Origin of the sequence: Thioclava litoralis, from assembly GCF_045278885.1 — a bacterium.
GTDB classification, from domain to species: Bacteria; Pseudomonadota; Alphaproteobacteria; order Rhodobacterales; family Rhodobacteraceae; genus Thioclava; species Thioclava litoralis.
The window spans coordinates 2,520,907-2,636,249 of record NZ_CP135443.1 but is presented as its reverse complement, the minus strand read 5'-3'; the positions used below and the strand labels follow the sequence as shown (position 1 = coordinate 2,636,249).

At 59.2% G+C, this 115,343-nt stretch carries 98 protein-coding genes, 4 tRNA genes and 2 pseudogenes (2 of these 104 only partly in view); 48 read left to right on the top strand and 56 right to left on the bottom strand.

Translation table 11 applies throughout. From position 1 onward, the window contains the following. From RPE78_RS13005 to RPE78_RS12985, 5 genes are all read right to left on the bottom strand, one after another. Window positions 1-520, bottom strand: the 5' end (the start) of a protein-coding gene (locus RPE78_RS13005; RefSeq protein WP_406721661.1) for a DUF262 domain-containing protein. Its footprint begins 1,484 nt before the window's first position; 520 of the gene's 2,004 nt are visible here — the first part of the coding sequence; its start codon is at window positions 518-520; its stop codon lies off the left edge, out of view. Window positions 521-960: 440 nt separating this feature from the next. Next, window positions 961-2,466 (bottom strand): MobA/MobL family protein, encoded by a 1,506-nt coding sequence (locus tag RPE78_RS13000; RefSeq protein ID WP_406720794.1) that lies wholly within the window; start codon window positions 2,464-2,466, stop codon window positions 961-963. A 121-nt stretch (window positions 2,467-2,587) separates the two neighbouring features. Beyond that, window positions 2,588-2,662 (bottom strand) — tRNA-Asn (locus RPE78_RS12995). Between the two features lie 36 nt (window positions 2,663-2,698). Further along, window positions 2,699-2,773: transfer RNA gene (locus RPE78_RS12990), tRNA-Asn, on the bottom strand. 70 nt (window positions 2,774-2,843) lie between these two features. After that, window positions 2,844-3,740, bottom strand: coding sequence for an MBL fold metallo-hydrolase (locus RPE78_RS12985; RefSeq protein ID WP_406720793.1), 897 nt, complete (start codon window positions 3,738-3,740; stop codon window positions 2,844-2,846). 41 nt (window positions 3,741-3,781) lie between these two features. On the opposite strand from RPE78_RS12985, the gene RPE78_RS12980 reads away from it, so the two are divergent. Continuing rightward, window positions 3,782-5,125, top strand: a complete 1,344-nt coding sequence (locus RPE78_RS12980; RefSeq protein ID WP_406720792.1) for an ATP-binding protein — start codon at window positions 3,782-3,784, stop codon at window positions 5,123-5,125. Between the two features lie 19 nt (window positions 5,126-5,144). On the opposite strand, the gene RPE78_RS12975 is transcribed toward RPE78_RS12980, so the two are convergent. After that, a complete protein-coding gene (locus RPE78_RS12975) occupies window positions 5,145-5,330 on the bottom strand; it encodes a hypothetical protein (RefSeq protein ID WP_339107342.1) in 186 nt (61 codons plus the stop codon). Window positions 5,331-5,600: 270 nt separating this feature from the next. Between RPE78_RS12975 and lon the strand changes: the two genes are divergently transcribed. The 3 genes from lon to RPE78_RS12960 all read left to right on the top strand — a co-directional run bounded on the left by lon (window position 5,601) and on the right by RPE78_RS12960 (window position 8,629). Further along, window positions 5,601-8,018: an endopeptidase La gene (gene lon, locus RPE78_RS12970; RefSeq protein WP_406720791.1), complete on the top strand. Its 2,418-nt coding sequence runs from the start codon at window positions 5,601-5,603 to the stop codon at window positions 8,016-8,018. 129 nt (window positions 8,019-8,147) lie between these two features. Then, window positions 8,148-8,495 carry an HU family DNA-binding protein gene (locus RPE78_RS12965; protein WP_339107340.1) on the top strand — a complete coding sequence of 116 codons (348 nt, stop codon included), beginning with the start codon at window positions 8,148-8,150 and terminating at the stop codon, window positions 8,493-8,495. 59 nt (window positions 8,496-8,554) lie between these two features. Further along, window positions 8,555-8,629, top strand: a tRNA-Val gene (locus RPE78_RS12960). A 43-nt stretch (window positions 8,630-8,672) separates the two neighbouring features. Here RPE78_RS12960 and RPE78_RS12955 read toward each other — a convergent pair. Continuing rightward, complete coding sequence (locus tag RPE78_RS12955) at window positions 8,673-9,386, bottom strand: peptidoglycan peptidase (protein ID WP_406720790.1); 714 nt, start codon at window positions 9,384-9,386, stop codon at window positions 8,673-8,675. Window positions 9,387-9,727: 341 nt separating this feature from the next. Between RPE78_RS12955 and RPE78_RS12950 the strand changes: the two genes are divergently transcribed. From RPE78_RS12950 to RPE78_RS12885, 14 genes are all read left to right on the top strand, one after another. After that, a complete protein-coding gene (locus RPE78_RS12950; protein ID WP_406720789.1) occupies window positions 9,728-12,016 on the top strand; it encodes a calcium-binding protein in 2,289 nt (762 codons plus the stop codon). A gap of 423 nt (window positions 12,017-12,439) precedes the next feature. Beyond that, the gene (locus RPE78_RS12945; protein WP_339107337.1) at window positions 12,440-13,180 is read left to right on the top strand and encodes a response regulator transcription factor; all 741 of its coding nucleotides are present in this window, start codon (window positions 12,440-12,442) and stop codon (window positions 13,178-13,180) included. A 319-nt stretch (window positions 13,181-13,499) separates the two neighbouring features. Continuing rightward, window positions 13,500-14,816 carry a nucleotide sugar dehydrogenase gene (locus RPE78_RS12940; RefSeq protein ID WP_406720788.1) on the top strand — a complete coding sequence of 439 codons (1,317 nt, stop codon included), beginning with the start codon at window positions 13,500-13,502 and terminating at the stop codon, window positions 14,814-14,816. A 1-nt stretch (window position 14,817) separates the two neighbouring features. After that, on the top strand, window positions 14,818-16,293 hold the full coding sequence (locus tag RPE78_RS12935) for a glycosyltransferase (protein WP_406720787.1): 1,476 nt from the start codon (window positions 14,818-14,820) through the stop codon (window positions 16,291-16,293). Window positions 16,294-16,362: 69 nt separating this feature from the next. After that, window positions 16,363-17,496 (top strand): hypothetical protein, encoded by a 1,134-nt coding sequence (locus RPE78_RS12930; RefSeq protein ID WP_406720786.1) that lies wholly within the window; start codon window positions 16,363-16,365, stop codon window positions 17,494-17,496. A 2-nt stretch (window positions 17,497-17,498) separates the two neighbouring features. Continuing rightward, window positions 17,499-18,995 carry a mannose-1-phosphate guanylyltransferase gene (locus RPE78_RS12925; RefSeq protein ID WP_406720785.1) on the top strand — a complete coding sequence of 499 codons (1,497 nt, stop codon included), beginning with the start codon at window positions 17,499-17,501 and terminating at the stop codon, window positions 18,993-18,995. A gap of 15 nt (window positions 18,996-19,010) precedes the next feature. After that, window positions 19,011-20,708 carry a right-handed parallel beta-helix repeat-containing protein gene (locus tag RPE78_RS12920; protein ID WP_406720784.1) on the top strand — a complete coding sequence of 566 codons (1,698 nt, stop codon included), beginning with the start codon at window positions 19,011-19,013 and terminating at the stop codon, window positions 20,706-20,708. A gap of 3 nt (window positions 20,709-20,711) precedes the next feature. Then, the gene (locus RPE78_RS12915; RefSeq protein ID WP_406720783.1) at window positions 20,712-22,208 is read left to right on the top strand and encodes an MBOAT family O-acyltransferase; all 1,497 of its coding nucleotides are present in this window, start codon (window positions 20,712-20,714) and stop codon (window positions 22,206-22,208) included. A gap of 9 nt (window positions 22,209-22,217) precedes the next feature. Beyond that, window positions 22,218-23,456, top strand: a complete 1,239-nt coding sequence (locus tag RPE78_RS12910; RefSeq protein ID WP_406720782.1) for a hypothetical protein — start codon at window positions 22,218-22,220, stop codon at window positions 23,454-23,456. A 115-nt stretch (window positions 23,457-23,571) separates the two neighbouring features. After that, a complete protein-coding gene (locus RPE78_RS12905; protein ID WP_406720781.1) occupies window positions 23,572-24,261 on the top strand; it encodes a hypothetical protein in 690 nt (229 codons plus the stop codon). A 12-nt stretch (window positions 24,262-24,273) separates the two neighbouring features. Further along, window positions 24,274-25,644, top strand: a complete 1,371-nt coding sequence (locus tag RPE78_RS12900; protein WP_406720780.1) for a hypothetical protein — start codon at window positions 24,274-24,276, stop codon at window positions 25,642-25,644. A 2-nt stretch (window positions 25,645-25,646) separates the two neighbouring features. Beyond that, window positions 25,647-26,351, top strand: a complete 705-nt coding sequence (locus tag RPE78_RS12895; RefSeq protein WP_406720779.1) for a hypothetical protein — start codon at window positions 25,647-25,649, stop codon at window positions 26,349-26,351. A 17-nt stretch (window positions 26,352-26,368) separates the two neighbouring features. Continuing rightward, on the top strand, window positions 26,369-29,164 hold the full coding sequence (locus RPE78_RS12890; RefSeq protein WP_406720778.1) for a tetratricopeptide repeat protein: 2,796 nt from the start codon (window positions 26,369-26,371) through the stop codon (window positions 29,162-29,164). Continuing rightward, window positions 29,161-30,312 (top strand): alginate lyase family protein, encoded by a 1,152-nt coding sequence (locus tag RPE78_RS12885; protein WP_406720777.1) that lies wholly within the window; start codon window positions 29,161-29,163, stop codon window positions 30,310-30,312. Before RPE78_RS12890 ends, RPE78_RS12885 begins: the two co-directional genes overlap by 4 nt. 898 nt (window positions 30,313-31,210) lie before the next feature. Here the strand turns inward: RPE78_RS12885 and RPE78_RS12880 are convergent. The 7 genes and pseudogenes from RPE78_RS12880 to RPE78_RS12850 all read right to left on the bottom strand — a co-directional run bounded on the left by RPE78_RS12880 (window position 31,211) and on the right by RPE78_RS12850 (window position 37,704). After that, window positions 31,211-31,456, bottom strand: coding sequence for a hypothetical protein (locus RPE78_RS12880; protein ID WP_406720776.1), 246 nt, complete (start codon window positions 31,454-31,456; stop codon window positions 31,211-31,213). Window positions 31,457-31,648: 192 nt separating this feature from the next. Beyond that, entirely contained in the window at window positions 31,649-31,894 is a 246-nt protein-coding gene (locus RPE78_RS12875) for an ATP-binding protein (protein ID WP_406721660.1), read from the bottom strand. A 21-nt stretch (window positions 31,895-31,915) separates the two neighbouring features. Next, the gene (locus tag RPE78_RS12870; protein ID WP_406720775.1) at window positions 31,916-33,064 is read right to left on the bottom strand and encodes a hypothetical protein; all 1,149 of its coding nucleotides are present in this window, start codon (window positions 33,062-33,064) and stop codon (window positions 31,916-31,918) included. Between the two features lie 627 nt (window positions 33,065-33,691). After that, a complete protein-coding gene (locus tag RPE78_RS12865; RefSeq protein WP_406720774.1) occupies window positions 33,692-34,333 on the bottom strand; it encodes a hypothetical protein in 642 nt (213 codons plus the stop codon). Between the two features lie 67 nt (window positions 34,334-34,400). Then, the gene (locus tag RPE78_RS12860; RefSeq protein WP_406720773.1) at window positions 34,401-34,931 is read right to left on the bottom strand and encodes a hypothetical protein; all 531 of its coding nucleotides are present in this window, start codon (window positions 34,929-34,931) and stop codon (window positions 34,401-34,403) included. Between the two features lie 5 nt (window positions 34,932-34,936). Further along, window positions 34,937-37,366 (bottom strand): annotated as a pseudogene (hsdR, locus tag RPE78_RS12855) (EcoAI/FtnUII family type I restriction enzme subunit R). A 248-nt stretch (window positions 37,367-37,614) separates the two neighbouring features. Next, window positions 37,615-37,704, bottom strand: a tRNA-Ser gene (locus RPE78_RS12850). A 195-nt stretch (window positions 37,705-37,899) separates the two neighbouring features. Here RPE78_RS12850 and RPE78_RS12845 point away from each other — a divergent pair. The 4 genes and pseudogenes from RPE78_RS12845 (at window position 37,900) to RPE78_RS12830 (ending at window position 44,505) form a co-directional block, all read left to right on the top strand. Next, entirely contained in the window at window positions 37,900-38,985 is a 1,086-nt protein-coding gene (locus RPE78_RS12845) for an AI-2E family transporter (RefSeq protein ID WP_406720772.1), read from the top strand. Window positions 38,986-39,422: 437 nt separating this feature from the next. After that, a pseudogene (locus RPE78_RS12840) lies at window positions 39,423-39,701 on the top strand (CHAP domain-containing protein); the annotation flags it as partial. Window positions 39,702-40,063: 362 nt separating this feature from the next. Then, window positions 40,064-43,831, top strand: a complete 3,768-nt coding sequence (gene metH / locus RPE78_RS12835) for a methionine synthase (RefSeq protein WP_406720771.1) — start codon at window positions 40,064-40,066, stop codon at window positions 43,829-43,831. Beyond that, window positions 43,831-44,505, top strand: coding sequence for a DUF1045 domain-containing protein (locus RPE78_RS12830; RefSeq protein WP_406720770.1), 675 nt, complete (start codon window positions 43,831-43,833; stop codon window positions 44,503-44,505). Before metH ends, RPE78_RS12830 begins: the two co-directional genes overlap by 1 nt. A gap of 29 nt (window positions 44,506-44,534) precedes the next feature. Here RPE78_RS12830 and RPE78_RS12825 read toward each other — a convergent pair whose 3' ends face one another. Next, complete coding sequence (locus tag RPE78_RS12825) at window positions 44,535-45,098, bottom strand: DUF882 domain-containing protein (RefSeq protein ID WP_339107317.1); 564 nt, start codon at window positions 45,096-45,098, stop codon at window positions 44,535-44,537. Window positions 45,099-45,401: 303 nt separating this feature from the next. Between RPE78_RS12825 and RPE78_RS12820 the strand changes: the two genes are divergently transcribed. Genes RPE78_RS12820 through RPE78_RS12805 form a run of 4 tightly spaced genes read left to right on the top strand, consistent with a single transcriptional unit; the run spans window position 45,402 to window position 49,690 of the window. Further along, window positions 45,402-47,042, top strand: a complete 1,641-nt coding sequence (locus RPE78_RS12820; protein WP_406720769.1) for a murein L,D-transpeptidase — start codon at window positions 45,402-45,404, stop codon at window positions 47,040-47,042. Window positions 47,043-47,094: 52 nt separating this feature from the next. Further along, window positions 47,095-48,195: a UDP-3-O-(3-hydroxymyristoyl)glucosamine N-acyltransferase gene (locus tag RPE78_RS12815; protein ID WP_406720768.1), complete on the top strand. Its 1,101-nt coding sequence runs from the start codon at window positions 47,095-47,097 to the stop codon at window positions 48,193-48,195. 7 nt (window positions 48,196-48,202) lie between these two features. Beyond that, window positions 48,203-48,481, top strand: a complete 279-nt coding sequence (locus RPE78_RS12810) for an acyl carrier protein (RefSeq protein WP_339107314.1) — start codon at window positions 48,203-48,205, stop codon at window positions 48,479-48,481. Window positions 48,482-48,484: 3 nt separating this feature from the next. Further along, on the top strand, window positions 48,485-49,690 hold the full coding sequence (locus RPE78_RS12805; RefSeq protein WP_406720767.1) for a beta-ketoacyl-[acyl-carrier-protein] synthase family protein: 1,206 nt from the start codon (window positions 48,485-48,487) through the stop codon (window positions 49,688-49,690). 49 nt (window positions 49,691-49,739) lie between these two features. Here RPE78_RS12805 and RPE78_RS12800 read toward each other — a convergent pair whose 3' ends face one another. After that, window positions 49,740-50,417, bottom strand: a complete 678-nt coding sequence (locus RPE78_RS12800; RefSeq protein ID WP_339107312.1) for an invasion associated locus B family protein — start codon at window positions 50,415-50,417, stop codon at window positions 49,740-49,742. 478 nt (window positions 50,418-50,895) lie between these two features. Here RPE78_RS12800 and RPE78_RS12795 point away from each other — a divergent pair, with 478 nt between their 5' ends. Beyond that, window positions 50,896-52,443, top strand: coding sequence for a helicase HerA-like domain-containing protein (locus tag RPE78_RS12795; protein ID WP_406720766.1), 1,548 nt, complete (start codon window positions 50,896-50,898; stop codon window positions 52,441-52,443). A 54-nt stretch (window positions 52,444-52,497) separates the two neighbouring features. Here RPE78_RS12795 and RPE78_RS12790 read toward each other — a convergent pair whose 3' ends face one another. After that, complete coding sequence (locus tag RPE78_RS12790; RefSeq protein ID WP_406720765.1) at window positions 52,498-52,794, bottom strand: DUF6477 family protein; 297 nt, start codon at window positions 52,792-52,794, stop codon at window positions 52,498-52,500. 209 nt (window positions 52,795-53,003) lie between these two features. On the opposite strand from RPE78_RS12790, the gene RPE78_RS12785 reads away from it, so the two are divergent. Continuing rightward, the gene (locus RPE78_RS12785) at window positions 53,004-54,026 is read left to right on the top strand and encodes a DUF6456 domain-containing protein (RefSeq protein WP_406720764.1); all 1,023 of its coding nucleotides are present in this window, start codon (window positions 53,004-53,006) and stop codon (window positions 54,024-54,026) included. 131 nt (window positions 54,027-54,157) lie between these two features. Here RPE78_RS12785 and RPE78_RS12780 read toward each other — a convergent pair whose 3' ends face one another. Then, the gene (locus tag RPE78_RS12780) at window positions 54,158-55,606 is read right to left on the bottom strand and encodes a catalase (RefSeq protein WP_406720763.1); all 1,449 of its coding nucleotides are present in this window, start codon (window positions 55,604-55,606) and stop codon (window positions 54,158-54,160) included. Window positions 55,607-55,714: 108 nt separating this feature from the next. Here RPE78_RS12780 and RPE78_RS12775 point away from each other — a divergent pair, with 108 nt between their 5' ends. From RPE78_RS12775 to RPE78_RS12755, 5 genes are all read left to right on the top strand, one after another. Beyond that, the gene (locus tag RPE78_RS12775) at window positions 55,715-56,656 is read left to right on the top strand and encodes a LysR substrate-binding domain-containing protein (protein ID WP_339107307.1); all 942 of its coding nucleotides are present in this window, start codon (window positions 55,715-55,717) and stop codon (window positions 56,654-56,656) included. A 137-nt stretch (window positions 56,657-56,793) separates the two neighbouring features. Then, on the top strand, window positions 56,794-57,744 hold the full coding sequence (gene lipA / locus RPE78_RS12770) for a lipoyl synthase (protein WP_339107306.1): 951 nt from the start codon (window positions 56,794-56,796) through the stop codon (window positions 57,742-57,744). A 5-nt stretch (window positions 57,745-57,749) separates the two neighbouring features. Further along, a complete protein-coding gene (locus tag RPE78_RS12765) occupies window positions 57,750-58,148 on the top strand; it encodes a DUF4186 domain-containing protein (RefSeq protein WP_406720762.1) in 399 nt (132 codons plus the stop codon). Between the two features lie 89 nt (window positions 58,149-58,237). Beyond that, a complete protein-coding gene (locus RPE78_RS12760; protein ID WP_406720761.1) occupies window positions 58,238-61,183 on the top strand; it encodes a Hint domain-containing protein in 2,946 nt (981 codons plus the stop codon). A gap of 126 nt (window positions 61,184-61,309) precedes the next feature. Beyond that, window positions 61,310-62,161: a bestrophin family protein gene (locus tag RPE78_RS12755; protein ID WP_406720760.1), complete on the top strand. Its 852-nt coding sequence runs from the start codon at window positions 61,310-61,312 to the stop codon at window positions 62,159-62,161. A 214-nt stretch (window positions 62,162-62,375) separates the two neighbouring features. Here the strand turns inward: RPE78_RS12755 and ssb are convergent, their stop codons facing one another. Further along, window positions 62,376-62,897, bottom strand: a complete 522-nt coding sequence (gene ssb / locus RPE78_RS12750; protein WP_339107302.1) for a single-stranded DNA-binding protein — start codon at window positions 62,895-62,897, stop codon at window positions 62,376-62,378. Window positions 62,898-63,127: 230 nt separating this feature from the next. On the opposite strand from ssb, the gene RPE78_RS12745 reads away from it, so the two are divergent. Beyond that, the gene (locus RPE78_RS12745) at window positions 63,128-63,739 is read left to right on the top strand and encodes a lytic transglycosylase domain-containing protein (protein WP_406721659.1); all 612 of its coding nucleotides are present in this window, start codon (window positions 63,128-63,130) and stop codon (window positions 63,737-63,739) included. Between the two features lie 73 nt (window positions 63,740-63,812). On the opposite strand, the gene RPE78_RS12740 is transcribed toward RPE78_RS12745, so the two are convergent. Both RPE78_RS12740 and hemB read right to left on the bottom strand, forming a co-directional pair. Continuing rightward, window positions 63,813-64,364: a lipid-binding SYLF domain-containing protein gene (locus RPE78_RS12740; protein WP_339107300.1), complete on the bottom strand. Its 552-nt coding sequence runs from the start codon at window positions 64,362-64,364 to the stop codon at window positions 63,813-63,815. A gap of 139 nt (window positions 64,365-64,503) precedes the next feature. Beyond that, window positions 64,504-65,511, bottom strand: a complete 1,008-nt coding sequence (hemB, locus tag RPE78_RS12735; protein ID WP_406720758.1) for a porphobilinogen synthase — start codon at window positions 65,509-65,511, stop codon at window positions 64,504-64,506. A gap of 142 nt (window positions 65,512-65,653) precedes the next feature. Between hemB and RPE78_RS12730 the strand changes: the two genes are divergently transcribed. Both RPE78_RS12730 and mfd read left to right on the top strand, forming a co-directional pair. Then, window positions 65,654-66,184 carry a component of SufBCD complex gene (locus tag RPE78_RS12730; protein ID WP_406720757.1) on the top strand — a complete coding sequence of 177 codons (531 nt, stop codon included), beginning with the start codon at window positions 65,654-65,656 and terminating at the stop codon, window positions 66,182-66,184. Between the two features lie 63 nt (window positions 66,185-66,247). Then, window positions 66,248-69,700: a transcription-repair coupling factor gene (gene mfd / locus RPE78_RS12725; RefSeq protein WP_406720756.1), complete on the top strand. Its 3,453-nt coding sequence runs from the start codon at window positions 66,248-66,250 to the stop codon at window positions 69,698-69,700. Window positions 69,701-69,730: 30 nt separating this feature from the next. On the opposite strand, the gene RPE78_RS12720 is transcribed toward mfd, so the two are convergent. The 5 genes from RPE78_RS12720 to RPE78_RS12700 form a co-directional block, all read right to left on the bottom strand. Further along, window positions 69,731-70,954, bottom strand: a complete 1,224-nt coding sequence (locus RPE78_RS12720) for a multidrug effflux MFS transporter (RefSeq protein WP_339107296.1) — start codon at window positions 70,952-70,954, stop codon at window positions 69,731-69,733. Window positions 70,955-71,073: 119 nt separating this feature from the next. Next, window positions 71,074-71,721: a DsbA family protein gene (locus RPE78_RS12715; RefSeq protein ID WP_406720755.1), complete on the bottom strand. Its 648-nt coding sequence runs from the start codon at window positions 71,719-71,721 to the stop codon at window positions 71,074-71,076. Window positions 71,722-71,796: 75 nt separating this feature from the next. Continuing rightward, entirely contained in the window at window positions 71,797-72,132 is a 336-nt protein-coding gene (locus tag RPE78_RS12710; RefSeq protein WP_339107294.1) for a hypothetical protein, read from the bottom strand. A 246-nt stretch (window positions 72,133-72,378) separates the two neighbouring features. Then, a complete protein-coding gene (locus RPE78_RS12705; RefSeq protein WP_339107293.1) occupies window positions 72,379-72,498 on the bottom strand; it encodes an entericidin in 120 nt (39 codons plus the stop codon). Continuing rightward, on the bottom strand, window positions 72,495-74,336 hold the full coding sequence (locus tag RPE78_RS12700; protein ID WP_406720754.1) for an extracellular solute-binding protein: 1,842 nt from the start codon (window positions 74,334-74,336) through the stop codon (window positions 72,495-72,497). The genes RPE78_RS12705 and RPE78_RS12700 overlap by 4 nt, the downstream gene beginning before the upstream one ends. A 469-nt stretch (window positions 74,337-74,805) precedes the next feature. Here RPE78_RS12700 and RPE78_RS12695 point away from each other — a divergent pair, with 469 nt between their 5' ends. Both RPE78_RS12695 and RPE78_RS12690 read left to right on the top strand, forming a co-directional pair. Beyond that, on the top strand, window positions 74,806-75,579 hold the full coding sequence (locus RPE78_RS12695) for a 3-hydroxybutyrate dehydrogenase (protein ID WP_339107291.1): 774 nt from the start codon (window positions 74,806-74,808) through the stop codon (window positions 75,577-75,579). Window positions 75,580-75,719: 140 nt separating this feature from the next. Next, a complete protein-coding gene (locus tag RPE78_RS12690; RefSeq protein ID WP_339107290.1) occupies window positions 75,720-76,769 on the top strand; it encodes a patatin-like phospholipase family protein in 1,050 nt (349 codons plus the stop codon). Between the two features lie 18 nt (window positions 76,770-76,787). On the opposite strand, the gene RPE78_RS12685 is transcribed toward RPE78_RS12690, so the two are convergent. From RPE78_RS12685 to RPE78_RS12665, 5 genes are all read right to left on the bottom strand, one after another. Beyond that, window positions 76,788-77,465 (bottom strand): DUF502 domain-containing protein, encoded by a 678-nt coding sequence (locus RPE78_RS12685; protein WP_339107289.1) that lies wholly within the window; start codon window positions 77,463-77,465, stop codon window positions 76,788-76,790. A gap of 85 nt (window positions 77,466-77,550) precedes the next feature. Further along, a complete protein-coding gene (locus RPE78_RS12680) occupies window positions 77,551-78,465 on the bottom strand; it encodes a pseudouridine-5'-phosphate glycosidase (protein WP_339107288.1) in 915 nt (304 codons plus the stop codon). Further along, entirely contained in the window at window positions 78,462-79,355 is an 894-nt protein-coding gene (locus RPE78_RS12675) for a PfkB family carbohydrate kinase (RefSeq protein WP_406720753.1), read from the bottom strand. Before RPE78_RS12675 ends, RPE78_RS12680 begins: the two co-directional genes overlap by 4 nt. Before the next feature lie 46 nt (window positions 79,356-79,401). Then, window positions 79,402-80,637: a surface lipoprotein assembly modifier gene (locus RPE78_RS12670; protein ID WP_406720752.1), complete on the bottom strand. Its 1,236-nt coding sequence runs from the start codon at window positions 80,635-80,637 to the stop codon at window positions 79,402-79,404. A gap of 76 nt (window positions 80,638-80,713) precedes the next feature. After that, window positions 80,714-81,328 carry a hypothetical protein gene (locus tag RPE78_RS12665; protein ID WP_406720751.1) on the bottom strand — a complete coding sequence of 205 codons (615 nt, stop codon included), beginning with the start codon at window positions 81,326-81,328 and terminating at the stop codon, window positions 80,714-80,716. 227 nt (window positions 81,329-81,555) lie between these two features. Here RPE78_RS12665 and RPE78_RS12660 point away from each other — a divergent pair, with 227 nt between their 5' ends. The 3 genes from RPE78_RS12660 (at window position 81,556) to tsf (ending at window position 84,075) form a co-directional block, all read left to right on the top strand. After that, complete coding sequence (locus tag RPE78_RS12660; RefSeq protein WP_406720750.1) at window positions 81,556-82,152, top strand: response regulator transcription factor; 597 nt, start codon at window positions 81,556-81,558, stop codon at window positions 82,150-82,152. A 204-nt stretch (window positions 82,153-82,356) separates the two neighbouring features. Next, the gene (gene rpsB, locus RPE78_RS12655; protein WP_339107283.1) at window positions 82,357-83,121 is read left to right on the top strand and encodes a 30S ribosomal protein S2; all 765 of its coding nucleotides are present in this window, start codon (window positions 82,357-82,359) and stop codon (window positions 83,119-83,121) included. A 75-nt stretch (window positions 83,122-83,196) separates the two neighbouring features. After that, window positions 83,197-84,075 (top strand): translation elongation factor Ts, encoded by an 879-nt coding sequence (tsf, locus tag RPE78_RS12650; RefSeq protein ID WP_339107282.1) that lies wholly within the window; start codon window positions 83,197-83,199, stop codon window positions 84,073-84,075. A gap of 384 nt (window positions 84,076-84,459) precedes the next feature. Here tsf and RPE78_RS12645 read toward each other — a convergent pair whose 3' ends face one another. The 5 genes from RPE78_RS12645 to RPE78_RS12625 form a co-directional block, all read right to left on the bottom strand. Further along, a complete protein-coding gene (locus RPE78_RS12645; RefSeq protein WP_406721658.1) occupies window positions 84,460-85,254 on the bottom strand; it encodes a helix-turn-helix transcriptional regulator in 795 nt (264 codons plus the stop codon). Between the two features lie 107 nt (window positions 85,255-85,361). Continuing rightward, window positions 85,362-85,793 (bottom strand): TIGR01244 family sulfur transferase, encoded by a 432-nt coding sequence (locus RPE78_RS12640; protein WP_339107281.1) that lies wholly within the window; start codon window positions 85,791-85,793, stop codon window positions 85,362-85,364. Between the two features lie 80 nt (window positions 85,794-85,873). Next, window positions 85,874-86,569, bottom strand: a complete 696-nt coding sequence (gene gph / locus RPE78_RS12635) for a phosphoglycolate phosphatase (protein WP_339107280.1) — start codon at window positions 86,567-86,569, stop codon at window positions 85,874-85,876. Continuing rightward, window positions 86,566-87,264, bottom strand: coding sequence for a ribulose-phosphate 3-epimerase (gene rpe / locus RPE78_RS12630; RefSeq protein WP_339107279.1), 699 nt, complete (start codon window positions 87,262-87,264; stop codon window positions 86,566-86,568). The genes gph and rpe overlap by 4 nt, the downstream gene beginning before the upstream one ends. 238 nt (window positions 87,265-87,502) lie before the next feature. Next, window positions 87,503-88,387: an NAD(P)-dependent oxidoreductase gene (locus RPE78_RS12625; protein WP_406720748.1), complete on the bottom strand. Its 885-nt coding sequence runs from the start codon at window positions 88,385-88,387 to the stop codon at window positions 87,503-87,505. Between the two features lie 131 nt (window positions 88,388-88,518). On the opposite strand from RPE78_RS12625, the gene RPE78_RS12620 reads away from it, so the two are divergent. Beyond that, complete coding sequence (locus tag RPE78_RS12620; protein WP_406720747.1) at window positions 88,519-90,975, top strand: penicillin acylase family protein; 2,457 nt, start codon at window positions 88,519-88,521, stop codon at window positions 90,973-90,975. 156 nt (window positions 90,976-91,131) lie between these two features. Here RPE78_RS12620 and hflX read toward each other — a convergent pair whose 3' ends face one another. The 9 genes from hflX to dusB form a co-directional block, all read right to left on the bottom strand. After that, entirely contained in the window at window positions 91,132-92,337 is a 1,206-nt protein-coding gene (hflX, locus tag RPE78_RS12615) for a GTPase HflX (RefSeq protein WP_406721657.1), read from the bottom strand. A gap of 85 nt (window positions 92,338-92,422) precedes the next feature. Next, on the bottom strand, window positions 92,423-92,656 hold the full coding sequence (hfq, locus tag RPE78_RS12610; RefSeq protein WP_339107276.1) for an RNA chaperone Hfq: 234 nt from the start codon (window positions 92,654-92,656) through the stop codon (window positions 92,423-92,425). A 139-nt stretch (window positions 92,657-92,795) separates the two neighbouring features. Next, entirely contained in the window at window positions 92,796-94,319 is a 1,524-nt protein-coding gene (locus tag RPE78_RS12605; RefSeq protein WP_406720746.1) for a potassium transporter TrkG, read from the bottom strand. 10 nt (window positions 94,320-94,329) lie between these two features. Then, the gene (trkA, locus tag RPE78_RS12600) at window positions 94,330-95,709 is read right to left on the bottom strand and encodes a Trk system potassium transporter TrkA (RefSeq protein WP_339107274.1); all 1,380 of its coding nucleotides are present in this window, start codon (window positions 95,707-95,709) and stop codon (window positions 94,330-94,332) included. Window positions 95,710-95,782: 73 nt separating this feature from the next. After that, a complete protein-coding gene (locus RPE78_RS12595; RefSeq protein ID WP_339107273.1) occupies window positions 95,783-97,186 on the bottom strand; it encodes a sigma-54 dependent transcriptional regulator in 1,404 nt (467 codons plus the stop codon). Then, window positions 97,183-99,369, bottom strand: coding sequence for a PAS domain-containing sensor histidine kinase (locus tag RPE78_RS12590; RefSeq protein ID WP_339107272.1), 2,187 nt, complete (start codon window positions 99,367-99,369; stop codon window positions 97,183-97,185). Before RPE78_RS12590 ends, RPE78_RS12595 begins: the two co-directional genes overlap by 4 nt. Before the next feature lie 256 nt (window positions 99,370-99,625). Next, a complete protein-coding gene (locus RPE78_RS12585; protein WP_339107271.1) occupies window positions 99,626-101,005 on the bottom strand; it encodes a response regulator in 1,380 nt (459 codons plus the stop codon). A 5-nt stretch (window positions 101,006-101,010) separates the two neighbouring features. After that, a complete protein-coding gene (locus tag RPE78_RS12580) occupies window positions 101,011-102,078 on the bottom strand; it encodes an ATP-binding protein (protein ID WP_339107270.1) in 1,068 nt (355 codons plus the stop codon). Then, complete coding sequence (gene dusB / locus RPE78_RS12575) at window positions 102,075-103,049, bottom strand: tRNA dihydrouridine synthase DusB (protein WP_339107269.1); 975 nt, start codon at window positions 103,047-103,049, stop codon at window positions 102,075-102,077. The genes RPE78_RS12580 and dusB overlap by 4 nt, the downstream gene beginning before the upstream one ends. 228 nt (window positions 103,050-103,277) lie before the next feature. On the opposite strand from dusB, the gene RPE78_RS12570 reads away from it, so the two are divergent. From RPE78_RS12570 to RPE78_RS12555, 4 genes are all read left to right on the top strand, one after another. Then, entirely contained in the window at window positions 103,278-104,438 is a 1,161-nt protein-coding gene (locus tag RPE78_RS12570; RefSeq protein ID WP_406720745.1) for a bifunctional 2-C-methyl-D-erythritol 4-phosphate cytidylyltransferase/2-C-methyl-D-erythritol 2,4-cyclodiphosphate synthase, read from the top strand. Window positions 104,439-104,473: 35 nt separating this feature from the next. Next, entirely contained in the window at window positions 104,474-104,965 is a 492-nt protein-coding gene (locus RPE78_RS12565) for a phosphatidylglycerophosphatase A (protein WP_406720744.1), read from the top strand. Window positions 104,966-104,979: 14 nt separating this feature from the next. Continuing rightward, a complete protein-coding gene (locus RPE78_RS12560) occupies window positions 104,980-105,453 on the top strand; it encodes a CinA family protein (protein ID WP_406720743.1) in 474 nt (157 codons plus the stop codon). A 179-nt stretch (window positions 105,454-105,632) separates the two neighbouring features. Continuing rightward, a complete protein-coding gene (locus RPE78_RS12555) occupies window positions 105,633-106,811 on the top strand; it encodes an ammonium transporter (RefSeq protein WP_339107265.1) in 1,179 nt (392 codons plus the stop codon). A 76-nt stretch (window positions 106,812-106,887) separates the two neighbouring features. Here the strand turns inward: RPE78_RS12555 and RPE78_RS12550 are convergent, their stop codons facing one another. Then, window positions 106,888-107,343 (bottom strand): type II toxin-antitoxin system RatA family toxin, encoded by a 456-nt coding sequence (locus tag RPE78_RS12550; protein ID WP_339107264.1) that lies wholly within the window; start codon window positions 107,341-107,343, stop codon window positions 106,888-106,890. Window positions 107,344-107,453: 110 nt separating this feature from the next. Here RPE78_RS12550 and hpt point away from each other — a divergent pair, with 110 nt between their 5' ends. Both hpt and RPE78_RS12540 read left to right on the top strand, forming a co-directional pair. Next, entirely contained in the window at window positions 107,454-108,002 is a 549-nt protein-coding gene (hpt, locus tag RPE78_RS12545) for a hypoxanthine phosphoribosyltransferase (RefSeq protein ID WP_339109505.1), read from the top strand. After that, window positions 107,999-108,178: a hypothetical protein gene (locus RPE78_RS12540; protein WP_406720742.1), complete on the top strand. Its 180-nt coding sequence runs from the start codon at window positions 107,999-108,001 to the stop codon at window positions 108,176-108,178. The genes hpt and RPE78_RS12540 overlap by 4 nt, the downstream gene beginning before the upstream one ends. A gap of 251 nt (window positions 108,179-108,429) precedes the next feature. On the opposite strand, the gene RPE78_RS12535 is transcribed toward RPE78_RS12540, so the two are convergent. From RPE78_RS12535 to RPE78_RS12490, 10 genes are all read right to left on the bottom strand, one after another. Then, the gene (locus tag RPE78_RS12535) at window positions 108,430-108,960 is read right to left on the bottom strand and encodes a DsbE family thiol:disulfide interchange protein (protein WP_406720741.1); all 531 of its coding nucleotides are present in this window, start codon (window positions 108,958-108,960) and stop codon (window positions 108,430-108,432) included. Next, the gene (gene ccmD, locus RPE78_RS12530) at window positions 108,953-109,159 is read right to left on the bottom strand and encodes a heme exporter protein CcmD (protein ID WP_339107262.1); all 207 of its coding nucleotides are present in this window, start codon (window positions 109,157-109,159) and stop codon (window positions 108,953-108,955) included. Before ccmD ends, RPE78_RS12535 begins: the two co-directional genes overlap by 8 nt. Next, complete coding sequence (locus RPE78_RS12525) at window positions 109,156-109,884, bottom strand: heme ABC transporter permease (protein WP_339107261.1); 729 nt, start codon at window positions 109,882-109,884, stop codon at window positions 109,156-109,158. The genes ccmD and RPE78_RS12525 overlap by 4 nt, the downstream gene beginning before the upstream one ends. A gap of 68 nt (window positions 109,885-109,952) precedes the next feature. Then, window positions 109,953-110,609 (bottom strand): heme exporter protein CcmB, encoded by a 657-nt coding sequence (ccmB, locus tag RPE78_RS12520; RefSeq protein ID WP_339107260.1) that lies wholly within the window; start codon window positions 110,607-110,609, stop codon window positions 109,953-109,955. After that, complete coding sequence (gene ccmA / locus RPE78_RS12515; protein ID WP_339107259.1) at window positions 110,606-111,241, bottom strand: heme ABC exporter ATP-binding protein CcmA; 636 nt, start codon at window positions 111,239-111,241, stop codon at window positions 110,606-110,608. The genes ccmB and ccmA overlap by 4 nt, the downstream gene beginning before the upstream one ends. A gap of 10 nt (window positions 111,242-111,251) precedes the next feature. Further along, a complete protein-coding gene (locus RPE78_RS12510) occupies window positions 111,252-111,638 on the bottom strand; it encodes an Mth938-like domain-containing protein (RefSeq protein ID WP_339107258.1) in 387 nt (128 codons plus the stop codon). 18 nt (window positions 111,639-111,656) lie between these two features. Beyond that, window positions 111,657-112,637, bottom strand: a complete 981-nt coding sequence (secF, locus tag RPE78_RS12505; RefSeq protein ID WP_406720740.1) for a protein translocase subunit SecF — start codon at window positions 112,635-112,637, stop codon at window positions 111,657-111,659. Window positions 112,638-112,650: 13 nt separating this feature from the next. Beyond that, the gene (gene secD / locus RPE78_RS12500; RefSeq protein WP_339107256.1) at window positions 112,651-114,315 is read right to left on the bottom strand and encodes a protein translocase subunit SecD; all 1,665 of its coding nucleotides are present in this window, start codon (window positions 114,313-114,315) and stop codon (window positions 112,651-112,653) included. A gap of 17 nt (window positions 114,316-114,332) precedes the next feature. Continuing rightward, window positions 114,333-114,674 carry a preprotein translocase subunit YajC gene (yajC, locus tag RPE78_RS12495; RefSeq protein ID WP_339107255.1) on the bottom strand — a complete coding sequence of 114 codons (342 nt, stop codon included), beginning with the start codon at window positions 114,672-114,674 and terminating at the stop codon, window positions 114,333-114,335. A gap of 357 nt (window positions 114,675-115,031) precedes the next feature. Continuing rightward, window positions 115,032-115,343, bottom strand: partial view of a hypothetical protein gene (locus RPE78_RS12490; protein WP_339107254.1) — the 3' portion only. 210 nt of this gene lie beyond the right edge of the window; 312 of the gene's 522 nt are visible here — the last part of the coding sequence; the start codon falls outside the window, past its right edge; it ends in the stop codon at window positions 115,032-115,034.

The following is a 115,343-nucleotide window of genomic DNA, read 5'->3' as shown; positions in this document are numbered from 1 at the left end:
TAGCCAATCCGTCCTTCAAGGCTTCGAATATCTTCTCAAAACGGTGCTCATCAAAGACACCGTCAACAACGACATGCTTTCTAATGGCGTCTTTAAGATATTCGTGTGCGAGCACTGATTTCTTGACGAAACCAACATCTTGTTGCTTCGGCAAAATGTCTTCAATTGATGCTTCCGGGTCAATTATTCCAGTGAATGACCTTCTATCCATCAAAGACGGCCAAAGTTTGAACCGTTCGATCTCGGGGTGCTCCATCACACCATCATTCAAAAGGTATTTTTGAAGCTCTGATGCATATCTTGAATCCGCTTCCAAAGCGACATCTCTAAGAGCTGCCAAGACTATTTGAAAAGTTGTCAACCGCTGCTGACCATCAATAATTTCGAACGCCTGAACCTGCTTACCAAAGGTCTTTATCTGGCCAATGACCATCGCGCCCATGAAATGGGGAACTACTGACATTCGATCTTCGTCAATTCGCTTGGCTATGCGCTCGATGTCTTCCCAAAGAAGGGGAATTTGAGCTTCGATGTTTCAAGCATACTGCCTTTGATACAGAGGTATTAGAAATCGCTTCTTTCCATCAAACAGCTCAATAATCGACCGCGTATAAGGCTTCATCTACTCGACTCACATTTTGTTTCTAACGCGGGATCGGCAGCTCCGCCGCGCCTTTTCCCGTTCGCCCCTCTCGGAGCCTATGACATGTGTACGATAGATGCACCCGGCTTTGAGCCAGTTACACTTCTAACCGACCAATACGAATCCAATGGCAAAATCTACGAGTTCGGTTCTTTTCACGGCCACCCGCGTAGCGACAGAGCTGGCCGGTCATAACATGTAATTTCGCCAGCGACGGTCAGAGACCACGATCACTCTGACGCTGTGAAAGCGCTTTGTGGGCTTCCTGCTGCGAAAAGCGCTCCCAATCCCGTTCCTCGCGTCTACGTGCCTGTTCCTCATCGTGGGCCAAATCGCTGGGCGGCGCGATGGATGTTGCTGCTTCCTTGGACTGTCCCGGCTCCGCACGATTCTTGGCCGTGTTGGGCGGGGCAGTTGGTTCGTCGAACTGGACAGAGGCCGTGGCGATTTGCGAAACGGCCCTCCCTGTGGCCTGCCAGATTGCCCGGTGTGCTGCATTGGCGGTCTTCTGGGCGGCGGCATAGGCAAGGTAGGACGCGACGCGTTTCGGGGTCGGCGGCAAGGCGCGACCCGCGATCATGGCCGCGCGTTGCCGCTTGATGTTTCCGCAGTATCGCATTGACCTTTGGGCCACGATGAACACCGGGAATGTAGTCCGGGCCATCTCCCCGCGGTTTCCGTCCCAGATTGACACGGTTGTTTGCTCTGACCCGTTGGAGTTCCGCGTTATCGCGCTTTTTCCAGTCCTTGCGCCGCCGCTCGATTTCAACCTTGCCCTGCTTGGCGTCGGTCAGCTCTCGCACCTTCGCGCCGAACACCGGACGGCCAGCCCCGCACACTGTCATTCTCCGGTCTGTCTCGACAATGTGGATGTGCCAGTTCTTTGCGCCTTCTCCATAGGCCTCGGGGTTAGGCGCGTGCAGTGCCCATGTGCTGGCGATGCCGTATTGATCCCGAAGCCACAGGCAATGGCTGCGCGCGACACGCTGTGCCGCTTCATGACCGCCCTCGCACAATTCATAAGGCAGTGCGATCACGGACTGGCGTCCGGGCCGTTCGTTGATTTTCTTCGCAACGCCCTCGGCCCCGTTCCACAGTTCCGCAAGGGTCCAGTCCCATGATCCGTCCGGGCCGACGACTTCCCAGTGGAGCACATCACCTTGGCCATCCTTGCGCCAGCAGGTCTTGTCCCGGCGCACATCGTACAGGCGGTCGCCGGTTATAAGCTTCTCGATCAGTTCACTGATCCCGATTGTGTCGTGCTCATCGGCGTCTTCGCTAAACTGACGCGCGGTTCGCTTGAGGGCATTGCGCTCGGCTTGGCAAATTGCTTCCGCCTGCCGGCTATCTTCGACTTGTGGGGTTGGATGCTCGTCCGCAATGATCACTTTGCCTTCGACACCGAGCGCCTTGCGCAAGTCCTGTTCCAAGATGCGATAGGCGCGCAGCTTGACCCCATCGGGGAAGCTGGACGCTGGCCCCTGGGCGATTTTCTCGATTAGAGAACGGAAATGCTTAGCCATAGTCAGCGCTATGGCGTTCATCATGTCGGTATAAAATTCGTGGTCGTTCATAACCGCCTCGATCATCGCCCACGCACGCTCGAAATCCGCAGATATGAAGGCACCGAGAATGCGGGCCTCTCTCTTGGAACGGGTGCGCAAGCTGACCGCCAAATGGCCGCGCGCTTGCAGGCTGGTACCACTGTCGTAACAAGGCACTGATATTTGGTTATTTTGTGATGGATGTATGACAATAACCGGATAGCGGCGGCGATACCACCACACGGCACCGCGTTTCGTCAGGTAAGCAATGCGTCCCATCTTTGGCTCCGACTTTTTGGGCGCAGTAAAAACCACGCTTTGGGGCACAGAGGGATAAGGATGACCTTGTCAAACAAAAAATCCCATCCAAGTCACTGACTTTGATGGGTTTTTCTGATATTGGCTCCGGCGGTAGGGATCGAACCTACGACCAATTGATTAACAGTCAACTGCTCTACCGCTGAGCTACGCCGGAACACGGTATTTCATCTTGACCCAGATGACGGGATGTTGGCTCCGGCGGTAGGGATCGAACCTACGACCAATTGATTAACAGTCAACTGCTCTACCGCTGAGCTACGCCGGAACATGTGGCGCTGTATAGCGACGGGTTTTCGGGCATGCAAGAGGCTAAATGACGTTTTTTTGGCAGAAATTCATCTTCGTTGAAAAATCGCCTGATCGGTGATGGGACCTGCCACCGAAAGCTCATCTTTTTCCATCATGTCAATGAGATGGGCCAGACAATTCCGGGTTGCGGCTTGCAGGATGCGAGGGGGCAGATCGCCATAGATCTGCCGCGCGAGCGTTGTGGCGCAGACGGGGGCTATGTGTGTGGCCTCGGCAATCTGGGCATGGCGGGCAAGGCGATGGGCGCGCAACTGGCCGATCCGTTTGCGCGGGGCAAGGATTGGCGCGCCATGCCCGGCCAGAAGCTGGTGCGGGGCAAGTGACTCGAGCCGGTCGAGCGCGGCGAAATAGGAGGCCAGATCGCCATCGGGGGGGGAGATCACCGTCGAGGTCCAGCCCATGACGACATCACCGCTAAACACCGTCGTGCCGAATTCGAAACTCAGATGGTTGCTGAAATGACCCGGTGTGTGATGGGCGGTAATTCTTGCCCCGCCCACAGTGATCTGCGCCCCGTCTGCCAGATTGTGGTCGGGTAGGAAGTCATGATCGATACCTTCGCCCCCTCCAAGCTGGCCTTCCTCGGCCAATCGCTGCATCAAAGCGCTTCGACCCGCTTGGGGCGCCCCGAATCCATAGGTGGCCGCGCCCGTTTTCGCGGCAAGCGCCTTGGCACCGGCGCTATGATCAAGATGGGCATGGGTCACCAGAATATGGGTGATCCGCTCATCCGGACCCAGCGCTGCCAGAATCGCCGCAAGATGGGCCTCATCCAGCGGCCCCGGATCGATCACCGCCACATCGCCTTGCCCCAGCAGATAGCTGTTGGTGCCGTTCTGTGTCATCGGCGAGGGATTGGGGGCCAGCACGTGGCGGATGCCATAGGCTCCCGTGGTGCCATTATTTTCGTCGGAACACGGCATCTTGGCTTTCCCTTTCTGCGGCTGCTCGCTACGGTTTTGGCATGAAATTCCAGTGGCTGAAACAAATGATGCCGCGCGGGCTCTATGGTCGCGGCGCGCTGATCCTCCTGCTGCCGATCGTTACGATCCAGCTTGTGGTATCTATTGTCTTTATCCAGCGTCATTTCGAGCGTGTGACCGAGCAGATGACCGGCTCGATGCTGCTGGAAATCGACCTGCTGATCGATGCCGTGGATGAGGCCCCCGATCTGTCCGCCGCGCGGGCCGAGGTGGAGCGCCTCGGGACACCTTTGCAGATGACCACCGATCTGCCCGCGATTCTCGACGAGACACGCGGCGACCATCGCAAGTTCTATGACCTGACCGGATTGGTGGTGATGGACGTTCTGCACCAGCTTGTCCGTCCGGTGCGGGCCATCGATCTGACGGACGGGGATCGGGTGGTGCTGTGGGTTTCAACCGACAAAGGTCTGATGAAGATAGACTTTTCCCGTCAGAGGGCCTCTGCGTCGAACCCGCATCAGCTTCTTGTGCTGATGCTGGTGGTCGGGCTGCTGATGACGGTCGTGGCCTTCTTGTTCCTGCGCAACCAGCTCAAGCCGATCCGGCATCTGGCGTTGATGGCCGAAGCCTTCGGGCGTGGTCAGTCTGTGCCCTACAAGATTTCGGGGGCGACGGAGGTGCGCTCGGCGGGGGCGGCCTTTCTGGATATGCGCAACCGGATCGAGCGGCATATCGAACAGCGCACGATGATGCTGTCGGCCATCAGCCATGACCTGCGCACCCCCCTGACGCGGTTGCGTCTTGGCCTGTCGATGCTGCCGCGCGACCCCGAAGATGCCAAGGATATCGAGGATATGGAGATGGATGTGGCCGAGATGGGCCGTCTGATCGACGCTTTCCTCGAATTCTCGCGCAATCAGGCACAGGCCGCCGCGCCGGATGACACCGATATCGGCCAGCTTGTCCGCGAGGCGGTGCACTATGCCCAACGCAGCGGGCGCCCCGTGATTCTGGGTGATTGTCCGGAGGCGGGAGAGGTCATTGCGAAACTGCGCGGCGACGATATCCGGCGCGCGCTCGACAATCTGATCGGCAATGCGCTGCGCTATGGCGGGCAGGCCGAGGTTGGTGTGACTTTGGGAGAAAAGACCATCAAGATCGCGGTCGAGGATCCGGGGCCGGGCATCGCGCCCGAGCGCCGCGAAGAGGCCCTGCGCCCGTTCACGCGCCTTGATCCGGCGCGCAATCAGGATTTGGGGCAGGGCGTGGGCCTCGGGCTGTCAATCGCATCCGATATCGTGCGCGCCCACGGTGGCAATCTCAATTTGCGCGAAAGCCCGTCGCTTGGCGGTTTGATGGCCGAGATCGTGCTGCCCCGTTAAGGGGCGGCACCTGCTGCGCTCAATGGGCCGACCAGATCGCCAGCGCCACCAGCAGATAGCTTGCCAGACCCAACCCCGCACTGGGCAGGACCCACCATCCCGAAGGCAGGGTGACCGTTGCGGCATGCGCCATGCATCCCTTGATCGAAGAGACGCGGAGGAATTGCCGAAGAGCGGCTTGCGCTGGACGTTGCTGGGTATTCATGGCGCTTATCCTTTAGGTTATTTTCACCTATCCACGAATTAAGATTACCGAATGCAATTCGCATACGCAACAATATTTCACGAAAATTCTGAAAAATATCTTCGCACTCTTGCGATCCATATATCGCTTTCCGCCCGTGCTTGACGTAACATTTGCGTAACGCAGAGGTGGTTGAACAGGCACGAGACGCCGCCTATCTATTGCTGGACTAGGGAAGAGACGGGGTTGCCGAAACGGGGCCGGTTCTCTTTCGCCATATAAGGAATGACCATGACCGAAATCTCCTCGCAAACCCATCCGGTTCTGCCGCTGCGCGATATCGTTGTGTTCCCGCACATGATCGTGCCGCTGTTCGTGGGCCGCGAAAAATCGGTACGTGCGCTGGAAGAGGTGATGGCCGAGGATCGTCAGATTCTTCTGGCCAGCCAGATAGATCCCAGCGTGGATGAGCCCGATACCGATGGTATCTTCCGGACCGGCGTTCTTGCCAATGTGCTGCAACTGCTGAAATTGCCCGATGGCACCGTTAAAGTGCTGGTCGAGGGCAAGACGCGCGTGCGCATCACCGAATTTGTCGATAATGAGGATTTCTTCGAGGTCCGCGCCGAGCTTCTGGAAGAGGTGCGCGGCGACGAGGAAACCATCTCGGCGCTTCTGGGGTCGGTCGCCGAAGAATTCGAGCGTTACGCCAAGATCAAGAAGAATATCCCCGAAGAGGCGCTGACCGCCGTCTCCGACACGCGCGAGCCGGCAGAGCTGGCCGATCTTGTCTCGGGTCATCTGGGGCTGGAAGTTGGGCGCAAGCAGGAACTGCTGGAAACGCTAGACATCTCCGAGCGTCTGGAAAAGGTATATGGCCTGATGCAGGGCGAGGTTTCGGTTCTGCAGGTCGAGAAAAAGATCAAGACCCGCGTCAAGAACCAGATGGAGAAGACGCAGCGCGAATACTATCTGAATGAGCAGATGAAGGCCATTCAGAAGGAATTGGGCGATGGCGAGGACGGTCAGAACGAGATCGCCGAGCTGGAAGAGAAGATCGCCAATACAAAACTGTCGAAAGAGGCGCGCGAAAAGGCCGATGCCGAGGTCAAGAAGCTCAAGAATATGAGCCCGATGTCGGCAGAGGCGACCGTCGTGCGCAACTATCTCGACTGGATGCTGTCGATTCCGTGGGGCACCAAATCGCGCGTGAAGAAAGATCTGGGCCGCGCCGAAGAGATCCTTGATACCGATCACTACGGTCTGGAAAAGGTCAAAGAGCGGATCGTCGAATATCTCGCCGTGCAGGCGCGTTCGGCCAAGCTGAAAGGCCCGATCATGTGCCTTGTCGGCCCTCCGGGCGTGGGGAAAACCTCGCTGGGCCGGTCTGTTGCCAAGGCGACGGGGCGCGAGTTCATCCGCATCTCGCTGGGGGGCGTACGCGACGAATCCGAGATTCGTGGCCACCGCCGGACCTATATCGGCTCGATGCCGGGCAAGATCATTCAGGCGCTGAAAAAGGCCAAGACCACGAACCCGCTGATCCTCTTGGACGAGATCGACAAGATGGGGCAGGACTTCCGTGGCGATCCGGCCTCGGCTATGCTGGAAGTGCTTGACCCAGAGCAGAATTCGACCTTTGTCGACCATTACCTTGAGGTCGAATATGACCTGTCGGATGTAATGTTCCTGACCACGGCCAATAGCTATAATATGCCGGGCCCGCTTCTGGACCGGATGGAGATCATTTCGCTCTCGGGCTACACCGAGGACGAGAAGCTCGAAATCTCCAAGCGTCACCTCGTGCCGAAACAGGTGAAGGCGCATGGTCTGAAGAAGTCCGAATTCGAGATCGAGGATGAGGCGATCACCGATATCGTGCGCTATTACACGCGCGAGGCCGGTGTGCGGAACCTTGAACGCGAAGTGGCCAAAGTGGCGCGGAAAGCCGTGACCGAGATCATCAAGTCCAAGGGCGAGATCAAGCATATTGACGTGGATAGCGCGAAGCTTGGCGACTATCTGGGCGTGAAGAAATTCCGCTATGGTCTGGCCGAGAAGGAAGATCAGGTGGGCGTGGTGACCGGCCTTGCCTGGACGCAAGTGGGCGGTGATCTTCTGCATATCGAAGCGCTTCGACTGCCCGGTAAGGGCCGGATGAAGACCACTGGTAAGCTGGGCGATGTGATGAAGGAATCGATTGATGCGGCCTCCAGCTATGTCCGCTCGATCGCGCCGGAAATCGGGATCAAGCCGCCGCGTTTCGAAAAGTGGGACATCCACGTGCACGTGCCGGATGGGGCAACCCCGAAGGACGGGCCTTCGGCTGGCCTTGCCATGGTGACCTCGATTGTGTCGGTGTTGACGCAGATTCCGATCCGCAAGGATATCGCGATGACGGGCGAGGTCTCCTTGCGCGGCAATGCGATGCCGATTGGTGGCTTGAAAGAAAAGCTGCTGGCCGCTCTGCGCGGGGGCATCAAGACGGTGTTCATCCCCGAGGAGAACGAGAAGGATCTGGCCGATATTCCGGAGAATGTGAAGGAAGGCCTGAAGATCATTCCCGTGACCCATGTACGCGAGGTCTTGGAACAGGCGCTGGTGCGCAAACCCGAGCCGGTCGAATGGGATGAAGAGGCCGAAGAGGCCGCCGCAGCGGCCAAAGCGGCGGCAGCGGCCCAATCGGGGCAGGGCGCTGTGACCCATTAAGGGGCATGGTCTTTATTTGGAACGGGCGTGGGGAAACCTGCGCCCGTTCTCTTTTGTGGGGCCCTTCCGATTCGACCATAGAGCCGCTAATCTGAGGGCGCACCATCTCGCAAGAAAGGTTGTTAGAGCATGTCGTCTGATACTCCCGAGCCGGGCGCTGGCCTTGAAGCCATGCCGGTCGATACCGAGGCCGCCACCCCACCGCAGGCCCAGATTGCCTTGCGCAAGAAAGACCTGATCGAACGGGTCGTGGCGCGGAGCGGGTTGAAAAAACCGCAGGTGAAAGCGGCGATGGATGCGTTGCTGGAAGAGCTGGGGGAGGCTCTGTCGCAGGACGTGCCGCTGATCTTGCCGCCGCTTGGGAAACTGCGCGTCGCGCGGCGCGACACCAAGGGGCAGGGCGAGGTTATGGTCTTGAAATTGCGACGCAGTTCTGCCGCGCAGGGGCCGGAAACGGCTGATGAGGAAGAAGTTTAAAAAACTTCATATAGCCTCTTGCACCTGCGCGCGCGGGAGGCTAAACACCGCCTCATGGAGGGCGATTAGCTCAGTGGTAGAGCGCATCGTTCACATCGATGATGTCGGGGGTTCAAATCCCTCATCGCCCACCATCTTCCTCTATATGGAAACCTGCTTTCGGCGTGACCTGTTCCCTTAATTGGGGAAGATGCGGGTGACGGCGGCAGAATTGCGTATGCCGTCCGTTGTGATCACAGCCCCATCCGCAATCGCGTCCCAACAGGCAGCTTTGGTGGTGATGCCGCTTTCAGGCTGGCAGGCCGGATTTGCGCGCCAGTCCTGCAGCAGCAGGGCTTTGACCGCATCGTTTCGGGCCGCGACTTTCCGCAACGGCACAAGCGGACCAAGGTCAACGCCCGCCGCAAGCGCCGCGCGATAGGGCAGTTCGGCATTATAATATCGCCCATTGCCCAACTGCATCCACGGGTCAAAAGGCGCTTCATAGGCCTTACGCAGCACGAATTCCGCAATCGGCCCCTGTTCCATTTGCTTGCCCGTGCGGTTGGGATCGAGCGCCTCTATCCGGTAGACGGCATAATCCCCCTCGTCCAACCCATCGAGAAACTGCTCGACCATAACTTCGGTCACGCCCTCCACCTCATCGGCATAGACTACGCGCGGGCTGCCGCTGGAGGCCCGCATAATGCCGACCGAAGCCCATTCCGCACCCTGTGCCTGCCGCAACGTGTCGTCGAAGGCATTGAGCCCATTGCGGAAAACAAGATCCCCCGGATGCCAGTCCCAAGCGGTTTCGGCCATAATCGCCGCCCAGTCCGTTTCTTGCGCAGCAAGCGCAGAGGCGAAAGTCATCGGTAATAGAATGGCAAAAAGCGGAAAAAACCGGTTCATAAATTCTGCTCCAAATGCATTTGGGCAGATCATCGTCCTTGTCCGGTAAAGGATCAACCCTGTCCTCAGCACGATAGGTGATCCGCCTCCATCCATGCACGCGCGGCAGAGCCGCCCGAAGGCTGCGCCCCCCCCGAAGAGACCTGTCACATAGCCGTTGTTTTCGCCAGACAGGCAGAAAAACGCGTAAAATCCGTCCATCATTACGCAAAGTCATGACAGTTTTGAATCATTTGTGATCCATCTTTCCTAGCGCGATTATGGCATCATTAACCCATAATCCGATAAGGTGCCCGCGAGCGAAGACTTTCTAAACCTCCTCTCTTAAAAGGACGCAAGGAATGGTCTTATACATAAAATCCGGTACCTCATCGGAAGACATTCAGAAAATCGTCTCGGGCGCAGAACCTGGGACGGTGATCGAACTTGAGGCGGGGGAATATACCTTCACCTCGACCGTCAAGATCGAGACGGATAATGTCGTTTTGCGTGGCGCGTCGGATGGTCAGACAGTGATCACCCTTGATGCTTCCATGAAGGGCGACCCCGCATTTCAGGTTGGCGACGATCTGTTCAAAGAAGATCTCGGGCCCGATATCGGTGTGACCTCGGGGGTAAAAGGAAGCCAGAGCCTAACACTTGCCTCGACCGACGGGGTTCAGGTCGGGGATGTGCTCTGGATCGAGACCCCGAACACCGCGGCGCTTTTCGCAGAAATCGGCGACACGCAGTGGCAGAAGGACAAGCCGCTGCAGACGCAGATGGTGGTGGTCACCTCGGTTGACGGCAAGACCGTCGGGTTCGATTCCCCCCTGCAATTCGATTTCGGCAAGGCTGCCACCGCGCAGGTTGTGGACACCGTCGATAATGTCACGATCTCGAACCTGACACTGAAGGGCGATTACGGCACCTCCGATCCGACCGATTTCACCAATACGATTTCGGCGGAAGATGACGGGATGATGATCCTCGTCAACACCTCGCGCGGGTTCACTCTCGAGGATGTGTCGATGATCGAACCGGGGTCGAACGGGCTGGTTGTGGCAAAATCGATCGATGCCGATATCGACGGGCTGTCGGTCTCGGGCGCGCATAACAAAGGCGATTCCGGCAATGGCTACGGGCTGTGGATCCGCGATGTCTATGACAGCTCGTTTACCGACCTGACGATTGTCGATACGCGCCACGCGGTCCTGTTTGCGTCCTACACCTCGGCCTCGGGCAATGAGGTACAGGTCAGCTATACCAATCGCGATATCAACTTTCATGGCGGGCTGGATCAGGACAATACCATCAGCGTTGACAATTCCATCCGTGACACGTTGGCCGAACAGAAGGCGCTCGGTTTGACGCTTTTTGTCAACGAAGAGGGGGCAAGCTATGGCCCGCCGACCGAGCGCGAAGCCAATACCGTGCTTTTCACCACGGTCGAGGGCAGCGTGCGCGCCGAGGAGATCACCCTGTCGGACAAGGGCGGGCATGTGCAGATGTATGGCAGCGCCGATACCGTCACCGGCGGGGCTGGAAATGACTATATCGACATGGGGACGGGGACCGATGTGATCGTGCTTTCGGCGGGCGAGGATACGCTTCAGGGCGGATCGGGCACGGACACGCTTGTGGTCAATGGCGGCTTGGCCGATCTCAAACTGGTGCAGGAGACGGAGGGGCTGTGGCTGTACCATGCGGGCGGGCGCTCGCTGCTGGAAAAGGTCGAGGTGCTGCAAACCACCGATGGCACCTATTCGCTGTCCGATGATCTGGACTATCTGCTGAAGGCAGGGGGGTATAGCGCGACGCAGATCCCAAGCGATGCGGATGTCAGCGCCAAAGATCCCGCGCCGCAGCAGGCGGTTGTGCAGGACACGGTGCCGGTGGACGCGGTCATCGCTGACGATACCGCCCTGACGGCGCTGGTCACCGCGCCAGAAGAGATCCCAGCAGCCCCCGTCACCGCCGAGACCAGCACCGAGACAGGCACCGAGACCGGCACCAAGACCGATGTCACGCAAGCCGATGCCGATGTTCTGGGAACGGCCTCAAAGGATTCGATCTCTCTGAGCGGAGGCGACAGTATCTGTTTCTCGCTTGCGGGCAATGACACGGTCAAGGCCTCGGATGCGGGGGCCTATATCGATCTCGGGGCCGGTGCCGACAAGGGCAACGGTGCCTCGGGCGATGACACCATTCTGGGCGGCGATGGCAATGATGTGCTGCGCGGCAACAAGGGTGTGGATGTCCTTTGGGGCGGTGAGGGCAATGATACGCTGTACGGAAATAATGATGACGACCTCCTCTATGGCGGGGCCGGAAATGACAAGCTGAACGCCGGAAGCGGTTCGGCCACCTTGGAGGGCGGCACGGGGGCGGACAAGTTCATCCTGACCGATGGCGACAACCTGATCCTCGATTTTTCCTTCGAGGAAGGCGATAGCGCCTATCTCAACGGTCACAAAGCCGACGAGATTTTCAAGGCGGCGCTGCTTTGGTCCAAAGACGGGGTGGCCTCCGACATCTTCTCCTTCTCTGTCGAAGACGATGGCAGCCTGACCGTTGCCACACCGGATGCCTCGATCGAATTCAGGGGGATTACGATGGATGTCGTCTCGGAGTGGTATGACCACGGGTGAGGCGCCACGCAAAGGGGCGGACACGCCCCTTTTTCCCCACCGGCCCGTGAGCATCCGGTGACTGTCTGGTGGACTGCACTCGGCGAATAATCGCTTAGGTTGAAATCCCCCCGTGCAGCACTACCTTGGCCACGGCAAAACTCGCATTCTGTTAAAAAATAATCACGCATAGATATTCTTATTGAAAATCATCGCGCTAATATTGACGCTACGTAAGCATTGGTCGGGGTTTCAATGAAATCTCCGCGTCGCATCGGCAAGAAAGTTGCATTCAAGGATCGACTCTCCATAATTTGAATTAGCTAGATAAAGGCAGAATACGATTACGGCGAAAAATTGCCGAATGCTTCGTCCATTTACCGCCGAGCGCGGTAAATCCCCTTTAGCTTCAAATCCACAGATCGTGGTAGCCAAGGACCACATATGTTCAGAGACGATATCGTTCAGGTCGTTCTCGCCATCGACAGTAACCCGCTTCTTGCAAGAGGAATTTCCATGCTGCTTTCGGAGGAAAGCTGGCTGGAGGCGCGGTCTTTGTCTTTGCCGGGAGATTGGTCAAAACCGGAAGGGCTGAAGCGCGAGCATCTGCCCTGTCTGCCCAATGTTGTCATTCTTGATCCGTCCCAGTTTGAAATGGATGTCTCCACCATCGTGGGGCGGCTCAACGCGATCATCGGCAAGCCACCGCTCTATATTGCCTATTGCGAGGCCCCCGATGACGATCTGATCGAGAATTTCTTCGATGTCGGATTTCGCGGCATCATCTCGAAACATCTCAATCTGGAAGCCGTGAAAGTGGCGGTGGCCTCGGTCTGCCACGGCTTCATCCATCTGGAAGAGACCTTTGCCCGCGAGGTGCTGGCAAAGGGGCGAGAGGTCGGGCCGCCCGTATCGGGCCGCGGCGGCAGATCCGACCCTCCGCAGCCGATCTTACTTGAGAAAGACGGGGGCGATCTGGCCGAAAGGATGAAAGACCGGCTGACGGACCGCGAAGCTTTCGTCGTGCAATCCATCGCCTTGGGCAAGAGCATGAAGGAGATTGCCCGAGAGCTCGACCTGTCCTCGAAAACCATTGAAACCTACAAGGCACGCGCGGCCAACAAACTGCAGCTGAAATCCCGAAGCCAGATCGTCGACTATGCGATGCGCAACGGTCTCGTTTAAGACTATCCACCTGATTTTATGACGAAACGAGCAGCCGAGAGGCTGCTTTTTTAATGCGCGTCTCCCAGCGGAAAATCCCCTACGACCCCGAGGTTCCGCCTGTAGGAAACCGATCAGTTCAGCGGCTCTTTTCCTGACAAGAATAGGCTTTTTTACGGACTATTTTTTCTTCCGCAGCGGCGCAAATCTTAACTTGTCATTAACGAAATTGATGGTCGGCCTCCCCGCCGATCTGTCTGGCCGAAGACCGGAACCGGCATGGCATTCGGTTTTCCTCCAAGGGCAGACACGGCTTGTAAGCTTGATGAAAGGAATGGGTATGGCGAATATCGCTGTGATCGGAATTGGATATGTCGGGGCTGTTTCGGCAGCATGTCTGGCACGGGACGGGCATGTTGTGGTGGCCGTGGATGTCGATCCGGGCAAGGTGGCGGCCATCAATGCAGGCAAGTCCCCGATTGTCGAAAAGGGCCTGCCCGAACTCATCGCGCAGACCGTGGCCGAGGGTAAGCTGAGCGCGACCACCGATATCGCCGAAGCCGTCGCCAGAACCGAGGCCTGTTTCGTCTGCGTGGGCACCCCCTCGGCGCCGGATGGCTCTATCGGGCTCGATTACGTCAAATCCGCCTGTGCCCAGCTCGGGCAGGCCATCGCCCATGAGCGCAAATGGTATTCGGTGATCATGCGCTCGACCATTGTGCCCGGATCGATGGAAACCACCTGTATTCCGATGCTGGAATCCGCCTCTGGCCTGACTGCGGGGGATGCCTTTGGGGTTGGCTATTACCCTGAATTCCTTCGCGAATCTACCGCTATCGAGGATCACAAAGAGCCGGGTCTGATTGTCTTCGGCTCGCTTGATGCGCTGACCGGCGATTTCCTGACCGAGCTGAACAAGAACACCATCGGCAAAATCCATTCGGTCGATCTGCGCACCGCAGAGATGGTCAAATACACCTCGAACAGCTGGCGCGCCGTCAAGGTGACCTATGCCAACGAGATCGGCAATATCGCCAAGGCCTCGGGGATTGATGGCCAGCTTGTGATGCGGATCCTGTGCTCGGATAACAAGGCCGCCATGTCGCCCTATTTCATGCGTCCGGGCTTTGCCTTTGGCGGGTCCTGCCTGCCCAAGGACGTGCGTGCACTGCGCGCACTGGGCGATCAGCATGCCGTCGAGACCCCGCTTCTGGACGCGGTTCTGGTGGCCAATGACGAACAGATCGCCCGCGCCGAGAAGATGCTGGAGGAGGGCGGCCATAGCCGGATCGGCATGGTCGGGATTTCGTTCAAACCGGGCACCGATGATCTGCGCGAAAGCCCGCTGGCCACATTGGCCGCACGGCTGATCGAAAAGGGCCGCGAGATCAAGGTCTATGATCCCTATGTCAACGAAGCCTATTCCAATGACCATTCCGCCGCAGGGCGGGGCAATGATTACGGCATCGAATTGCGCGACCGTCTGGTGCCCTCGATCGAGGAACTGCTGGCGGAGACCGATGTGATTTTGGTCGGCAACAGCTATGCCGAGACGCTCGAACCGCTGACCCGCGCGATGGACCGCCCGATCATCGATCTGACGCGGATCTCTCCCGAAGCCCGCTCGAATGGCGTCTATGAAGGGATCTGCTGGTAACATGCAACGGATCGCTGCGCATTTTCTTTATCTCGCGGTCATGGTCTGGCTTATGACCCTGGTGGCCAGCGCCGACCTTCAGGCCGTCTCGAAAGGGCTGCTGGTGATCGGCGTCATCGGGATCTGGCGCTATAGCTGGGCCGCGTTGAACTTCACCCGCGCAGCGATCTATCTCAACTATGCCTTTCCGCGCCTGCGCGCCCGTGCCGAGCAGGCCTATGCCGCCCGTCCCGCACCGGCCCATGCATGGTTTCTGGTGACCTCCTTCAAGATCGAACCCGAGGTCACCGTGCCGGTCTACCGCTCCATCTTCCGCGCGGCTGCGGCATCGCGCGGCGGCGCCTCGGTGGTGGTTTCGGTGGTGGATCTGGCCGATCAGGCGCTGATCCAGCGGGTCTACGACACGATGCCGGTTGCTATGGGCAATGTCGCGCTGCTGATCGACCGTATTCCGGGCACCGGCAAGCGCGACGCGCTGGCGCGGTCGTACCGGCTGATTGCGCGCCAGCACCCGACACGCCACGATATCGTGGTGGTGGTCGATGGCGATACCTGCGTGCCCGAAGATATCGTCGAGACCTCGGCCCCGTTTTTCACCGATCCACGGGTGGGCGCGGTCACCACCGACGAGATTGCCGAAACCCCCGAACCCGGCCTGTTCCGTGACTGGTATAACCTGCGCTTCTCGCAACGTCAGATGATGATGTCCTCGCAAGGGCTTGCGGGCCGCGTGCTGACCCTTACGGGACGGATGTCGGTTTTCCGCGCCGATCTTCTGATCGAGCCCAGCTTCATTGCTCAGGTGCAATCGGACCATGTCGAGCACTGGCGGCTGGGGCGCGTGAAATTCCTGACCGGCGATGACAAATCGACCTGGTTCTGGCTGCTGTCGCATGGCTATCTGATGCGCTATCTGCCCGATGTCGCCTCTGTCTCGATGGAAAGCCAGCCTAAACCCGGCTTCATGGACAGCGCGATAACCCTGATGACGCGCTGGTTCGGCAATATGCTGCGCACCAATGGCCGCGCCTTGGCACTGCCGCTGCGTGTGACGGGGCTTTACACATTCTGGGCGCTTCTCGACCAGCGCATGGGGATATGGACAACGCTTGCGGGGCCGATCTCGGTGCTCTTCGGCACGGTCTTCGTCAGCCCGATGGTGCTGCCCGCCTATATCGCGTGGATCCTGTTCACCCGCTACATCTTCTGCTGGATCCTGTCGCTGGTCCGCAAACCGGGCTTTCCGATCACCTATCCCTTCCTGCTGTATTTCAGCCAGATCGTCGGGGCCTCGGTCAAAAGCTTCATCCTGTTCCGCATCGACCGCCAGAAATGGACCCGCCAGCCGGGCGGTGCGAAAGGCAAACTCAAACCCACCCCCAGACAGAGACTGCGCGCATGGTCCTCGACCTATGCCCATGCGCTTGCACTTGGCTGGCTGGCTCTGGCGACGCTGATTGCCTCCGGTTCTCTGTGACCCGCCAGAATCTGCCCGACCCGAAGATCACGCCCCCTTTTTCGCGCCAACTCAAGGAGCCTTTCCCCGATGTCCACGATGGCCGATCCGCATAGATCCAACCTGACCACCCGAACCGCCCAAAGCGCCTTTCCGCCCCCCGACCTCACCCCCGATCTGGCGCTGCCGGGCGATCACCCGCTGCTGGAACTGCCCTTTTCCGCCGAAATCGACGGACGCCAGTTTCTAGGCCAGTCCATCTCGCTGATGCGCGCCAAACTCGGCGGTCTGGCCGACCCCCATATCGTGGGCGAACAACGCCTGCTGCGCGTGATCTTCCCCTTCGAGGGGTTCAACCTGACCCTGCCGATCCCTGCGCTGGTAACCGATATCGACCCCGGAAAGGGCACCATCGCGGTTGATTTCATCGACCCTTCCGGCAGCCATCTGCCACAGCTCCGCCATGTGCTGAACAGCTATATCGCGGGGGATGTGATCTCGCTCGGGCGGGTGCTGGGCGTGGCCTTGCAACCGATGCAGGTCGCCGGTGCCAAAGGCCATGCCGCCGCAACCGGCGGGACGGGCCTCGGGCGGCGTCTGGTCAATGGCACGCTGATGCTGCTGGCCACGGCCCTTCTGGTCGGAGGCGGGGCATGGCTCCTGCGCGAGCGCCTGTTCACCCTTGCCATTCCCGCCCCCGCACAGGCGCTTGCCGCAGGGCCGCAACTGAACGCCATCAGCGCAGGCCAGATCGACTATATCGACCCCAGCGCGCAGATGGGCGAGGTCGCGTTCTCGATCCGCTCGACCACCGGCCAGACCCTTGCGGTCGCTATGCCCTGCGACTGTAACGCGCGCTCTGTCGGGCCGCAGCTTGGGGCCACCGTGCAGGAAGGCCAGCCGGTGTTCCAGCTCTCGGAGGCGGACGCCCCTGTTGTGCTGAAAGCCAATATCGCCTCCGACCAGCTTTATGCGCTGGCGCAGGCCCGCGAGATTACCGCGCAATTTCCGGACGGGACGCGCATCGCGACCCATGCCGATGCCGCCTCTCTGGCTGCGGCGGCCGCCCTTGGTGCCAACCGTCAGGTTAGCGTGGATCTTGTGCCCCAGACACCGCTGCCTGCTGACCGCGAAGGTCAGTTGGCCCAGTTGACCATTCACCGCGCCACACCGCTCGACAGCCTGGTTGATCAGTTCACGCGTAAATCTGTATCGGAGGAGTAATTATGTATAATGCAATCCGACCGACCGTTCTTTGTGGCGGCATGGGATCCCGTCTTTGGCCGATGTCCCGCGTCGAACAGCCCAAACAGTTCCAGTCCGTCAACGGGCGCGGAGGGGCCACCTTCTTTCAGGAAACCGTGCAGCGCCATACCGGCAAGGAATTCGGCGACCCGATCGTGGTGACCAACGCGCGCCAGACCGCGATTGTCAAACGCCAGTTGCGCGACATCCAGAAGACCGGCCAGATCATCGGGGAACCGATGGGCCGCAACACCGGACCGGCAGTGCTGGCGGCGGCCCTTTATTCCCTGCGCGACGACAGGGATGCCAAGCTGCTGGTGCTGCCCTCGGATCATATCATCTCGGGCGATATCAACACCATCATCACCGCCATGCTGCCCGCCGCAGAGGCCGGACAGATCATTACCTTCGGCGTGATCCCCACCTATGCCGAAACGGGCTATGGCTATATTACCGACGGTGGGGCCTATGACCATTTCAGCGGCCTGCACCGTGTGCTGCGCTTCGTCGAGAAGCCTCCGGCGGAGGTGGCGCTGAAGATGCTCGAGGACGGGCAATCCTACTGGGCCTCGGGCATCTCGATGCTGCGCGCCGATCTTCTGGTCGAGGAATTTGCCAAATTCGATCCCCAGACACTGGCCGCCGTATCGGACGCGCTGGCCCATGCCTCCGAGGACCAGCTCGGGGCCAGCGTGCTGGAGGAAAACGCCTTTGGCAAAGCCGCCAACGAGCCGACCGAGCGGCTGATTTTCGAACGCTCGGAACATATCTCGCTGGCGCCGCTGCCGGGGATCGACTGGAATGATGTCGGCGCTTGGAATTCGGTCCATTCGATTTCCGACCAGAAGGAAAACGGCAATGTCACCTTTGGCGATGTTGTCACCCATGACACCGCCAATTCGCTGATCCGTTCCGAAGACCGGCTGGTGGCGGTGATCGGTCTGGATGATGTGATCGTGGTGGACACGCCCGATGCGCTGCTGCTGGCCAATCGCGAACGCTCGCAGGATGTCAAACTGGTGGTCGAACAGCTCAAGAAAAACAAGCGCAACGAGGTCATCAGCCACCGCCTGCGCGATGTGACATGGGGCCAGAGCGAGACATTGCGCAGTCAGGGTGATTGCGAGATGGAAATGATGCGGGTGGAAAGCGGTGCCAAGCTGACGGTGAATGGCACGGGCGAGGGCCGCTCGATCCTGACCATGATCTCGGGGCAGGGCGAGTGCACGCTGCCCGAAGGCGAACGCACGTTGTTCGAGGGGTGCTCGATCATGATCGATGCCGATTACGCCATGCCGGTCAGCAATATCTCGGGCCGTGCGATCATCATGCTGCATGTCAAGCTGACCGAGCTCGAGAAGGTCCGGCAGGCGGCACTGGCCGAAACCCGCACCGAGGATGCGATCCGCAAACTTGTCGCCTTGGAGGAAGAGGTGGCGCAGGTCACGCTGGCCGCCAATGTCGCCGATATCCGCTGAACGGAGCCTGCATCCATGATCCGCCTCCCGCGCCCGCGATCCGCCCGTCCCGCTTGTCCGCCCCGGCACTTCTGGCCCAAGACCCTGCCGCTGGCCACTGCCGTGGCTTTGTGGGGGCTCGGGGGGGCGCAGCTCTCCGCTCAGGATATGACGGTCGGCAAGGGGGCCTTACGGCTCGGGGGGCTGGCCGCACCAAGCTCGTTGCTGCGGCACGCCCCCACGGCCATGCCCGCCCCGCAGCGCGGGCGCGCGGGGCTGTCGCTGGACAGCCATGACGGGCTTGGCGGGCTTGGCGGGCTTGGGCAGGCGGCCCAAGACGCAGACCCGACCCTTCTTTATGCCGCCTTCCGCAAGGAGATCGGCGCACCCCTCATTCCGCAGGCAGAGGCCGCCTCACAGGCAGAGGCCGTTCCAGCCCCGGCTGTGGCGCTCCAACGGCCCTCCGCGAAAGCGGAGCTGAGCGAAGGCTCGCTGAACACCGCTTTGACATGGCTTGCCGTGATGGCAGGGCCGTCGAATTTCGCCCCGATCATGGCCGCCCGCGCGGGAGAGGATACGGCGATCTATATCACTGGCGGCACGGCCGATCTGGCAACGCTTGCCAAAGCGGGCCTGCCGGGGCTTTACGCGGTCGAGGACGGGGTGGTTGTCGAACGTCCGCTGGTGTTGTGGAACGACGCCGCGCTGCGGATGGAACCGGGCGAGACGCTTTATCTGTCACGCGCAGCCGGAGCCTTCGTGCTGGCCTTCGGAACGCTGGAATTGCAGGGCGCCACCATTGCCAGCACCCGACCGGTCAATCCCCATCTGGCCAGCTATGAACCCTTCGTGACGGTTGCAGGGCAGGGTGTGCTGCTGGCCGAGCATGCGGCCTTTATCGGGCTGGGGGCGCAGGGCAGCACCAATGGCACAGGCAGCGTTGGCACAACGGGCATGGGCGCGATGGCCGGCCTGTCGATCAGCTCCGGCCTTCTCTACCATGCCGAAGAGACCTCGCGCATCAGCGAGAGCCAGTTTCTGGATGTCGCGGAATTGCGCGTCGAAGGGGTGGACGGGTTTTCCCTGACCGATAGCCAGTTCGAAGGCCGCACCCGCGAAGGGGTCGTTTTGCGCAATCTGGCCAAGGCAGAGATCCGCAATGTCGCGTTCCGCACCACCGGCAGCGCCTCGGCGCTGGAGCTTGCGGGGCTGCGCCAGAGCCGGATCGAGCAGAACAGCTTTGCCGCCGGATCGGGGGGGATTCTGGTCAGCGGCGGATCACAGGCCCTACGGCTGCGCCAGAACATGCTGTTGAAGCCCCTCGCCACCGGCCTTGAAATCCGCGACAGCCGCTGTGTGCTGGTCGAGCAAAATCTGGTGGTAGGGGCCGGAACCACGGCCCTGCGCCTCAACCATGCCGATGCGGTCACAATCCACCAGAACGGTTTCCTGCAGGCCCGCACCGCAGCGGTCGAGCTGGTGGATATGGCGGCGGGGGGGCTGTCGCTTTCGGACAATCTGATGGCTCATAACCGCGAGGGCCTGCGCGGGGATCGGCCTGCGCGCCTGCATCTGCAGGGCAACCGGCTGGCGGCGCAATTTCCCCGCCTGATGAGCGGCCCCGTTGCCAGCCAGCAGCCCGCGTGGCTGGCGGCGCAAAAGGCCCATACCGCACTTTCTCTCACCACGCCGACAGCGGCGCCATCTGTCGCGCCCAGCTGCGAAGGGATCTGATCTATGGTCTTTGCCTCCGAAACGTTTCTGTTTCTGTTTCTGCCGCTGTTCCTGCTGGCCTATTTCCTGACACCGCGCCGCGGCAAGAACCTGACCATCCTGCTGGGCAGCTATCTGTTCTACGCATGGTGGCGGATCGATTTTCTGGGCCTTCTCGTGGCAACCACCGTGTTCACATGGGTCTGTGGCCGTGGCATCGCGGCGCATCTGGGCCGTCGGCGCGGCAAAGCATGGCTGGTGGCGGGGCTTGGCGGCAATCTCGCGGTGCTGGGCACGTTCAAATATCTGGGCTTCTTCATGGACAGCCTTGCCGCCGCCTTCGGTACCACGCCCGACCAACTCGGCTTTCACTGGCAGATCATCCTGCCCATCGGCGTCAGCTTCTATGTCTTCCAGTCGATTTCCTATCTTGTCGATGTCTGGCGCAAGGATGCGCCCGCCGATACCGGACTGATCGATTTTGCCGCCTTCATCGCGTTGTTCCCGCAGCTGATCGCCGGACCGATCCTGCGCTTCAAGGATCTGGCCGACCAGTTCCGCGACCGTCGCTCGACGCCCGAAATGGTGGCCGACGGCTTTGCCCGCTTTACCATCGGGCTGGCGAAAAAAGTGCTGCTGGCCGATGCCATCGCGCCTCTGGCCGATCTGGCCTTCACCACTGCCGATCCGGCGAGCCCCGTGGCGTGGCTTGGGGCGGTTGCCTATATGCTGCAGCTTTATTTCGACTTCTCGGGCTATTCCGATATGGCCATCGGTCTGGGCATGATCATGGGGTTCCGCTTTACCGAGAACTTCAACACCCCCTATGTCTCGCGCTCGATCACCGAATTCTGGCGGCGCTGGCATATCTCGCTTTCGGTCTGGCTGCGCGATTATCTCTATATCCCGCTGGGCGGAAACCGCTTTGGTACGGCGCGGACCTATTTCAACCTCTGGATCGTCATGGTGCTGGGCGGGTTGTGGCACGGGGCAAACTGGACCTTCGTGATCTGGGGCGCATGGCATGGCACATGGCTGGCGCTGGAGCGGGCAAAAATCGTGCCGCAGGGCAACGGGGCGCTGTCGGTGCTGCGCACACTGCTGACGGTGCTGGTCGGCTGGGTCTTCTTCCGTGCCGCCGATCTCGATCAGGCGCTCGGGGTGCTGGCGGGCATGGCAGGGCTGAACGGCACCGCCATTCCGTTCGACATCGCCGTGCAGATCCGCAACGAGGCACTGGTTTTCCTTGCCCTGGCCATCATGGTCGCAGCCCTCGAACCCCGCCTGAAGGATCTGGTTCGCCAGTGGCGGGCACAGGACATCTCAAGCGGCACCGCCGCGGGTCTTGCGGGGACAGATAGCGGGGCCTCCGGTATGGCCTCCGTCATGGCCCCCACACGCAGCGCCACGGCGGCAGCGAGCTCTCTGGCGGGGTCTCTGGCACTGGCGCTGTTGTTCACCGCCTGTGTTTTGCGGATCTCCGAGGCCGCCTTCACGCCCTTCCTGTATTTCCAGTTCTAAGAGGGTGCCATGATCTCCACCACCATCCGCCTTGTCTTTCCCGCAGCTGTTCTGGCCTATGCCGCCTATGGTATTGTCGGTGCCCTTCCGGCGCTGGACAGAACCACACAGGACCACCGCTGGACGCTGGCCGACTGGATGCAGGGCCGCGCCAGCGCCACCATCAACGACACATGGCGCGCCGCGCTGCCGCATCACGATTTTGCCGCAGGGGTCGTGGGGGCCGGACGCTGGCTTGCGCTGAAAGAAGGGCGCAAGGGCGTGGTTTCGGGCCGCAATGGCTGGCTGTTCACGCAAGAAGAAGCCCGCAAGATGGACGAGCCGATGGAGGCCGTCTTTGCCCGCACCGAGATCCTGCGCGAGACTCTGGCCGATAAGGGCATCGATCTGGTGGTGGTGCCGCTGGCGGGCAAGGCCGATATCTATCGCAACGAACTGGGCGGCAGCGGAATGGCCCGCGATCTGGAAGAACGCTACGCGACCTTCTTCGCAGGGCTTCAGGCGATGGGCATCAAAGTGGTCGACAGCCGCAGCGCCTTGCTGGATGCCGCCCGCCACGCGCAGGTGTTCTATAGCTCCGACACCCATTGGACACGTGCAGGCGCCGCCGCAGTGGCCGAGGCCGTCGCGCAGGTGGTGCCACAAGGATCGGCCAGCGTGAGCGCACAAGAGGAACCCTTGCAGCAATTCCACGGCGATCTGACGAAATTCATCACCTCGGCGGAATGGACCCAGCGGGTCGGGCTGCCGGAGGAAACCGCAAGGCCCTTCGTGACGCAGGTCGCGGAGAACGGGGACGATCTGTTCGACACGCTGCTGGGGCCTGCCTCTGTCGAGACGGTGCTGGTTGGCACGTCCTATTCGGCCAATCCCAATTGGTCCTTCGCGGAAAGCCTCAAGCTGGATCTGCATCAGGATGTGCTGAATTACGCCAAAGAGGGACAGGGGCCCGTCAAACCCTTCCTGGAAATGCTGGCCGATCAGGCCTTCCAGCTTTCGCCCCCCAAACAGGTGATCTGGGAAGTGCCCGTGCGCTATCTGGCCGACCCCGACATCTGGACCGCCCCCGAAAACCTGCAGGACGCGCCGCTTCTGGCCGGCCAGCGCGCCGCGATGGTGCTGGCGCATATCGGGGCCGACCAGTCGCCCGTGCGCAGTGCCGATCTCGCGCTGACCTATCCTGCCCGTTTCGCCGATCTGGGCGCGGGGCCGGACCTGCCGAAAGGACCGATATTCAATGACAAATAATCCCCGTCTGCATCCCGAAGTGACCACTCATGGACAGGACTGCCCGTCAGTGCAGATGGAACATGCCCGGCTAAAGCCACGGAGGTATCCGTATGGTCTTCGCTCACCGTCGGGTATGGTGCTTCTCCTCGTCGGTGCGGTGCTGGGCCTCGGCCTTGCACCGGCTGGCGGGGAGAGCATTCGATCCCCGTTCGGGGTCTCCGCCACGCGCCAGTTGCCCAGCGCGCAGTTGCGCCATACCCGCCGCGCGATGATCGAGGACCGTCCGGTGACCATCAACCGCCTGCGTGCGCTGGCGGATGCGGGCGACGGGCTGGCGGCCTTCAACTTTGCCAAGATCCTCGAAGCCGAGGACCGGACCGACCTGCGCGCAGATATCGCGCATTACTACGCGATTGCGGTGCATACGGGGCGCGTTTTTGCAGTCAACCGCCTGATCGAGACCACCGATCGCGGTCTGGCCGAGGGGGCCTTCGAGGGAGCGGCGACGCGGCTGAGACAGATCGGGCAGGCGCTGGAATTTGCCGCGGTTCATGGCAATGCCAATGCCGCCTCGCGCGTGGCGGAGGCGTGGCGGACAGGCGATCTCTTCGGCACGCAGGATGCGGAAAAAGCCACCGAATTTGGGCAGCTCGCGATTGCCAATGGCAACCTCAATCTGGCGTCCCAGATGATCGTCGAGAGGGCAAAAGCCAAGGATAGCGACGGGTTACAACAGGTTCTCGAGTTGGTTGGTCAGAATGCAAATATTGGAATGCTTGCCTTGGGGCAAAATGTTGTGCGCTTGGAAACTGACAGGAATTGAGAGGCAACACGCATGAAGGCTGACAGAAAGACCAGCGGATGCAGATGGGGACTGGCTGTGGCGCTTGCGGTCTGGGCGGCACCGGCTTTAGCCCGCGATGTTTCCGAATTCGGATGCTACGGGCTGAAGGAAGAGGCCGTTGTACCCGCGATGGAGGGCAAGGACGGGGTGTTCTACCGTCTGGCCACGGATCTGACCTTGGGGCAGGATCTTTCGCCCGCCGCCGTCGAGGCCGTGGCGCGTCTGTCCGCCGCTCTCGAAGAGGCGGGCACGACGCTGATTTTCGCGCCTGTGCCGACCAAGGCTGAGGCCATGCCCGAAGCCCTTCCCGATGATCTGAGCGCCTTGGAATACGATTGGGCCAGCGCGCAGCAGGAATACCGCCAGTCGATCCGCGCGCTACGGGCGCGGGGGGTGATCACCGCCGATCTGCTGCACGGGATGCTGGAGGATATCGGCCCCGAGGATGTGGCGCGATATGGCACGGGGCAGGTGCCGCTTTTCTTCCGCTCCGATTATCACTGGACATCCGAAGGTGCGCGCCGCGCGGCCCGCCAGATTGCTGGCCAGATGCGCCAGCAAGCCAACTATGACGCCCTGCCGAAAACCACTTTCGAGACCGTGTCGATCGGCGCGCGCGAGGGGTTCTCGACCATGCGCCGCACCATGCAGATGCGCTGCCGTCAGGCGCTGCCCGAGGTCGAGACGATGGGGTTTGACACCACCCCCGTGGCCGACCCGTCGCAAACGGCCGACGAGCCTCTGGATATTTTCGCCGATGCCGACGAGCAGGTACCGGTCGTGCTGCTGGGCACCTCTTTTTCGGACAATCCCACCAATAATTTCGCAGGCTGGATCGAACAGTATAGCGATCTTGAGGTGCTGAATTATGCCGTCACCGGCGGCGGGCAGTTCGGCGCGCTGCTATCTTACCTGACCAGCGATGACTATGCCCGCCAGCGTCCCGCCTTCATCGTGTGGGAAAGCCCGATCTATGCCGATATCATGCAGTTCGGCTCCGGCCCGATGGAGGAACTGGTGGCAGCAGCGGATGCCAAATCCTGCAGCCACAAGCTGGTCTTGCACGATGTCGACGGCACGCTTGAGGCCCAGCTGAACGGGTCCACCTTCGGCACATCCGATGCCATTTTCGCCCGCTTCGGTGATGAGGGCCCGCGCAAGGCAACCTTCGTGCTGCGCACCGAAAGCGGCATCGAACGGCAATACCATTTCCGGCGCGGCGACCGCCTGCGGGCCACCGGAAATTTCTGGCTCAGCCTCGCTCCCTATTCGCAAACCCCGCTCAATTCGGTGCGGGTCACCTTTGACCGCCCCGTCAATAACGGCTCGTCCCTATCCCTGTGCTTCGATATCGGAGAATGACCATGCGCAAGATTATGCTTTCCCAAGCCGCTTTGCCCCAAGCCGCTCTGGCTCAAACCGCTTCGATGGCGCGGCACAGACCTTTGGCCATCGCGATCCTTGGTCTGGCCATGCTGGGCCTGCCTGCCGCAGGCTTTGCGCAGGATGCCAAGCTTTATGCCGATGCCGTCAATCCCGATGCGGGCTATCTGCGGGTGATCATGCCCGGAAAATCCTCGGCCATCGTGGCGGGCGACAGTTTCTCGGAGCTGGATGACGGGGTCTCGCCCTATGTGATGATCGACACGCCCGGCACGATTGCCGTCAGCGCGGGGGCCGCGCAGGGCGAGGCCGAGGTCGGCAAGGGCAGCTGGAACACCTATCTGATCACTGCCAGCGGCGAAGGGCATATGGTGACCGATCCGCTGACCCATAGCCCCGCACAGGCCGATGTCACCTTCTACAACATCTCCGATCTGGATGATGTCGATCTTTACGTGCCAGCCGCCAAACGCGCGGCCATGACCGATATCGATACCGGCACCGGCGAATGGATTGCCCTCAAGGCCCCGTTATCGCTGGAGTTTCAGGTACGACACGGGGAAGACGTTCTGGCCTCGGTGGCCGATGTCGCGCTGGTGCGGCGCGAGGGAACCACGCTGGTCTTCCGTGGCCAGTCCGGCCGCTACGAATTGGTGGCCCTGAAAGCCGCGACCAAAGCCAACTGAACAGAACGAGGGTTTCCATGACATATCGCGTCCATTCTCTTGCCGCCTCCTTGCGATTTCAGCCTTCGTCCGCTGGCCTGTCAGGACCCTCTCCAAGGGCCGGTTTCCTGCATGGCCGGTCATGGGCCAGATACGGTCTGCGCGCGCTGGCTGTCGGGACGCTCTGGGGACTTGCGCAGACGGCCTCGGCCAAAGATCTCGTTGCTGTGGATTTCGAGCCGCCGGTGATCGAAATGCAATCGGTCTGCGCCCCGCGCCTGAGCGACGAGCAGATCGAGGATCGCTGGAAAAGCTGGGACCGCAAGACATTGGCGGGCAGAAATGCCGAGGAGGTGCGGGGCGATATGCGGCGGCTGATGGAGGTCGATGCCGCCGAATGGAAGCCTGTCTATGCACGTGTGATCGCGCTGCTGCCGCAAATCGACCCCAGCTTCGACGCGGATAAGCAGCTTTTCGAGACTATCGCGATGCGGGTGGCGGCCGGAGAGGCGGCTGCGGTGAAATCGGAAGGGCTGGTGCGCAAGGCGCTGGACACGCCCGGTGCGAAGCTGCCGCATAACCAGCGGCGTCTGGGCGAGTATCTGGTATCGGGACAGGGGATCGACAAAGATCGCATGCGCGGCATCGGCCTGCTTGTCGAGGCCGCGCGCGGCGGTGACGCACAGGCGCTGTTGACCCTTGCCGATTTCCAGAACCGTGGTGTCGCGCTGCCCAACTGGACGGTGGATCCGCAGATGACAATCATGCTGGGCTTTGCCGCGCAGGTCGGGGCGATGAACCCCACGATCTGTGACCGCGTCATCAATATCGCCCGTGCCTATAACAATGGCGAACTGGTCCAGCCCGATTATGCTCTGGCGGAGAAATGGTATCGCTTTGCCGCCGATCTCGGGGATGGGAATGCCGCCTATGCGGTGGCCGAGATGCATTTGCGGTCTGAAAAGATCAAGAAGAACAACGAGGTCATGCTGAAATACCTGCATCAGGCTGCCAAGAACGGTTCGCCTTCGGTGCTGATTGCCTTGGGGCGGCTTTATGAAGAGGGCGCGCTGATCGGGCAGGATCTCGGCAAGGCCGAGGCGCTCTATGATCAGGCAGCCGCCAGCGGGGCGCGCGGGGCGCTGGTGCGTCAGGCGCTGTTTCTGGAAAAACGTGCCGATGTGAATCCCGGCTACAAGCCGCGGTTCGAGGCTGCCCTGACCCACCTTCTGGCGCGCGATGACGCCCCCGGTTGGGCCTATGCGCGGGCGGGTCAGATGGCGCTCGAGCGCAAGGGCCGCTGGGCAGGGCAGGACGAGGCTCTGGCGATGTGGGAGAAGGGGGTCGCCTTGGGAGATGCCGAGGCCATTCGCGGGCGCGCCAGAGTGGCAATGAGCCTGAATGACAAGATGGACACGTTCTATTCCGGCGTGGATGACCTGATCTTTGCCGTTGAACAGATGGGCAAGACCGGCGCGGTTCGGGAACTGGTCGACGCCCATCTCTGCCTTGCGCCGCAGGGGCCTTTGCCCGAACAGGCCGATTACTGGTCCTCGATGGCCGATCCTGCCGCGCTTGGTGCCAGCGAAACCCTGACGGCGGTGCTTGGACGCGTGGAAGAGGCGCAGGTGCCCGATCTGCCGCGCGAGATAGCGCGCAAGGTGATGGCACATGCGCAGGACGTGCTTCCGGCAAGCCCACAGCTTGCGGATCTCGCGACGCTTGCCACCAATCCCGCGCTGTCAGATGCGGAACAGGCCTATTGGACGCGCGTGGCGGGGCTTTTGCAGGTGGCCGCACCGCAATCGGTTCAGGATTATGTGACGCTGCTGCAACCGCGCCTTCTGATGCAATTCGCGCAGCTCTATCCGGCAAGCGCCGATACGCCCGCCCTCTTGCTGGCTCTGGCGCAGCAGGGCAATGGCGTCGCGATGGAGGCCCTGATGACCGCCGATCCCGCACATTATCCCGATGAGGCCTCGGTCCTTGCCGCCTTTGACGATGTGATCCGCGACAGGGGGGATTTCGACGCAAGCCTTCTGGCGCTGGCCCATGCGGCCCCCGAGGATCAGGCCCTCTGGCTGCGTCACGCCAAATCCGAAATGGCCTGTATCTTTCCGCAGGCCCGCGAACTGGCGATGGTGGCGGGGCGGGTGCACAATACCGCAGCCCTCAAGCATTGGATCGCCGTCAGCGAGGCGCTGGCTCGTCATGAAAAACCGTGGGCCCGTACCCAGATTGCCGACCTCTACGCCATTTTCAAAGACCAGCTTGGCGAGGATGCGGCCCTGACCGCGCAACAGATGTATCTGGCCGCCTATGAGGCCGGCGACCGCACCGCGATCATGCGCCTGCTGCCCAAAGTCGAGAAACCGGGCAAGCCGGGCTTTGATCCGGCACGGGCGGCAGAGCTTTATGTGGCTTTGGCGCAGCGCAGCGACGGGGCAGGGCTTTCGGATGTCGTCGCGCGGATCAACGGGGCCGAGCCTGCCGTAAAACGCGCCATTGGTGACCGGATTGACCCTCGGGCGCTATATTTACGGGCAGCCGAGGCGGGCGATACCTTCGCGATGTATCAATATGCCGCCCTGACGCGTGACAAGGCGCGCACGCCAGCCGATATTGCGGATGCGGAACTCTGGCTTGGGCGCGCGGCAGAAGGGGGCAATGTGGATGCGATGATTGATCAGGCACGCTCGCTGGCCTTCGGCATCACCGGAACACCGGACCCCGACGCCGCGCGTGGCTGGTTGGTCAAGGCGGCGGCACTGGGCAACGAAGAGGCCAGCGGGTTGTTGAATTCCATGCAACTGGGAAAGGTGCCGATGCAATGAAGACCGCTTTGACCCTTCCCGCAGGCTGTCTGCTGCTGACGCTTTTCCCCGCCACAGCGATACTGGCCGAAACCGCTCCGGCAATGCCGGTCGCGCCAGACAGCCAGACAGGCGCTCAAACCGGTACGGATACGGCGGATTCCCCCGATACGGCCCCTGATACGGCCCCCGATACCGAAACTTCCGACCCGAAGGCGCAACAGGCCGAGACCTGCTTTGACGAAATCGCACCCGTTGTCAGCCTCTCCTATGGCAGCCGCTATACCGAAGACAGCGAGACACGGTCAGAGTTTGACGAGGCCTCGAACAGGGAGGTAAACGAGGCCCTGAAGCCGGTGGACATGTTCATCTCGAAGCTGGCGCGCGAAAGCAACCGTGCACTCAGCCGGAAGGGCGAACGCGGCGAGGCCTCGGCCCATTGTGTCTTCGACCGGCTGGAAACATGGGCGCAGGCCGACGCCCTGTCCGATCTTGGCAGCATGAATGCGCAGATCTCCGTGCCAAGCCGTCTGGGCGGGATTGTCTTTGCCTATCGCAACGCACTCGAGGTCGCCACGCCCGATCCCGTGCAGAAAGACCATATCGATAACTGGCTGAAAGCACGGGCACAGGCCCATATGACCTATTTCGACACGGACGCCCCCGAACGGGCCTCACGCAACAATCTGCGCCAATGGGCGGGACTTGCGGTGGCGCTGGTCGGGCTGACGACCGAAGACGAGGCCATGATCGCCTGGGCCAACGAGACTGTCGACTACACGGCCTGCCATGCCGACCCCGATGGGGCGCTGCCGCTGGAAATGGAGCGGGGCGAATTGTCTCTGCATTACCAGATGCATGCCGTTACCCCCTTGGTGGTCACGGCGGCGCTTCTGACCGAAAACACGCCCCTCAAACCTTTCGACGCCTGTGAGGGGGCCATCTCGAAAATCGTCAATTACACGCTTGCGGGCCTCGAGGACCCCAGCGCCATCGAGACCCGAACCGGCGTGGCACAGAAAATGGACGACGATCTGAAAAGCTACGATTTCGCTTGGGGGGCCGCCTATCTGAAATACGAGGATTCCAGCGAACTCAGCGAGATTGTCTCGGAATTTCCCGGGCTGAGCAATTCCAAACTGGGTGGCGATCAGAGCCTTGTGTGGTAACCCGCATATCGCATTGGCGTTATTGCTCCATAGCAGATTGCAGGTGATCCTTGATAGGTTGCCGCTCGACACCCCATCCGGTTAGGCAAGCCGGAGGTGCGCCGCATCAAATCATGTCATTCTCGGGCCATGAATCCCTTGCCGAAGTGACCCGTTACACGGTTCAAACCGACCGAAAAGAACTCGCGGTGGAGCGAATGCTCGCGCTCGAACGAAACGATGGGGGACTGTTACCTGTCAAACCGTGCAATAGAGCCAGACAATTCGCCCCGCAGGAAGCTGACAAAAAACACAAAATTCAGGTAAGTGGCGGAGGAAGTGCGCTTCCAACCGGACCGTATCCTGTGACCGCTGAGGAAGCTCCGGCAGGATTACGTGTCCTACGGACTTCTAGGGAACATTTCGCAATTTGACGCCGGTTCACGGGGCAATTCGCCGCTGCGCCCAATGTCCGAGGGACGCAGCCCGCAACGCACACATTCCACCAAAATACTGAATTTATTACGTTTTCCTTCTACGCATTCGTTGTTGTGCGACCACGGAGGTCGTTCGAAAGGAAACGAAGATGCGAGAAATTTGTCTCATTCAAATCGATCTGGCTGCCCGATGGAGAATTAGCCCGAGGACACTTAAGCGATGGCGGTGGACTTCGTCGGCGGGCATCTGCGTCTATAAGGGAACGCATGCGCGATATGTCCTGCGCTCGAGAGTGACGCCCTTGAAGGAAGGGGGTGCCGCATGAGCCGCTTGTCAATGCAGATTGCCTTCCTGATGCGCCGCTACGGGATCAATGAGGCGCATGCACAAGTCATCGCCGCTCTTATCTTAGGGCAGGGTGGTCAATGAGCATGGACGCACGAGGCATCACACAAGCCCTGCGTGGGCGCTGGCACGGCTCTTATGGGCTGTGCTTCTGCCCTGCGCACCACAACACCCGCACACCGGCCCTAAGTCTCTCTGACGGGGCAGGCGGGCGTTTGCCCTTGGCATAATGCCCACTGCTGTCGATGCGGTCCAAGGAGGGCAGCATGTCATCGTCCGTCTGTGCGCCCCGAAACTGGAACGGCAGGCCGGTGATGGCGCAGCGGTCTTCCTGAATGGTGAGCAGGTCCCGGATCAGCTTGTCCAACTCTACGTAGGACATGTGTAGTTCCCTGTTCTTGACGGTCGTCGGGACTACTTGCCCGTTGAAGCTGAAGACCGTCTTGCCCACCGAATACTTGATGTCAGCGATGGATTTTTCACGGGCACCGAGTTAGTGCAAAATGTCAGTCTTTCCGCCACCGCAAAGTCAAACATTTAGCCGCGCAATGTTATTAACTTTGCGCGGCCAAGTTTAACGAAGAGACTTACCTTCCAGTGGCAACAGGTGAGCTCGGCTGCGTACACGATCCATGAATGCATCCGCCAGAAGTGGGTCGTTTATATAGTCGTACCACTCTTGTGGGGACCGCTGCGCGATCATGATTGTCGAACTTTGGGTCGAGCGGTCTTCGATGATCTCAAAAATATCCGTCAGTTCCTGCTTGCTCATCGGGCTCAGCGCGAAATCATCGATGATCAAGAGGTCCTGACGTGCCAGTTTAGCCGATAAATTCTGGACCTAAAAATCCATATTAGCTGCATTATCCATTTGATAAGCCAAAAAATCGATAAAGGACGACATTTCCCCCTCGCTCTGCATCGCTCTCTGGTATGTGCCATCGCACGCGTAAGTTAGAACACAAGGAAATCCAGTCTCTAAATATTGTTTAGCAGGGCTTCTATCACCTGACCATATCGTCTCCAAAAAGCGATCAATTCTTGAGTAATCAGTCTCCCAGTCTCTTCGCGGCGAATAGCCAAACGCGAAATCAGATTGATCTCCGCCATCTAAAATCTTTAGCGGCACAGCGCCGACCCGCGAGTGAAACTGAAATGTCGAGCCATCTTTGCCAAACGAACCGTGAGCAACATAGTTTCGCAATTCAACTCGCAACTTCAAAATGTCATCATAGGATGCCTTTTCTTTGGGCTCGGATAGATCCATAACACGTTTGCACTTTTCCCCGAATTCTTTTTTCAAAAGATCTGCTATTTCGCTGCCCGTCTTTAACCTACCCATTAAGACGGCTAAATGAACCAAAGCCTGCTCACTCCAAGCGAAGAAGGCATCTACTGCTGCCTCATGGAGCCAGACCGACTGTGTTCGGAACTCATACGCGGGGAACGAAATTGAGCTCCATTTGACAGAGCCATCTTCATTGTAACCCCTCTCTACAACGCTTTGGTCTTTGTCAGCCTCGAATTTTTCTAAAAGATTCTGACTTTGCTCCTTCAGGAATACGTACTTATCCCAAAGCTCTGGGCACTTGGATATAAGATTGAGATTAGAGGTCGCGGAGGCCTCGGCTGCCCTCCAAAGATAGTAGGATTTTGCCGCTTTCATGCCTCGTCTTAAGGCTTCATATACATCCTCCGGACTTCCATCTTCCGGACATTCAATGCGCATTCCGAACTTTGCGTAAGCGACAGTGTATCGAATCCCTTTGTACCCCAACGGAATGATGTACGCGACTTTTTCGAAGGGGCCCGAATATTTGAACCCCAAAAGATCGACTAAAAGAAGAAATATCAAATAGTATTCATGATGTGGAATGCCTTTGAAGATTTTGTATCTTGCCTCACTTCCCTGAGCTTCAGGAGGCAACTCGATGGGTGAAATTGCTCTAGCGGCAATGTCACGAACTTGGTCTAATGAAAAATTGTTCATATAACTGCAGACGCCTTATTTCTTGTTTCCTCGAATATAGCGGCATTCTTAGGTTCGGGATGCATTGATTTACCTCACTTAGCTTGTTTTGCGTCTCAGTATGCAGAGTGATGACCTCGGCGCCCCCTTCTGGTTGGACGCCGCCCTCCTATTGGGCCAAGGGCTGTCATTCGATGAGATCTGCGCCAGGGTTGGCAATGGGACGGGCTCACCCTGATCTTCGCTCTGAGTCTCAAACTTCGCAAAGCCCGCTTCCTGCGCTGAGGCGCCGTTCATTCAGGGCGCAGCGAATGACGACTTCCCGCCGATATTGTTGAAAAACTCCAATGCAGCGCATTTTCGGCACTATATATTGACTTTCAGAGATGCCAGGCGGCGCATTTGGTATGTGATTTCAGTGCCAACTGACTTTTTCAACAACATCCGCCCTTTCCTACAATAAAAGAAAGTAGATCGACCATATCGCTCAATAGGGTGGTGGGGCCACCAGCCCCATCCCTACAGCCCTTTTGAATGAGAGCGGGCTGGGGCTGGTTCCGCGCATGACACAAACGAGACCAAAGAAGTGGTGAGAATCGATTGTTCATTTTGGTTGCCGTCTAAAGTTATTAAATTTGCGCGGCGAAGTTAAAGACCGGATCGCGGCGATCTCATGACAATATGCAGGTAGCGCTCATCGCCCTTTTCGCCCTTGTCCAAGGCGCCCTCGGCTTCCTCGCGCAACAGAGTCGAGATTAGCCACAACAGGGAATGTGCGTCGATCAGGCGGACGTGGTCTAAGTTGGCCAGATCCGCGATCGGCTCGCGCAGGGCATTCAGGATCCCGTTGAACTGGCTGTAGTTCTCCCAGGTGCAATTTCGCAGGGTGCGGAAATTCAGGCCGATCTCGCCAAAGACACGGTCGAATCCGGTGGGCTGGATCGGCATGAAGCGATCCATGTCCTTTAGGAAGAACAGGTAGGCCATCAGCGGATATTTCGCGCCGGTCGCCTCGCTCAACTCGTCGAACAGCGCGCCTTTGTCTTCATCGGTGCAATAGAGCTGGAACAACAGGCGTTCGAGGGTTTGCAGGCCGGTGCCCGTTGTCGCCGCTTCGATCAGGGCGCGGTGGTCGCGGTTGGCGTGGCCAAAGCGGTTCTGCCTGAACACCATGTTGTTGTTCAGGTCACCATGCGTCGCCTGGATTTCGATTGCATCGATGACCTTGGCGACGATGGTGCCGGAGCCGACCTGATCCTGCGTCCAGCTGTCGGCGCCGAGACGGGTCACCGTCCACGCCCACGTCCTTGCGCATGATGTCTTGGATGGATTTTACAAGATTTCTCATGGACATGTTTCAGTGTGTCCTTTCAAAGAGGATGACTTCCTTGCGGACGATCCTATAGGTTTGCTGTCCTGTGCGCCGAACACCTGCGTAGATCTCAGCGCGGGGAACCGTTTGATTTTTCCTAGCGCCTGAATCGATAAAGGTAAGACCGCCCTTATTGGGGTAACACACCAGCCAGTGTAGCGATGGCTCGGTTAAGCCAATGATGGCGCATTTGCCTGTTCCGTTTTCAGCAAACAAACCATCGAATTTATTCCAAAATTCATCGTTTGATTTAGGCTCAGTGCTTCTAAAGGGATAGGTGACCGTGATGCGGTCTAAACCCTTCAGTCTGTGGCGACACTCTTTAATCATAGTTTCTAAATCGCGAAGGGTGGTTCCTTCCCACAAGGTGCTCGGCCAGCGTTGAGCGGTCAGGCTGTTGCAACAAGTTCGAAAAACCAATTCTTCGTCGAATTGCGCTGTCTTGCTGAGCGCATTTACGATTGCATAGATCCCACAGAGACCGTCAAGCTCACCTTGTTGCTTTGCTCTAGGCATCGGTTTTAGGCGCTTTCTTCATAAAGGGCTTTCTGCAGGTCGTGGATGGCCTGCTGATAATCAGCTTTCTTGCCGAAGGCGCGCATAAGTTCAATGGGCGTTACCATGTGGGAGAACGGATTGATCTGAAGAATGTTGGAGTCGTCGAGGTTCAGGACGCCTTCGTCCGCGTATTTGTCGAGAAGCGCATCAAGGACGGCGCGTGCCTTGTCCCCATGTTGGTTGAAGATGTCGCGCTTTCTGACGTTGTTCGCCCGTTCCTTGCGGGTCAGCGGCTTGGCACCGAAGGCCACATGGCAGACCAGATCGAATGGGTCGAGCTCGGCATCCAATTCCTTGCCGATGAGATCAAGGTCGAGCCCTTCTTCGGCCAGTTCATCCACAATCGCCTGTTTGCGGTCTTAGGCATTCCAGCGGCGCAGGAAATCGTCCAACGTCGCGAACCGGCGGGTGAGGTGCTTTCGGGTGAAGTCCTGCAGGCTTTCGGTGATGAGCTTGCCGTCGGCATCGAGGTATTCGACACGCTCCTTCAGGATAGTGGCGCCGACGCCATCGACGTAGATCTTCCGGATCGGGCCGTTTGTGCCGGGCGTGTCTGGGGGCATGGCAGGCAGTGTTTCGGGGCCCGTCTCGTCGTCATCGACTGTCGATGCTGTATCGGTGCCATCCTTAGGTGGTGTCATCGTTCCGTCATCCGGTGGGACGTAAATCTGAACCGGATCGCCATCGAATTCTGGATCCGAGAAATGGTTGGTCGCCCCACGGAAATCGATCAGTGTGAAAAATTTCTTGCCGCTGTCCTGATGCACGCGGGTGCCGCGACCAACGATCTGCTTGAATTCGGTCATTGAGCCGATCTCGCGGTCGATGACGATCAAGCGGCAGGTCTGGGCATCAACCCCAGTGCTGAGAAGGCGCGATGTGGTGACGATGACTGGGTAATCGGATTCCGGATCAATGAAGTTGGGCAGTTCGTTCAGCCCATCCTTGTCCCCGCCGGTGATCCTCATGACATAGCGATGGTCCTTTGCCACGAGGTCAGCGTTTTCGTTGATGAGTGCCTGCCGCATCCGTGCGGCGTGCTCCTGATCCACGCAAAAGACGATTGTCTTCTGCATACGGTCGCCGCTTTCCTTTAGGAACTGCGTGACGCGTCTGGCGACTAGCTTCGTCCGGTCATCCAAGACCAGCGTACGGTCGAAATCCTTGATGTTATATTGGCGGTCTTCGACCTCGTTGCCCTCACGGTCCAATTGGCCGGGCGTCGGTCGATACCCTTCCACATCCCTGTCGATATGGCTCCTGATGACCTTATAGGGAGCAAGGAAGCCGTCGCTGATCCCTTCCTTTAGGGAATAGGTGTACATCGGTTGCCCGAAGTAATCCATGTTGGAGGCGTATTCGGTCTCCTTAGGCGTGGCAGTCATGCCGATCTGGGTCGCGGTAGAAAAATGTTCGAGAATCTCCCGCCAAGCGGAATCCTCGGCGGCGCTGCCGCGATGGCATTCGTCGATGATGATCAGGTCAAAGAAATCCGGTGAGAGTTCCTTGAAGATTTTCTGATGCTCTTGAGGACCGGTCAGCGCCTGATAAAGGCCAAGGTAGATTTCATAGGCGGCATTGATCCGGCGCTTTTTATCAATGGCCAGTGTCAAGCTTTCTCGCGTGCCATCAGCACGTTCGATGGTCTTCGCATGGGTCGACAGCTTTGCCATAGCTCCTGTGAATGGCCGGAAGTCGTTGACCATTGTCTGATCGACGAGAACATTGCGATCCGCGAGGAACAGGATCCGCTTCTTGGCGCCAGATTTCCATAAACGCCAGATGAGCTGGAACGCTGTAAAGGTCTTACCCGTGCCTGTCGCCATGACCAAGAGCAGCCGCTGTTGTCCCTTTGCAATGGCTTCGACGGCTGAGTTGATTGCGTTGATCTGGTAGTAGCGCGGCGTCTTCCCCATGTCGCGGTAATCATGGAACGCAATTTTTGAGGCTTCTGGCGACAGGCCTTTCCAAGCTTCATATTTAGACAACAATTCAGCAGGGGAAGGAAAGTTATCAAGACCAAGCGTGGTCTCCACTAATGGAGCCTGGCCGGTCGCGTCGTGAAAAAGAAAACCGTCACCGTTAGATCAAAAAGCGAATGGCACTTGTAGCATTTGCGCATATGTGAGGGCCTGCTGCATGCCGTCGCCGATGGCGTGTCGGTTATCTTTAGCCTCTATGATAGCGATCGGTATATTCGGCTTTACATAGAGAACGTAATCCGCGCGCTTGCGCACTCCCCGCGTTGTGACGCGTCCCCTTACGGTTATCCTGCCATCTGTAAGCGTTTTCTCTTCAGAGACCTGTGTTAATAAATCCCAGCCCGCACTTCGCAAAGCTGGTGTTATCAGCTTGCTGCAGACATCGCGCTCGGTGAAATCTCTTTTTCGCATATTGGCCACTTATCAATTTCCAGAAATTCTACCGGCTATTTTGATGGGCGCAATGCACTAAGCTGAGTTGGCAGCGCCGCTTAGTTTTGGTTCTTAAACACTGAGCGGTATCCCATGCAGCAAGCATGACGAATTTATATACCAGCACGTTCTGGCATGTGCCGAGATGAATTGGGGGAATTAAAGGGGGGAGAGCTAATGCACCACGCTTAATTTGCTAATGTATTCATGTGCTTGCGTGGGTGGTGTGGCGGACAGGAAGGGATTCGAACCCTCGAGACGGTTCCCCGCCTACACACTTTCCAGGCGTGCGCCTTCGACCACTCGGCCACCTGTCCGAGGGGGTGTCTATTCAAAACCGCAAATGGGTGCAAGCAGCTTTTTGGCTGAAATGTCATTTATTTTTCAAGCCGTCAGAAACCCTCTTTCGGGCTGTTCTTGTTTTGGCGCGCGGGCGAAATTAGGTTGGAACAGAACAGCAGGAAAATCTTGGCCCTGCTGCATGACGCCGCCCTTCAGCCAGCAGGAATACCATGTCAGATCAGAACCTCCCGACGCAGCGCGCGCCCTCTCGACGGGAACCACGCCAGCTTACGAATACCCTGCTTGGCCTCATTGCCTTCGTGCTGGTGCTCTTTTTACTGACACAGGCGCGGTTCGTGCTGATTTCTCTGGCCATCGCGATCATCCTGTTCTCGCTGACCTCCGAAGCGATCAACGCGATCGCGCGCCTGAAAATCGGGCCGGTGCGGATTCCGATGTGGCTGGCATCGATCTTCGCGATGATCCTGATTGCAACGGGACTGCTTTCCGCCTCGGCCTTCATTCTGGCACAGGCCAATCAGGTGGTGACGCTGGCGCTGACCTATACCGAACCCGCACAGCGCGCCATTGCCCAGATTTTCGGCTGGATGGGCAGCGATGTCGAGGCCGCCGTGCTACAATATATGCAGAATATCCGCATCGGAGGCTACCTGACGGCCTTGGCGGGGCAGGCATCCTCGCTGCTTTCGGGGGCGATCCTCATCATTCTGTTTGTCGGCTTCCTCTTTGTGGAGCGGATCTGGTTCCGCTCGAAGCTGCTCAGCCTCTTCGGCGGCGAGACCGCCCGCGCCGACCGTATCTCGGCGATGGTGGAGCGGATCATGCAGCTGGTGAACCACTACCTGCTGGTAAAAGCCATCGTGTCGCTGGCAACGGCAATCGCGATCTATGCGGTCTTTTTCTTCGGCGGGCTGGAGCTGGCGCTGCCGGTGGCCATTCTGACCTTCTTTCTCAACTTCATTCCGTCGATCGGCTCGATTATCGCGACCGTCATTGCAGGGCTTGCCGCCTATATCCTGACGGGCGATCTGACCTCGGCTTTTGTGGTATTTGCCATCGCCGGTGGCGTACAGTTCATCATCGGCAACATCATCGACCCGATGCTGATGGGCCATACGCTGCGCCTGTCGAGCTTCGGCATCATCATATCGCTGGCATTCTGGGGCGCGATCTGGGGCCTGCCGGGAATGTTTCTGGCAGTACCGATCATGGTGGCGCTGATGATTTCCTGCGCCCATTCCCCGACGCTGCGCCCGCTGGCGATTCTTCTCTCGCGCGAGGGGTTGCCGGATTAAGGCCGGACCGGGGGCGGCGGCAGATAATGTTCTAAAAACGTTCCAATTCCTAATAAAATCCTAAGGCGAAATCTGGCCACAAGAGCTGCGACCATTTTGCCATAAACCATTTGCACAAAAGCAACACGGTATTTTTTCACAAGCTGAATCATATTGTTACAGGGCGTATCTCAGACCCGCCATGAAGGCGGTTCCATCACATTCTTAACTATGAGCAAAATCCCGCCGAGCTCACAGCAAGTCACTTTCCCTTAACCGCGTTTTCGCGCAAAAAACTGTCGTGCTCCAAGTGGATCTGACGACTGCGCGGGGTGCCCATAATAATTTTCGAGGTCCCGAGCGTGACAGGCGTTCTTTCCACTTTACGTGGGCCGGCTTTGGCAGCCGTAGCCCTGCTTTCTCTTACGGCTTGCTCGTCCAAGGGCGATCTGAGCCAGATGAGTTCGATGAATTTCGCCTCCGCGCGTATGGACCATCAGGCCACATTCGGTCTGGACCCCGCGCGCCGGGATGCTGCGGTCGAGATCGCAGCGGCAATGCGAGCCAAGGGCCAGCGCGTCTGGTGCGTGCCCTTCGCCCGCAATGCAAGTGGAATCGAGCTGCGCGGCAATGCGCGCACTTGGTGGGGGCAGGCCGAGGGCAGCTACCTTCGCCGCCACAGCCCCGCACCGGGCGCTGTGATGGTGTTCAAGGGCACCAAATCCATGCCGATGGGGCATGTGGCCGTGGTCTCCAAGATCGTCGATAGCCGCAAGGTTCTGGTGGATCATGCGAACTGGAAACGCAACCAGGTCTCGCTTGGCATGGAAGTCATTGACGTTTCTGCCAAAAATGACTGGAGCGAAGTGCGCGTGCGCTCCAGCAGCGCCGCCTATGGTCGCAACTATCCGGTCTATGGCTTTATCCAGAACATCAATCGCGGCTGATCCGCGCCCCGAGCGTACCCTTTTGAAGGCCTCGTCCGTAACTGGACGGGGCCTTGAATTTTGTTCATGTTGTTCATGACCAATATGAGTTGGATTTACTTTTTTCAGCGAGCTATGTAACGCATCTTGAAACCACAGGAGTAAATTCTGCCGTGTCCCGTACGACTTTGACCCGTTCCGCTGTCTTTGATCACATCGCACATGCCGCAAAAGACCGCATCCTGATCCTTGACGGGGCGATGGGCACGCAGATCCAGAAACTGGGACTGGGCGAGGCCGATTTCCAGATCTCCACAAAAAGCGGCCCCTTCGAGGCGCATCTGAAGGGCAATAGCCACCCCCAGCAGGGGAATAATGACCTGCTGAACCTGACGCTGCCCGAGGCGATCGAGGAGATCCATTATCGCTATGCGATGGCGGGGGCCGATATTGCAGAAACCAACACCTTCTCCTCGACCACCATCGCGCAGGCGGATTATGCGCTGGAAGGCGCGGTCTACGACCTGAACTATCAGGGCGCGCAGCTGGCCCGCCGCGCTATGGATCGTGCCGAAGCCGAGGATGGTCGCAAGCGGTTTGTGGCGGGCGCGCTTGGCCCGACCAACCGTACGGCCTCGATCAGCCCCGATGTGAACAATCCCGGCTACCGCGCTGTTACCTTTGATGATTTGCGCATCGCCTATACCCAGCAGATCAACGCGCTGATTGATGGCGGCGTGGATATCCTGCTGATCGAGACGATCTTCGATACGCTCAATGCCAAGGCCGCGATCTTCGCCTGTCAGGAGGTTTTCGACGCCCGCGGGATCGAGCTGCCGGTGATGATCTCGGGCACCATCACCGACCTGTCGGGCCGCACGCTTTCGGGGCAGACGCCGACCGCCTTCTGGTATTCGGTGCGCCATGCCAGCCCGCTGACCGTTGGCCTGAACTGCGCCCTTGGCGCCGAAGCCATGCGCGCCCATATCTCGGAACTGGCGGGGGTGGCCGACACGCTGATCTGCGCCTATCCCAATGCCGGTCTGCCCAACGAGATGGGCGAATATGACGAGTCGCCCGAACATATGGCCGAGCAGGTGGCGGGTTTTGCGCGCGACGGGCTGGTCAATATCGTCGGCGGCTGCTGTGGCTCGACCTTCGAACATATCCGCGCGATTGCCGAAGCTGTGAAAGACATCGCGCCGCGGGAAATCCCCCAGCCGCCGGTTCTGATGCGCCTGTCGGGGCTGGAGCCCTTTACCCTGACCTCGGACATTCCTTTCGTGAATGTGGGCGAGCGGACCAATGTCACGGGCTCGGCCAAATTCCGGAAATTGATCACCGCAGGCGATTATGCAACCGCTTTGGATGTGGCCCGTCAGCAGGTCGAGAACGGCGCGCAGATCATCGATATCAATATGGACGAGGGTCTGATTGATTCAAAAGCCGCGATGGTCGAGTTCCTGAACCTGATCGCCGCCGAGCCCGATATCGCCCGCGTGCCGATCATGATCGACAGCTCTAAATGGGAGGTGATCGAGGCCGGTCTGAAATGCGTGCAAGGCAAAGCGATCGTAAACTCGATCTCGATGAAAGAGGGCGTCGAGGCCTTTGTCCATCACGCACGCCTGTGCAAGGCCTATGGGGCCGCCGTGGTCGTGATGGCCTTTGACGAGGAAGGTCAGGCCGATACCTGCGCCCGCAAGGTCGAGATATGCCAGCGCGCCTATAAGATCCTCACCGAGGATGTGGGCTTTGCGCCCGAGGATATCATCTTTGACCCGAACGTCTTTGCCGTGGCGACCGGCATCGAAGAGCATGACAATTACGGGGTGGACTTCATCCAGGCGACGAAGATCATCACCGAAACCTGCCCGCATGTGCATATCTCGGGCGGTGTGTCGAACCTGTCTTTCTCGTTCCGCGGCAACGAGCCCGTGCGCGAGGCGATGCATGCCGTCTTCCTGTATCATGCCATCCAAAACGGGATGGATATGGGGATCGTCAATGCGGGCCAGCTTGCGGTCTATGATCAGATCGATGCCGACCTGCGCGAGGCCTGCGAAGATGTTGTTTTGAACCGTTCTCCGAAGAACGGCGGCGTAGCCACTGAAAACATGTTGGAAATTGCCGAGAAATATCGCGGGCAGGGCGGTGCGAAAGGCCGCGAGAAGGATATGACCTGGCGGACTTGGGGCGTGGAAAAACGCCTTGAGCATGCGCTGGTCAATGGCATCACGGAATTCATCGAGGATGACACCGAAGAGGCCCGTCAGGCGGCCGAGCGCCCGTTGCATGTGATCGAAGGCCCGCTGATGGCGGGGATGAATGTGGTGGGCGACCTCTTTGGCGCGGGCAAGATGTTCCTGCCGCAGGTGGTGAAATCGGCGCGCGTGATGAAACAGGCCGTGGCCGTGCTGCTGCCTTATATGGAAGAAGAGAAGCGCCAGAACGGCACGGCCGATAGCGAGGCGGCTGGCAAGATTTTGATGGCGACCGTGAAGGGCGATGTGCATGATATCGGTAAGAATATCGTGGGCGTCGTGCTGGCGTGCAACAACTACGAGATCATCGACCTTGGCGTGATGGTGCCCGCCGAGAAGATCCTTGAAACCGCCAAACGCGAGAAGGTGGATGTGATTGGCCTGTCGGGTCTGATCACGCCCTCGCTGGACGAGATGGTGCATGTGGCCTCGGAGATGGAGCGTCTAGGGATGGATCTGCCGCTGCTGATTGGCGGGGCGACGACCTCCAAGGTGCATACGGCGGTGAAGATCAACCCGCGCTATAACAAGGGGCAGGCGATCTATGTGACCGATGCCTCGCGTGCGGTGGGGGTTGTGTCGCAGCTGCTATCGAAGACGCAGAAACCCGGCTATGTGGCTGAAATTCAGTCCGATTATGCCGAAACGGCGGAAAAGCACGCCCGCGCGGAACTGGCGAAAAAGCGTCTGCCCCTAGAAGACGCGCGCGCCAATGCCTATAGGGCCGATTTTACGGGCTATACGCCGAAAACGCCCAGCTTCCTTGGTACCAAGACCTTTGACACTTGGGATCTGGCCGAGCTTGCGCGCTATATCGACTGGACGCCGTTCTTCCAGACATGGGAGCTGAAAGGCGTTTATCCGAAGATCCTCGAGGATGAAAAGCAGGGCGAGGCGGCGCGTGCGCTTTTTGCCGATGCGCAGGCGATGCTGGCCAAGATCATTGACGAGAAATGGTTTACGCCCAAGGCGGTTGTCGGCTTCTGGCCGGCGAATGCGGTGGGCGATGACATCCGGCTTTATACCGGCGAAGATCGCAGCACCGAATTGGCGACGATGCACACCCTGCGCCAGCAAGTGACCAAACGCGAGGGGCGTCCGAATGTGGCGCTGTCCGACTTCATCGCGCCCGAGGGCGGCAAGGCGGATTATCTGGGCGGCTTTGTGGTGACCGCTGGCCCCGAGGAGCAGTCCATTGCCGAGAAGTTCGAAGCCGCGCATGATGATTACAACTCGATCCTTGTAAAGGCCTTGGCGGACCGGTTTGCCGAAGCCTTTGCCGAGCGACTGCATGAATATGTCCGTAAAGAGCTTTGGGGATATGCGCCCGACGAGGCCTGCAACAACGAGGATCTGATTGCCGACAGATATGACGGTATTCGTCCGGCCCCCGGTTATCCGGCACAGCCTGATCACACCGAAAAAGACACATTGTTCAAACTGTTGGATGCTACTTCTCAGACAGGGGTCGAGCTAACGGAAAGCTATGCGATGTGGCCGGGATCATCGGTCTCGGGGCTGTATCTTGGTCATCCCGAAGCCTATTACTTCGGTGTGGCGCGGGTCGAGAAGGATCAGGTTGAAGATTATGCCGCGCGGAAGGAGATGCCGCTTCGCGAGGCGGAGCGTTGGCTGGCACCAATTCTTAACTACACGCCCAAAGCCGCTGAAGCCTAATGGAATTTTCCCGCTATGCCATCTATGCTGTGCCCGAGGGCGAACTTTTTGCCCGTGGCACGGCATGGCTGGGCTGGGATCTTTCACGCGGAGCAGCGGCTGTGCAGCCTGCATTGGGATTTGACTGGGCATCCGTCACAGAAAAACCTGCGCGTTACGGGCTTCACGCCACACTCCGCGCGCCTTTCGCATTGAATGCCAATGCTTTGCCAACCGATCTTGAAAACTTATGCGAAGAGCTATCCCTGACTCTGCGCCCATTACCCTTAGGGGAGCTACGACTGGCGCGCTTGGGGCGTTTTCTTGCGCTTATCCCAGAACATAACACGCAGATCGAAGATTTCGCTTCCTATATTGTCAGGCAGAGTAATCCGCTGCGTCGTCCCTTGAGCGATGACGAAATCACAAAACGCCTGCCCAGAGCCTTTCCGGATGAAGGACGACAAAACCTGGTGGACTGGGGCTATCCGCATGTGATGCAGCGGTTCCGCTTTCATATAACACTTACGGACACACTTTCCAAAGCTCAGATGCCGATAGTAGAGCAGGCGGCAACCCATTGGTTTTCAAGCGTCTTGCACGATCCTGTCATCCTGAGATCGCTTTGCCTTGTCGGGGAAGACGCCATGTCCAAGCGCTTTCATCTTCTGCAGCGTTTCCCGATCCGCCAATAAAAATGGCGCCCGTAGGCGCCTTTTTCAGCTTAGGCACCCCAAGTGCGCACCGGACCGCAATCCATATGGACAAAGTTGGAATTGCTATACTTTCCAACGCCCCCTGCATGGCAAGCCATTGCCGCCTTATACATCTGGTTGACAGAGCGGGATTTCAGGCGAAGGTCGGCGGCTTGACCGCGCATATGCAGCGAATTCTTGGCAACACCGCCCGAGCGGGAACGCAACATCGCATTGGTTTTGGGCGAACGGTATCCGGAAAGCATGATATAGGGTTCGTTAATGCCCATCAGGTTATGGGACGCTGCTGCAATATCGATCGTGCGGCGGTCAATCGTCTTTTTTGTGCCGGTGCGCCAGTCGCGCATGAAATGGGTAATCTCGTTCAACGCTTCGTCGATATATTCGCCATCGATCCAATAGACCGTGTCGATGCTTTCGCCGGTTCGCCCCGAATACATGCGGATCCGACGGACATCGCCTGCACCGCGCAGGAACCCGAACGCATTGGACATGGTCGGTGCAGCGACGACTGCCGTGGCTGCAAAAGCCCCAAGGAGCCCGCGACGCGTGAACAACTGATTGCTTGCCATTTCTTTGCCTGCCTAAGTTAATTGCGCGCCGCTTATCTGCGGCTTGGCGCATGCCTCTCGTCAGATCGCGATCACGTTAGGTTGCCCACGGCATCGCGATCAACTGTGAATTTTCTGGTTAACCGAACGTTAACTGAAATTTGGGCGAAATCTCGCCAATTCAAGGGTCATGAAGGGGCGTTTGTTGATGTTATGCGACATAGTTGCCAATAAAATGGTTAACAAATGCTTGATACTGGACATTTAGCCGCTGTCGCGCGATCCCTGTTTTAGAGTTTTTATTAAGTTCCGACAGGCTGGCCGATGATCGATTCTCTCAAATATGCAGGCATGGCGGGTTTGGTCGCGACCATTCTGGGGTCCGCCGCGTTTGCCCAAAGCGATGTATCGCAGGCAGCGGTCGGGGCGATACAGATGCCCGCTCTGGCGATGTCGGGTTTTATGCAGGCGATTTCGGAAGAGACGGCGGACCATCCCGCTTTGTCGCAATTCTATGCGGCCCGTGACTATCGTCCGCTCTGGACCAGTGGTGAAGATGCCCCCCGCAGGGCTGCGTTTTTCCGCGCCCTAGGGCAGGCACAGGCGCAAGGCCTACCGGCAGAAAGCTACCACGCCCGCGCATTGCAACAGGCGTTTTTCGATCTGAAATCCGAGCGGCAACGCGGCCAGCTTGAAGTGAGAATGTCCGAAGCTTTTCTGCGCTATGCACAGGATGCGTCACGCGGCGTGCTGACACCGTCAAAGGTCGACCCGACGATCGTCCGTGTGGTGGAACGACCCGATAACCTGACCCTGCTGCGTGAGTTCTCGCAAAGCGACAGCCCGCTTGCATGGCTGCATGGCCTCGCACCGCAAGATCCGGCCTATGCCAAACTGTTAAAAGCCAAACTTGATCTGGAACATGAAATTGAAACGGGCGGCTGGGGGCCGCAGGTTCCATCCAGCGTGCTCCGCCCCGGAGATACAGGCCATGCGGTTCTGGCTCTACGGGACCGCTTGCAGCGCATGGGCTATCTCTCGCGCACGGCGACGGCCCGCTATGATGCGCAGATCCAGAAAGCGGTGCAGCAATATCAGGCGGATCAGGGGCTGAGCGCGGATGGTATCGCCGGTGCATCAACCCTTGAAGCACTGAATGTCGCGCCGGAAGAGCGGCTGAAGTCACTTCTTGTCGCCTTGGAACGGCTGCGCTGGATGAATGGCATGGATCTTGGCAAGCGCCGGATCTGGGTCAATATCGCAGACTTCTCCGTTAAGGTGATAGATGATGATAAGGTCACCTTCCAATCTGTTACAGTTGTTGGACAAAACCGCCCCGACAGGCAGACACCGGAATTTTCAGACAGCATGGATCGGATGGTGATCAATCCGGCATGGCATGTGCCGCGGTCGATCGTGACCAAGGAATATCTGCCGATGATGCAGCGTAACCCCAATGCGGCGGCGCAGATTCAGGTGGTCGATTCCCGCGGTCAGGTTATTCCACGCAACGCGATCAATTTTGCGCAATACACCACAAAGACCTTCCCATTCGCCATGCGGCAAGCCCCATCGCGGTCAAATGCACTCGGGCTGGTAAAGTTCTTGTTCCCGAACAAGTATAACATCTATCTCCATGATACGCCGTCCAAATCTCTGTTCTCGAAGGAGCAGCGTGCTTTCAGTCATGGCTGCGTGCGGGTGGGCCAGCCTTTCGAACTGGCCTATACTTTGCTTGCGCCGCAGGTGACCGATCCCAAGTCCTATTTCCAGCGTATCCTCGACAGCGGTCGGGAGACAACGGTCAAGATTACGCCGCCGGTGCCGGTCCATCTGGTCTATTTTACCGCATGGCCCAATGCGAAGGGCGGGATCGAATATCGCAAGGATGTGTATGGTCGCGATGCGCGTATTTACGCAGCGCTGCATAAGGCTGGGGTGGAATCTGCAGCCCTGACGAATTAAGTCATTTGGAAAGGGCCCGATCTTCGGACCCATCCGAAAGAAAGGCAGTTCGATGGCACATCGCATTGATACGATTGCAAAAGCTCTTGGCGCTCGGTTCGAGGGGGATGGCGCGATCTGCGTTACCGGCGCCTCCGAGCCCGCGACTGCCAGCGCCAATCAGATCGCCTTGGCAATGGACCCGAAATATGCCGCCGGTCTGCAAGAGGGTCAGGCACGTGCTGCGATGTTGTGGGAAGGCGCATCACTTGCAGATTTCCCGCTCGAGGCGGCCATTTTCGTGCCCCGTCCGCGTCTGGCGATGGCCGGCCTGTCGCGCGTCTTCGATCCGGGTCCGGAAATTGCCCCTGGCATCCATCCTTCTACCGTGATCGATCCGAGCGCCGAAATCGGCGAGGGCGCGGCGATCGGGCCGTTCACCTATATCGGACGCGGTGTAAAGATCGGGCCGCAAGCCCGTATCGCTGCACAGGTTTATATCGCAGAGGGTGCGCAGATCGGTGCGCAGGCGCTAATCCATTCTGGCGTCCGGATCATGGGCTATGTGAAGATCGGCGACCGTTTCATCTGCAACCCCAATGCCGTGCTGGGCGGAGACGGATTTTCTTTCGTGACGCCTGAAAAGTCCGGTGTGGAAGAGATCCGCGATACCGTTGGCAAGCGGGCGGAAATCCGCGAGCAGCATTGGACGCGCATCCATTCTCTGGGCACGGTCGAAATTGGACATGATGTGGAAATCGGCGCCAATAGCACGGTAGATCGGGGCACTATCCGTGCGACGAAAATCGGGAATGGCACGAAGCTCGATAATCTTGTCTGTGTCGGTCATAATGTCCAGATCGGCGAGGACTGCATGCTCTGTGGTCAGGTCGGGATTGCCGGTTCCACCAAGATCGGCAACCGTGTCGTGCTGGGCGGCCAGACCGGCGTTTCGGATAATATCTTTATTGGTGATGACGTTATCGCCGGTGGTTCAACCAAAATCTTCACAAATGCACCGGCCGGGCGGGTGCTTCTTGGCTCGCCGGCCGTGAAGATGGAAACACAGGTTGAAATCCAGAAATCCCTGCGCCGCTTGCCGAGATTGTTTGCACAATTCGCAGATCTTCGTAAAACTGTTGCAGATCTGAGAGAAAACAAGGGCACCGAGTAATCACCTCATGAGGTCTGACGTGCAAGAGCAAATCATCTCCATCATTGCGCGGGAAGCTGTTATGGCGCCCGCAGATGTGCAACCGGATATGACGCTTGAGGATCTGGGGCTGGACAGCCTTGGTCTGGTTGAAATGATTTTTGCCATCGAGGAAGCGTTCGATATCTCCGTGCCGTTCAACGCAAACGAGCCGAGCCAGTCGGATTTCGACATCTCTTCGGTCGGTGCGATTGTCGGCGCGGTCGAGCGAATGATTTGCGGTCAAAAAGGCGGGGCGCTCGCCTGAGCCATGCAGCGCGTCGTTATCACCGGAGCCGGAACCGTTAATGCGCTCGCGCAGGATGTGCGCGGCACGTTCGAAGCCATGCGTGAAGGCCGTTGCGGGATCGGCACATTGGATATCCCCGATCTTGACCGGTTACAGATCCGGATCGGGGGGCAGGTAAAAGGGTGGCAGCCCGAGGCGCGCTTCACCCGCACAGAACTGGGCCTTTACGACCGCTTTACGCAATTTGCGCTTGTGGCCGGGGCCGAGGCGATGTCACAAGCCGGATTAGAAACGCCTGATAACCCATTGAGATGGGGATGTATCATGGGAACGGCAGGTGGCGGGAACGGCACTGTCAATGATGCGTTTCATGCCGTTTATGCAGAAGCCAAATCCCGCGTTCATCCGTTTACCGTACCGCGGTTGATGAACAATGCCGCCGCCTCCCATCTTTCTATGCGATGGCAGCTTCAGGGACCAAGCTTTTCGGTCGCGACAGCCTGCGCCAGTTCGAACCATGCAATCGGTCTGGCCTATCAGATGATCCGCGCGGGTCTTGCCGATGGTATGCTGGCGGGCGGTTCGGAAGCGATGCTGAATTTTGGCGGGCTCAAGGCATGGGAAGGCTTGCGGGTAATGTCAAAGACCGGATGTCGTCCTTTTGCCAAAAGCCGTGACGGGATGGTGCAGGGCGAGGGTGCCGGTGTTTTCGTTCTGGAAAGCCTTGAGCATGCGCGGGCGCGAGGCGCGCAAATTCTTGCCGAAATCTGTGGTTTTGCAATGTGTTCGGACGCGAGTGATATTGTGATGCCGTCACAGGATGGGGCTGCCCGTGCGATCCGTGGCGCTTTGGAGGATGGCCGGATCGAGGCTGGTCGGGTGGGCTATATCAACGCCCACGGGACCGGCACAACAGCCAATGACAAAACCGAATGCGCCGCGATCCAAAGCGCTTTGGGACCGCATGCATCCCGCGTTCCGATCAGTTCGACGAAGGCTATGCATGGTCATTGCATCGGCGGCACAGGGGCGGTGGAGCTTTTGGCCTGCCTTCTGGCACTGAACGAGGATACGCTTGCCCCGACGATCAATTATGACGAAGCCGATCCTGAATGCGCCCTTGATATCGTGGTGAATACCGCGCGGCAAAGCAGGGTGGATATCGCCTTATCCAATGCCTTCGCCTTTGGTGGCATGAATGCCGTGCTGGCATTGAAGAGGGCCTGAACGCAAAAAGCCGCCCCCAAAGGCGGCTTTTTCTTTCTTTATCAACAACTTACTTGTTGTCTGCCGGTTTTTTCTCGGCTTGGATTTTTGCGTTGGACGCTTTGACTTCGTCAAAGGCAGCCGTAAAGCCAGACAGCGAGATCGTCACATTAACCTTCTGGGTCGGTGCGGCCACCGGAACAATGGTCATCTCAACCTTGTTGCCTTTTTTATACTGGTTCAGCTCTTCGGGGGTCAGACCGATGCGCGCAAAACAGCCCGCCTGAGCACAGAAGGTAAAGGGATAGACCTTCGGCTCGTTCCCATCGAGCTTCATGACTACATTCTGGGTCAGCAGCGTTTCCAGCGGCACCATGATGGTGGCACCAACAGCTGCGCGCGAATTATCGGGCAGCGGGAACATCGAGATATCGGCAACGTTATTGCCAGTCTGATCTTTCAGCAGCTGATAAAGCTGGCAGGGATCCGAACCGTCTTCGGTATGCACGCATTGCACTTTCCAATCGCCATGAGTCGAAGCGATATAGGTCGTGCCGGGGCCGTCTTTGGCAGGCTCTTTAGCGTCTGCAGCAGCGTCACCGGAAGCTGCGGGCGCCTCTGCCGCCGGTGCGGCTTGCGCGGGTGCGGCGGGGGTGTCGGTTGCCGGCGCTGCATCTTGCGCCATTGCGAACGAGGCGGACATGCTCAGCGCGCAGGCGAGCATCAATGTCTTATTCAGATTGGTCATAATGCCTTTCAATCCTTCATTCGGGCCAATCATGGCCGTCGCGGTCAGGCATAGCACGGAGATAAGAGAGTGTCAGGGCAAAATCCTTGTGATCAAAACCAAGCGAGGCAGGTCGTGAAAACGGAACAGGATGGTCTGAAGTAAGAAAAGGGCCCGATTTTTCGGTGCCCTTTTCAAGAGGTTCCCCCTGTCGGACTTGGCCGACGTCGTCATTTAAGGCGACGCTAGAAGCCTCTTGGAAACTCGTCAACAGGCTTTGCGCATGAAACCTGTGTGACACAGTGAATTTTCAAGCGATTGCACAAAAAAAAGCCGCACCTAGATGCGGCCAGTCTGACAGGGAGGAAAAATCAGAAAAAGCGATGCTCAATTCGCCGTCCTGATATCTAGAAGACTAGGGGAAGATACTTAATTTTTCGTTGCCGTCATTGAACGTAGATTTTACCCTCACTCAACTGCCAGAGTTCGAGAGTCCAGCATGAGTGATCTTTCCCGCCCGACACGGCCCAATACGCTGACAGAAACAGGGATTTTCGTCGGCGGCGGCGGTATCGATTATCAAGACGTCCAGTCCCTGCGCCTTGACCACGGCAACCGCCACGGCCTGATCGCAGGTGCGACAGGAACAGGAAAAACCGTTACCTTACAGGTTCTTGCAGAGGGTTTCAGCGACGCTGGCGTGCCGGTTTTCATGGCGGATGTCAAAGGCGATCTCTCCGGATTGGCCCAGGCCGGCAGTGAGACAGCCAAGCTTCACAAGGCTTTTCAAGCGCGCGCCGAAACCATTGGGTTTGACATCCGGTATCGCGCCTATCCAACTGTTTTCTGGGATGTTTTCGGCCAGCAGGGCATTCCGGTACGCACGACGATCTCGGAAATGGGGCCGGTTCTTCTGACACAGCTTCTTGGACTGTCGCCGGCGCAAGAAGGCGTATTGCATATTGCCTTCCATCTGGCGGACCAAGAAGGCCTGGCCCTTCTCGACCTTGATGACCTGCGGGCGCTGCTTCTGTACGTATCTGAAAAAGCGGATGAAATTCAGGCACGCTATGGCAATGTCGATGCCCGTTCCATCGGCGCGATTCAACGCCAGTTGCTTATTCTCGAAACGGAGGGGGCCGGAGTTTTTTTTGGCGAACCCGCGCTATCGCTTCCCGACATGCTGCGGAGCGCACCTGACGGGCGCGGCCAGATCAACATTCTGGCTGCAGATAAACTTATAAATTCGCCAAAGGTTTACGCGACATTCTTACTATGGATTCTCTCCGAGCTGTTTGAAACGCTTCCAGAGGTTGGCAACCCCGAGAAACCTGTTTGCGCCTTTTTCTTTGACGAGGCCCATCTGCTTTTTGACGACGCCCCCAAACCCTTGCTGGAAAAAATCGAACAGGTCGCGCGTCTAATCCGCTCCAAAGGGGTAGGCATCTATTTTGTGACGCAAAATCCGACGGATATTCCGGATGATGTTCTCTCGCAGCTTGGGAATCGGGTGCAACATGCGCTGCGCGCGTTCACCGCAAAAGACCAGAAAAATCTGGAACGCGCTGCCGAGACATATCGCGACAATCCGCGCTTTTCGATCCTCGATACACTTCGGGATGTCGGGACAGGCGAGGCTTTGACCTCGTTTCTGGATCGGAAGGGCATTCCGGGCATCGCCGAACGCACATTGATCCGCCCGCCCATGTCAAAGCTTGGGCCGATAGCGGATGTCGATCGGCAGGCGCTCATCCGGTCCTGCGATCTTTTTGAAAAATACCGGCAACCGGTCAACCCCGACTCTGCCTACGAGATTTTGCAACGCCGCGCGGGCCAGAGTCAGGAAAGCGCCCAACCCAGCGAGGAAAAAGCGCATAGCCATGCCCGCCGCTATAGCGGAACCCATTCCAAATCCAGCTCGGGCAGCGCAAGAAGAAGCTCTGATACAATTCTGGAAACATTTGGAAAAAGTTTTGCGCGCCAATTAGGAAGCCGTAGCGGTCAGGCATTGGTGCGGGGCCTATTGGGATCTCTTTTCCGCAAATAGCAAAGCCGCCCATCCCAGGGATAGGCGGCCCGAATGTCATCATTCGCCGTGCCGCTATACCGCGTGCGGCCCGCAGCGCGGCAATTCACACAGAATAGCGGCCAGCACATCGATATGCCGCGCGATGCTGTACCGGCCTGCCTGCAACGGCGAGCCCCGCCTGAGCGCGTCCAGTTCGGCCTCCTGCACCAGCAGGGTTTTCAAAACATCCCCTGAGCTCCCGAGAGGCGTGATCCCCGAAATACGCCGCAGATCGCGGTCGCGACGATAGTGTTTTGCGCTGTAACGTGCCGCCTGAAGAAGCAGGCGGGGACGGCGGATATCGATTGCGAGAGAGTCCGATACTGTCACTTTTGCCTCCATTTTTCCCGAAGACAAATGCTAATCAACCTCTGGGTGTGTTGCGTGTTTTTGCAAAGGACCGTGCGCAGGTATTGGTAATCTTTATCAGATTCCGCCCGAACATTCCCTTCCAAACATGGTTAACAAATAGACGGCACAATTCTGTGAATGACACTTATTCAACCTTTGCGTGCCGCCACCTTTTTGGGAGAACCGAAATGCATTCTGACTTGCGTCATGGCTCCGTTCCTAATTGGTTAACAAGCTACGCGAAACTGTATCTCAACCATGTCGAAGACGGGATCTCGATTCGGCAACTGGCCCGCCAAGAGGGCTGTCACGCCTCGACCATTCTGCGGCGTATCCGTCGCATCGAAGAACGTCGCGAAGATCCTCTGGTGGATGCGGCTCTGGAACATCTGCGCGATGGCGGTGCGTGCCTTGCGCTCCAAGATGACACGCCTCCGAAGAAAGACGATATTGTCGATTTCTCCTATGAGTCCCGTCGCGTTTTGCAACGTCTGACCGAATTCGGCGCCTTGCTTGTGATGGCCTCCAATATGGACAAGGCTGTTGTGCTGCGCGGCACCGTGCGGTTGATGGTGGTCGAGGTCGGGCTGGCGGAATCCCTTGCGTTGCGCAACTGGATTGCCGTCAAGCATCAGGGACGTGTGACCAGTTACGAGATCACGCGGGGTGGTCGCGATGCCTTACGGTTGGCGGCGGCGTCCAAGCAGGGCAGCAAGCCGGGCGCACATCCTGAAGATCCGGAATGCGAGACAACCGCACGTCGCCCCAGCATCAACACTTCCGAAAGCCCGTTGGGCATTCTTGCGCGGCGGCGTGACAGGGATGGCAAGCCGTTTCTGGGGGCCGAGCTTGTTGCCGCGGGCGAGCGGCTGCGCGAGGATTTCGAACTGGCGCAAATGGGGCCGCGCGTGACGCAGAACTGGGACCGCTTCCTGACAGCGGGTATTTCGGGGGGGCTTTCGGTGCAGGGCAATCTCGAATCCGGATCCGAGGCAGCCAAACTGCGGGTCGGCGCGGCCTTGCAGGATCTGGGGCCCGGACTGGGCGACATCGTGCTTCGTTGCTGCTGTTTTCTGGAAGGGCTGGAGACGACCGAGCGGGATATGGGCTGGTCGGCGCGCTCTGGCAAAATCGTTTTACGCATCGCTCTGATCCGGCTGCACCGCCATTACGAGGAACGCTATGGCGGCAAAAGCCCGTTGATCGGTTGATCCGGCGCCCGAACCTTGGGGCGCGCGCCATGTTGAAGGCCCGAGAGATCTCCATCTCCCGGGCCTTTTTCAGGTCTTACACACTCCGCTACGCGCCAAGGGAAAAAGGCCCGAAAGGCTCTTGCGGCATCTTATCCCTGAAGCGCCTTGCGCACACCCGCCGCATAATCCGGATGCACACGGTTCAGAACGGACAGCCAGCGTTCCGTGACCGGCGTGGAACAGGACGCCATCGCTTCGGCCATATTGTGATGCAGGCGGTCGCGTTCGGCATCATTCATGACCTCCAGATAAAGCGCGCGCGGCTGGATATAATCGGCATCCGCATCTTCTTGCACATAGCGATCGGCATTGCCGTCAATCCGCAGCGGCGGTTCCTGAGCCGCAGGGTCCGCAACGGCCGCTTCCTCATACTGGTTGGGCGAATAATAGGCGTCCGGATGACCGGTCTGCTGCGGGAAAAACCGCATCGCACCGTCTTTGTGATAGTGATGCACCGGACATTTCGGCGCATTCGCGGGCAGGGCCTCGTAATGCGTGCCAAGGCGGTAGCGATGGGCGTCGGCATAGGAAAATACGCGCGCCTGCAGCATCTTATCAGGGCTATAGCCAATGCCCGGCACCTTGTTCGAGGGCGAATAAGCCGCATTTTCCACCATCTGGAAGTAGTTGTCCGGATTGCGGTTCATTTCCAGAATACCCACTTCGATCAACGGATATTCCTTATGTGACCAGACCTTGGTCAGATCGAACGGATTGAACGCCAGAGTCTCGGCCTCTTTCTCGGGCATCACCTGGATCATGAAACGCCATTTGGGGTAATTGCCCGCCTCGATCATCCCGAAGAGATCTTCCTGATAACTCTCGCGGGTTTTGCCGATCAACGCTCCGGCTTCGGCATTGGTGTAATGGGCATGTCCCTGCATGGTGCGGAAGTGGAACTTGACCCAGAACCGCTCGCCCGCCGCATTCCACATGGAGTAGGTATGCGACCCATAGCCATTCATATGGGCGGGGTTTTTCGGAATGCCGCGATCGGACATCAGGATCGTCACCTGATGCACACATTCGGGGCTTCGTCCCCAGAAATCGAACATTGCTTCCGGAGAACGCATATTGGTGCGGGGATGGCGCTTCTGGGTGTGGATGAAGTCGGGAAACTTATAGGCATCGCGCACGAAGAAGACGGGCGTATTATTGCCCACCATGTCCCAATTTCCGTCCTCTGTGTAGAATTTCAACGAGAATCCACGCACATCGCGCTCTGCATCGGCGGCTCCGGCCTCTCCGGCGACGGTAGACCAACGCGACAGGACTTCGGTCTGTTTGCCGATCTCCGAGAAGAGTTTGGCACAACTATATCGTGTAATGTCATGTGTAACAGTAAATGTGCCTTGTGCGCCCCAACCCTTGGCATGGACGGTACGTTCCGGGATACGCTCGCGATTTTGATGTGCAAGTTTTTCAATCAATTGATAGTCTTGCATCAAAACCGGCCCGCGCGCACCTGCGGTTTCGGAGGTTTCGTTCGACACCCAAGGGGCACCCGCACTCGTTGTTAATTTGCACTTATCGGTCATTTGTTCCTCCGCTTTGCAAATTTAGCCTTATTCCTTACGACGGAACTATCCGGCAGATACGTGATAAAGGGAAATCGGTAATACTTAGATTAGCAATAAGGTAGTCTTATGAATATCACCCTGCGCCAGTTGCAATACATGCTAGCTCTTGAAAAATTTAGGAATTTTTCCAGGGCAGCGGAGTCAGTCCATGTCACCCAGCCGGCGTTGTCGATGCAGGTCCGCGAGCTGGAACAATCACTCGGGCTTACATTGGTGGAACGCCGTCCGCGCGATATCCGACTGACGCGGGCAGGGCGCATGGTGATTGATCACGCACTCCGGATCGATGCCGAGCTGAAATCGCTCGAGGCCGATCTGCGGCGCGGGCAGGGGCAGGTGAACCTTGGTGTCATTCCGACGGTTGCGCCGTATCTGATGCCCTCGGCGCTGCCCAGACTGCAATCTGTCCAATCGGGGTTCAGACTGCGCGAGGCCCAGACGGCAGAGCTTCTGGAAGATCTGCGCAAGGGGCGTCTGGATGCCGCCGTGATTGCCACGCCCGCTCCCGAGACCGAAGAGATCGAGCTGTTCGAGGATCATTTCCTGCTGGCAGGTCTGCCCGAAGCACTGGAGCGCATGGCCGGTCTGGCTCCGGATGCGCTGGATCCGGGCGAGCTTTTGCTGCTGGAAGAGGGGCATTGCCTGGCCGATCAGGCGCTCAAGGTCTGCAATGTGAACCGCGAGGCACAATCGGTCGATCTGGGGGCTTCGTCGCTCTCGACGCTCTGCGCCTTGGCGGCCAGCGGCATGGGCGTGACCCTGATCCCCGAGATCGCCGCGATGGCCGAAAAGAACTCCAGCCCCGATCTGGCGCTCTCGCGCTTTGGCGAGCAACCCGGTCGGGTCTTGCGCCTTGTGCGCCGTGCCGATGCGGTTGATGATGGCGAATGGTTCGAAAACGTGGCCAATATCCTGCGCGAGGCGGGGCAGTCCGTGATCGACAAGGCGCGTAGCGAATTCCCCGTCGCCGGAAGTTACCGTCGTCCGCGCCTGCAAGCGGCGCAATAAGAACGGGTGCAGGGTGTGCGCAGACCGAAAGGCTGATATGCGCAAGCTGTCAGGCGGGACGATCTGTCGCACTCTCCGTTGCATTCGTCGGAATTTGGGCCTATGTGCTGGTTCAAAGCCGAAAGGATACCCATCCCATGCGCGATCTCAAAATCCCCGACCAGCGCCACCCGGAAAAGGCACACCGCCCCGATAATGCCCAGCCCAAGAAGCCGGACTGGATCAGGGTCAAGGCGCCCACCTCGGCAGGCTACAAGCAGACGCGCGATCTGATGCGCGAGAACAAGCTTGTGACCGTGTGCGAAGAAGCCGGTTGCCCCAATGTGGGCGAATGCTGGTCGCAGGGGCACGCCACCATGATGATCATGGGCGAGATCTGCACGCGCGGCTGTTCTTTCTGCAATGTGGCCACCGGCAAGCCCGACGCGCTGGATGTGTTCGAGCCGGGTCGTGTGGCCCATGCCGTTGAAAAGCTCGGCCTGAAGCATGTGGTGATCACCTCGGTGGACCGTGACGATCTGGAAGATGGCGGGGCAGAGCATTTCGCCCAGACCATCCGTGCGATCCGCCATCGCAGCCCGTCGACCACGATCGAGATCCTGACGCCGGACTTCCTGAAATGCGGGCCGGAAGTGCTCGAGAAGGTCGTCGAGGCGCGTCCCGATGTATTCAACCACAATCTCGAAACCGTGCCGTCGCTTTACCCGACAGTGCGTCCCGGTGCGCGCTATTTCCACTCGCTGCGTCTGTTGCAACGCGTGAAAGAACTGGATCCGGCCATGTTTACCAAATCGGGGATCATGGTCGGCCTTGGCGAAGAGGCCCATGAGGTCCGTCAGGTCATGGACGACATGCGCTCTGCCGATATCGATTTCCTGACGATCGGTCAGTATCTGCAGCCGACGCCCAAACACCATGCCGTGGCAAAATTCGTGACGCCGGAAGAATTCAAAGCCTACGAAAAGGCGGCCTATTCCAAGAGCTTCCTGATGGTTTCGGCAACGCCGCTGACCCGTTCGAGCTACCATGCGGGCGATGATTTCGCCCAGCTGCGTTCGGCCCGTCTGGCGAAACTCGGTCGCGCCTGAGCGCGATGGCACAGGCAGAGCTTTTCGCGCGCCTGTCCCGATCCAGATTCAGATCCCGCTTTCATCTGGGCCCGCGCGAGCGGGCCTATTGCGATGCAAAGGGCCGGTCGGTGATTATACGCCATGCGCAGGATTTCATCGCTATGCGGCTGGCCCCTGCATACCCGCATAAGGACGGCAAACAGACCCCGATGCGGGGCCATCCGGTGTTTATTGCACAACATGCCACCGCCTGTTGTTGCCGTAGCTGTCTGGAAACGTGGCACCATATCCCGCAGGGACAGGCGCTAACCCCTACGGTGCAGCAACGTCTTGTCGCCATAGTGATTGCATGGGTGGATCGCGAGATGGGCTTTGCCCCTGGCTCTGCGGACGCAAAGCGACAAAATCCTGATTCTATTTAAAAAACCATATATGGCATTAACCAGACATTCGAACATTTGAGACAGGATGGCCTCATCTCTCTGGCCACGTGTTTCATCTGTGAGTTTGTATGTCGACCACCTATACCTTTGTTGGTTACAGCACCAGCGACTTCCAGCTTGTCAGCGGGGGGTACCGGCTCCGGCCGGACTGGGAGGCGTCAACCAACGGGCTGACCTATACCTTCACCGATGATGACAGCCAGCTATCGGGCGATACGGCCACCGATAACGTCAGCAATGACAACTTCCAGCATCTGGAGATCCGCGATTCCAGCGGCACGTTGATCACCTCGGGCACCGCCTATATCGAGGATGCGTTCAACTATACCGATCCTAGCGGCAATCCGCAGGTCTTCTATACCGTCAAGATCGGCAACACGATCGTCGGCTATCTCGCCAGCTCCGAGATCCAGCCGGGCGTCGTTATGTCGCCCTCGTCAACCACCAACACCTCGGGCGTCAACTATTCGGCGATACATTCGGCAAGCTACAGCTCTACCGGCAATAACACGATCATCGGCGCGTCCAATGGCGACTCGCTCGCGGGTGGCACCGGAGATGATTCCATCACCTCCAATGCTGGTGCCGATACTATTGACGGCGGCGCGGGCAATGACACCATCTATTACGGCCAAGGCGGGGCCAGCTCGCTTGATGGCGACAGTGTCAGAGGCGGCGATGGCGACGATATCATCGACGACATCAGCGGAACCAATAACTGGGCCTATAACGATACGATCGATGGCGGTGCGGGCAACGACACCATCTGGGCCAATGCCGGTGCGGATTCGGTCCTCGGGGGGACCGGCAATGATGTGATCTACGGCGAAGGAGACAATGACACCCTCCACGGCGGCGATGGCAATGACTTCATCAGCGGCGGAACGGGCAATGATCTGCTTTATGGCGATGCGGGCAATGATACGCTGCTCGGGGATGAAGGCAACGACACCATCTACGGCGGCGACGGCGCGGATGCGATCACGGGCGGCAGCGGCAATGATTCCCTTGATGGCGGGGCCGATGCCGATGTCTTCTTCTTCAGCGATGGCTGGGGCATCGACACGGTGCTGGGCGGCGGCACGACCACCACCGGTTCGGATAATGACATCCTCAATTTCTACAGTCTGGGGCATGGGGTCACCATCACCTCCAGCGATTTCGAGGATGGCTCCGCCACCGATGGCACCAGCAGCCTGACCTATGACAATATCGAAGGCTATGTCGGCTCGAATTATGCGGATTCGCTGGACGGCACCCTCGATGGGTCGGGCTTTTACGCCAATATGGAGGCGGGGGACGATACCGTTCAGGCGGGTGCGGGGGACGACACGCTCTTTGGTGGCGATGGCAATGACAGCATCGATGCCGGTGCGGGCAATGACTATGTGGATGGCGGGGCCGGAAATGACACCCTGCGCGGCGGCGCGGGCAATGACACGCTTTGGGGCGGCACCGGCCAGAACCAGCTTTATGGCGATGCCGGAGACGACCTGTTCGATCTGCGCGCAACCGACGGGGCGAGCAGCATCTATGGCGGGGCGGATTTCGATACGGTCTCGCTCTCGGGCGGGGCCGCAGAGGTCAGCTGGACCTCCGACCCCAATGGTGTCGGCACCATCAGCTATGATGGCGGCAGCACTCTGACCTATTTCTGGGATGTCGAGAAAATCGACGGTACCAGCTATGATGACCAGTTCGATGCCGGTCTGGCCGGCAGTGGCGTCAATATCGATGCGGGCGCAGGGGCCGACAAGATCGATGGCAGCGCCTATGCGGACACAATCAATACAGGTACGGGGGATGATACCGTCTATGCCGGTGCTGGCGATGACATCGTCTATACCGATCACGGCAATGATGTCGTTTATGGCGAGGCGGGCGATGATTACCTTCATGGCGGTGCCGGCAATACGACGCTTGACGGGGGCGATGGCAACGACACGCTGATCGCCGGAACCGGTGCCAATTCCCTGTCGGGCGGCGCGGGCAACGATTCCCTCGTCGGCTCGACCACCACCGGACAGGACACGCTGGATGGCGGTGAGGGCAATGACACGATCCTTGCCGGTCAGGGGGCCAATCTTATTTATGGTGGCACTGGCGACGACCTGATCACGACAGGCGACGGTGCGGATACGCTGGGTCTGGCCGATGATTTCGGCTCTGACATCGTCACCGATTTCGACATGACCGATAGCGGCGACGGGCATACGGTCGACCAGCTCGACGTGTCCGCACTCACCGATACCAATGGCGATCCGGTGAATGCATGGGATGTGGTGATCAGCTCGGACGGGGCAGGCGGCTCGGTTCTGTCTTTCCCAAATGGCGAGACGCTCACATTGCAGAATGTGGACCCGAGCCTGCTATCCACCGCGCCGCAGCTCTATTCCATCGGCATTCCCTGTATCGCGGCGGGGATGCAGATTGCCACCCCCGAAGGGCCGCGTGCCATCGAGACCCTGCGCGCGGGCGATTTCGTGCAGACGCTGGACAAAGCCGCGCGCGTGCTCTGGGTCGGGCGTCGCGATCTCGGGGAGCAAGACCTGAAGACCCCCCGTCTGCTGCCGATAGAGATTCGGGCCGGATCACTGGGGGCGCATGAAAGGATCGTGCTGTCGGGCCAGCATTGCGTCTGGCTCAGGACCGAGACCGGTCCGCGTCTTATCCGTGCCAGACATCTGGCCGATTGCGGCTGGCAGGGGGCAAGGATCATGCGCGGCAAACGCCAGATCAGCTATATCCACCTGCTGCTCGAAACGCATTCCGCCGTTCGGATCAACGGTCTCTGGGTCGAAAGCTTCTGGCCCGGCCCTGTGGGGTTTCAGGCGCTGTCGCGGCAGGACCAGATCTCGTTGCTGCGCACCTGTCCGCAGCTTGCGCCCGCGCTACTGGGCAACTGGCCCGTGCAAAGCCTCTACGGGCCGCAGATCGCCCCTGTGCTCGCACGCAAAATGGTGACCCCCGAACATCTCCGGCGCTGGCGGGCGATGGCCCAGCCTGTCACCTGAGACAATTTGCCCTTACGTTGCCTGCATCATGGCGCTTGTGGGGAGATCTTCATCTGCGTAGGCGAAGCATGCTAGCGTTCATCGCCAGCGGTGAGAGTCGCTTTCTTCAGCCAAAAGGGGATCATCGTGATCATCCGCAAACGCCCCACAATTCTGGGGCTGTTCTTTATCCTGCAAGGCTCGGTCGTCCAGATCATCTGGCCCCAGATTCTGGTGGTATTCGGCATCGGGATTGCCGTCGTTCTGGGGCATGATCATTTCCCCGATTATATCAAGGGCCTTGATCCCTCGCCCTTCGCACTGATCGGGATTGCGCTGTCGATCTTTCTCAGCTTCCGTAACGGCGCCTGTTATGATCGCTGGTGGGAGGCGCGCAAACATTGGGGCGTGCTGATCCAGTCCTCACGCGATGTGATCCGCCAGACCACCATGCTGGAAGACCTGCCCGAACGGAGCGCCCTTCTTCACAGCCTGATCCGCTTTGCGCATCTGGTAGAGACGCAGTTGCGCGGACGCAGCCAGAACTGGCAGAGCGACGAGGCTCTGGCGCAGGCCGCGCGGATCGTGGGGCAGGCCGAACGCGAGGGCAAGCTGACCCATGTCGAGGCGCTTGTACTGCATGAAAGCCTGACCCGCCTGTCGCAGTCGCTTCTTGCCTGCGAACGGCTGGCCAATACGCCGGTGCCCTTTGCCTATTCGCTTTTGCTCCACCGCACCGCCTATATCTATTGTGTCATCCTGCCTTTCGGCTTTGTCGACACGCTCGGGGCGGTGGCCCCCTTGGTGGCGGGGCTTGTGGCCTATGCGTTCTTCGGACTTGATGCGCTGGCCGAAGAGCTGGAACAGCCTTTCTCGGACCGCGTCAACGCATTGCCGCTGACAGCTTTTGCGACCGCCATCGAAATCTCGCTGAAACGCGCCTTGGGCGAGACGGATCTGCCGCAGATGCCCGAAGCCGTCGATTTCATCCTGCGCTGACACCCCTTGCAAGACAACGGGCAACCGCATGGTCCATCCGGTTGCCCCCGGCACAAGCCCGAGCCGCAATTACGTCTCCGCGGTCATAAGACGGCTGCGCCATCCGGACAGCCATCGCCACTGTCGCATCCCGCACCCGTTCCAAAAACATCCCTTACCACTTAAATGGTAAGGGATGTTTCATCTCGAAACGTGCGATATGGAGGTATGACCGTCAGAACGGGATCTCGTCGTCAAAATCGGGACGACTGCTGCCGCCACCGCTTTGCGACGGGCCGCCATAGCCGCCCGAGGACGGGCCGTCATCATAGCCGCCCGAAGAGGGCCCGCCATAGCCGCCGCCCTGACCTCCACCGTAACCGCCGCCACCTTGGCCGCCGTCATTGCGCCCATCCAGCAAAGTCAGTTCGCCGCGATAGGGGCGCAGCACGACTTCGGTCGTGTAACGGTCCTGACCGGATTGATCCTGCCATTTACGGGTTTCAAGCTGGCCTTCGATATAGACCTTCGACCCTTTACGCAGATATTGTTCCGCGATTTTCGCAAGAGGCTCGCTGAAAATCGCGACCGAATGCCACTCGGTGCGTTCCTTGCGCTCGCCACTATTACGGTCACGCCAGTTTTCCGAGGTCGCGATCCGCAGGTTGCAGACCTTGCCACCATTCGAAAAGCTGCGAACTTCCGGATCACGGCCGAGGTTACCCACGATAATGACCTTATTGACCGATCCTGCCATCAAAAAACCTCCGCTGGCTGGCTGACATGCGACGCATGCCGCGATTCAAGTGATTGCGCCGGGTATACCAGACCGGCACGGCATGCAAAGCACGAATGCGCCTGCATGGCGGGTCACCCCGCCAAATCCGCGCGCCCGCACGCTTGCCCCAACGGCAGATTCAAAGGGTTTTCAACACGACGTTTTTGGGTATATTCAGCCGCAACCAAAAAAGCTGGGGACAGAGGATGATGCGGATAAAGGCTGCGGGGACGCTCCTTGCTTTGATCACTTGTGCCATCTCGGTGGCCAGCAGCCCTGCGATTGCAGAAGGTCTGCGCCTTTCAGGCGCCTCCAGCTCGAACCGTACCCAGCTTTTCCGCAACCAGACCCAGCTTCTGGATTCCCGTGCTGCCGGACAATATGAACACAGCTCGCGCCTGCGGCCCGATGGCAAGACCATCACGGCGGCGGTCATTCCCAGCTATACCGGAAAATATCGCGGGAAATACATGCCCATTGCGCGTGCTGCGGCCCAGAAACACGGCGTTCCGCCCGATCTGTTCCTGCGTCTGATCCAGCAGGAAAGCGGTTGGAATCCGCAGGCGGTCTCGCATGCAGGCGCGCGCGGGCTGGCCCAGTTGATGCCCGCCACGGCGGCCAAACTGAATGTCGATATTTCCAATCCGGAAGAGAATCTTGATGGCGGGGCGCGATATCTGCGCATGATGTATGACCGCTTCGGGAATTGGCGCCATGCGCTTGCCGCCTATAATGCGGGTCCGGAAGCTGTTGCCAAATATAACGGTATTCCGCCGTATCAGGAAACGATGAATTATGTGAAGGTCATTCTGGGCAGCTGAGGCACAGGCCAAAGACCAGACATAAGAAAGCACGCGAAGTTCGCGTGCTTTGTCTTTGTTATGCCGCCATTTATTACGGAATAATGCGGGTGTATTTGCTGCCCGCAAGCGACGCCCCCGCAATCAGACCGGCCTGACCGAAGACCAGCGCAATGACCGGCGCGCGCGAGGTGGTGGTGTCGGTGCCAAGCGAGCCGCCCCGATCGGGCAGCGCATATTTGGCATCCGCGCCAATCTGCCAGCCATCCGCACGGCGGAACCCCGACAAGGCTTCGGGGGTCATGAAGAACAGTGCATGCGCATATTGCTGCGCCCCGATCTGGAACCCGAAAGACGCCGAGGTCACGGCGTAATAATCAACCGTGGCGCCATTGATCCGCAGCGCACCGCGCCCGTAAGAGCCGCCAATGCCGAAGCCCGCCTCGGTCACCAGCGGCATGTAGAGAACACCGACCGCTTTGCCCATCAATTCCTGCGTCCCCGGATAGCGGTTCAGCAAATAATCACGCGTCGCGTCGACCCGCGCATCGATCTGCGGCCCGCCATTGGACCCGATCCCGTTGCCACAGGCTGCAAGACCGCATGCGGCGCCGCCCATAGCCAGAAGGTTACGTCTGGAAATCATCTCACTGCCTCTCGCTCGATTTCACATCGGGCTTGACCGCCCGCCTAGGTGGGGCGCACCCCTTTGTTTGAAAGACTAGCCCGAAAAATCGGGCCTGTCACTTCCTGTAAGGGGCCGTCGGCCTCGGGCCAAGCCTTGATCAGGCCCTGTTGGCCAAAGCCCGCGCGGCGGCGGGGGCGAAATAGGTCAGCACCCCGTCACAACCGGCCCGTTTGAACCCCAGAAGGCTTTCCAGCATCACCTTGTCATGATCCAGCCAGCCATTGCGGATCGCGGCCATCGCCATCGCATATTCCCCCGAGACCTGATAGGCGAAGGTCGGCACGCCAAACTCGTCTTTCACGCGTCGGCAGACATCCAGATAGGGCTGGCCCGGTTTGACCATAACCATATCCGCCCCCTCGGCCAGATCGCGCGCCACCAGACGCAGCGCCTCGTCGGAATTGCCCGGATTCATCTGATAGGTCTTCTTGTCGCCCTTCAGGGCGCCCGACGCACCGACCGCATCACGGAAAGGACTGTAATAGACACTGGCGAATTTGGCCGAGTAGCTCAAAATCGAGACATCGCGCCCGTAGCCCGCATCCTCGATCGCCTTGCGCATTGCCGCGATGCGCCCATCCATCATATCGGAAGGCCCCAGAATATCGGCACCGGCCTCGGCCTGAGCCAAAGCCATTTTCACAAGTGCCTCAACCGTTTCATCATTCAGGATCACGCCATCCTTCACCAGACCGTCATGGCCGAGCGAATTATAGGGATCCAGCGCGATATCGGTCATAATCGCGATTTCCGGCACATGTTTCTTGATTTCGCGGATCACCCGATTGGTAATGTTTTCGGGGTTCCACGCCTCTTCGCACAGCTCCGTCTTGACCGCCGGATCGGTATAAGGGAACAGACATAGCGCCGGAATGCCAAGCTCTGCCGCTTCTTCCGCCGCACGCACCGCGCCCTCGATCGTCTTGCGGAACACACCGGGCATCGAAGGCACCTCGACATCGGCCCCCGCGACATCGGTGATGAAAATCGGCCAGATGAGGTCTTTCACGCTCAGACGGTTTTCTTGCACCAGATCGCGCAAAGCCGCCGTCCGGCGCAAACGCCGCATACGGTTATGAGGAAAAGCAGGAAAAAGCGGTGTCATTCTATGTCTCCGTTATTACAAACGGGGTGCCACGCAGCGGCCAGAAACTCAAGCCTTTTGACCGCGGGGATGCTTCCCTCTAGCCTTTGAATCGGCTAGAAAAAGAACACATCCACGCGATCAAGCCAAAAGAAGATAAAGAGTGGACTTCACCAACACCATATTCGCCCTGATCGACATGCACTCCTTTTCCAGCCTCTGGTACTGGATCATGCTGGCGGTCTGCTGGTCTTTTGCCGCCCATTTCGCGATGGGCATCCCCTATGATCTGGTCACCCAGTACCGGCGCAATGCCGAGACGGCGGACGATCTGGTTCTGGCCGCTGGGCTGAGCGCGCGCCGCCTGATCCGTTTCAGTCAGGCCAAGGCGGCGCTGACGGCGGGGTGGTTTTTCCTGACAAGCTTCCTTCTGGTCACCGGGTTTGGCTATGGCGCCGAACTGGCACAGGCCGCCTTTCTTTTGGGCGTGCCTCTCAGTTTTGTAACAATCATGACCCTTTACAACGCAAAGCTCTTGTTGAGCCTGAGCGAGAACGGGCAGGCCGAGGCGATTGCCAACTTTGTACATGGTGCGAGATTTCGGGTGCAACTTCTTGGAATGTCCGTGATCTTTGTCACTGCACTCTGGGGGATGCTGAGCAATCTGCTGTCACAGACCATTCGACTTTGGTAGGCGCGGCACCTATCTAACCCTGCGGACCGCGCCCGAGACGCGCATAGACAAAGGCCCCAAGTGATGACGCATTTCGTTCTTTCCGGCGCACCCGAAGGGTATGACGCGAAACTTCTGGTCCGCGAGCTGGAGCGTGGTCAAAGCGTGATCCATATCGCCCGCGACGACAGGCGGCTTGAGGCGATGCGTCTGGCGCTGGGATTTTTTGCCCCTCAGGTGACGGTGCTCAGTTTTCCGGCATGGGACTGCCTGCCATATGACCGCGTCTCGCCAAATCCCGAAATCTCGGCAGCCCGCATGGCGACCCTGGCAGCCCTTCAATCGGGGGTGCCCGGACCTTTTGTCCTGCTGACGACGCTTTCGGCGGCAATGCAGAAAATACCTGCGCGTCAGGTACTTGCAGACAATTCGTTTGTGGCCAAGGTTGGTGGGCACCTTAAGGATGAGGCGCTGCGCGGTTTCCTGACACGCATGGGATTTTCGCCTGTGCCCACGGTGTCGGAAGCGGGCGAATTTGCCCTGCGTGGCGGTATCATAGACATCTATCCCCCCGGAGAAAGCGGTCCCGTGCGTCTGGATCTGTGGGGCGATGTGCTTGACGGGGTGCGCCGGTTTGATCCGGCAACCCAGCGCACGACGGAAAAGCTCACTCGGATCGAACTGGCACCTGTCTCCGAGGTCATCCTCGACGAGGCCTCGATCGCCCGTTTCCGACAGAATTATCGCGTGGAATTCGGTGCGGGTGGTGCCGAAGATCCGCTCTACGAGGCCGTCTCCGCCGGTCGCAAACATGCGGGCATGGAACATTGGCTGGGGTTTTTCCATGACCGGATGGAAACGATTTTTGACTATATTCCAGAGGCCTCCATCTTGCTGGACGATCAAATTCCGGTCTTGCGCGAGGCGCGTTGGGAACAGATTTCCGACCAGTATGACACCCGTCGCGAGGCGATGACACGGCGCGACAGGGTGGATAGCGTCTACAAACCCGCCGCACCGCAACTTCTCTATCTTGATGAAACGGCGTGGGACAGCATCCTGAAGCCGCGCCGTGTGCTTGCCCTGCAAGTGCTCTCTGCACCGCCGGGACCAGGGATTCTGGATGCCGAGGCGCGGATCGGGCGCAGTTTTGCCCCCGAACGACAGATGGAAGATGTCAGTCTTTTCGGTGCGTTACGTGACCATGTTCAGACACAGCTCAAACAGGGGCCCGTAGTGATCGCCTCCTGGTCGGACGGCGCGCGCGAGCGGCTCAAGGGGCTGATGGAAGATGAAGGGCTACATATCGCGCGGCTGATTTCGGATGCGCGCCAGATCGGGCCGGGGGTCAACCTGACGGTCTGGACGCTTGATCAGGGGTTCGAAGCACCGCCCAAGGGGGATGATCCGGCACTAACCGTGATTTCGGAACAGGACGTGCTGGGAGACCGGCTCATCCGCAAACCGAAAAAGAAGCGTAAAGCGGATAACTTCCTGACCGAAGCTCAGTCGTTGTCTCAAGGTGATCTGGTCGTGCATGTCGATCATGGGGTCGGGCGCTATAAGGGGCTGGAAACCGTTTCGGCGCTTGGGGCGCCGCTGGATTGCATCTTGCTGGAATATGCGGGCGGCGACAGGCTGTTTCTGCCGGTCGTCAATATCGAATTGCTCAGCCGTTTCGGGCATGAAGACGGACTTCTTGACAAACTGGGCGGTGGGGCATGGCAGGCCAAGAAAGCCCGCCTGAAAGAGCGTATCCGCGAGATCGCCGACAAGCTGATGCGCATTGCCGCCGAGCGTTACCTGCGCAAGGCCTCGGTTCTGGAGGTTCCGCATCACGAATGGGAGGCCTTCGCCGCGCGTTTCCCCTATAGCGAGACCGATGACCAGCTTGCGGCGATCGAGGATGTGGTGGAGGATCTGAAATCGGGCACACCGATGGACAGGCTGGTGGTCGGCGATGTCGGTTTTGGCAAGACCGAGGTTGCCATGCGCGCAGCCTTTGTCGCCGCCAGTGCAGGGGTACAGGTTGCGGTGATCGCCCCCACCACGCTGCTCGCGCGCCAGCATTACAAAACCTTTGCCGAACGTTTCCGGAATACCGCGATCAATGTCCGCCCCTTATCGCGCTTCGTGACCGCAAAAGAGGCCGCGGCAACCCGCGCGGGCTTGGCAGATGGCAGCGTCGATATCGTGATCGGCACCCATGCGGTGCTGGCCAAAGCGGTTCGGTTTATGAACCTTGGCCTGCTTGTCATTGATGAAGAACAACATTTTGGCGTCCAGCATAAAGAGCGTCTGAAAGAGATGCGCTCGGATATCCATGTGCTGACACTCACCGCGACCCCCATTCCACGGACGCTGCAACTTTCCCTGACCGGAGTCAGGGATCTATCCGTGATCGGCACACCGCCTGTCGACCGTCTGGCCATTCGCACCTATGTCTCGGAATTCGACACGGTGACCATCCGCGAGGCGCTTTTGCGCGAACGTTTCCGTGGCGGGCAAAGCTTTTATGTCGTGCCACGCATCACCGATCTGGCTGAAATCGAGGAGTTCCTGCGCAATGAGGTGCCCGAAGTCACCTTCATCACCGCGCATGGGCAGATGGCGGCGGGCGAGTTGGATGAGCGGATGAATGCGTTTTATGATGGCAAATATGACGTGCTTCTGGCCACGACCATCGTGGAATCGGGGCTGGATATTCCGACCGCCAATACGATGGTGATCCACCGCGCCGATATGTTCGGCCTCAGTCAGCTCTACCAGATCCGCGGGCGGGTCGGGCGCTCGAAAATGCGGGCCTATTGCTATCTGACAACCAAGCCGCGGATGCCGCTGACCCCGCAGGCCACAAAGCGGCTGCGGCTTCTCGGATCGCTGGACAGCCTTGGGGCAGGGTTTAATTTAGCTAGCCAAGACTTGGACTTGCGCGGCGCAGGTAACATTTTGGGTGAAGAGCAATCGGGGCATATCAAGGAAGTCGGCTACGAGCTTTACCAGTCCATGCTGGAAGAAACGATTTCGAAGCTGAAATCGGGCGAGCTGGGGGAAGATGTAGCCGATGGCGAATGGTCGCCCACGATCAATCTGGGTGTGCCTGTCACCATTCCGGAAAACTATATCCCCGATCTGGATGTGCGGTTGGGGCTGTATCGCCGTCTGAGCCAGATCACCACCAAGGTCGAAATGGAGGGCTTTGCCGCCGAGCTGATTGACCGTTTTGGCCCGCTGCCGAAGGAAGTCAACACGCTGCTACTGGTGATCCGCATCAAGGGCATGTGCAAGCGGGCCCATATCGGCAAGCTGGATGCGGGGCCGAAAGGGGTCACACTCCAGTTCCACAATGATAAATTCCCCAATCCCGCGGGGTTGGTGGATTATCTTACCACAGAACGTGATCTGGCGAAGCTGCGCGACAACAAGCTGATCATCCGTCGCGACTGGTCCAATGACGCCGAGAAGATCAAGGGCAGCTTCGCGATTGCCCGTGATCTGGCCGCAAAAGTGCGCGAGGCCGAAAAGGGAGCGAAATAAAAAAGGCCGGGATTTCCCGGCCTTTACGCTTCATCCTTCACCCTGCGTGCGTGTCATCAGCAGCATGGCCAGCCCCGAGCAGACAAAGGTCGCGATCACCAGCGGCAGGACGGTGCCGTTGAAGGCCAGCCCGATAGGCGCCGCAATCATCACCGATCCCACGGTCGACAGCGCGGTGATCACCGAGGCCGCCATTCCCGCCAGATGCCCCACATTCTGCATCGCCAGAGCGTTGAGATTGCCAAAGGTGACCCCCGCCATTGCAAAGACCGAGGTGAAGTAAAGGAAGAACACCGCAAAGCCCCAGCCGCTTTGCGGCATGCCCGCAATCTGCAAAGCCAGCATGACCAGCGAAATCACCACCTGCGTGCGATACGCCACCGACACGATCCGGCGCATCCCCAGCCGCACGACAAGGCGCGAATTGAGGAAAGAGAAACTGCCCGCCATCAACGCCCCAAGCGCGAACCACCGCGGGAAATGATCGGTGACGCCATAGGCTTTATAAAGCTGTTCCGCCGAACTGACGGCTGCGAACATCTGAGAAAAGCCAAGGGTCATGATGACAATGTAAAGGCAGACCTGCCGGTCGCGCAGCACTTCGCTGGCACCGGCCACAAGCGCGCCCAGCCGCAGGGGACGACGGCGCTCGGGCGGGAGGGTTTCGGGCTGACGCAGGAACAGCCATGTTACGCCGATCGTCCCGAACAGACAGAAGACATAGAAGATGCCACGCCAGTCGGAAAAGGCGATGATGGCCGCCCCGATCGAAGGCGCGAGCGCCGGCACGATAATGAAGATCATCATGATGATCGAAGTCACCTGCGCCATTTCCCGCCCGCGATAGAGATCACGCACCAGTGCCATCGGCACCAGACGCGGGCTGGAGGCCCCGAACCCCTGAATGAAACGGGCGACAAGCAGCGCCTCGAGCGAATTGGCAGAGATCGCGATAATGGCACCGGTCATATAGATGACGATCCCAAGCGCGATTGTGACACGGCGCCCAATCGCATCGGAAATCGGGCCGACAAAAAAGGTTCCGGCCCCCATCCCGAAGACGAAGGAGGTCAGGATCAGCTGGGCCTTGTTCACATCCTCGGGGGTGAGGGCTGCGGCGATATCGCTCAAGGCCGGAAGCATGGCGTCAATCGAAAACGCGACTGTGGCGATCAGAGACGCCAGCATGACGGTGAACTCGCGCAGCGACAACGTCCTAGCCGTCTGCTCGAGGCTATGGTCCATATGGGTCATGTATATCTCGAAGAAGGAATGTTTGAGCCTGACTATAATAAGCAGCCTTAGCGCGTCCACCTTTTAGGACGCGCAAAAAAGCACAACCGGCAATATCAGATGTGCAGCGCCTGAAAGCCTCAGTTCAGAATGGCATCCGAAGGCGCGCCAGACAGCTCGTCGATCACTTTCAGCCACAGCTCTTTCGGCTGGGCGCCGGTGATGGCATGGGTGTTGGCCACGATGAAGGTCGGCACAGCGGTGATGCCGCGCTCGCGGGCATGGGCATCACGGCTGGCAATCGTGTCGCAATCGGCATCGCTGGCCAGAAGGCGGCCAATCATCGTGCCATCAAGCCCCGCCGCCTGCGCAATGCGCACCAGTTCGCGCGGATCGCCGATATCGCGCCCCTCATACCAATGCGCCGCCATCACGCCCTCCATCACAGCGGTTGCTTTCTCTTCCAGACCGGCCCAATAGACCAGACGCAGCGCATCCAGCGTGTTTGGCTGGCGCAGCACTTTCAGCGGGTCAAGCGGCAGGGCATCGGAGGCGGCGATCTCCAGCAGCTGCTGATGCATCTTCACCGCTCCGTCCTGCCCGAATTTGGCCTGCAGGTAATCCGCGCGCGCCATGCCCTCGCGGGGCATGGAAGGGTTGAGCTGGAAGGGGTGCCATGCCAGTTGGAAAGGATGGCCGGGCCGCTCTGCGAGCGCGCGGCGCAGCCGTTCATAGCCGATCAGGCAGAAGGGGCAGACCGGGTCGGCAAGGATATCAAGCGCGATCATGGGCTTTCTCCAGAGGGGGCAAGACGTTCAGAACGTCTGTGTTTCAGGCCCGACCTCTGGCGTCAAGACGCAAGCTCACGCGGCGCCATCTTCCTCCTCGTCATCGCCGAAGTTTTCATCCTCGTCATATTCGTCTTCGCCATCGCCGACATATTTTGCGGAATTGCGGATCGAGTGGTCATCATGGGTCGGGTCCATCACCACATCCGAGGGCAGCTCGCCCGCCAGCCATTCGCGCAACTCTTCAGCAACATCTTCGGCCTCATCGCCGGTGGCGTCGCACACAGCCTTGATGAAAGCGCGCCGGTCGCCATCGATCTCTTCGAGGTCATCCTCGGTCAAGTCGGGCCAGCGATCGGTGATCGCCTCGTAAAACGCGGTCCAGTTCTGCTCGACATGGCTCCATTTCATGGCGTCCTCCTGAGTAGCAGCCCCTCATGACGGGGCATCGTCATCCTGTGGAGAGAAAGCCCGCCCATCGTCATTTGTTCCCAACTATCTGCCACCCCGCAGGCAAGGAGGCAAAGCACGGCAAAGACGGGCAGCCTCCGGTCCAAGAACCGGAAAACGCACAAAACAAAAGGGCCGTTGCTTGCACATCGGCCCTTCTTTCAATGCGGCATATAGCAGGGCCCGCAAGGCCCGCCACAGACGCGTTCAGTTCATCCAGCCCTGCACGGTGCGCGCGCCATCGGACACGTCATCCCCGACGCCTGCAATCGTGTTGCACGCGCTCAGCGACACCATCAGAAGGCCAAGCAAAACGAGCTTTTTCATTTGTCTGCCTCATACCACCAAGTGTCGGGCATGAAGCCCGGCCAGTCACCATAGACCGGCAAGGTTTCGGGATAATGAAGGCTGGATTTATGTGCAAGCCTCGTGCTTTTGGAATACCATGCGGGGATCACATAGCGCCCCTGGGTCAGGATCCTGTCCAAGGCCCGCACTGCGGCCACGTAATCATCGTGATCAGTGGCTGCCAGCATATGGCGGATCATCGCTTCGGCGGCGGGGCTTGCCATGCCCATGTAGTTCCAGCTTCCCGGCTGCGCCACACCGGCAGAGCCCCAATAGAGCATCTGCTCGTTGCCCGGGCTCAGCGAGAGGGCGCGCCAGTACCATGTCATATCGAACTGGTAGTTGCGCGCGCGCTGGACATATTGCGCATCGTCGATCGTGGTCACGCGGGCCTTGACGCCGATCCGTTCAAGCGCCTGCACATAGATATCGACCACCGATTGCGGATCATAGGGGCCGCTGCCATAGCCGCCGCCCTGACGCAGCAGGATCTCGAACTGGAACGGCTGGCCCGACGCATTGCGCAGCACCCCGTCACGCGCCACAGTCCAGCCTGCGTCTTCCAGAAGTTTCAACGCCTTGCGCGTGTTCTTTCGATTCATCTCCCGACCGTCCGAGACGGGCAGGGGCGTGCCCTCCAGCGTGCCCGGGGCAAGCTGGTCGGCAAAGGGGGCCAGCAGAGCCTTGACCTTGCCGCTGGCAGGGCCGGGCTGCATGCCTAGCTCAGAGTTGGAAAAGAACGATATAACGCGGGGTTCGGCGCCATTGTTGAGAGTCTTGTTGATGAATTCGAAATTGAAAACCTCGGTCAGCGCCTCGCGAACCCGCCAGTCCTTGAACAAGGGGTTGCGGGTATTCATCACCAGACCGTCAATTCCCGAAGGACGGGCATGCGGGATCTCGTCCTTGACGATCTCGCCGGATTGAGCGGCGGCAAAATTGTAGTTATTCTGCCAGCGCGCATCGCTCATCTCGCGCCATGCATCGACATCCCCAGCTTTAAAAGCTTCGAATATCACATTGCCATCCTTGAAATATTCATGGCGGATCGTGTCGAAATTCCAAAGGCCGTGATTGAAATTCACATCCTTGCCCCACCAGTCGGGATCGCGCTTGAAGCTGATGAACCGTCCGTTGGAAACCTGATCCACCACATAAGGGCCAGAACCGACCGGAACCATGTCGGTGGTCGCCTCGAAATCCTTGCCCGCCCATTGCGCTTTTTCCAGAATAGGGCGCATCCCCATCAGCAAGGCCAGCTCGCGGTCGGGGGCGTTGAAGGTGATACGCACGGAGCGCGGACCGGTCTGGCGGATGTCTTTCACCTTGGCCCAGGCGTTGCGGTAGCGCGGATGCCCGTGTTCGCCAAGCGTCTTGTAGGACCAGATCACATCCTCGACGGTCACCGGCTTGCCGTCGGAAAAATGCGCTTCGGGACGGAGCGTGTATTCGACATAGCTGCGCGCCGCATCGGTATCGACGCTTTCCGCCAGAAGACCATAAAGGGTGAAGGGTTCGTTGATCGAGCGCGCCATCAGCGACTCGGTCACATATTGGCTGATTCCCGTCGCAGGCCGGCCAAGCAGAATCCACGGATTAAGAGAATCAAACGTGCCGACTTCGCCCAGTTTCAGCGCACCGCCCTTGGGCGCGTCGGGATTTGCATAAGGCAGGTGGTCAAACCCGTCGGGCAGGGCAGGCGCACCGGTCATCGCCAGAGCATGCTGCGGTGCCGCAAAGCCTTTTGAGCCAATCAATAAAGGGCTTGCTGCAAGCATGGCACCTATAAGCATGCGTCTAAAGGCGGTTCGTTGCATCGCGATGATCCCGTTTCTGCTCGTGGTATTTGAAGGAAATCTAACGGAGCATTAGGGCTTACGCAATTTTCCCTTTGAAACTACGCGCAGTTCGGCCTATAACAAACTCACTGCTCGATAGGTTTCTTGCCTGTATGAAACCTGCCTCATGACTTAGCGCCCGCCTTGTGCGGGCGTTTTTTTTGGTTCTAACGGCAGTTCTTAGCCAGTTTCCCGCTGCAGTTGCATCCATTAACGTTTTGAACGCGCAGGTTTTTTAGGTCCAAATCAGAAAGGCACCAGCCCGGAAAGATCCGGCGGCACCTCGACGAAGCGGTTTCAGATAATAGGGCGCTTTTGCTTGATGCGATTCGTGAACGCAAGCGAAAAAACCGCACGGCTGCGTGAATAAGCGATTTTTCACGTGATTGGACCTTGCCAGATTCGGCCCTAGGATGATGATCGCAGGCATAATCCAAAGGAGGACCTCATGAGCCTAAACGGAAAAACTGCAGTTATTACCGGATCTAATTCGGGAATCGGATTGGGCGTCGCCCGCGAACTGGCCCGCGCGGGGGCGAATGTTGTTCTGAATTCTTTCACGGACCGTCCCGAAGATCATGAACTGGCGAAGAGCATTGCACAGGAATTCGGCGTCGAGGCGCGCTATATCAAAGGCGACCTTTCCAAAGGGGCCGAGGCGCGTGGCCTGATCGAGCAGGCTGGCACCTGCGATATTCTGGTCAATAATGCCGGTATCCAGCATGTGGCCCCGATCGACGAATTTCCCGTCGATAAATGGGACACCATTATTGCCATCATGCTCAGCTCGGCGTTCCACACCACGGCTGTCGCACTGCCGATGATGCGCAAGGCAGGCTGGGGACGGGTGGTCAATATCGCCTCGGCCCATGGCCTGACCGCCTCGCCCTACAAATCGGCCTATGTCTCCGCCAAACATGGCGTGGTGGGCATGACGAAGGTTGTGGCCCTGGAAACCGCGAAAGAGCCGATCACCGCCAATGCGATCTGCCCGGGCTATGTGCACACGCCTCTGGTCGAGGCGCAGATCCCCGATACGGCCAAGAAATACAACATGACCGAAGAAGAGGCGGTGGAGAAGATCATTCTGGACCGTCAGCCTTCGAAACAGTTTGCCACCGTCGAACAGATCGGCGGCACGGCGGTATTTCTTTGTTCGGACGCAGCGGAACAGATCACAGGCACCACGATTTCGGTCGATGGTGGCTGGACCGCCTTGTAAGATCGCTACCGAAGGGGGCGCAGGCCCCCTCCGATTTTACCGGCACCGTTCCGACGGGCACGATTGGTCGCCCGATTGCGGCTACACCATGATGGATTTGTAATTCAAAGCGGTTTGAAACGGCTGCGGGAGTATCACGGATGGACACCAAAAGGATCAATCTCGCGCTTCAGGGCGGCGGCGCACATGGGGCCTTCACATGGGGCGTTCTGGACCGCCTCCTTGATGAGGACTGGATCGAGATCGCCGCCATCTCCGGCACCTCTGCGGGCGCGCTGAACGGTGCCGCGCTGAAATCCGGACTGGCGCAGGCAAGCGGCACGAAAGGGCGCGAGGCCGCCCGCGAGGCGTTGAACTGGCTGTGGTCGCAGGTGGCCGAAGGCAATGATTTCCGCACGGATCGCTGGGTCTCGGCACTGTTTCCCTATCCGGACACGGTGACGCGCTGGTTCGACCTGTTCACCCCTGCCTTCTATATCGAAAACTGGCTGAGGCTGCTTTCTCCCTATGATTCCGGCCCGTTCTATATCAACCCGCTCGCTCGGGTGGTTCAGGATCTGGAATTCGAGAATGTCTGCGCCAAAGAAGGACCGGCATTTTTTGTGTCGGCCACCAATGTGCGCAATGGCAAGATCCGTATTTTTTCGGGCGATGAGGTCACGCCCGATGCGCTGCTGGCATCGGCCTGCCTGCCCAACCTGTTTCGCGCGGTCGAAATCGACGATCCCGTGACCGGACGGCGCGAAGCCTATTGGGATGGCGGTTACACCGGCAATCCGGCACTGTTTCCGCTTTTCGAGCCGCAATTCCCGCGCGACATCATGATCGTGAATATCAATCCACTGGCGCGCGAGGGCATTCCGACCACGCCACAGCAGATCGAGGAGCGGATCACGGAAATCTCGTTCAACACCTCGCTGCTGCGGGAATTGCGCGCGATCAATTTCGCCCGTCGGGTCATCGCCGAGAAGCACCTGCCCGAACGCGCGATGAAAGACGTGCTGATCCATCTGATTGCCGATGACGACACGATGCTGTCGCTCAGCCAAAGTTCCAAGGTCTCTCCCAGCTATGGCACGCTGGGGCGGCTGAAAACGGCCGGTCAGCAGGCGGCAGACCGGTTTCTGGACCAGCATGCCGACAAAATCGGTAAGGAGCCTTCGGTCAATCTGGCGGAGCTTTTCGGCTAACCCTTGCGAAAACGCGGCTCAACGCGGTTTGGGCGCGTCTTTTTCCGTGGGATAGACCAATCCGGCAGAGATGATCAGCTTGGCAGCATCTTCGATCGACATGTCGAGATAGGTGATCTGCGAACGCGGCACAAACATCAGAAATCCCGAGGTCGGGTTCGGTGTGGTCGGCATGAAGACCGAAATCAGCGGATCTTCGGGGGTATCGGCCAGCCGCGCGACCTCGCCCTTGGCGGTGGAGGAAACGAACGCCATCGCCTTGATACCGGGGCGCGGATATTCGATGATACAGGCGCGGTCGAATTTTTCTTCGCCTTGGCTGAAAACCGTTTCCGCAATCTGCTTGATACCGGAATAGACGGAGCGCACGACGGGGGTGCGGTCTACAATCGCCTCCCCCGAACGGATCAGCGCGCGCCCGAAGAACCCTTTGGCCAGCCAGCCGACAACCAGCGTGAAGATCAGGAAGATCAGCACCCCGATCCCGCGCAGATTGACCCCGATATAATGTTCGGGGCGCAGCTCGTGCGGCACCAGCGGCAGCACCCAGCCATCAACCCATCCTGCCACCGTCCAGATCAGCCATGCTGTCAGGCCGATAGGGGCAATGACCACAAGACCGGTCAGGAAAGACGCCCTGATCGCGGCGAAGCGCCGGCGGGGCTTGGGTTTCTGGTCGGTCGGGGGAAGGGTCATACCATGTCCTGCAATCACGAATCCCCCGCCTGCCGGGGGCAACCCGCCCTAGATGGGAGAGCCCTACCGCTTTAGCAACATTTGCTTAGCGCAAAGTGACGATTTCTTTCGCAATTTGCGCCGCCAGTCGCGCATTGTTCAGAACCAGCGCGATATTGGCGGCAAGTGAACGCCCCTCGGTCAACTCGAAGATGCGTTGCAACAGGAAGGGTGTGACCGCTTTGGCCTTGATATTGCGCGCGTCCGCCTCGGCCAGAGCCTGTTCGATCACCGGTAGGATGACCTCGCGCGGGATCTCTGCCTCGGGCGGCACCGGATTGGCCACAAGCTGCCCCCCCGGCAGACCCAACGCTGCCCGCATCAGCGCCGCTTTCGCAATCTCGGCAGGGTGATCCGCCCGCAACGGTGCCGCAAGCCCTGAATCGCGCGACCAGAAGGCGGGCAGGGTATCCTGCCCATAAGCGAAGACCGGCACACCATCGGTTTCCAGCACCTCGAAGGTCTTCGGCAGATCCAGAATGGCTTTGGCACCAGCACAGACCACGGTTACGGCGGTCTGGCCCAGCTCTGCCAGATCGGCGGAGATATCGAAGCTTTCTCCGGCACCGCGATGCACGCCCCCGATCCCGCCCGTCGCAAAAACCGAGATACCCGCCCGCTGCGCACAGATCATGGTGGCCGCCACCGTGGTGGCCCCATAGGCCCCGCGCGACAAACAGACCGCCAGATCGGCCCGCGAGACCTTCATCACCCCTTCGGCCTGTGCCAGTTCCTCGAGTTGCGGATCGCTCAAACCGATATGGATACGGCCCCGCATCAGGGCAATCGTTGCGGGCACGGCCCCTTCGGCACGGATCGCGGCCTCGACACGGCGCGCTGTCTCGATATTTTGCGGATAGGGCATACCGTGGGTGATGATGGTGGATTCTAGCGCCACAACGGGCTGTCCTGCCGCGAGCGCGGCAGAGACCTCGGGGGTGAAGACAAGTAGATCGGTCATGTCGCAATATCTCCGGAAACATAACGGGCAGCAGCCAGAAGGGCGCGCGACAAAGCCTCTTCGCGCGGGCAACCAGCATATTCGGCCACCAGATGGGCAGCCATGAACGTGTCGCCCGCGCCAGTCACGCGGGAAACCAGAACCTCGGGCGGGCAGGCGGTCAGGACGCCCCCTGCCGACATATCGGCCGCATCGCGCCCGCCATCGGTCACCAAGGCGCGCCGCGCACCACGACGGGCCAGCCCCTCGGCGGCCTCGCGCGCCGAGCGGAACTGGCTCTGGCACAGAATGCTCGCCTCTTCGAGATTGACATAAAACGTGACGCGGGGATGGGCGAGTAATGGCAAAAGCCGCTCGGCCTTGCCAGGGCTGGCCGGGGCCACGCGCAAATCGGCGCGCGCGAAAAGCGGGGATCGGGCGATCTGTGCCAGAAGGTCGGTCGTCAGATTTCCGTCCAGCGCCACAGGCCCGTGCCAAGGCGCGTCGGCAGAGCCCAGACGGCCATCCGCCAGCGGCTGCAGGATCTTGTCGCCCGCGGCCTCCAGCGAATGCGCGTCGGCAAGCGCGGCCACAAGGCCCGTCGCGCATTCTATCGCCATATAGCGATCCGTCGGCAGGTCAGCCGAACGGTAGACATGGCCCGCATCAATCCCCAGCCGCCCGGCCTGCGCCAGAAGCTCCACCCCCTGACTGTCGCGCCCGACGGCGGATAGCAGGATAGGGCGCATACCGAAGCGCGTCAGGGTCATCGCGATATTCATTGCAACGCCCCCCGGCAAGCGGGTGATCCGTCCGGGCATATCCGCCCCGAACCGCATCGGAGCGGGCGTCCGGCCGATAATGTCCCACAGCACCGAGCCGATACATACTATGTCACGCATCTCTGTCATAAGCCCTCCTTGCCGCGCGGCAGAACACGGCGCAAGAGAAACCTGATCAGAAGGTCAAATCAAGATCCAGCCCGCAATCGAAACTGTCATACCGGTAAAGCGCGACATTCGAGCGGTTATTGGTGTAGCTGCAGCGCAGCTTCGGAACACTGTTGCCAATGCGGATCTGGCGGAAGCTGGCAAAGACCGAAAGCTCGGCCGTCTCGTCATGACGCACCTCGCCCAATAGCGGGAAATCGGCATCGTAGCGGCGCCAGTCATAGCGCAGCGTGGCCCCCGCCGTCACCTTGCGCCCCAGCGGACGGACGATCCCCGCCGAAAGACCCAGCGCGCGATACCGATGATAGTCCAGCCGCACATCCGAGCGCCCGAGCCGCAGCCCGTAACTTAGCTGGGACGCCCCCGCCTGATGTGAGAAACTTCCAGCAGCTTGGTAAAAACGCCCGTCATAGCCTTGTTTATCAAGATAATCCCGATATTCCGCCAGGAGTGATCCGCTGAGGCTGGCTTGCGGCACCGACGCGGCGTCCAGCCACCAGCGCTTGCGGGCCACAACCCCATAGGCGCGATAATCCGAAGTCTTCTGATCCGCCAGCCCGTCATAGGCCCGATACCGGCCATAGGCACTTACCCCCCAGTCATCCGGTGTGAGGAGGTTTTCATAGGCCAGCGTCACCGACGGCTGGAGATAGCGCAGATCGCGCTGCGCATACCACTCGCCCGAAAGCACAGAGGACAGACGCAGCCTGTGGCCGGGCGCAGGGTGGAAGATCCAGTCGCCACTGACCGAAAACTCCGCGCCGATGCCGGTTTTTTCATCACCGCCATTCTCGATCAGAAAGGTGCCGTAATCGGTCACCAGATAGGTCTGCGAGGAACTGCGCGCGATATTGGTCGAGGGCAGCAGACCGAACGATCCGGAAAATCGGAACGGATGCGCGCGATCGAGCTGCCGAAGCGCCGCAAGATAGGCGGGACGGTTGCGCGTTTCATGCCGCAGCACATAGCGCAGAACGGCCTCGGCCCGCTGCGGCCTGCCCATCTGCGCCAGAACCCTGTCAATCGCGCTGGCCGCAGGCCGGTAATCAGGGCGCTGTGCGGCAATCTCGCCATAGACTTTCAACGCCTTGAGCGGCTGCCCCGACATCTCCAGCTGCGCGGCCAGCGCCATCCACTGTGCAATCGTCCGCGTCTGCTCGGCGCGCAGGGGCAGGGTGCAAAGCCCCACAAACAGGAAGAACCAAACAAAACGCATCAGAACAGAGCGGGCAAAAGACAGCACGTGGGATATCCGATTTCAAAACGTAAAAAGATGCGCCAATGCTGGCGCATCCTATCAGTCATCATAAGCGATAAAGTCAGTCTTCATAAGCCACAAAACCACCGCCCGTGGTTTCGGTCACGCCCTCATCGGTGGTGAACGTGCCCTCGACATCGCCAAGCGCCATCAACGCATCGTCCTGCTCGTAGACATTCCCGGTCATCGTCAGGTCGAAATCGGCCCCACCATCGCCATCCGACAGATGCCCCGTCGCACTTGCGTCAATAGCCGCGGAGGTCACGGTGCCATCCACCGTCAACGCGCCGGAAACATTGCTGACTTTCACCGGATTGGCTTCATCGGACGTATCGAAGAGCGCGAAATTATCCGCCGTGCCGCTGACGGTGCCATTATCGAAATCGACATCCATGCTCAGCTTGCCGAGCGCATCAATCTCGTCCTCCTCTTCCTCGATGCTGAAGCCCATATAGCCCGACATGGACACAGCGCCCGAGGCATCGGTGGCCACGGTGGCATCGCCGTTCTCCACGGCGGCAATAGCCTCGTCATATTGCGTCATCACCGTCGCCGCCTCGGACGCGCTCAGGCGGGCACCGCCACCCGTGCCGTTGCTGCCACCGCCGCTGCTGCCACCACAGGCAACCAGCGCCGTACAGGCCAAAAGTGCAAAGCCGGAAAGTTGAATACGCATGAAATTCTTCCTTTGATATGCCTGCGCAACATCGTCACGCCCTTAGGTAACGGGAAGTTGAGGTGATGTGATACCGCACCGCAACCTAGGAATTCTTATAGGTTGCGATCTGCGGTAAACGCTGCGTAAACTGGAAAATGGTGGGACAAGTCAGGTAAAATCGGCCGTGAACATTATCACGGACCGGCGATGTTGATGTTAGACAATTCGGGAGCCGAGGCACGTTTATGAGACGTCCCAAGCCACAAGACCCTTTCCTCCAGACGCCCGAACCGCTTGCGCCTGCCTTTACACCGCCCGCATATGAACGCCCCCAGCGCCGCCCCTTCGAGGGTGCCTATCTTCTGGTCGGCGGTGATGGCAGAATTTCCAGCCAGACCGAGGCCGCAACAGAATTGCTGAACGCCTCGGACAGCTTTGCAGAATGCAACGGCCAGTTCTGCGCCGATGCGCCGGTCTTACGGGCACTGGATGAGGTGATCCTGTCGCAATCGCTGGTGCCTGTGCGGCTGGATGTGAGCGACAGCAAGCTGGGGCGGATCACCTGCCATATCTTTGCGCATAAGGGGCTTAAAAATACGGCGCTGGTCTATTTCTGGGCGGCCAATATGACACCGGAGCCTGCCTTCTCGACATTGCTGAGCAAGCGGGAATTGCAGATATTCCATATGATTGCCGACGGGATGCGCCGCGACCAGATCGCGTTTGAGCTGTCGATCTCGCTGGCAACCATCGATCTGCATATGACCGGATTGCGGCGCAAACTGGGGGCCAAAACCCTGCCGGAGGCCGTGGCGCGTGGCTACGAGCTGGGTTTGCGCTGAAATCTGCGCCCTAAAGTCGTTTCTATGCCCGTTCATGGCATATTTCGCTTGTCACGCTGGAAAAACCACGGTAACAGGCGCGCACTTCACAGGCGAAGGCGGGCCTCTCGGGGGAGACATCCTCGAAGGTCCACCGGTTGGGGCCACCTAGCACGGTGGTTCTCAAAACCTTCGCCCAGGCGCAAACCGGAAAAGGAAAAGACCATGGCGCTTCCCGATTTCACCATGCGTCAGCTGCTTGAAGCTGGCGTTCACTTCGGTCACCAGACGCAACGCTGGAACCCGCAGATGCAACAATACATCTACGGCGACCGTAACGGCATCCACATCCTCGACCTGACCCAGACCGTCCCGATGCTGGACAAGGCTCTGCAAGTCGTGCGTGACACCGTTGCAAAAGGCGGCCGCGTTCTCTTCGTTGGTACCAAGCGTCAGGCAGCCAAGCCGATCGCAGAAGCTGCAGAGAAATCCGCACAATACTACATGAACCACCGCTGGCTCGGTGGTACGCTGACCAACTGGAAAACCGTTTCCCAGTCGATCTCGCGCATGAAAACCATCACCGAGAAGCTTGAAGCAGGCGCAGAAGGCCTGACCAAAAAAGAGCGCCTCGGCATGGAGCGTGACCACGAGAAGCTGACCGCGTCGCTCGGTGGTATCGCCGAAATGGGCGGCCTGCCGGACCTGCTGTTCGTCATCGACGTCAAGAAAGAAGATCTGGCCATCGCAGAAGCCAACAAGCTGGGTATCCCGGTTGTGGCTGTTGTCGATACCAACTGCTCGCCCAAAGGCGTTGACTACGTGATCCCGGGCAACGACGACGCCGCACGCGCCATCTCGCTCTATTGCGATCTGGCAGCACGCGCAGCACTTGACGGCATGACCGCTCAGATGGGCGCTGCAGGCGTTGACCTTGGCGCTCTGGAAGACGCACCGGTTGAAGAAGCCGTCGAGGCAGAAGAAGCGTAATCGCTTCACCGTCATCCCAATGACACGGGAGGGGGCTATGACCCCTCCCAATTATATTTGACAGGAGATCCGAGCATGGCGATCACCGCAGCAATGGTGAAAGAACTGCGCGAAAGCACCGGCGCAGGCATGATGGACGCGAAAAAAGCGCTGACCGAAACCGATGGCGACATGGAAGCCGCGGTTGACTGGCTGCGCACCAAAGGTCTTGCAAAAGCCGCCAAGAAATCGGGCCGCGTTGCAGCAGAAGGCCTGGTGGCCGTGGCTGTGAACGGTGGCAAAGGTGTGGCTGTCGAAGTGAACTCGGAAACCGACTTTGTTGGTAAGAACGCCGAATTCCAAGCGATCGTTGCGAAAATCTCGGCAGCTGCACTGACCGTTGACAGCACCGAAGAGCTGGCAAACGCTCCCGTTGACGGCAAGCCGGTTTCGGAAGTCCTCACCGACGCAATCGCGAAAATCGGCGAGAACCTGACCCTGCGCCGCATGGTGAAAGTGGAAGGCGAGACCGTTGTCTCCTACGTCCACAATGCCGCAGCTGAAGGCATGGGCAAAATCGGTGTTCTGGTTGCGCTGAAAGGCGACAACGAAACCATCGGTAAGCAAATCGCGATGCATATCGCAGCAACCAATCCGGCGTCGCTGTCGGAAGCGGATCTGGATCCGGCAATCGTCGAGAAAGAGAAGCAGGTTCAGATCGATATCGCACGTGAATCGGGCAAGCCCGAAGCCGTGATCGAGAAGATGATCGTGGGTCGTATGCAGAAGTTCCTGCAAGAGATCACCCTCGTGAACCAAGCTTTCGTTATCAACCCCGATGTGACCGTTGGCCAAGCCGCCAAAGACGCAGGTGTTGAAATCGTTGCATTCGCCCGCGTCGAAGTCGGTGAAGGCATCGAGAAGAAAGAAGAAGATTTCGCAGCAGAAGTCGCAAAGACGGCGGCTGGCAACTGATCTCTTCGATCTGAACGATTTGAAACGAGCGTCCTGCGGGGCGCTCGTTTTTTTATGAACGCCCGACAGGCACAGCAGGATTTCAAGCTAGGAGACGCGCATAGGGCAGGCGGGTTCCCTGAGGGGCCGGATGCAAAGAACAGGCGCTAGGGGACCAAAACCAAAAAGGCCTGACATACGAAAATGCGTATGTCAGACCCGAAACCGGTACCCCGGCAAGACCTCGAAACAACGCGGATGAATGCTCGCACGCCTCAAGATCCCCATGTTCCTGGCCAAAGCCACCACTCACGGAACAGATTTAATCTAACGTAAATTCATCCTGCTTGAGAAGTAAGGAAAACCATACCTTGCTCATCGATCAAGAAAATAGAAGATACGGTGTTAAACTCTTGGATGATTTTTAAGATCTGCGCCCGCAGCGATTGCCCCGTGTTGCGGCTGGAAGATCTGGTTCATGACGGCGGCTTTCAAAACAGCCTGCGCCGTTGTCTCGACATTCAGGGATTCGCGGGCCAGCCGCAGATGTTTCTCGACCGTGGTGACGGTAAGCCCCATCAGACAGGCCACATCCTGCGCGGTTTTGCCATCTGCGATCCATTCCAGCACTTCGCGCTGGCGGGGCGAGAGATGGCGTTTCGGGGGGATATAGGGCAGGCTGGACAGGCGCATATGCATCAGCTGGCAGGCCACAAGAAGCGTCCGCTGATGTTCGCACCAGATCTGGTCCACCTCGGCCTGCGACAGCCCCTTGCGCGCGCAGAGGCCAATGCCACCGCGCGCCCGCGTATTCGATTGCGGAAAGCCGATCGAGATACCGGCCAGAATGTCATAGCGGCGATTGAGTTCGAGCACCTTCAAAGAGGCGTCATCCAGAGTCCCCGACTGGAGCTTCTGGGCAACCAGTCCCCAGCTTTCCCAGCCCTCGTTCTCCCAGGCCCATTGGATCATCGGCGCATCGGCATAAAGGCGACCGTCCAGCAGCGCCTTTATGTAGCATTTTTCGTGATTGGACAGAACGATGGTCTCATCCAGATCCAGCAGATTCGGCTGGGTCTGAAAGCGAGTGTAACCATAAAGCAGGCGATCGAACCCGTAATCGTCCATAAACCGGCAGTGATGCGCCCAGATCTCTTCGACCGAGGTCAAACTCAGGAGAGTTTCGATATATTCCAGCATACGCAAGTCACCACTCTTTCTCGCAAGGAGTAGTCTGCAACTGCTAAAAATATCAATACCTCAACACGCGTTGACCTTTGAAGGAAATATCCGAATACACGGAATGATCAGGCCTTTTGTTCCGCATATGATGCCAAAGTTGTAATAAGCGGACGATGGTCATAGCCCGCAGAGGCCGCCGCCGACACGATCTCGGCAATGTCCATGCGGCCCGCCTGTGCCATCGCCCACAGATGCGAGCTGCGCGTGCCAGAGCGGCAATAGGCGAAACAGGGTTTCTCGGCATCGTTCAGACAGGCTTCGAACGCCTGCACAAGTTCAAGCGTCATTTCCCCCGGATAGAACGGCAGGTAATGCGCAGTCATACCATTCTCCGCAGCCGCTTTCACAAAATGTTCATGCGCGAGTTCGGGCGGATTCTCCTCATCGGGGCGATTGATGATGAGCGAACGGAAACCCTGTTCGGCCAGCGTCGAGACATCCTCCAGAGAAATCTGCGGCGAGACGGCAAATTCAGATGAAAGCGGGCGAATATCCATAACATGCTCCTTTCCGGAAAACCGGCAGTATTCGGAGTTTATAGAGCCCATAGGGCAGGGTGGCCGCAAGAGCGATCTGTTCAAGCCTCGGGGATTTCGCGCAGAAACTTCGCGACATAGTCAGGAAACTGCGCGAAGTCATCGAAACTCGCCCAAGGTGCAAGGCTGTCGATCGTGCTTTTGCGATAACCGCGTGTGAACAGCAAGAACGGCACGCCCGCCGCATGGGCCGTCTCGGCATCCACCTCGGAATCCCCGACATAAAGGCAATGCTCGGCAGATAACGCGGCCCTGGCGACCAACAGCATCTGCGGATCGGGTTTGCGGACAGACAAGCTGTCACCCGCAATAATATAGTCAAAAAACTCTTCAATATTAAGGTGCTGCAAGACAGTCTTCGCAGGCTGCATCGGTTTGTTCGTGCAAAGGCCGAGCGCCACACCCTGAAGGCGTAGCGCCTGCAGCGCCGAACGTGCGCCCTCAAAGAGCGTATTCCCCTCGCGCTGGACCTCGTATTGGGCCGAAAACGCATGGAAAAGCTGCGAGAGTTTGGATGAACTTCGAGGTATTTCAAGATGATCCGCGACGCAGTTCATCAGATGCGGCACCCCATGCCCGATGAACCCGCGCACGGTCGCAACCGGAAGTTCGGGCAGGTGCTGCGCCGCAAGCGCCTGATTCAGGGCAAGCTGGATCGCCGCAGCGCTTTCAACCAGCGTTCCATCAAGATCGAATATAACGGAAAGCGGCGGAGCTGCTGCGGCGATCGCGGTCATTCTTTCACACGTGCCGCTTCGGCCGCCGTGCGGATCGCCGTGATATTGCGCCCGTAGACATCGGGATTTGTCACCGAACCGCCTTTGAAGACAGCAGACCCGGCCACCAGAACATCGGCACCGGCTGCCGCCATCAGCGGCGCGGTCTCGGGCGTGATCCCACCATCAATCTCGATATGGATCGGACGGTCTCCGATCATGGCACGCAGCTTGCGGACCTTGTCGATCTGGCTATGGATGAATTTCTGACCGCCAAAACCGGGATTTACGGTCATGACGCAGATCAGGTCGAGCTGGTCGAGAAGATAGTCGATCTGCTCGATACCGGTACCGGGGTTCAGCGCCAGACCGGCTTTGCAGCCTGCGCCACGGATCGCTTGCAGCGTGCGGTGGATATGCGGACCGGCTTCAAGATGCGCGGTGATGACATCGGCACCAGCCTCGGCATAGGCATCGATATATTGATCCACCGGCGAGATCATCAGATGGACATCCATGACCGTCTTGATATGCGGGCGGATCGCCTTGCACAGCGGCGGCCCGAAGGTCAGGTTCGGAACGAAATGGCCGTCCATAACATCGACATGGACCCAATCGGCGCCTTGCGCCTCAATGGCCTGAATTTCACGACCGAAATCCGCGAAATCCGCCGAAAGGATCGAGGGGGCAATTTTGATGCTGCGGTCAAAGCTCATGGCTCAGTGTCCTGCGATTTAAAGGGAATTACCGATGCTTTAGTGGGTTGCGTGGCTCAGGTCCAGCAAACAATCGGAAAACTGTCCTGAATGATATGAGATAGAACCAAGTATTTTACATAATCCTGATTATTCGCATTTTATATAGCAGATCAAATAAGCCACATTACTCATTGTAATATATGCATTTTTATATCTCCCGCCGACATCGTGATGCCGATGGGAGATTTCGGAACAGTCAGCCCGCATTTTCCGACAATTTACGCAACCGCGCGATAAGCGAGGATGTATCCCAACGGCCACCACCCAAGGCTTGGACATCCTTGTAAAACTGGTCCACCAAAGCTGTCAGCGGCAATGGTGCCTTGATTTCATCCGCTGTGGTCAGGCAGATACCAAGGTCTTTCCGCATCCAGTCTACGGCAAATCCGAACGCATATTCCCCCTTGGCCATTGTCTCTGACCGGTTGGACATCTGCCAGCTACCGGCCGCGCCCTGACTGATCACCTCGACGACATCCGCAATCGACAAACCTGCCTTTTCCGCAAAAAGAAGCGCCTCGGACAGGCCTTGCACCACGCCCGCAATCGCGATCTGGTTGGCCGATTTACATAATTGCCCGGCACCGCTTTCGCCCAGACGGCGGCAGATCTTGCCATAGGCCGCCAACACGGGCTCGACCGCGTCATAATGGGCTTGGGTCCCACCGCACATGATGGACAGCGCGCCATTTTCCGCACCCGCCTGACCGCCTGAAATCGGCGCATCGACAAAGCCCAGACCTTTTCCGTCAGCCAAAGCCGCCAATTCGCGCGTGACCATCGCAGACACGGTCGTATGGTCCACCAGAATGGCGCCGCTCTTCATGGCGGAAAACGCGCCATCGGCACCAGCACAGACCATGCGCAGATCATCATCATTCCCGACGCAGGTCATCACCATATCCGCGTCCCGAACCGCTTCGGCAGGCGTTTTTCCAAGCGCACCGCCGTGGTCAGCAACCCATTTTTCGGCTTTAGAAGTAGTGCGGTTATACACCGTGACGTCATGGCCTGCGGCCTTCAGATGGGCCGCCATCGGATAGCCCATTACGCCAAGCCCCAGAAATGCGATTTTTGTCATCGGCAAACTCCCTCATCAGATCGGCAAACTCGCGCAAACGCGCGTTGATCCTTTGTCATACCTGACTTACTAAGCCGCAACCCCTGCTGGTCACATCCGGCTCAACTTTTGCAGACCTACCCGGAGCGCGCATGTACAAACTCTTCCGCTGGATGGTGCGATTGACCGCAGTCGCAATCGCATTGGTGGTGCTTGGCGCAATCGGCGTGTGGTATTTTGCCTCGCGCTCCCTGCCTGATTACAATGCAACCTATCGCGTTTCGGGCATTTCCGCACCGGTCGAGATCGTGCGCTCGACAGAGGATGTCCCCCATATCTTCGGCAAGAACGATCCGGACGTCTTTTTCGGCCTCGGTCTCGCCCATGCGCAAGACCGGCTATGGCAAATGGTCATGCTGCGCCGCACCGTTCAGGGGCGGCTTTCGGAAGTCTTCGGGCAAAGCACGGTCAAAACCGACGAGCTGATGCGCAGGCTGGGCCTCTATGACGCGGCTCTGGCTTCGGTCGATGCGCAGGACCCGCAGACCAAAGCCGCCCTTGAAGCCTATTCGGCAGGCGTGAACCAATGGATCGCGCAGGTCAATAAAGGGGCCAAGGGGCGTGGCGCGCCAGAGTTCTTTTTGTTCGATAATTCAATATCCTATTGGACACCTGCGGATTCCCTCGCGATCCTGAAGCTGATGGCTGTCGAACAGAACAACCAGTTCAGCCGCGAAGTGCTGCGGGCCCGTGTGTCGCTGCTGGACCCGTCTTGGGTGCGCGATCTGCTGCCCGATATGCCGGGGAGCGTGACAGATACCCTGCCCGCCTATCACGACCTCTTCCCCGATGTGCCGCGCGCCTTACAGCAGGAAAGCGCGCCCGAGCCGCTTTCGCCCTTTCCCGCCGCAGGCCTTGAGGCAGGCTCGAACGGTTGGGCGGCAGCGCCTGACCGATCGGCCGCAGGCGGGGCGCTTCTGGCCAATGACCCGCAACTCGGGCTGACCGCCCCTGCCCTTTGGTATCTGGCGCGGCTGCAACTGTCATCGGGCGGCGTTATTGGCGGTACTATCCCCGGCATTCCGCTGGTGATCACGGGCCGTAACGAACATATGGCCTGGGGCGTGACCGCCGCCTATGTCGATGACATGGATCTGCATGTCGAACAGATCAATCCCAAGGACCGCGAAACCTATCGCACCCCCGATGGCTGGCAGAAATTCATCACCAAGCGCACCATTCTCAAGGTCAAGGATGCACAGCCGCTGACCCTGACCCTGCGCAGCACCGAAAACGGACCGGTCCTGCCGGGGACGCATTTCGATCTGGGCACGATCACGCCGCCCGGATCGGTGATTTCTGTCGATTGGACGGCACTCGACCCGCATGATACCACCATGAGCGCGGCGATGAAGCTGATGGAGGCCAAGGATGTCACCGCTGCAATCGAGGCCGGCCGCGACTATATCACTCCGGCGCAAAATCTGATTCTCGCGGATCAGAAAGAGGTGGCGCGTGTGCTTGTCGGAGCCATCCCGAAACGCGATCCGACCAATCAGACCGAGGGGCGCATGCCCTCGGCGGGCTGGCTGGCACAAAACCGCTGGATGGGACGCCTGCCCTATGACAGCAACCCGCGCGAGGTTAATCCTGCCGATGGTATCGTGCTGAATACGAACAATAAAACAACCGATGCCAATTTTCCGAACAATGTCACCTTTGACTGGGGAGACAGCCAGCGCATCCAGCGGCTGAGCAAGCTTCTGAGCGAACGCGAGGTGCATTCCCGCGAGAGCTTCATTTCGGCCCAGTTGGATACGGTCAGCCCCGCCGCGCGCAACCTGCTGCCATTGGTGGGCGCGGATCTGTGGTATACCGGCACGCCTGCCCCCGATGGTACTCCCGAACGGCTGCGGCAACGCGCGCTTGAGCTTCTGGCGGCATGGGATGGCGAAATGTCCGAGCATCTGCCGGAGCCGCTGATCTATGCCGCATGGATGCGCGAGCTGCAAAACCGTCTGATCCGCGACGAACTGGGGCCGCTGGCCAGTAAATTTACCGCGCTAGACCCGCTCTTTATCGAACGTGTTTTCCGCAATACCCAAGGGGCGGCCCATTGGTGCAATGTCATCCAGTCCGATGCGCAGGAAAGCTGCACCGATATCGCGCGGATCTCGCTGGATGCGGCCTTGCTGTCGCTGAAAGAGAAATACGGCCCGAATGTCGAGAGCTGGCGCTGGGGCGATGCGCATGAGGCCCGCCACGACCATCCTGTTCTGAAGAACATGCCGCTGATCAGCTGGTTCGCAGATATCCGGCAATCATCTTCGGGCGGAGATTTCACCCTGATGCGCGGCAAGACCCTCGGCACGCCCGACGCCCCCTTCGCCAATGTGCAGGCGGCAGGCTATCGTGGTGTCTATGATCTAGCCGATCCCGATAGCTCTGTCTTTATCATCGCCACAGGACAATCGGGGCATCTCTTCTCGCGCCATTATGACGATCTGGCCGAACTCTGGCGTCGCGGCGAATATATTCCGATGTCCCTTGACCCGGAACTGGCGCGCGCGGCAGCGGCAGGCATTACCAAGCTGGTGCCTGCCTCTTAAGAGCATAGATGAAGACCAACCGCTAATACGCAGGTATCAAAGCGTTTCAAGAAGACCTGAGGCAAGCGACGCAGGACTATGACACGGAACATGAAAACCTCGGCGTAACCACTTGCTACGCCGAGGAAATTCATCACCATCGTTCACAGAACAGCGTCAAAGGGCGTTAAAACGCCCCTTCTGGGAGGCCGTCCACTCGACCTGCAAGACCCAGCCCTCTTTCGACTGCGCCTCGTCACGCACAACATTCTCGGCATGAAGCCATGCATGGCGTCGGCCATCGGCAAAGGGCAGATGCAGCTCCTCGTTCAGACGCTCTTCCCCCAGACGCTGCTCGATTTCAAGCAGGAGCGCCTCGAAGCCTTCCCCCGTCAGCGCAGAAATCGCACAGACATCATCCCGCCGCTCGGCCTGCAAGGCGGTCGCCGCATGATTTTCTTCCGACAACAGATCGAGCTTGTTCCAGACCTCGATGAAAGGAACATCATCATCCACTTTAAGTTTGTCGAGAATGTCTTCTACATCAGCCGCTTGCGCGTCACTTTGCGGATGGGAAATGTCACGCACATGCAAGATCAGATCGGCTTCAAGCACCTCTTCCAGCGTCGCACGGAAAGCGGCAACCAACTGGTGCGGCAATTCCGAGATGAAGCCCACCGTATCCGACAGGATCACCTTGCGCCCTGAAGGCAGCGTCACCCCCCGCATCGTCGGGTCAAGCGTGGCAAAAAGCATATCCTTGGCCAGCACATCCGCGCCGGTCACCTTATTGAACAGCGTGGATTTTCCGGCATTGGTATAGCCGACAAGCGCGACAATCGGAAACGGCACCTTGCGCCGCGACGCCCGATGCAACTCGCGGGTTTTAACCACCTTCGCCAGCTGGCGACGGATACGGACCATCTGTTCGTCAATCGCCCGGCGGTCCGCTTCGATCTGCGTCTCGCCGGGGCCCCCGACAAAGCCAAGTCCGCCGCGTTGGCGTTCAAGGTGTGTCCAGGCCCGCACAAGCCGCGTGCGTTGATAGCTGAGCGCGGCAAGTTCAACCTGCAGCACCCCTTCACGGGTTCGCGCCCGATCAGCAAAAATCTCGAGAATCAAACCGGTTCGGTCAAGAAGTTTAACCTTCCATTCCTTTTCCAGATTGCGCTGCTGCACAGGCGTCACCGGCCCGTCTACCAGCACCAGTTCAATCTCCAGCTCCTGAAGCCTGGCGCCCAACTCCTCCATCTTGCCGGTTCCGAACAGATGTCCGGCATGCGGCTTGGGCAGGCGCACAATCTCCGAGCCCACAACCTCGAGGTCGGGCAAAGCCGCAGCCAGCGCCACGGCTTCTGCCAGCCCATGTTCGGGCAGTCGCATCCCGTCCCCGATCTTGAGGTCGGGATGCAGCACATAGGCCCGCGTGGGAGCCTTATCGTGGGAAACGCTCTCGCTCAAAGGAAACTCAGTCGTCGCCTTCATAAAGCGAAATCGGCTGACCCGGCATGATCGTCGAAATCGCGTGCTTGTAGACAAGCTGGGACTGGCCGTCGCGGCGCAAGAGGACGCAGAAGTTATCGAACCAAGTAATAACCCCCTGCAGTTTCACACCATTGATCAAAAAGATCGTCACCGGAATTTTCGTTTTCCGTACGTGGTTCAGAAACGCGTCCTGCAGGTTCTGTTTATCGGCAGCCATTATATTTTGCCTTTTCTCTTAGCATTTCGGGGACGTTGGCTCGTCCCACTCTGGCTTGAGTATGCGCAAGTCAACGGGAGTTACCACCCCCAAAAAGCGCTGGCCCCACATGACGCGACAAATCGTGCCATTAAAGCACTCATTTTCGCCACAGTTCGGGATTGAAGAGCGCAATGATCGCCAAAGTTTCCAGCCGCCCCAGCACCATAGCAGCCGCCAGAATGGCCTTGGCGGCGGTGCTCAGATCCCCCCAAGCCAGCGGAAAATCTCCTGCCACAGCGGTCAGCGGGCCGGTATTGGACAGGGCCGCAACCGTGAAGATCATGGCGGGTTCGAAATCGAGGCCTGTATAGGAAATCGCGATCATGACCACCGAAATCGAGAGCGCGAAGAGCATGAAGAAAATCCATGCCACGAATGCCCCCTGACGGCGCAGACGGCGCGCCGCAGAGCCTCCGCCGCCAACCGAGCTGGGATAGACAAGCAGGTCCAGTTCGCGCTCGCCATGCCGGATCAGCGCATAGACCCGCAGCAGTCGCACACCGCCGGCGGTGGTGGCGATGCCGCCGCCAATGATCGCCAGTCCCGACAGGATCAGACCCGGCGTCCCCAGCCCCGCCCATGCCCGCGCATCCTCCCAGCCGCTTGATTCAAAGCCGGTGGTGGTCAGAAAGGACAATGTCGTGAACAGCCCGCCCCAAAGCGTGCGCAAGATCACCCCCGGACCGGGATGGGAATCCGTATCCAGCGCCGCAAGCCAGTGGCGGAAAAAGAGCAAGATCACCGTCAGCAATACGATCATCGCCGCCAGCCGCAATTCAGGATCGTCGCGCAACCGCTTGGTCGCGCGCATTTCTCCGTCACCGGGCCAGAACCGGCGCGACAGGGCGGGCAGGAAGAAAACGAAGATGATGACCTCGGTCAGCACGGAGCTTTGCCCCGAGGCCAGGCTGCTGGTCGGCAAGATCCCCGAGGTTGCCAAGGTGGACATTGCCGCACAAAGCGCCACCAGATTATCTTCGCCCGAAATCCGCAAAAGCACCCAGAGAATGCCGGTCAGCCCCGTATAAACCGGAAGCAATTCAAGCGCATATCCGATCATCTTGTCACGGGTGACAACCCCGCGCTGGGTGCCGCGCAGATTGACATCCTTCACCTCGCCGCCCGGCCCGCCAGCAAAGAAGATCTCGAAGCCGCCGACCCGCAGCGGGGCCAATACGGCAATCGTCATCACCAGCATGAAATAGCCGCCGCTCCAGCCCACAAGCGCGCGCCACAGATGTAGCGACGGCGGCAGGCGCGCGGGCGCATATAGCGTGCCGCCCGTCGTTGTCAGCGCCGAGACCATCTCCCACCACGCATTGAACAGCGAGGTGTCGCGCATGACCTCGTGGAAAGGGATCGCCAGAACCAGCGGCAGCAGCGTGAAGGCCCCGACCATCGTCAACAGCGAAGACCGCTCGCGCGGGCCGCGCCGGTTTGCCCCCGTGGCCAGCGCCAGCAGCACGAAAACAAAAAGCAACAGCGAGCCGGTATAGAAAAACGGTCGTGCCACCGCGTGCTGATGCAGGGTCAGCGCATGTATCGCGGGCAGATACATCAGCAGACCCGACACCGCGACCAGAATCACGAAGAGCGGCAGATTGCGCAGATTGGCTCCCATCGGACGCGCTTCAGAAATAGTCGATGGAGACCTGCAGCAGGCGCTCCACCTCGGCCACGTCATCGGCCAGCGCGAAAAGAACGACGACATCGCCTTCCTCGATGCGGGTATCGGCACGCGGGCGCACCACGATCTTGTCGCCTTTTTTCAACCCGCCAAGCAGGACGCCCTCGGGAAAATCTATGTCACGCAACAACTTGCCAGACAAAGGTGAGGTTCCAAGCACCTGCGCCTCGATCACCTCGGCCTCGGCATCGCCGATCGAATAGATCTGGCGCACCCGCCCGTGCCGGATATGGCGCAGGATCGAGGACACGGTCGTAGCGCGCGGATTGATCTGGGCATCGATCCCCAGCGGCTCCATCATCGGGATCAGCGTCGGGTCGTTGACCAGCGTGATCGCCATCTTGCAGCCCGCCTGTTTCGCGCGCACCGCAACCAGAAGATTGGTCTTGTCATCATCGGTCACCGCCAAAAGCGCATCGGTGGCCGAGACATTGGCCTCCTCCAGCAGCTCCTGCGACATCCCGTCACCATGCAGCACAATGGTGCGCTCAAGCGAATCCGCAGCCCGTTCGGCTTTCTCGCGCGACATCTCGATGATCTTGGCGCGCGTCCTGTCGCTACGGGCTTCCAGTTTCTTGGCCACAGCCAGCCCGACATTCCCGCCCCCGACAATCAGGATCCGCTCCTGCTTATGGGTGTTCTTGCCGAAAATTTCGAGCGTGCGCGATACATCATCGCGATGGGTGCAGAGATAGATCTGGTCGCCGGCAAAAAGCTGGTCATTGGGCTCGGGCGCAAACAGACGCCCCTCGCGGCGCACGCCCACCACAATCGCCCGCAGGGTCGAAAACAGATCCGTCAACTGCCGCAAAGGCGTGGACAGCACCGGACAATCGGGCTGAAGCGATATGCCCATCAGCCGCAACTGGTCTTCCATGAAACTTTCGGTATCGAATGTCGCAGGGGCCAGCAGCCGCCGCATCGCCGCCTCGGCCACCTCACGCTCGGGGCTGATGATCACATCAATGGGCAGCTGGTCGCGGCGGTAGATGTCGCGATATTCCTCGTTGAGATAGCTCTGCGAGCGCAACCGCGCAATCTTGCGGGTCACGCCGAAGACAGATTGCGCAACCTGACAGGTCACCATATTGACCTCGTCGGAATGAGTCGCGGCGATGATCAGGTCGCAATCGCGCGCGCCCGCGGCCTCCAGCACATCGGGATGCGAGGCAAAGCCCACCGTCCCCTGCACATCCAGCATATCCGAGGCACGGCGCACCAGCTCGGGGTTGCTATCGACCACTGTCACATCATTGCGCTCGCCCGAAAGATGGCGTGCAATCTGCCAGCCAACCTGTCCGGCCCCACAAATGATCACCTTCATGCGACCCTCCGCAACTCACTGGCTCCGGTTCTATGCGGCAGCGCGGCAGGGGTCAATCACCCGCGCCCGTGCCTTAATCCGCATCCTCTTCAATCCGCGCCATACGACCGCCCGTTTTCGCCCCGGTCACAACACCAAGAGACTTCAGTTTGCGATGCAGGGCCGAACGCTCCATGCCGACGAAATTCGCTGTGCGGGAGATATTGCCGCCAAAACGGTTGATCTGGGTCAGCAGATATTCCCGCTCGAACAATTCGCGCGCCTCGCGCAGCGGCAAAGTCGCCAACTGCCCCGACAGCACGATGCGGCTGGATTCGGATTCTGCCGGCTGATCCCCCTCAAGCTCGCGCGCCTCGATCTCGCCCGTGCCATCCCCGAGGATCAGAAGACGTTCGATCACATTGCGCAACTGGCGGATATTGCCCGGCCATTCCATCGTCTGCATCATCGCCAAGGCGTCGGCGGACAGCTTGCGGAGCGGCAGACCCTGGGTCTCGTTGAACTGCGCAAGGAAATACTCGGCCAGCAGCGCCAGATCCTCGCGCCGCTCCGCAAGGCCCGGCACGGCAATCGGCACCACATTCAACCGGTCATACAATTCCTGCCGGAACCGGCCCGCCGCGATCTCGGCGGTCAGGTCGCGCGTGGTCGAGCTGATGACGCGCAGATCCACCCGCACCTTATCCGCACCGCCCACACGCAGGAATTGCTGTTCCGTCAGGACGCGCAGGATCTTCGATTGCGTGCCCAGCGGCATCTCGGCGACTTCGTCAAAGTAAACAACGCCGCCATGTGCCTGTTCCAGAAGGCCTTTCTCGATGCCGCGCTCCGGCGTTTCGCGCCCGAACAGCACCTCTTCCATACGGTCGGGTTCGATCGAGGCGGAATTGACGGTGATAAAAGGCGCAGTGGCGCGGGTCGAAAGCTGGTGGATATACCGCGCAGCAGTCTCCTTGCCCGAACCGGGCTCGCCGGTCAGCATGACACGACCGTTGGATTTCGTAACCTTATCAAGCTGATCGCGGAGCTTCTTGAACGCCGCACTCTCGCCCAGCATCTCGCCCGTCTGCATATCACGGCGCTTCAGCGTAGAATTTTCGCGCCGCAAACGCGATGTTTCCATAGCACGTGAAATGACCACAAGTAACTGGTCGATATTAAACGGTTTTTCGATGAAGTCATAGGCACCCTGCTTGATCGCGGCCACCGCGATCTCGACATTGCCATGCCCCGAAATGATGATGATCGGAATATCGGGATTGTCACGCTTTGTCGTCTTCAGGATGTCGATCCCGTCCATCCGGCTATCCTTGAGCCAGATATCAAGGATCATCAGCGCCGGTGGCTCTGCATTGACCGCATCCATACATTCATCGGAATTCGACGCCATGCGGGTCGAATAACCTTCGTCTTGCAGGATCTCGGAAATCAGTTCCCGAATATCCTTTTCATCGTCGACAATCAGAATATCGCTCATGTCAGCTCACTATCCTTGATGGCGCGCACTGCCGCATGGGCACGAGGCAGGCGGATTTCGGCAAGGGCACCGCAATGGGCACCGGGGTGAAATGGCGGCGCATCCCGAAGCATCAAAGTGCCGCCATGCTCTTCAATGATTTTCTTTACAATAGAAAGCCCTAGACCTGTTCCTTTAGAGCGGGTCGTCACATAGGGCTCAAACAGACGCGACCGGTCTTCGGGCAGACCTATCCCGTTATCCATAATGCGCAGCGTCACGAATTCGGGCTGCACCTGCATCACAACGCGCACTTCCGGCGCATACCCCTCTTCAGCGCCTTTTTCATAAAGCGATTCAACCGCTTCACCGGCATTCTTGATAAGGTTTGTTACCGCCTGCCCGATCATGGTCTGATCAAGCTCGACCAGAAGCGGGCCCTCCGGCAGATCGGCATTCAAGACAGCGCCATGCAGCGCACCTTCCTGAATGGTAATGGCATCCCGCAGCAACTGCACCAGATCCACCTCGCGCCGGTCCGGCTCAGGCATACGCGCGAATTTAGAGAACTCGTCAACAATACGCCGCAAGTCATTGGTCTGGCGAATGATAACGCCCGTCAGCTGCTCAAGGGCCGGCTCCTCATCGCCCACATGTTTGCGGAATTTGCGCTTGATCCTTTCAGCAGAAAGCTGGATCGGGGTCAGCGGGTTCTTGATTTCATGCGCGATACGGCGGGCCACATCCCCCCAAGCCGCCATTCGTTGTGCAGACACAAGCTCGGTCACATCCTCGAAGGCGATCACATAGCCTTCGCGCAACCCGTCCTCGCGCAGACGCAGCGCCACACGCACAAGAAGGCTTTCCAGCTTGCCATAGCGCGAAACCCGAACCTCTTCTTGAAGCACGTCCTGAACAGCACCGTGCAAACGGCTGAAAATATCCAGAAATTCCGGAACGGCATCAGCGATCATCCGTTGGTGATCCTTGATATTATCCAGATCAAGGAGCTTGGCAGCGGAGCGGTTGATGAAATCGATGCGCCCTTCGGCATCCAGTCCGATCACACCCGATGTCACCGACCCCAGAACCGAGTCAAACAGGCGGCGCTGTTCTTCGGTGATCGAATGGCTGGCCATCAGAGCCACTCGCTGGTCCTTAAGCTGGCCGGTCATCCGGTTGAAGCTCCGCCCGAGCATGGCAATCTCGTCATCGCCCTCGGCCTCGAGCACGCGCGCATCCAGATCCCCCGCACCGACCTTTTCAGCGGCCACCGCCATACGCCCGATCGGCAACGAGAGCCTCTCGGCGAACCACAACCCAAGCCAGACAGCGGCGAGAATGAGAATGAGCGCGAAGCCCATGTAAACAAGCCCGAATTCAAACAGAACCCGTCCGCGCGTGGCTTCCAGTTGCTGATACAGCGTCACCGTGGTGCGCGTGTCGTCCAACAGCGACAAAATCGAGCCATCCACTTTGCGTGACACGTAAAGGTATCTGTCAGCAAAGGCGTCTAACTGCTTGAGCGCACGGAATTCGTTGTCATCCCAATCCTCGATCAGGACAGTTTTACCCGATTGCGCCTGAACAATTTTCTCTGGCGCTGGCTTCTCGAAATCGAACAGATAGCTGCGATCGCCACGCGCGACAATCTCGCCGGTTCCGTCAATAACATAGGCTTCTTTCAAACCGCGTTGAATACCGCTTTGCCCCGCCACCAGCAGTTCGCGCAGCTCCCCATTCGACATGAAGGTCGCGGCCTGTCGGCGCAGATTCAGAAACCCTGCAAGCGCATTGGCATCTTCCAGAAGATCACGACGATGTTCATCCTGATAGGCTTCGGCTGCTTGCAAAGACGTGCCAACCACCTGCCGGACCCGATCCGAAAACCAGCCTTCCATGCCGATATTGACCGTCAAACCGGCAAATAGCGCCACCAGAACTGTCGGGACAAGCGCGACAAAGGCAAAGATCCCCGTCAGGCGCAATGTCAGTCGGGACCCGACAGAGCGCTTTCGTCGCGCGGCAAGCATCTGTGCAAGTCGCGTGGTAATAAGCCCTGCCAAGCCCATGAAATAAATGAAATCGGCAAGCAGAATAAGACGCAGGGAACCGCTATCGCTCCCCTGTGCCAGCGGCCCCAGAACCACGAATGTGGCAATCGCCAGAATCGGCCCGAGGATAACAAGACTTAGGGTCATCATGTTCTGGACCCGACGCTGCCTACGCAAACGCACGAGCCGATCCCACCACGCCCCTCGATGTCGATTGACCGATTTCACTGCCGCCCCCGAATACCGGAAAAAGCCGGATGTCCTTCTTTTGGGCGCATCTCTCGCTTCTGTTGCCAGATTACATCAGCGCGGCAGGAGTGTCACGCTAAATAAGTCACAGAAACGAAAATTTAAATATGGCTTTGCAATGAAAAGCCGCCCGGAGAAACCTCCGGGCGGTAGGATTTCAGGTCAGTTTCCGGCGGCGTGTCACCTGAATATCGAGATCGGTGATTTTCTTCCGCAAGGTATTTCGGTTGATGCCCAGAAGGTCGGCGCAGCGGGCCTGATTGCCACCGGTGGCATCCAAAGCGATTTCAATCAACGGCGCTTCCATCTCTTTCAGGATCCGGTCATAGAGCCCCGGAGCTGGCAGGTTGCCCCCGTGAAGATCGAAATACCGGCGCAGGTGACGGGCAATCGACGCCGAGAGTTTTTCGCCTTCCCCGCCGGGTCGAAGCGGTTCGACAGCCGGTTGATTGCCCAGAACGGCCTCAACCTCAAGCCGCGAGATCTCTTCCTCCGAGGAGGTCACAACCAGCCGCCGGATGGTGTTTTCCAGCTGGCGCACATTGCCCGGCCAGGCGTAAGCCCGCACCAAGGACATCGCATCCGCCGAGAAATGCCGCAGCCCCAAGCCCTCATTCTCCGAGCGGCCAAGGAAATGTTCGGCCAGCAGCGGGATATCCTCCACCCTTTCACGCAGCGGCGGAACCGCCAAGGTCACCCCCCCGAGGCGGTAATAGAGGTCCTGACGGAACTTGTCCGCCTCCATCAGCGCCGCCAGATCGACCTGCGTTGTTGCCATGATCCGCGGCGCGGGGTCCGGCAGCGCATCCAGCAAGCGCACGATTTTCGCCTGCGTCTCGTCGTCATAATCGCCCACCTCGTCAAACACGAGACTGCCGCCCTTGGCCCGCGTGATCAGCGAGGCCGCCCCTTCGCTGCCTTGCAGATCCGAGGCCTGCGCGACCACGAAGGGCAATGTCCGACGATCAGAAAAATCGTGGATTGCCCGTGCGATAAGCGACTTTCCTGTACCGGATTCCCCCAAGATCAGCACCGGCAGATCGGCATTCATCACCCGCGCGACAAGGCGATAGAGCGCCTGCATCGACTGGGTGCGCCCGACCAGCGGCAGGTCGCTTTTCTGCTCGCGCGGCTCGATCTCGACGGGCTTCGGCGGCGAGACCTGATGCTTGCGTTTCTGCTCGAGCGCCTTCTGCGCGCGCTTCATCAGATCGGGCAGATCGAACGGCTTGGGCAGATAGTCATAGGCATCGGCCTCGGCAGCCTGCACGGCCGTCATGATAGTGTTCTGCGCCGAAATCACGATGACCGGCAGGCCGGGGCGCAATTCGGCAATTTTCGGAAGCTGCTGCAACCCGTTTCCGTCGGGCATCATCACATCCGAGATCACCAGATCGCCTTTGCCCTCCTCGACCCAGCGCATCAGCGTGGTCAGGGAGGCGGTCGCATGCACGCGGCACCCTGCCCGCGTCAAAGCTTGGGTCAAAACGGTTCGGATGGTGCGATCGTCATCAGCAACAAGGACTGTACCGTCCATGGGCGTTACTCCTCTTCTCGGGCGACTGGCAGGGAAATACGGAATACGGTCCGACCGGGAACGGAATCGAGATTGATCCATCCATCATGGTCGGAAATGATCTTGGAGACGAGCGCGAGACCAAGCCCCGTGCCGTTCTCGCGTCCGGAGACGAAGGGTTCGAACACATTCGCCGCGATATCTGCAGGGATGCCGGGGCCGTCATCGATGATCTCGATCTGCAGCGGCAGCGCCTTCCCGCGCCCATCCGCCGTGCGGATACGCAGCTTGTGTTCGTAGAAGGTGTGAATCGTGATTGTGCCTTCTGTTTTAGCGGCTTGGCTTGCGTTCTTCAGAAGGTTCAGGAAGACCTGCGTCAGCTGATCGGCATCGCCCAGCGTCAACGGCAGCGACGGGTCGTAATCATCGCGGATGACCATATGCCCGCCAAAGCCGACCTCTGCCGATTTGCGCGCACGGTCCAGCACGTCATGGATGTTGACAGGCTTCTTCTCCGGCGGACGGACATTGCCGAACTGCTCGACCTGCTCAAGCAGCTTGACCACCCGCCGCGTCTCGTCAACGATCAGATCCGTCAGTTCCAGATCCTCGCCCGTCAGCCCCATCGACAAAAGCTGCGCCGCCCCTGCAATCCCCGCCAGCGGGTTCTTGATCTCATGGGCCAGCATTTCGGCCATGCCAATCGCCGAACGCGCCGCGGTCTTTGCCATATTGGCGCGGCCAAGGCGGTCCGACAGCTCGCGCGGGGTGATGAGAAACAGGATCTGGTCGGGATCGGAGCCCAGCGTGGCAGTTTGCAGGTTGCATTGCACCGGCGCCTTCTCGCCCGTGGTCACCTCGACATCATTCACGAAAACCGTGGTCTGGCCGGAGCGGGTCCGCGCAAAGATTTCTTCGAGCGGGGCATTGATGGCCAGCCGCTCGGAGACGGATTTGCCCTGCATTGCACGGGCCGACAGATTGAGGAACTGCTCGGCTGCGGGATTGACCTCGCTTACGCAATCATAGCGGTCAATCAACAGGGCCGGAATAGGCAGGGAGTTCCAGATTACACCAGGAGCAGGCAGGGTCACGCGGCCATCCTTTCACCGAATGCGGCCCGGATCAGAGCGCGCGTGGCCTCTGGCGTCTGGGCACGAACCATCTCGTCACGCAGGGGCGCACCCGCCGCCTCGGCATACCAGCCAAGATGCTTGCGCGCGAGCCGAAGCCCCAGCTCAGCGCCGTAAAAGCGCAAAATCTCTTCGTAATGTCCAAGGATCAGCTCGGCCAGATCCACCCCTTGCGGGATCTCCGGCGCGGGCGTGCCGTAGATCTCATGGGCAATCTGGGCCAGAAGCCACGGGCGGCCCTGAATGCCCCGCCCGACCATCACCCCCGCCGCGCCGCTCTGGCGCAGGGCCTCGCGCGCGCTTGCAGCATCGGTGATGTCGCCATTGGCCACCACCGGAATGCGCACCGCCTCGACCACCTCGCGGATGGCAGCCCAATCGGCCTCGCCCTTATAGAACTGCATCCGCGTGCGCCCGTGCACGACAATCATCTGCACGCCCGCATTTTCGGCCCGACGCGCGATCTCGGCGGCATTCCGGCTTTCGTCACACCAGCCAAGGCGCATCTTGAGCGTCACCGGCACCTCGACCGCCGCCACCACGGCCTCGATCAAGGTCAGCGCATGGTCGGGATTGCGCATCAGCGCCGAGCCGGAGGCCCCGCCTGTGACTTTCTTCGCGGGGCAGCCCATATTGATGTCGATGACACGTGCGCCCATCCCCGCCACCAGTTTGGCCGCCTCGCCCATCGGCTGCGCCTCGCGCCCCGCAAGCTGCACCGAAGACGGCATGTCCAACGACATATCGGTACGGGCCTTCGCCCGCACGGAAGGCTTTGCCGTCAGCATCTCGCCGGAGGCCACCATTTCGGACACCACAAGCCCCGCGCCGAACCCGCCGACAAGGCTGCGGAACGGCCTGTCGGTAATACCGGCCATCGGTGCCAACAGCACCGGCGGATCGATCAAGACATTATCAAGCTGGATGGACACGGAACTTCCCGAAGTAACTCTGGTTTTCTGCTACCGCCTTGAACCGCGATTCACAAATCCCCTCGGGCGATTCTATGGGCAGAAAGGCAGGAAAAATATGCATCCGCACATTATTTAGGCATCATAACGCGGAAATTGGTCGCATTTCAATAAAAGCCTGTTCTGATTGCACAGAACTTGCGCTTCGCCTAAGTCCTTGGCACAGATTTCGACAGGCAAGAGGTTCGGATGTCGATTGCATTGATCATCGTTGCCGCAGGGCGTGGCACCCGCGCCGGAGGGACGCAGCCCAAACAATGGCAGATGCTGGCCGGAAAACCGGTGCTGGCCCATACGATCGACAGTTGCCAGACGGCTCTGCGCAGCGCGGGCAGGGATGCGCGGCTGCTTCTGGTGCTGCATCCCGATGATATGGCGCGCGGACTGGAACTGACCGGCGGCACCGTCACGCTGATTGCGGGGGGCGAAAGCCGTGACGCCTCGGTTCGAAACGCTTTGGAAGCCTTGGAGCACCAGAATATCGACAAGGTGCTGATCCATGACGGCGCGCGCCCCTTCCTGCCCGAAACTGTTCTGACAGGCGTGCTGGACGCGCTCCAGACCCTGCCCGCCGCCGCACCGGCCCTGCCCGTTTCGGATGCGCTCTGGCTGGGAGACAGGGCCCGCGTGGCGGGCACCCGCGACCGTAGCGGCCTCTATCGCGCGCAAACCCCGCAGGGTTTCCACTACGATGCCATTCTGGCAGCCCATCGGTGCCATCAGGGCCCTGCCCCCGATGATGTCGAAATTGCGCGTAGCGCAGGGATGGACGTTGCGATCACTCTTGGGCATGAAGACAATCTCAAGATCACCTATCCCGCAGATTTCGCCCGCGCCGAGGCGATCCTGCGGGCAAGAAAGGACGCCAGAATGGATGTAAGACTGGGCAACGGATATGACGTGCATGCGTTCACCGAGGGCGATCACGTCATTCTCTGCGGGGTGGAGATTCCGCACTCCAAAGCGCTTTTAGGCCATTCGGATGCCGATGTCGGCATGCATGCGCTGACCGACGCGATCTATGGCGCGTTGGCGCAGGGCGATATCGGCCGCCATTTCCCGCCATCGGACCCGCAATGGAAAGGCGCGGCCAGCTGGATTTTCCTTGATCATGCCGCCAAGCTCGCGGGCGAGATGGGCTACCGGATCGGCAATGCCGATGTCACACTCATCTGCGAGCGCCCCAAGATCGGCCCCCACGCGCCCGCGATGATGGCCGAACTGGCCCGCATCATGGGCTGCGAGGCAAGCCGTGTCTCGGTCAAGGCCACCACTTCGGAGAAGCTGGGCTTTACGGGCCGCGAAGAAGGCATCGCCGCCATCGCCACCGTCACCCTGATTGCCGACTGACCCGACCGCCCTATCTGCGCCTTGAGGAGACGCCCATGCTGAATTTCATCAATACCTTCTTCTGGTCGGGCAAGCTGAAACCGGCCTCCGGCACCTGGGGGTCGCTGGCGGCGCTGGCCGTGGGATGGTCGATCGAGCACTGGCTGGGCTTCTGGCCGCTGGTTCTGGCCTTCGTCATTGCAACCGTTGTGGGCTTCATCACGGTGCCTGCCGAACTGAAAGACCGCCCCGGCGATGATCCCTCCGAGATCGTGATCGACGAGGTCGCGGGGCTCTGGCTCGCCATGCTGTTTCCTGCTGTGGGCTTTTACATGCGCGATATGTCGATGGTCTGGCCCGGCCCCGTTGCGGCCTTCCTGCTGTTCCGTCTGTTCGACATATGGAAACCCTCGATTGTCGGCTGGGCTGACCGGCTGCACACCCCGCAAGGCGTGATGCTGGACGACCTCTTCGCGGGGATCTTCGCGGGCATCGGCACCATCGTGCTGGCCGCGCTCTACCATATCCCGCTGATCCTGATGTCCTGATCCGGAGTCCCGTCATGTCCGACCTCGCCCCCCGCGTCATTGCCGAAGCCAAAGCCCGCGCGATCATGATTGCCACCGCGGAAAGCTGCACGGCGGGGCTGATTGCAGCCGCCCTCACCGATCTGGCGGGGTCCTCCGCCGTCTTCGAGCGTGGTTTCGTCACCTATTCCAACGCCGCCAAAACCGAAATGCTGGGCGTGCCTGCCGAGATGATCGCCCGCTACGGCGCGGTCTCGGAAGAGGTCGCCCGCGCAATGGCCACCGGCGCCCTGCGCAACAGCCGTGCCACGCTTGCCGTTTCGGTCACCGGCATCGCAGGCCCCGGCGGATCGGAGCATAAACCCGAAGGGCGCGTCTGTTTCGGACTGGCCTGTGACTGGGCGCCCCCCGTCACGAGCACCTGCGAATTCGGCGCCATCGGGCGCGAACTGGTGCGCCTGCATACCCGCGAACATGCTCTGGATTTAATCCTGTCGGCGCTAAAATAAGCGCCGGAAAAATTCTCATAACGGCCAGTATTTAATCACACACCCCAAAATATACGCCATTTTTGCAGCATTTCATAAAATGCGCAGATATTAACCCGTTCAAGGTCCGATTTGCCTCTTTCAAGGCCCTCAAGAAGAGATATGCCGCCTGCGCGCTATCTTTTTACGGAGGACGTCGGATGAGCGGAGCAGATACCGCATGGGTTATGGTTGCCACGGCCCTTGTTCTATTCATGACCTTGCCGGGGCTGGCCCTGTTCTATGGCGGGCTGGTGCGGGCGCGCAACGTCCTGTCGGTCTTCATGCAATGTTTTGCCGTCGCCGCCCTGATGAGCGTTTTGTGGCTTGTCTTCGGCTACTCGCTCGCCTTTGGTCATGCGAACGGCTTCTGGGGCGGCTTCGGGAAAATCGCGCTGATCGGGCTTACACCCGAAACGCTTTGGGGCACGATTCCCGAAATCGCCTTCTTCGCGTTCCAGATGACCTTCGCCATCATCACGCCCGCCCTCATTATCGGGGCCTTCGTCGAGCGGATCAATTTCTCCTTCGTGCTGGCCTTCTGTGCCCTGTGGATGCTGGCGGTCTATGCGCCCGTCACCCACTGGATCTGGGGCGGCGGCATGATGGCCGATGGCGGGATTTTCGGCGCGACCGGCACCAAAGATTTCGCCGGCGGAATCGTGGTGCATGAGACCGCAGCTCTTGCCGCGCTGCTTCTGGCAGTCATGGTCGGGCCGCGCGCCAAACGCCACACGCCGCCGCATAGCCCCGTGCTGGTGGCCATCGGTGCGGGGATGCTCTGGGTCGGCTGGTTCGGCTTCAACGGCGGATCGCAACTGGCCGCCGATGGCGGGGCGGCAATGGCAATCACCGTCACGCATATCTCGGCCTCGGCGGCCTCGCTGTCTTGGGCCTTGTGGGAACGCATCAAATTCGGCAAATCCAGCCTGATCGGCCTTGTCACCGGCACCATTGCAGGGCTGGCCTCGATCACTCCAGCGGCAGGCTTTGTCGGCCCGCTCGAAGCCTTGGCCATCGGCGTCATCGCGGGGATCCTGTGTCAGGAAGCCGTGATCCTTCTGCGCGACAAAATCCGCATCGACGACTCGTTGGATGTCTTTGCCGTGCACGGAATCGGTGGCATTTTCGGCACCATCATGATTGCAGCCCTCGGCCACGGTGCGTGGCTGGCACAGCTGGGCGCACTGGTGGTGGTCGGGCTTTACACACTTGGCGTCAGCTGGCTGATCGCGAAACTCGTCGCACGGGTCTTCCCGATGCGGGTCTCAAAAGAAGACGAGAATAACGGCCTCGATCTCAGCTCGCATGGCGAGCGCGCCTATGACCATACGTCCTGAGCCATTAAAAAAGCCGCCTCTTGGGGCGGCTTTTTTTGACAGCATCTAGGGACGGCCCTCAGGCATTCCGGCCGCCTCAGGCATTGCCGTAAAGTGCGTGAGCGCGATCCTCGAACGCCTTCACGATACGGCGCATGGCCTCGTTGAAAACCGTGCCAATAACGCCTTGCAAGATCATGTTTTTAAATTCAAAATCCACAAAGAACTGAACCTTGCAGCCGCCCTCGGGAAGGTCTTCGAAATCCCATGTGCTTTTGAGATATTTGAACGGCCCGTCAAGATATTCGGTATCGATATGGTAGCGGTCGGGCCAAAGCGTCACACGCGATCCAAAGCGTTCGCGGAAAACTTTAAACGAAATCACCAGATCCGCGAGCATGACCGTAGAGCCATCGGCCTGAAGCTCGGTCGAACGGATACGCGCCGCAGAATTCCACGGCAGGAATTTCGGATAATTCTGCACATCTGCCACCAGATCATACATTTGGCGTGCGCTATACGGTAGCACGCGACTGTCAGACTGTTTTGGCATACCCGGCCTTCTTCCCATTACCCTTGTTTCGCCGCCCCTTTACTTGCGATAAACGGAACGAGATTCAAGAGCCGATCACGCAAAGCGGCTCTCCCAAGGAGCCAAAGCCGATGACCGACCGTCCCTATGAAATCGAAACGTTCATTTCTGCCAAGCAAATCGCCGCGCGTGTCGAGACATTGGCCGCCGAAATCACCGAACATTTCGCCGGAACCGACAAGCTGGTGGTCATCGGCCTGCTGCGCGGGTCATTCGTGTTCATCGCCGATCTGATCCGCGAGATCCATCTGCCCTGCGAGGTCGATTTCCTTGAGGCATCAAGCTATGGCAACGAAACGACATCTTCGCGGGAAGTCCGCATTCTCAAGGACTTGCGCGGAAATATTGGCGGGCGGGATGTACTTGTGGTCGAAGATATTGTCGACACCGGCCACACGATCTCGAAGATCATGGAGATGCTTCGGGCGCGTGGTCCGCGCAAAATCGCCTGCTGCGCCATGCTTGATAAACCTTCGCGACGGGAAGTCGACGTTAAAGCCGACTGGTGCGGCTTTTCGATTCCCGACGAGTTTGTCATCGGCTACGGGCTTGATTTTGCACAGAGTCATCGCAACCTGCCTTATATCGGCACAGTCAAATTTCTGGATGACAAAAAGTGAACCTGATCTGGCTCCTGCGGATGGCGAAATGGGTACGTCATCCGCCCTCAAAACGACAGGTGCGGATCATGCTGGTGGTTGCGGCCTGCGTCCTCCTTGTTCTGGGGCTGGATTGGCTGGGACTATGGCCGGATTGGGCCAAGAGCACGCCACAGAACCGGCAGAGGATTTATTGAACAACCAAACCGCTTTGGATGATTTTTAAAGCGGTTTGAACTCAAAAAAACACGTCATCATGGGCGCATCTGAGAGAACGGAGCACAACCGGCCATGAACCACATGTCGGACAGGGCTCCCCAGTGTCGCAGGCTCTCAAACTGGCGGGCGTAAACATCATGCCAAGGCCCGCAAAGGGCCTTCGTCCTCCGGCAGCATGTTCATGATCAGGCCAGCCGTCCATCGCGTGGCATCCGATGATCGACAGGCTCTATTGCGACGCTTTCGGCAGCAGAGGCCGGATTTTCTGGGCAATCACATCCTCGGTCAGAGGCCCTGCATACCGCATCAAAACCTTGCCCTGCCCATCCACGACGAAAGTTTCCGGCACCCCGTAAACGCCCCAGTTTAACGCCATCTGACCTTGCGGATCCTGACCAGCCCGCGCAAAGGGATTCCCAAGACTATTGAGGAATTTCAGCGCCTTATCAGGGGTATCTTTATAGTTTACACCAAGAATTTCCACCCCTTGCCCAGAGAGCGCCTCAAGATTTGGATGCTCGACCCGACAGGGCGCGCACCATGACGCCCAGAAATTCACCAGCTTCACCTGACCGTCGCGCAGATCGCTATCGTTGAACTCCGGCAGGCTGCCCAGCGGCGACAGGGCCACGGCGGGCGCGTCCTTTCCGGCAAAGGCCGTGGGCAACTGGCTTGGATCCTGCCGCCACATCCCCCAGACGAACAGGATCGCCAATCCCGCGAAAACCAGCGGCGGTGCCAGCATCAGAGGCTTAACCATTGTGGCTCTCCTCACGGCTGTCCTGCATCGGCGTGTTTTGCCGACGGATGTCATGCATACGGGCCTCCTGCCGCGCCAGGGCCGCCTTCACGCGGCGCCCCTGCCAAAGCGTGACAGCCACAAGCACCAGCAGCAGAAACAGACAGGCCCCCCAGCTGATCAGCACCGTATATTCGTATTTCCCCAGATCGATCATCATGCCATCCGCTCCCGTTGTTCAAGCGCATGCAAGCGACGACGCCGGATCTCGGTGCGGGTCCGCAGCAGAACCAGCGTCACGAAAAAAAGGCCGAACCCCACCAGACACAGCAGAAGCGGGAACCAGTAGACATTGGCGATATGCTGTTCGCGGTCCATCGACAGCGTCGCCCCCTGATGCAGCCCCTGATTCCAGAAATTCACCGCATAGCGCGACAGCAGCGCAAACACGGACCCCACAAGACACAGCACGCCCGTCAGATCGGCGGCGGTATCGGGATTATCGATAGCGGCCCAAAGCGCCATATAGCCGAGATAGAAAAGGAACAGGATCAGGAACGAGGTCAGACGCGGATCCCATGCCCACCACGTCCCCCACATAGGCTCGCCCCAGACCGCACCGGTGATCAGGGCGATGACCGTCATAACCATGCCAACGGGGGCAGCGGCCTTGGCCGCAAGCGCGGAGACATGGTGGCGGCGGATAATCCAGATCAGCGAGGTGACCAGCATCATGATCCAGATATTGATCGCCATCATCGCTGCGGGCACATGCACATAGATGACCTTGACGCTGGAGCCGAAATTATCGGCGGCAGGCGTGAAGAAGAACCCCCAGACCAGCCCCGGCACGAGGGTAAGGACAGTCAGGACCACCACGAATGGCAGCAGCTTATCGGTCGTTCGCATGAACTTGACCGGATTGGCGTATTCCCAAATGGACATCAGTGGCGGCACCTTTCAACGAACGTCGCAGATGACCCATGCCCGCCACGGGCGTGAGAGTCTCTGATCTATCTCAGATTTATCCGGATTGCGGCTGCGGATGCAAATGGGACCAAAGCGGCACAGGCAAGGGTGATCCCTGCCAGCACCAGAGCGGGCGCCTCGACATTTGCACCCTCCGCCCCGCGGCGCACCAGCTCGGCGGCAAAAATCAGCGTGGGCACATAGAGCGGCAGCACCAGCAACGAAAGCAGCAACCCGCCACGTTTGATGCCCACCGTAAGGGCCGCGCCGAATGTCCCCAGCACCGAAAGCGCGGGCGTTGCCAGCAAAAGCGCGCTTACCAGCCAGATATAGCCCTTGGGGTCCAGATGCAGCAGCAGGCCGAAAAGCGGCGAGGCGAGCGTCAGCGGCAGGCCCGTCACCAGCCAATGCGCCAGCGCCTTCATCGAGACCACCGCCTCCATCGGAACGGGGGCCGTTGCCAGAAGGTCGAGCGAGCCGTCTTCGTAATCGAGCGCAAAGATCCGGTCCAGCGACAGCAGGCAGGCCAGCAGCGCCCCCACCAGCAGGATTCCCGGCGCGATACGGGCCAGAATCTCTGCCTGCGGGCCAACACCGAAGGGCACAAGTGTTACCACGATCAGAAAGAAGGCCAGCCCAAGACCGAAGCCACCACCAGCCCTGACCGCCAGTTTGAGATCGCGCAGCAAGAGGGCTCTCATAGGAAGGCCTCGTCGAAAGCACCGGCGGAGCCGCCTGTGGGGGCCAGCGGATCGGCGCGATAGGGGCCAAGGTCCAGCACGCGTGCCTCGGGGAGACCGAGGTCGATATGGGTCGCCATCAGGGCCGCCCCGCCTTGCGCAAGGTGGCTGCGGATGGCCTCGGCAAACAGCTGCACCGACGCCTGATCCAGCGACACGGTCGGTTCGTCCAGAACCCAGATCGGTCGCCCCGTCACCAGCAGACGCGCCAACCCCAAGCGCCGTTTCTGTCCGGCCGAAAGACTATGCGCCGCGCGATCCGCCAAAGCGTCGAGATTCATCTGCGCAAGGGCAGGCGCGATATCCTTTGTCGCATAGATATCGGCCCAGAATCTGAGATTTTCGACAACGCTCAGCGTGGCCTTCAACCCGTCCGAATGGCCGGCATAGGCCATAGATTCGGCGGCCAGGGACATCTCTCCGGCCAAGGCTGGTTGCAGGCCGGCAATGGTGCGCAAAAGGGTGGTCTTGCCAATGCCATTCGGCCCGCGCAGCACAAGTGCCTCGCCATGATCCACGCAGAAGGAAAGCGCGGAGAGGATCGGAAGCCCCGCACGCGCGACACTGAGATCGGTGATCGTCAGAAGGGGCATCGGGCTGCCCTCAGTCACGCGCCAGCTCGGGCGGCAGGTCGCCCGGCATCGGCAGCAGCGCCACGGCCACACGGCGGCCTTCGGTCAGCAGGACATTGTAGCTGCGCGCGGCAGAGGGGCTGGACATCGGTTCGGGCATCAGGCCCATTTCCTCGACCGCCGCGATGAAATCGGCAGGCGGAAAGGCGATATCTGCCCCCATGCCGACAAACAGCACATCAATGCGCCCGACCAGCGCACGGATCGCGGCGAGATCCTCGAAGCCGCCCCAATCGACAGCCCCTGCCCCATATACCAGTTGCGCACCGCGACGCACCGCACCAGCAATCCGGAAAAACCCCGGCCCATAGCCGTCAATGGGCGTCTGTCCGGAAAAACTGGCTTCGGTCATCTGCATCGCGGTCCCCTTGGGTCGTTATTTGGCTTCGCTACCGGTGTTCTTGTCAAAGAACTTCTCGGCGGGGTCTTTCTTTTCAGAACGGTTGAGACCGATCATCAGAACGATGTTTTTCGCAACAAAGACCGAGGAATAGGTCCCGACCACCACACCGAAGGTCATCGCGAACACGAAACCACGGATCACGTCGCCCCCAAGCACCAGAAGCGAGATCAGCGCAATCAGCGTGGTGCCAGAGGTCATCACCGTCCGCGACAGGGTCTCGTTGACCGAGATATTCATTACCTCGCGCAGCGGCATGGTTTTGTATTTGACCAGATTTTCACGCAACCGGTCAAACACCACCACGGTGTCGTTGATCGAATAGCCCAGAATGGTCAGCAGCGCTGCGATGATCGTCAGATCAAACTTGATCTGCGCCACGGCGAAAATGCCGACGGTGATCACAAGATCATGCACCAGCGCGGCCACAGCGCCCACGGCAAACTGCCATTCGAAGCGCAGCCAGATATAGACGAGGATCGCGGCGGTTGCCGCCAGAACCGACAGGATCGCCGTTTTGATCAGCTCGCCCGAAACCTTCGGACCGACGGATTCCGTAGCCGTGAATTTGACATCCGGCGTTACCTCTTTCAGCGCGGCATTGATTGCATCGACGGTCTGCGGCGTGATCGACCCTTCGTCATTTTGCGCCTGAATGCGCACCTCGGCCACATTCTGGTCGGGGCCGAAGGAGGGGTCGAACACCTCGGTAATCACCACATCGCCCAGATCAAGCGGCTGGAGCGCCGAGCGCCAGGCCCCCACATCGATCGACTGGCTGCTTTCCGCGCGGATGGTGGTCCCGCCGCGGAAGTCGATGCCGAAATTCAGCCCCATCACCGCGGTGGCGATAATCGAGGCAATGACCAGAACCACCGAAAACCCGAAGGTCAGGAACTGGTGACGGAAAAAGTCGAATTTGGTCTCGTCCGGAACGAGCTTGAGACGGAATGCCATGTGTTTCGCTCCTTCAGAGGTCTAGCGTTTTCGGACGACGGCGGTCGTACCAGGTCACCACCATCAGGCGGGTCACCCAGATTGCGGTAAACACCGAAGTCACAATCCCGATGATCAGGGTCACGGCAAAGCCGCGCACCGGCCCTGCCCCCAGCACAAACAGGATAAGGGCTGTCAGGAAGGTGGTGACATTGGCGTCGATAATGGCCGACATCGCCTTTTCATAGCCGATCTCGATCGCCCGCGCAGGGCCTTTGACGCGCTTGAGTTCCTCGCGGATACGCTCGTAGATCAGCACATTGGCATCCACGGCGGTGCCCATCGTCAGCACGATCCCCGCAATCCCCGGCAATGTCAGCGTGCCGCCGATCATCGACATGATCCCGAAGAGCAGGCCGATATTGATCAGCAGCGCAATCGCTGCGAACGTCCCGAACAGCCCGTAGCTGGCAATCATATAGGCAATCACGAGGAACAGCCCGACCACGGCGGCAATCGCTCCGGCACGGATGGAATCCGCGCCCAGCTCCGGCCCGATCGTGCGTTCTTCAAGGAAGTCCAGCTTGGCCGGAAGCGCGCCCGAACGCAGCAGAAGGGCCAGATCGGTGGATTCCTGAATGGAGAAATTGCCGGTGATAATGCCCGAACCGCCCGCGATATGGCTCTGGATGGTGGGGGCCGAGATCACCTCGTTATCCAGCACGATGGCGAAGGGTTCGCCGATATGCGAGGCGGTGAAATCCCCGAACTGGCGCGCGCCGGTAGTATTGAAACGGAAGCTGACTGCCGGATAGCCGTTCTGGTCGGTGGCGGCTTTCGCATCGGTCAGGGCATCCCCCGACACAACCGGCACATCCCCCAGAATGTAGTAAAGGCCCTTGCGGTTGGCATCGGGGACCAGCACGTTGCCCGCGCCGGGATTGGCGTTCTCGTCCTGCGTGCTGCCATTCACCTGCATGAAGTTCAGCTGCGCGGTCGTGCCGATCAGATCCTTCAGCTCCTGAGCCGAGCCGATGCCGGGAACCTCGATCAGGATCCGGTCCGAGCCCTGACGGGCAATCGTCGGCTCGCGGGTGCCTGCGGCATCGATCCGGCGGCGCACGATTTCAAGCGATTGCTGCATGGTACGGTCGTCAGTGGCCTGTTTTTCCGCATCCGACAGCTTGATGGTGATGGTATCGCCCTGCCCCGTGATCTGCAGATCATCCTGACCGACGCCAGTCAGCGTCACAATCGGCGAAGCGAGAGTTTTGGCAATTTCGACCGCCTTCTGGATCTGGTCGGCATTGCCGATCTGGATCCGTAGCTCGTCCTCGGGCGAAGAGACGCGGCGGATCGCACCGATGGTGGAACGCTCTTTGGCCAGCGCGCTGCGCATTTCCGGCCAGAGCGATTTCATCCGCGCCGCATAGACATCCGAAAGCTGGACTTCGGCCAGAAGATGGGCACCGCCCCGCAGGTCGAGCCCGAGATTGACCAGCCCGTTGGGCAGCCAAGCGGGCCAGGCGTCCAGCGCAGCTTGCTGTTCGGTCGTCAGGGTCTTGGTTTTGGCGAAAGTCGAGGCGGCATCATTATGCCCCTCGACCTTGGCGTAAAAGATATTTGGCGCGGCCATTGCCAGCCCGATAACACAGAGGGCGATAATGAGAATACGCTTCCAAAGCGGGATATGCAGCATGGCCGACGCTTTCGTTCTTATTTGGATTCAGCAGCAGGTTCGGTTTTCGAAACCACTTGACCGATGGTCGATTTCACCACGCGCACTTTGACGCCCTGAGCGATTTCCACTTCGACCATGCCATCTTCGCGCACATTGGTGACTTTCCCCAGAATGCCGCCTTGGGTGACAACCTCGTCACCGCGACGCAGGGCTTCCACCATCTGGCGATGCTGTTTCGCCTTTTTCTGCTGCGGACGGATCAGCAGGAAATACATGATGATGAAGATCAGGATCAGCGGCAAGAACTGGCCGAGAGCAGCCATACCACCGGGTGCTGCTGCACCGGCTGCCTGAGCATATGCGGGGGTCACGAACATTGACTTTGGGTCCTTTCCTGAGGGCCAGAGAGCGCAAAAACGCCTTGAATTCGGCGCGCACCCTATATGGGCCTTGGGACGATGGCAAGTTTCTGCCGCCCTAGTAACGAACAGAACGCCGGAATACACGACGCATCCGACGGTCACACGAAAATGTCAGGAAATTCTGGGGATCTGCCCCCGTTCTGGGGCATCGGCCGTGATCCTGTCCGGGAGGGGTGAGACCGGGGGAGCTGCTCCCCGGTCGGGGTGACCCGGACAGGATCATTGGCGAAAGACGTGCGATCGCCCGCAAGGCTGCGGAAGATCACGTGGCAGGAAGGTGGCCACAGGGGAGTTGACCACCTGCGGGAGGGATCACAGGGTCTGGGCGTCGATCAGCGTTTGCAGCTTGGCGCGTTCTGCGCCGACCATATCCTGCGCGCTCATCTCGGCGATATCGGTGCATTCCTCGATCATGAAGGCAAAGAAATCGCTTTCGAATTCGACACCATCCACCACAAGGCGGGCGATGAAGCGCAGCTTGGCAAGAGCTTCTTTCAGGTTCGACGGTTCGGTTTCGTAAATTACGCTCTCAAGCGTGTTGAGCTGGTAGCGGTAGATGCGGACCTCGGTCTCGAGTTCTTCGATCTCGGCGGTCTCGCGGGTATGGACGGGAGGACGTTCCGG

Bases quoted from the DNA above. Each gene is read 5' to 3' on its own strand.
- RPE78_RS13000 (WP_406720794.1), bottom strand. From the start codon at position 2,466: ATGGGACGCATTGCTTACCTGACGAAACGCGGTGCCGTGTGGTGGTAT.
- RPE78_RS12985 (WP_406720793.1), bottom strand. From the start codon at position 3,740: ATGCCGTGTTCCGACGAAAATAATGGCACCACGGGAGCCTATGGCATC.
- RPE78_RS12980 (WP_406720792.1), top strand. From the start codon at position 3,782: ATGAAATTCCAGTGGCTGAAACAAATGATGCCGCGCGGGCTCTATGGT.
- RPE78_RS12975 (WP_339107342.1), bottom strand. From the start codon at position 5,330: ATGAATACCCAGCAACGTCCAGCGCAAGCCGCTCTTCGGCAATTCCTC.
- lon (WP_406720791.1), top strand. From the start codon at position 5,601: ATGACCGAAATCTCCTCGCAAACCCATCCGGTTCTGCCGCTGCGCGAT.
- RPE78_RS12965 (WP_339107340.1), top strand. From the start codon at position 8,148: ATGTCGTCTGATACTCCCGAGCCGGGCGCTGGCCTTGAAGCCATGCCG.
- RPE78_RS12955 (WP_406720790.1), bottom strand. From the start codon at position 9,386: ATGAACCGGTTTTTTCCGCTTTTTGCCATTCTATTACCGATGACTTTC.
- RPE78_RS12950 (WP_406720789.1), top strand. From the start codon at position 9,728: ATGGTCTTATACATAAAATCCGGTACCTCATCGGAAGACATTCAGAAA.
- RPE78_RS12945 (WP_339107337.1), top strand. From the start codon at position 12,440: ATGTTCAGAGACGATATCGTTCAGGTCGTTCTCGCCATCGACAGTAAC.
- RPE78_RS12940 (WP_406720788.1), top strand. From the start codon at position 13,500: ATGGCGAATATCGCTGTGATCGGAATTGGATATGTCGGGGCTGTTTCG.
- RPE78_RS12935 (WP_406720787.1), top strand. From the start codon at position 14,818: ATGCAACGGATCGCTGCGCATTTTCTTTATCTCGCGGTCATGGTCTGG.
- RPE78_RS12930 (WP_406720786.1), top strand. From the start codon at position 16,363: ATGTCCACGATGGCCGATCCGCATAGATCCAACCTGACCACCCGAACC.
- RPE78_RS12925 (WP_406720785.1), top strand. From the start codon at position 17,499: ATGTATAATGCAATCCGACCGACCGTTCTTTGTGGCGGCATGGGATCC.
- RPE78_RS12920 (WP_406720784.1), top strand. From the start codon at position 19,011: ATGATCCGCCTCCCGCGCCCGCGATCCGCCCGTCCCGCTTGTCCGCCC.
- RPE78_RS12915 (WP_406720783.1), top strand. From the start codon at position 20,712: ATGGTCTTTGCCTCCGAAACGTTTCTGTTTCTGTTTCTGCCGCTGTTC.
- RPE78_RS12910 (WP_406720782.1), top strand. From the start codon at position 22,218: ATGATCTCCACCACCATCCGCCTTGTCTTTCCCGCAGCTGTTCTGGCC.
- RPE78_RS12905 (WP_406720781.1), top strand. From the start codon at position 23,572: ATGGTGCTTCTCCTCGTCGGTGCGGTGCTGGGCCTCGGCCTTGCACCG.
- RPE78_RS12900 (WP_406720780.1), top strand. From the start codon at position 24,274: ATGAAGGCTGACAGAAAGACCAGCGGATGCAGATGGGGACTGGCTGTG.
- RPE78_RS12895 (WP_406720779.1), top strand. From the start codon at position 25,647: ATGCGCAAGATTATGCTTTCCCAAGCCGCTTTGCCCCAAGCCGCTCTG.
- RPE78_RS12890 (WP_406720778.1), top strand. From the start codon at position 26,369: ATGACATATCGCGTCCATTCTCTTGCCGCCTCCTTGCGATTTCAGCCT.
- RPE78_RS12885 (WP_406720777.1), top strand. From the start codon at position 29,161: ATGAAGACCGCTTTGACCCTTCCCGCAGGCTGTCTGCTGCTGACGCTT.
- RPE78_RS12880 (WP_406720776.1), bottom strand. From the start codon at position 31,456: ATGTCCTACGTAGAGTTGGACAAGCTGATCCGGGACCTGCTCACCATT.
- RPE78_RS12870 (WP_406720775.1), bottom strand. From the start codon at position 33,064: ATGAACAATTTTTCATTAGACCAAGTTCGTGACATTGCCGCTAGAGCA.
- RPE78_RS12860 (WP_406720773.1), bottom strand. From the start codon at position 34,931: ATGCCTAGAGCAAAGCAACAAGGTGAGCTTGACGGTCTCTGTGGGATC.
- RPE78_RS12845 (WP_406720772.1), top strand. From the start codon at position 37,900: ATGTCAGATCAGAACCTCCCGACGCAGCGCGCGCCCTCTCGACGGGAA.
- RPE78_RS12830 (WP_406720770.1), top strand. From the start codon at position 43,831: ATGGAATTTTCCCGCTATGCCATCTATGCTGTGCCCGAGGGCGAACTT.
- RPE78_RS12825 (WP_339107317.1), bottom strand. From the start codon at position 45,098: ATGGCAAGCAATCAGTTGTTCACGCGTCGCGGGCTCCTTGGGGCTTTT.
- RPE78_RS12820 (WP_406720769.1), top strand. From the start codon at position 45,402: ATGATCGATTCTCTCAAATATGCAGGCATGGCGGGTTTGGTCGCGACC.
- RPE78_RS12815 (WP_406720768.1), top strand. From the start codon at position 47,095: ATGGCACATCGCATTGATACGATTGCAAAAGCTCTTGGCGCTCGGTTC.
- RPE78_RS12810 (WP_339107314.1), top strand. From the start codon at position 48,203: ATGAGGTCTGACGTGCAAGAGCAAATCATCTCCATCATTGCGCGGGAA.
- RPE78_RS12805 (WP_406720767.1), top strand. From the start codon at position 48,485: ATGCAGCGCGTCGTTATCACCGGAGCCGGAACCGTTAATGCGCTCGCG.
- RPE78_RS12800 (WP_339107312.1), bottom strand. From the start codon at position 50,417: ATGACCAATCTGAATAAGACATTGATGCTCGCCTGCGCGCTGAGCATG.
- RPE78_RS12795 (WP_406720766.1), top strand. From the start codon at position 50,896: ATGAGTGATCTTTCCCGCCCGACACGGCCCAATACGCTGACAGAAACA.
- RPE78_RS12785 (WP_406720764.1), top strand. From the start codon at position 53,004: ATGCATTCTGACTTGCGTCATGGCTCCGTTCCTAATTGGTTAACAAGC.
- RPE78_RS12780 (WP_406720763.1), bottom strand. From the start codon at position 55,606: ATGACCGATAAGTGCAAATTAACAACGAGTGCGGGTGCCCCTTGGGTG.
- RPE78_RS12775 (WP_339107307.1), top strand. From the start codon at position 55,715: ATGAATATCACCCTGCGCCAGTTGCAATACATGCTAGCTCTTGAAAAA.
- lipA (WP_339107306.1), top strand. From the start codon at position 56,794: ATGCGCGATCTCAAAATCCCCGACCAGCGCCACCCGGAAAAGGCACAC.
- RPE78_RS12765 (WP_406720762.1), top strand. From the start codon at position 57,750: ATGGCACAGGCAGAGCTTTTCGCGCGCCTGTCCCGATCCAGATTCAGA.
- RPE78_RS12760 (WP_406720761.1), top strand. From the start codon at position 58,238: ATGTCGACCACCTATACCTTTGTTGGTTACAGCACCAGCGACTTCCAG.
- ssb (WP_339107302.1), bottom strand. From the start codon at position 62,897: ATGGCAGGATCGGTCAATAAGGTCATTATCGTGGGTAACCTCGGCCGT.
- RPE78_RS12745 (WP_406721659.1), top strand. From the start codon at position 63,128: ATGCGGATAAAGGCTGCGGGGACGCTCCTTGCTTTGATCACTTGTGCC.
- RPE78_RS12740 (WP_339107300.1), bottom strand. From the start codon at position 64,364: ATGATTTCCAGACGTAACCTTCTGGCTATGGGCGGCGCCGCATGCGGT.
- hemB (WP_406720758.1), bottom strand. From the start codon at position 65,511: ATGACACCGCTTTTTCCTGCTTTTCCTCATAACCGTATGCGGCGTTTG.
- mfd (WP_406720756.1), top strand. From the start codon at position 66,248: ATGACGCATTTCGTTCTTTCCGGCGCACCCGAAGGGTATGACGCGAAA.
- RPE78_RS12720 (WP_339107296.1), bottom strand. From the start codon at position 70,954: ATGACCCATATGGACCATAGCCTCGAGCAGACGGCTAGGACGTTGTCG.
- RPE78_RS12715 (WP_406720755.1), bottom strand. From the start codon at position 71,721: ATGATCGCGCTTGATATCCTTGCCGACCCGGTCTGCCCCTTCTGCCTG.
- RPE78_RS12710 (WP_339107294.1), bottom strand. From the start codon at position 72,132: ATGAAATGGAGCCATGTCGAGCAGAACTGGACCGCGTTTTACGAGGCG.
- RPE78_RS12705 (WP_339107293.1), bottom strand. From the start codon at position 72,498: ATGAAAAAGCTCGTTTTGCTTGGCCTTCTGATGGTGTCGCTGAGCGCG.
- RPE78_RS12700 (WP_406720754.1), bottom strand. From the start codon at position 74,336: ATGCAACGAACCGCCTTTAGACGCATGCTTATAGGTGCCATGCTTGCA.
- RPE78_RS12695 (WP_339107291.1), top strand. From the start codon at position 74,806: ATGAGCCTAAACGGAAAAACTGCAGTTATTACCGGATCTAATTCGGGA.
- RPE78_RS12690 (WP_339107290.1), top strand. From the start codon at position 75,720: ATGGACACCAAAAGGATCAATCTCGCGCTTCAGGGCGGCGGCGCACAT.
- RPE78_RS12685 (WP_339107289.1), bottom strand. From the start codon at position 77,465: ATGACCCTTCCCCCGACCGACCAGAAACCCAAGCCCCGCCGGCGCTTC.
- RPE78_RS12680 (WP_339107288.1), bottom strand. From the start codon at position 78,465: ATGACCGATCTACTTGTCTTCACCCCCGAGGTCTCTGCCGCGCTCGCG.
- RPE78_RS12675 (WP_406720753.1), bottom strand. From the start codon at position 79,355: ATGACAGAGATGCGTGACATAGTATGTATCGGCTCGGTGCTGTGGGAC.
- RPE78_RS12665 (WP_406720751.1), bottom strand. From the start codon at position 81,328: ATGCGTATTCAACTTTCCGGCTTTGCACTTTTGGCCTGTACGGCGCTG.
- RPE78_RS12660 (WP_406720750.1), top strand. From the start codon at position 81,556: ATGAGACGTCCCAAGCCACAAGACCCTTTCCTCCAGACGCCCGAACCG.
- rpsB (WP_339107283.1), top strand. From the start codon at position 82,357: ATGGCGCTTCCCGATTTCACCATGCGTCAGCTGCTTGAAGCTGGCGTT.
- tsf (WP_339107282.1), top strand. From the start codon at position 83,197: ATGGCGATCACCGCAGCAATGGTGAAAGAACTGCGCGAAAGCACCGGC.
- RPE78_RS12645 (WP_406721658.1), bottom strand. From the start codon at position 85,254: ATGCTGGAATATATCGAAACTCTCCTGAGTTTGACCTCGGTCGAAGAG.
- RPE78_RS12640 (WP_339107281.1), bottom strand. From the start codon at position 85,793: ATGGATATTCGCCCGCTTTCATCTGAATTTGCCGTCTCGCCGCAGATT.
- gph (WP_339107280.1), bottom strand. From the start codon at position 86,569: ATGACCGCGATCGCCGCAGCAGCTCCGCCGCTTTCCGTTATATTCGAT.
- rpe (WP_339107279.1), bottom strand. From the start codon at position 87,264: ATGAGCTTTGACCGCAGCATCAAAATTGCCCCCTCGATCCTTTCGGCG.
- RPE78_RS12625 (WP_406720748.1), bottom strand. From the start codon at position 88,387: ATGACAAAAATCGCATTTCTGGGGCTTGGCGTAATGGGCTATCCGATG.
- RPE78_RS12620 (WP_406720747.1), top strand. From the start codon at position 88,519: ATGTACAAACTCTTCCGCTGGATGGTGCGATTGACCGCAGTCGCAATC.
- hflX (WP_406721657.1), bottom strand. From the start codon at position 92,337: ATGCGACTGCCCGAACATGGGCTGGCAGAAGCCGTGGCGCTGGCTGCG.
- hfq (WP_339107276.1), bottom strand. From the start codon at position 92,656: ATGGCTGCCGATAAACAGAACCTGCAGGACGCGTTTCTGAACCACGTA.
- RPE78_RS12605 (WP_406720746.1), bottom strand. From the start codon at position 94,319: ATGGGAGCCAATCTGCGCAATCTGCCGCTCTTCGTGATTCTGGTCGCG.
- trkA (WP_339107274.1), bottom strand. From the start codon at position 95,709: ATGAAGGTGATCATTTGTGGGGCCGGACAGGTTGGCTGGCAGATTGCA.
- RPE78_RS12595 (WP_339107273.1), bottom strand. From the start codon at position 97,186: ATGAGCGATATTCTGATTGTCGACGATGAAAAGGATATTCGGGAACTG.
- RPE78_RS12590 (WP_339107272.1), bottom strand. From the start codon at position 99,369: ATGATGACCCTAAGTCTTGTTATCCTCGGGCCGATTCTGGCGATTGCC.
- RPE78_RS12585 (WP_339107271.1), bottom strand. From the start codon at position 101,005: ATGGACGGTACAGTCCTTGTTGCTGATGACGATCGCACCATCCGAACC.
- RPE78_RS12570 (WP_406720745.1), top strand. From the start codon at position 103,278: ATGTCGATTGCATTGATCATCGTTGCCGCAGGGCGTGGCACCCGCGCC.
- RPE78_RS12565 (WP_406720744.1), top strand. From the start codon at position 104,474: ATGCTGAATTTCATCAATACCTTCTTCTGGTCGGGCAAGCTGAAACCG.
- RPE78_RS12560 (WP_406720743.1), top strand. From the start codon at position 104,980: ATGTCCGACCTCGCCCCCCGCGTCATTGCCGAAGCCAAAGCCCGCGCG.
- RPE78_RS12555 (WP_339107265.1), top strand. From the start codon at position 105,633: ATGAGCGGAGCAGATACCGCATGGGTTATGGTTGCCACGGCCCTTGTT.
- RPE78_RS12550 (WP_339107264.1), bottom strand. From the start codon at position 107,343: ATGCCAAAACAGTCTGACAGTCGCGTGCTACCGTATAGCGCACGCCAA.
- hpt (WP_339109505.1), top strand. From the start codon at position 107,454: ATGACCGACCGTCCCTATGAAATCGAAACGTTCATTTCTGCCAAGCAA.
- RPE78_RS12535 (WP_406720741.1), bottom strand. From the start codon at position 108,960: ATGGTTAAGCCTCTGATGCTGGCACCGCCGCTGGTTTTCGCGGGATTG.
- ccmD (WP_339107262.1), bottom strand. From the start codon at position 109,159: ATGATGATCGATCTGGGGAAATACGAATATACGGTGCTGATCAGCTGG.
- RPE78_RS12525 (WP_339107261.1), bottom strand. From the start codon at position 109,884: ATGTCCATTTGGGAATACGCCAATCCGGTCAAGTTCATGCGAACGACC.
- ccmB (WP_339107260.1), bottom strand. From the start codon at position 110,609: ATGAGAGCCCTCTTGCTGCGCGATCTCAAACTGGCGGTCAGGGCTGGT.
- ccmA (WP_339107259.1), bottom strand. From the start codon at position 111,241: ATGCCCCTTCTGACGATCACCGATCTCAGTGTCGCGCGTGCGGGGCTT.
- RPE78_RS12510 (WP_339107258.1), bottom strand. From the start codon at position 111,638: ATGCAGATGACCGAAGCCAGTTTTTCCGGACAGACGCCCATTGACGGC.
- secF (WP_406720740.1), bottom strand. From the start codon at position 112,637: ATGGCATTCCGTCTCAAGCTCGTTCCGGACGAGACCAAATTCGACTTT.
- secD (WP_339107256.1), bottom strand. From the start codon at position 114,315: ATGCTGCATATCCCGCTTTGGAAGCGTATTCTCATTATCGCCCTCTGT.
- yajC (WP_339107255.1), bottom strand. From the start codon at position 114,674: ATGTTCGTGACCCCCGCATATGCTCAGGCAGCCGGTGCAGCAGCACCC.